This window comes from Paraburkholderia sp. Ac-20340, from assembly GCF_017104965.1.
GTDB lineage: Bacteria > Pseudomonadota > Gammaproteobacteria > Burkholderiales > Burkholderiaceae > Paraburkholderia.
Genome location: NZ_JAAGPR010000006.1, coordinates 1 through 115,343 on the forward strand (window position 1 = coordinate 1; position 115,343 = coordinate 115,343).

The 115,343-nt window shown below is 62.4% G+C and carries 100 protein-coding genes and 1 pseudogene (1 of these 101 running past the window's edge); 61 read left to right on the forward strand and 40 right to left on the reverse strand.

Annotated features, from left to right (window positions below):
* Together G3N59_RS09175 and G3N59_RS09180 are read right to left on the reverse strand one after the other, a co-directional pair.
* A partial coding sequence (locus G3N59_RS09175) for a glycine zipper domain-containing protein (protein ID WP_241023312.1) occupies window positions 1–228 on the reverse strand: 228 nt, incomplete at its 3' end.
* A gap of 199 nt (window positions 229–427) precedes the next feature.
* Complete coding sequence (locus G3N59_RS09180; RefSeq protein WP_205982277.1) at window positions 428–1,927, reverse strand: Fic family protein; 1,500 nt, start codon at window positions 1,925–1,927, stop codon at window positions 428–430.
* A 298-nt stretch (window positions 1,928–2,225) separates the two neighbouring features.
* Between G3N59_RS09180 and G3N59_RS09185 the strand changes: the two genes are divergently transcribed.
* The 6 genes from G3N59_RS09185 (at window position 2,226) to G3N59_RS09210 (ending at window position 5,452) form a co-directional block, all read left to right on the forward strand.
* Window positions 2,226–2,552: a hypothetical protein gene (locus G3N59_RS09185; RefSeq protein WP_205982278.1), complete on the forward strand. Its 327-nt coding sequence runs from the start codon at window positions 2,226–2,228 to the stop codon at window positions 2,550–2,552.
* Window positions 2,553–2,813: 261 nt separating this feature from the next.
* Window positions 2,814–3,566, forward strand: coding sequence for an alpha/beta hydrolase family protein (locus tag G3N59_RS09190; RefSeq protein WP_241023313.1), 753 nt, complete (start codon window positions 2,814–2,816; stop codon window positions 3,564–3,566).
* A 230-nt stretch (window positions 3,567–3,796) separates the two neighbouring features.
* On the forward strand, window positions 3,797–4,162 hold the full coding sequence (locus G3N59_RS09195; protein ID WP_205982280.1) for a hypothetical protein: 366 nt from the start codon (window positions 3,797–3,799) through the stop codon (window positions 4,160–4,162).
* A 134-nt stretch (window positions 4,163–4,296) separates the two neighbouring features.
* Entirely contained in the window at window positions 4,297–4,587 is a 291-nt protein-coding gene (locus tag G3N59_RS09200; protein WP_241023314.1) for a DUF1488 domain-containing protein, read from the forward strand.
* A 33-nt stretch (window positions 4,588–4,620) separates the two neighbouring features.
* The gene (locus G3N59_RS09205) at window positions 4,621–5,199 is read left to right on the forward strand and encodes a hypothetical protein (protein WP_205982282.1); all 579 of its coding nucleotides are present in this window, start codon (window positions 4,621–4,623) and stop codon (window positions 5,197–5,199) included.
* An 88-nt stretch (window positions 5,200–5,287) separates the two neighbouring features.
* Window positions 5,288–5,452 carry a DUF1328 family protein gene (locus G3N59_RS09210; protein WP_205982283.1) on the forward strand — a complete coding sequence of 55 codons (165 nt, stop codon included), beginning with the start codon at window positions 5,288–5,290 and terminating at the stop codon, window positions 5,450–5,452.
* Between the two features lie 129 nt (window positions 5,453–5,581).
* Here G3N59_RS09210 and G3N59_RS09215 read toward each other — a convergent pair whose 3' ends face one another.
* On the reverse strand, window positions 5,582–6,376 hold the full coding sequence (locus tag G3N59_RS09215; protein WP_205982284.1) for an SDR family oxidoreductase: 795 nt from the start codon (window positions 6,374–6,376) through the stop codon (window positions 5,582–5,584).
* A gap of 136 nt (window positions 6,377–6,512) precedes the next feature.
* On the opposite strand from G3N59_RS09215, the gene G3N59_RS09220 reads away from it, so the two are divergent.
* Together G3N59_RS09220 and G3N59_RS09225 are read left to right on the forward strand one after the other, a co-directional pair.
* A complete protein-coding gene (locus tag G3N59_RS09220) occupies window positions 6,513–7,736 on the forward strand; it encodes a YbfB/YjiJ family MFS transporter (RefSeq protein WP_205982285.1) in 1,224 nt (407 codons plus the stop codon).
* 297 nt (window positions 7,737–8,033) lie between these two features.
* Window positions 8,034–9,239 (forward strand): NAD(P)/FAD-dependent oxidoreductase, encoded by a 1,206-nt coding sequence (locus G3N59_RS09225; RefSeq protein WP_205982286.1) that lies wholly within the window; start codon window positions 8,034–8,036, stop codon window positions 9,237–9,239.
* A 65-nt stretch (window positions 9,240–9,304) separates the two neighbouring features.
* Here G3N59_RS09225 and G3N59_RS09230 read toward each other — a convergent pair whose 3' ends face one another.
* From G3N59_RS09230 to G3N59_RS09245, 4 genes are all read right to left on the reverse strand, one after another.
* Window positions 9,305–9,826, reverse strand: a complete 522-nt coding sequence (locus tag G3N59_RS09230) for an Rrf2 family transcriptional regulator (protein ID WP_205982287.1) — start codon at window positions 9,824–9,826, stop codon at window positions 9,305–9,307.
* Between the two features lie 89 nt (window positions 9,827–9,915).
* Entirely contained in the window at window positions 9,916–10,521 is a 606-nt protein-coding gene (locus G3N59_RS09235) for a TetR/AcrR family transcriptional regulator (protein WP_205982288.1), read from the reverse strand.
* 92 nt (window positions 10,522–10,613) lie between these two features.
* Window positions 10,614–12,758, reverse strand: coding sequence for a phospholipase C, phosphocholine-specific (locus G3N59_RS09240; protein ID WP_205982289.1), 2,145 nt, complete (start codon window positions 12,756–12,758; stop codon window positions 10,614–10,616).
* A 90-nt stretch (window positions 12,759–12,848) separates the two neighbouring features.
* The gene (locus tag G3N59_RS09245) at window positions 12,849–13,781 is read right to left on the reverse strand and encodes a LysR substrate-binding domain-containing protein (RefSeq protein WP_205982290.1); all 933 of its coding nucleotides are present in this window, start codon (window positions 13,779–13,781) and stop codon (window positions 12,849–12,851) included.
* Between the two features lie 157 nt (window positions 13,782–13,938).
* Here G3N59_RS09245 and G3N59_RS09250 point away from each other — a divergent pair, with 157 nt between their 5' ends.
* Window positions 13,939–14,208, forward strand: coding sequence for a hypothetical protein (locus G3N59_RS09250; protein WP_205982291.1), 270 nt, complete (start codon window positions 13,939–13,941; stop codon window positions 14,206–14,208).
* A 64-nt stretch (window positions 14,209–14,272) separates the two neighbouring features.
* Here G3N59_RS09250 and G3N59_RS09255 read toward each other — a convergent pair whose 3' ends face one another.
* From G3N59_RS09255 to G3N59_RS09265, 3 genes are all read right to left on the reverse strand, one after another.
* Window positions 14,273–14,479, reverse strand: a complete 207-nt coding sequence (locus G3N59_RS09255) for a hypothetical protein (RefSeq protein ID WP_205982292.1) — start codon at window positions 14,477–14,479, stop codon at window positions 14,273–14,275.
* An 83-nt stretch (window positions 14,480–14,562) separates the two neighbouring features.
* The gene (locus G3N59_RS09260; RefSeq protein WP_205982293.1) at window positions 14,563–14,913 is read right to left on the reverse strand and encodes a response regulator; all 351 of its coding nucleotides are present in this window, start codon (window positions 14,911–14,913) and stop codon (window positions 14,563–14,565) included.
* 221 nt (window positions 14,914–15,134) lie between these two features.
* A complete protein-coding gene (locus G3N59_RS09265; RefSeq protein ID WP_205982294.1) occupies window positions 15,135–15,407 on the reverse strand; it encodes a DUF2795 domain-containing protein in 273 nt (90 codons plus the stop codon).
* Between the two features lie 313 nt (window positions 15,408–15,720).
* On the opposite strand from G3N59_RS09265, the gene G3N59_RS09270 reads away from it, so the two are divergent.
* Window positions 15,721–16,920 (forward strand): GGDEF domain-containing protein, encoded by a 1,200-nt coding sequence (locus G3N59_RS09270; protein WP_205982295.1) that lies wholly within the window; start codon window positions 15,721–15,723, stop codon window positions 16,918–16,920.
* Window positions 16,921–17,936: 1,016 nt separating this feature from the next.
* Window positions 17,937–19,235, forward strand: a complete 1,299-nt coding sequence (gene cqsA, locus G3N59_RS09275; RefSeq protein ID WP_205982296.1) for an alpha-hydroxyketone-type quorum-sensing autoinducer synthase — start codon at window positions 17,937–17,939, stop codon at window positions 19,233–19,235.
* A 40-nt stretch (window positions 19,236–19,275) separates the two neighbouring features.
* Here cqsA and G3N59_RS09280 read toward each other — a convergent pair whose 3' ends face one another.
* The 4 genes from G3N59_RS09280 to G3N59_RS09295 all read right to left on the reverse strand — a co-directional run bounded on the left by G3N59_RS09280 (window position 19,276) and on the right by G3N59_RS09295 (window position 24,520).
* Window positions 19,276–20,313: a response regulator gene (locus G3N59_RS09280; protein ID WP_205982297.1), complete on the reverse strand. Its 1,038-nt coding sequence runs from the start codon at window positions 20,311–20,313 to the stop codon at window positions 19,276–19,278.
* Complete coding sequence (locus G3N59_RS09285; protein ID WP_241023315.1) at window positions 20,310–21,671, reverse strand: HAMP domain-containing sensor histidine kinase; 1,362 nt, start codon at window positions 21,669–21,671, stop codon at window positions 20,310–20,312. The genes G3N59_RS09280 and G3N59_RS09285 overlap by 4 nt, the downstream gene beginning before the upstream one ends.
* Window positions 21,672–22,034: 363 nt before the next feature.
* On the reverse strand, window positions 22,035–22,859 hold the full coding sequence (locus tag G3N59_RS09290; RefSeq protein WP_205982298.1) for an alpha/beta fold hydrolase: 825 nt from the start codon (window positions 22,857–22,859) through the stop codon (window positions 22,035–22,037).
* Window positions 22,856–24,520, reverse strand: coding sequence for a benzoate-CoA ligase family protein (locus tag G3N59_RS09295; protein WP_205982643.1), 1,665 nt, complete (start codon window positions 24,518–24,520; stop codon window positions 22,856–22,858). Before G3N59_RS09295 ends, G3N59_RS09290 begins: the two co-directional genes overlap by 4 nt.
* 338 nt (window positions 24,521–24,858) lie before the next feature.
* On the opposite strand from G3N59_RS09295, the gene G3N59_RS09300 reads away from it, so the two are divergent.
* The 6 genes from G3N59_RS09300 to G3N59_RS09325 all read left to right on the forward strand — a co-directional run bounded on the left by G3N59_RS09300 (window position 24,859) and on the right by G3N59_RS09325 (window position 32,370).
* Window positions 24,859–25,833 carry a helix-turn-helix transcriptional regulator gene (locus tag G3N59_RS09300; RefSeq protein WP_205982299.1) on the forward strand — a complete coding sequence of 325 codons (975 nt, stop codon included), beginning with the start codon at window positions 24,859–24,861 and terminating at the stop codon, window positions 25,831–25,833.
* 153 nt (window positions 25,834–25,986) lie between these two features.
* Window positions 25,987–27,726: a 2,3-epoxybenzoyl-CoA dihydrolase gene (boxC, locus tag G3N59_RS09305; protein ID WP_205982300.1), complete on the forward strand. Its 1,740-nt coding sequence runs from the start codon at window positions 25,987–25,989 to the stop codon at window positions 27,724–27,726.
* Window positions 27,727–27,747: 21 nt separating this feature from the next.
* Complete coding sequence (gene boxB, locus G3N59_RS09310) at window positions 27,748–29,187, forward strand: benzoyl-CoA 2,3-epoxidase subunit BoxB (protein WP_205982301.1); 1,440 nt, start codon at window positions 27,748–27,750, stop codon at window positions 29,185–29,187.
* 12 nt (window positions 29,188–29,199) lie between these two features.
* Window positions 29,200–30,423 (forward strand): benzoyl-CoA 2,3-epoxidase subunit BoxA, encoded by a 1,224-nt coding sequence (boxA, locus tag G3N59_RS09315; protein WP_205982303.1) that lies wholly within the window; start codon window positions 29,200–29,202, stop codon window positions 30,421–30,423.
* Between the two features lie 148 nt (window positions 30,424–30,571).
* Window positions 30,572–31,030, forward strand: a complete 459-nt coding sequence (locus tag G3N59_RS09320; RefSeq protein ID WP_205982304.1) for a PaaI family thioesterase — start codon at window positions 30,572–30,574, stop codon at window positions 31,028–31,030.
* A 155-nt stretch (window positions 31,031–31,185) separates the two neighbouring features.
* A complete protein-coding gene (locus G3N59_RS09325) occupies window positions 31,186–32,370 on the forward strand; it encodes an L-dopachrome tautomerase-related protein (RefSeq protein WP_205982305.1) in 1,185 nt (394 codons plus the stop codon).
* A gap of 51 nt (window positions 32,371–32,421) precedes the next feature.
* Here the strand turns inward: G3N59_RS09325 and G3N59_RS09330 are convergent, their stop codons facing one another.
* The 3 genes from G3N59_RS09330 to G3N59_RS09340 all read right to left on the reverse strand — a co-directional run bounded on the left by G3N59_RS09330 (window position 32,422) and on the right by G3N59_RS09340 (window position 34,835).
* Window positions 32,422–33,333 (reverse strand): 2-dehydropantoate 2-reductase, encoded by a 912-nt coding sequence (locus tag G3N59_RS09330; protein WP_205982306.1) that lies wholly within the window; start codon window positions 33,331–33,333, stop codon window positions 32,422–32,424.
* A gap of 71 nt (window positions 33,334–33,404) precedes the next feature.
* A complete protein-coding gene (locus G3N59_RS09335; RefSeq protein WP_205982307.1) occupies window positions 33,405–34,253 on the reverse strand; it encodes an NADPH-dependent oxidoreductase in 849 nt (282 codons plus the stop codon).
* Window positions 34,254–34,379: 126 nt separating this feature from the next.
* Window positions 34,380–34,835 carry a phage tail protein gene (locus G3N59_RS09340; RefSeq protein WP_205982308.1) on the reverse strand — a complete coding sequence of 152 codons (456 nt, stop codon included), beginning with the start codon at window positions 34,833–34,835 and terminating at the stop codon, window positions 34,380–34,382.
* A 74-nt stretch (window positions 34,836–34,909) separates the two neighbouring features.
* On the opposite strand from G3N59_RS09340, the gene G3N59_RS37275 reads away from it, so the two are divergent.
* The 6 genes from G3N59_RS37275 to G3N59_RS09365 all read left to right on the forward strand — a co-directional run bounded on the left by G3N59_RS37275 (window position 34,910) and on the right by G3N59_RS09365 (window position 44,355).
* On the forward strand, window positions 34,910–35,032 hold the full coding sequence (locus G3N59_RS37275) for a hypothetical protein (RefSeq protein WP_277397904.1): 123 nt from the start codon (window positions 34,910–34,912) through the stop codon (window positions 35,030–35,032).
* A gap of 488 nt (window positions 35,033–35,520) precedes the next feature.
* The gene (locus tag G3N59_RS09345) at window positions 35,521–39,285 is read left to right on the forward strand and encodes an autotransporter domain-containing protein (RefSeq protein ID WP_205982309.1); all 3,765 of its coding nucleotides are present in this window, start codon (window positions 35,521–35,523) and stop codon (window positions 39,283–39,285) included.
* 557 nt (window positions 39,286–39,842) lie between these two features.
* On the forward strand, window positions 39,843–41,927 hold the full coding sequence (locus tag G3N59_RS09350) for a tetratricopeptide repeat-containing sulfotransferase family protein (protein WP_205982310.1): 2,085 nt from the start codon (window positions 39,843–39,845) through the stop codon (window positions 41,925–41,927).
* Window positions 41,924–43,111 carry a glycosyl transferase family 8 gene (locus G3N59_RS09355; RefSeq protein ID WP_205982311.1) on the forward strand — a complete coding sequence of 396 codons (1,188 nt, stop codon included), beginning with the start codon at window positions 41,924–41,926 and terminating at the stop codon, window positions 43,109–43,111. The genes G3N59_RS09350 and G3N59_RS09355 overlap by 4 nt, the downstream gene beginning before the upstream one ends.
* Window positions 43,112–43,119: 8 nt before the next feature.
* Window positions 43,120–43,989 (forward strand): alpha/beta hydrolase, encoded by an 870-nt coding sequence (locus tag G3N59_RS09360; protein ID WP_205982644.1) that lies wholly within the window; start codon window positions 43,120–43,122, stop codon window positions 43,987–43,989.
* Window positions 43,990–44,001: 12 nt separating this feature from the next.
* The gene (locus G3N59_RS09365; RefSeq protein ID WP_205982312.1) at window positions 44,002–44,355 is read left to right on the forward strand and encodes a hypothetical protein; all 354 of its coding nucleotides are present in this window, start codon (window positions 44,002–44,004) and stop codon (window positions 44,353–44,355) included.
* Between the two features lie 35 nt (window positions 44,356–44,390).
* On the opposite strand, the gene G3N59_RS09370 is transcribed toward G3N59_RS09365, so the two are convergent.
* Both G3N59_RS09370 and G3N59_RS09375 read right to left on the reverse strand, forming a co-directional pair.
* Window positions 44,391–45,047 (reverse strand): hypothetical protein, encoded by a 657-nt coding sequence (locus tag G3N59_RS09370; RefSeq protein ID WP_205982313.1) that lies wholly within the window; start codon window positions 45,045–45,047, stop codon window positions 44,391–44,393.
* Between the two features lie 11 nt (window positions 45,048–45,058).
* Window positions 45,059–46,453, reverse strand: coding sequence for a selenium-binding family protein (locus G3N59_RS09375; protein WP_205982314.1), 1,395 nt, complete (start codon window positions 46,451–46,453; stop codon window positions 45,059–45,061).
* A 289-nt stretch (window positions 46,454–46,742) separates the two neighbouring features.
* Here G3N59_RS09375 and G3N59_RS09380 point away from each other — a divergent pair, with 289 nt between their 5' ends.
* Window positions 46,743–47,045 carry a DUF4148 domain-containing protein gene (locus G3N59_RS09380; RefSeq protein ID WP_205982315.1) on the forward strand — a complete coding sequence of 101 codons (303 nt, stop codon included), beginning with the start codon at window positions 46,743–46,745 and terminating at the stop codon, window positions 47,043–47,045.
* Window positions 47,046–47,125: 80 nt separating this feature from the next.
* Here the strand turns inward: G3N59_RS09380 and G3N59_RS09385 are convergent, their stop codons facing one another.
* Window positions 47,126–47,695 (reverse strand): TetR/AcrR family transcriptional regulator, encoded by a 570-nt coding sequence (locus G3N59_RS09385; RefSeq protein ID WP_205982316.1) that lies wholly within the window; start codon window positions 47,693–47,695, stop codon window positions 47,126–47,128.
* A gap of 112 nt (window positions 47,696–47,807) precedes the next feature.
* On the opposite strand from G3N59_RS09385, the gene G3N59_RS09390 reads away from it, so the two are divergent.
* From G3N59_RS09390 to G3N59_RS09400, 3 genes are all read left to right on the forward strand, one after another.
* The gene (locus tag G3N59_RS09390) at window positions 47,808–48,587 is read left to right on the forward strand and encodes an SDR family oxidoreductase (RefSeq protein WP_205982317.1); all 780 of its coding nucleotides are present in this window, start codon (window positions 47,808–47,810) and stop codon (window positions 48,585–48,587) included.
* A gap of 208 nt (window positions 48,588–48,795) precedes the next feature.
* Complete coding sequence (locus G3N59_RS09395) at window positions 48,796–49,047, forward strand: AbrB/MazE/SpoVT family DNA-binding domain-containing protein (protein WP_205982318.1); 252 nt, start codon at window positions 48,796–48,798, stop codon at window positions 49,045–49,047.
* Entirely contained in the window at window positions 49,041–49,391 is a 351-nt protein-coding gene (locus G3N59_RS09400; RefSeq protein WP_205982319.1) for a type II toxin-antitoxin system ChpB family toxin, read from the forward strand. Before G3N59_RS09395 ends, G3N59_RS09400 begins: the two co-directional genes overlap by 7 nt.
* A 61-nt stretch (window positions 49,392–49,452) precedes the next feature.
* Here G3N59_RS09400 and G3N59_RS09405 read toward each other — a convergent pair whose 3' ends face one another.
* From G3N59_RS09405 to G3N59_RS09430, 6 genes are all read right to left on the reverse strand, one after another.
* Window positions 49,453–50,934 (reverse strand): efflux transporter outer membrane subunit, encoded by a 1,482-nt coding sequence (locus G3N59_RS09405; RefSeq protein WP_205982320.1) that lies wholly within the window; start codon window positions 50,932–50,934, stop codon window positions 49,453–49,455.
* Window positions 50,931–51,932: an HlyD family secretion protein gene (locus tag G3N59_RS09410; protein WP_205982646.1), complete on the reverse strand. Its 1,002-nt coding sequence runs from the start codon at window positions 51,930–51,932 to the stop codon at window positions 50,931–50,933. Before G3N59_RS09410 ends, G3N59_RS09405 begins: the two co-directional genes overlap by 4 nt.
* Before the next feature lie 7 nt (window positions 51,933–51,939).
* Window positions 51,940–52,149, reverse strand: coding sequence for a DUF1656 domain-containing protein (locus tag G3N59_RS09415; RefSeq protein ID WP_205982321.1), 210 nt, complete (start codon window positions 52,147–52,149; stop codon window positions 51,940–51,942).
* Between the two features lie 37 nt (window positions 52,150–52,186).
* A complete protein-coding gene (locus G3N59_RS09420) occupies window positions 52,187–54,313 on the reverse strand; it encodes an FUSC family protein (RefSeq protein ID WP_205982322.1) in 2,127 nt (708 codons plus the stop codon).
* A gap of 17 nt (window positions 54,314–54,330) precedes the next feature.
* Window positions 54,331–54,786 (reverse strand): MarR family transcriptional regulator, encoded by a 456-nt coding sequence (locus tag G3N59_RS09425; RefSeq protein ID WP_205982323.1) that lies wholly within the window; start codon window positions 54,784–54,786, stop codon window positions 54,331–54,333.
* A 191-nt stretch (window positions 54,787–54,977) separates the two neighbouring features.
* Complete coding sequence (locus G3N59_RS09430) at window positions 54,978–55,673, reverse strand: HAD family phosphatase (RefSeq protein ID WP_205982324.1); 696 nt, start codon at window positions 55,671–55,673, stop codon at window positions 54,978–54,980.
* A 125-nt stretch (window positions 55,674–55,798) separates the two neighbouring features.
* Between G3N59_RS09430 and G3N59_RS09435 the strand changes: the two genes are divergently transcribed.
* Complete coding sequence (locus tag G3N59_RS09435; protein ID WP_205982325.1) at window positions 55,799–56,557, forward strand: class I SAM-dependent methyltransferase; 759 nt, start codon at window positions 55,799–55,801, stop codon at window positions 56,555–56,557.
* A gap of 37 nt (window positions 56,558–56,594) precedes the next feature.
* Here G3N59_RS09435 and G3N59_RS09440 read toward each other — a convergent pair whose 3' ends face one another.
* On the reverse strand, window positions 56,595–57,731 hold the full coding sequence (locus G3N59_RS09440; protein WP_241023347.1) for an alanine--glyoxylate aminotransferase family protein: 1,137 nt from the start codon (window positions 57,729–57,731) through the stop codon (window positions 56,595–56,597).
* Between the two features lie 308 nt (window positions 57,732–58,039).
* Between G3N59_RS09440 and G3N59_RS09445 the strand changes: the two genes are divergently transcribed.
* Window positions 58,040–58,435: a PaaI family thioesterase gene (locus G3N59_RS09445; protein WP_205982327.1), complete on the forward strand. Its 396-nt coding sequence runs from the start codon at window positions 58,040–58,042 to the stop codon at window positions 58,433–58,435.
* Window positions 58,436–58,526: 91 nt separating this feature from the next.
* Here G3N59_RS09445 and G3N59_RS09450 read toward each other — a convergent pair whose 3' ends face one another.
* The 3 genes from G3N59_RS09450 to G3N59_RS09460 all read right to left on the reverse strand — a co-directional run bounded on the left by G3N59_RS09450 (window position 58,527) and on the right by G3N59_RS09460 (window position 61,392).
* Complete coding sequence (locus G3N59_RS09450; RefSeq protein WP_205982328.1) at window positions 58,527–59,321, reverse strand: ABC transporter ATP-binding protein; 795 nt, start codon at window positions 59,319–59,321, stop codon at window positions 58,527–58,529.
* Between the two features lie 3 nt (window positions 59,322–59,324).
* Window positions 59,325–60,221 (reverse strand): ABC transporter permease, encoded by an 897-nt coding sequence (locus tag G3N59_RS09455; protein WP_205982329.1) that lies wholly within the window; start codon window positions 60,219–60,221, stop codon window positions 59,325–59,327.
* Window positions 60,222–60,402: 181 nt separating this feature from the next.
* Window positions 60,403–61,392, reverse strand: a complete 990-nt coding sequence (locus G3N59_RS09460) for an ABC transporter substrate-binding protein (RefSeq protein ID WP_205982330.1) — start codon at window positions 61,390–61,392, stop codon at window positions 60,403–60,405.
* A gap of 1,047 nt (window positions 61,393–62,439) precedes the next feature.
* Between G3N59_RS09460 and G3N59_RS09465 the strand changes: the two genes are divergently transcribed.
* From G3N59_RS09465 to G3N59_RS09490, 6 genes are all read left to right on the forward strand, one after another.
* On the forward strand, window positions 62,440–63,567 hold the full coding sequence (locus G3N59_RS09465) for a branched-chain amino acid ABC transporter substrate-binding protein (RefSeq protein ID WP_205982331.1): 1,128 nt from the start codon (window positions 62,440–62,442) through the stop codon (window positions 63,565–63,567).
* A 151-nt stretch (window positions 63,568–63,718) separates the two neighbouring features.
* Window positions 63,719–64,645 carry a high-affinity branched-chain amino acid ABC transporter permease LivH gene (gene livH / locus G3N59_RS09470; protein WP_205982332.1) on the forward strand — a complete coding sequence of 309 codons (927 nt, stop codon included), beginning with the start codon at window positions 63,719–63,721 and terminating at the stop codon, window positions 64,643–64,645.
* Window positions 64,646–64,652: 7 nt separating this feature from the next.
* Window positions 64,653–65,927: a high-affinity branched-chain amino acid ABC transporter permease LivM gene (locus tag G3N59_RS09475; RefSeq protein ID WP_205982333.1), complete on the forward strand. Its 1,275-nt coding sequence runs from the start codon at window positions 64,653–64,655 to the stop codon at window positions 65,925–65,927.
* The gene (gene livG, locus G3N59_RS09480) at window positions 65,924–66,694 is read left to right on the forward strand and encodes a high-affinity branched-chain amino acid ABC transporter ATP-binding protein LivG (RefSeq protein WP_205982334.1); all 771 of its coding nucleotides are present in this window, start codon (window positions 65,924–65,926) and stop codon (window positions 66,692–66,694) included. The genes G3N59_RS09475 and livG overlap by 4 nt, the downstream gene beginning before the upstream one ends.
* A complete protein-coding gene (locus G3N59_RS09485; protein ID WP_205982335.1) occupies window positions 66,694–67,395 on the forward strand; it encodes an ABC transporter ATP-binding protein in 702 nt (233 codons plus the stop codon). Before livG ends, G3N59_RS09485 begins: the two co-directional genes overlap by 1 nt.
* A 451-nt stretch (window positions 67,396–67,846) precedes the next feature.
* A complete protein-coding gene (locus tag G3N59_RS09490) occupies window positions 67,847–68,464 on the forward strand; it encodes a DUF4337 domain-containing protein (RefSeq protein WP_205982336.1) in 618 nt (205 codons plus the stop codon).
* A gap of 30 nt (window positions 68,465–68,494) precedes the next feature.
* Here the strand turns inward: G3N59_RS09490 and G3N59_RS09495 are convergent, their stop codons facing one another.
* Entirely contained in the window at window positions 68,495–68,998 is a 504-nt protein-coding gene (locus G3N59_RS09495; protein WP_241023317.1) for a hypothetical protein, read from the reverse strand.
* A gap of 85 nt (window positions 68,999–69,083) precedes the next feature.
* A pseudogene (locus tag G3N59_RS09500) lies at window positions 69,084–69,554 on the reverse strand (DUF2501 domain-containing protein).
* A gap of 802 nt (window positions 69,555–70,356) precedes the next feature.
* Here G3N59_RS09500 and G3N59_RS09505 point away from each other — a divergent pair.
* A complete protein-coding gene (locus tag G3N59_RS09505; protein ID WP_205982337.1) occupies window positions 70,357–71,535 on the forward strand; it encodes a transposase in 1,179 nt (392 codons plus the stop codon).
* A gap of 236 nt (window positions 71,536–71,771) precedes the next feature.
* On the opposite strand, the gene G3N59_RS09510 is transcribed toward G3N59_RS09505, so the two are convergent.
* A complete protein-coding gene (locus tag G3N59_RS09510; protein ID WP_205982338.1) occupies window positions 71,772–73,301 on the reverse strand; it encodes a mannose-1-phosphate guanylyltransferase/mannose-6-phosphate isomerase in 1,530 nt (509 codons plus the stop codon).
* Between the two features lie 491 nt (window positions 73,302–73,792).
* Here G3N59_RS09510 and G3N59_RS09515 point away from each other — a divergent pair, with 491 nt between their 5' ends.
* The 10 genes from G3N59_RS09515 (at window position 73,793) to G3N59_RS09560 (ending at window position 86,723) form a co-directional block, all read left to right on the forward strand.
* Window positions 73,793–75,172, forward strand: coding sequence for an undecaprenyl-phosphate glucose phosphotransferase (locus tag G3N59_RS09515; protein WP_205982339.1), 1,380 nt, complete (start codon window positions 73,793–73,795; stop codon window positions 75,170–75,172).
* Between the two features lie 87 nt (window positions 75,173–75,259).
* Window positions 75,260–76,690, forward strand: coding sequence for a UDP-glucose/GDP-mannose dehydrogenase family protein (locus tag G3N59_RS09520; protein ID WP_205982340.1), 1,431 nt, complete (start codon window positions 75,260–75,262; stop codon window positions 76,688–76,690).
* Between the two features lie 40 nt (window positions 76,691–76,730).
* The gene (locus tag G3N59_RS09525) at window positions 76,731–77,180 is read left to right on the forward strand and encodes a low molecular weight protein-tyrosine-phosphatase (RefSeq protein ID WP_205982341.1); all 450 of its coding nucleotides are present in this window, start codon (window positions 76,731–76,733) and stop codon (window positions 77,178–77,180) included.
* The gene (locus tag G3N59_RS09530) at window positions 77,177–78,349 is read left to right on the forward strand and encodes a polysaccharide biosynthesis/export family protein (protein ID WP_205982342.1); all 1,173 of its coding nucleotides are present in this window, start codon (window positions 77,177–77,179) and stop codon (window positions 78,347–78,349) included. The genes G3N59_RS09525 and G3N59_RS09530 overlap by 4 nt, the downstream gene beginning before the upstream one ends.
* A gap of 51 nt (window positions 78,350–78,400) precedes the next feature.
* Window positions 78,401–80,629, forward strand: a complete 2,229-nt coding sequence (locus G3N59_RS09535) for a polysaccharide biosynthesis tyrosine autokinase (protein ID WP_205982343.1) — start codon at window positions 78,401–78,403, stop codon at window positions 80,627–80,629.
* A gap of 17 nt (window positions 80,630–80,646) precedes the next feature.
* Complete coding sequence (locus G3N59_RS09540) at window positions 80,647–81,573, forward strand: glycosyltransferase family 2 protein (protein WP_205982344.1); 927 nt, start codon at window positions 80,647–80,649, stop codon at window positions 81,571–81,573.
* Between the two features lie 36 nt (window positions 81,574–81,609).
* On the forward strand, window positions 81,610–82,761 hold the full coding sequence (locus G3N59_RS09545) for a glycosyltransferase family 4 protein (protein ID WP_205982345.1): 1,152 nt from the start codon (window positions 81,610–81,612) through the stop codon (window positions 82,759–82,761).
* A 92-nt stretch (window positions 82,762–82,853) separates the two neighbouring features.
* Entirely contained in the window at window positions 82,854–84,284 is a 1,431-nt protein-coding gene (locus G3N59_RS09550; protein WP_241023349.1) for a glucose-6-phosphate isomerase, read from the forward strand.
* A complete protein-coding gene (locus G3N59_RS09555) occupies window positions 84,281–85,513 on the forward strand; it encodes a glycosyltransferase family 4 protein (protein WP_205982346.1) in 1,233 nt (410 codons plus the stop codon). The genes G3N59_RS09550 and G3N59_RS09555 overlap by 4 nt, the downstream gene beginning before the upstream one ends.
* 52 nt (window positions 85,514–85,565) lie before the next feature.
* The gene (locus G3N59_RS09560; RefSeq protein WP_205982347.1) at window positions 85,566–86,723 is read left to right on the forward strand and encodes a glycosyltransferase family 4 protein; all 1,158 of its coding nucleotides are present in this window, start codon (window positions 85,566–85,568) and stop codon (window positions 86,721–86,723) included.
* A gap of 75 nt (window positions 86,724–86,798) precedes the next feature.
* On the opposite strand, the gene G3N59_RS09565 is transcribed toward G3N59_RS09560, so the two are convergent.
* From G3N59_RS09565 to G3N59_RS09575, 3 genes are read right to left on the reverse strand one after another with little or no spacing between them, the layout of a single operon-like run.
* Window positions 86,799–87,761 carry an SDR family NAD(P)-dependent oxidoreductase gene (locus G3N59_RS09565; RefSeq protein WP_205982348.1) on the reverse strand — a complete coding sequence of 321 codons (963 nt, stop codon included), beginning with the start codon at window positions 87,759–87,761 and terminating at the stop codon, window positions 86,799–86,801.
* A complete protein-coding gene (gene gmd / locus G3N59_RS09570) occupies window positions 87,748–88,791 on the reverse strand; it encodes a GDP-mannose 4,6-dehydratase (RefSeq protein WP_205982349.1) in 1,044 nt (347 codons plus the stop codon). Before gmd ends, G3N59_RS09565 begins: the two co-directional genes overlap by 14 nt.
* A 43-nt stretch (window positions 88,792–88,834) precedes the next feature.
* Window positions 88,835–89,920, reverse strand: coding sequence for an acyltransferase (locus G3N59_RS09575; RefSeq protein WP_205982350.1), 1,086 nt, complete (start codon window positions 89,918–89,920; stop codon window positions 88,835–88,837).
* A gap of 568 nt (window positions 89,921–90,488) precedes the next feature.
* Between G3N59_RS09575 and G3N59_RS09580 the strand changes: the two genes are divergently transcribed.
* From G3N59_RS09580 to G3N59_RS09600, 5 genes are all read left to right on the forward strand, one after another.
* Window positions 90,489–90,989: a hypothetical protein gene (locus tag G3N59_RS09580; protein WP_205982351.1), complete on the forward strand. Its 501-nt coding sequence runs from the start codon at window positions 90,489–90,491 to the stop codon at window positions 90,987–90,989.
* A gap of 150 nt (window positions 90,990–91,139) precedes the next feature.
* Window positions 91,140–93,680 (forward strand): hypothetical protein, encoded by a 2,541-nt coding sequence (locus G3N59_RS09585; RefSeq protein ID WP_205982352.1) that lies wholly within the window; start codon window positions 91,140–91,142, stop codon window positions 93,678–93,680.
* A 390-nt stretch (window positions 93,681–94,070) separates the two neighbouring features.
* On the forward strand, window positions 94,071–96,254 hold the full coding sequence (locus G3N59_RS09590) for a hypothetical protein (protein WP_205982651.1): 2,184 nt from the start codon (window positions 94,071–94,073) through the stop codon (window positions 96,252–96,254).
* Between the two features lie 57 nt (window positions 96,255–96,311).
* Complete coding sequence (locus G3N59_RS09595; protein WP_205982353.1) at window positions 96,312–97,778, forward strand: flippase; 1,467 nt, start codon at window positions 96,312–96,314, stop codon at window positions 97,776–97,778.
* Window positions 97,775–100,282, forward strand: a complete 2,508-nt coding sequence (locus tag G3N59_RS09600; protein ID WP_205982354.1) for a glycosyltransferase family 4 protein — start codon at window positions 97,775–97,777, stop codon at window positions 100,280–100,282. Before G3N59_RS09595 ends, G3N59_RS09600 begins: the two co-directional genes overlap by 4 nt.
* Window positions 100,283–100,416: 134 nt before the next feature.
* Here the strand turns inward: G3N59_RS09600 and G3N59_RS09605 are convergent, their stop codons facing one another.
* The gene (locus G3N59_RS09605; RefSeq protein WP_241023350.1) at window positions 100,417–101,529 is read right to left on the reverse strand and encodes an acyltransferase; all 1,113 of its coding nucleotides are present in this window, start codon (window positions 101,527–101,529) and stop codon (window positions 100,417–100,419) included.
* A 293-nt stretch (window positions 101,530–101,822) separates the two neighbouring features.
* On the opposite strand from G3N59_RS09605, the gene G3N59_RS09610 reads away from it, so the two are divergent.
* Complete coding sequence (locus G3N59_RS09610; protein ID WP_167067073.1) at window positions 101,823–101,966, forward strand: hypothetical protein; 144 nt, start codon at window positions 101,823–101,825, stop codon at window positions 101,964–101,966.
* Between the two features lie 288 nt (window positions 101,967–102,254).
* Window positions 102,255–103,145 (forward strand): UTP--glucose-1-phosphate uridylyltransferase GalU, encoded by an 891-nt coding sequence (gene galU / locus G3N59_RS09615; RefSeq protein WP_205982356.1) that lies wholly within the window; start codon window positions 102,255–102,257, stop codon window positions 103,143–103,145.
* A gap of 81 nt (window positions 103,146–103,226) precedes the next feature.
* Here the strand turns inward: galU and G3N59_RS09620 are convergent, their stop codons facing one another.
* Window positions 103,227–103,742 (reverse strand): nucleoside deaminase, encoded by a 516-nt coding sequence (locus tag G3N59_RS09620; protein ID WP_205982357.1) that lies wholly within the window; start codon window positions 103,740–103,742, stop codon window positions 103,227–103,229.
* 41 nt (window positions 103,743–103,783) lie between these two features.
* Window positions 103,784–104,839 (reverse strand): BMP family ABC transporter substrate-binding protein, encoded by a 1,056-nt coding sequence (locus G3N59_RS09625; RefSeq protein ID WP_241023351.1) that lies wholly within the window; start codon window positions 104,837–104,839, stop codon window positions 103,784–103,786.
* A gap of 428 nt (window positions 104,840–105,267) precedes the next feature.
* Between G3N59_RS09625 and G3N59_RS09630 the strand changes: the two genes are divergently transcribed.
* Window positions 105,268–106,875, forward strand: a complete 1,608-nt coding sequence (locus tag G3N59_RS09630) for a S53 family peptidase (protein WP_205982359.1) — start codon at window positions 105,268–105,270, stop codon at window positions 106,873–106,875.
* Between the two features lie 198 nt (window positions 106,876–107,073).
* Window positions 107,074–108,741, forward strand: a complete 1,668-nt coding sequence (locus G3N59_RS09635) for a peptidase S1 (protein WP_205982360.1) — start codon at window positions 107,074–107,076, stop codon at window positions 108,739–108,741.
* 14 nt (window positions 108,742–108,755) lie between these two features.
* Here the strand turns inward: G3N59_RS09635 and G3N59_RS09640 are convergent, their stop codons facing one another.
* On the reverse strand, window positions 108,756–109,283 hold the full coding sequence (locus tag G3N59_RS09640; protein ID WP_241023318.1) for a nucleoside 2-deoxyribosyltransferase: 528 nt from the start codon (window positions 109,281–109,283) through the stop codon (window positions 108,756–108,758).
* A gap of 279 nt (window positions 109,284–109,562) precedes the next feature.
* Here G3N59_RS09640 and G3N59_RS09645 point away from each other — a divergent pair, with 279 nt between their 5' ends.
* The 6 genes from G3N59_RS09645 to G3N59_RS09670 form a co-directional block, all read left to right on the forward strand.
* Window positions 109,563–110,888, forward strand: coding sequence for an MFS transporter (locus tag G3N59_RS09645; protein WP_205982361.1), 1,326 nt, complete (start codon window positions 109,563–109,565; stop codon window positions 110,886–110,888).
* A gap of 199 nt (window positions 110,889–111,087) precedes the next feature.
* On the forward strand, window positions 111,088–111,963 hold the full coding sequence (locus tag G3N59_RS09650; RefSeq protein ID WP_241023319.1) for a transporter substrate-binding domain-containing protein: 876 nt from the start codon (window positions 111,088–111,090) through the stop codon (window positions 111,961–111,963).
* A gap of 130 nt (window positions 111,964–112,093) precedes the next feature.
* On the forward strand, window positions 112,094–113,338 hold the full coding sequence (locus tag G3N59_RS09655; RefSeq protein WP_205982363.1) for an FAD-dependent oxidoreductase: 1,245 nt from the start codon (window positions 112,094–112,096) through the stop codon (window positions 113,336–113,338).
* 118 nt (window positions 113,339–113,456) lie between these two features.
* On the forward strand, window positions 113,457–114,338 hold the full coding sequence (gene ugpA, locus G3N59_RS09660) for a sn-glycerol-3-phosphate ABC transporter permease UgpA (protein ID WP_205982364.1): 882 nt from the start codon (window positions 113,457–113,459) through the stop codon (window positions 114,336–114,338).
* On the forward strand, window positions 114,338–115,183 hold the full coding sequence (gene ugpE, locus G3N59_RS09665; RefSeq protein ID WP_205982365.1) for a sn-glycerol-3-phosphate ABC transporter permease UgpE: 846 nt from the start codon (window positions 114,338–114,340) through the stop codon (window positions 115,181–115,183). The genes ugpA and ugpE overlap by 1 nt, the downstream gene beginning before the upstream one ends.
* A 33-nt stretch (window positions 115,184–115,216) precedes the next feature.
* Window positions 115,217–115,343: the beginning of a sn-glycerol-3-phosphate import ATP-binding protein UgpC gene (locus tag G3N59_RS09670; RefSeq protein WP_205982366.1), read on the forward strand. The gene runs 971 nt beyond the window's last position; 127 of the gene's 1,098 nt are visible here — the first part of the coding sequence; its start codon is at window positions 115,217–115,219; its stop codon lies off the right edge, out of view.

Genomic DNA, 115,343 nt, shown 5'->3' on the forward strand with positions numbered 1-115,343 from the left:
TCCCGTGCGCTCGCGTCGGTTCGACGTGACTGCGCCACCGGCGCCGCCGCCCACTGCACCCCCGATCACGGCACCCGTGCTGCCGCCGACCGCACCGCCCAGCGCTGCGCCGGCCACACCGCCGAGCGCGCCGCCCAGCGCGTTGTTCATGTCGCCGGCCATGGCAGGCAACGAAACCGCAGCGGCGAGCGCCGCAATCGCAACCATCGGGATGAATTTCTTCGACATGGACTTGCCCATTCGTTTTTTAAGATGGAGCGGAGTATAACGGGCAATCTGAAAGGCTTCTGTAACACCAGAAGCCGCGTGGGGTAAGACCTGTAACAAAATGATCCCAAACCTTCGGCGATTTGAGAGAGGGTTTTGCGAGGAGTGAAATAAAGGAACAGAGGGACGGAACGCTTTTTGTACTGGAGAGTTGGCTTGATCAGTGCGATGACGGTTCCGGAAATGTGAGCCTGAAGTTCTTCAGGTCCTCCTCAAATGCATTGCAGTTTTTCAGTGTCTGTTTGAGGTGTTCCCGAGATTGGGCGTAATCGAAACTTGCGGTCCAGTTCAATGCCCGAATCATCGAACGAATATACGGCTCAGCTTCTTTGGTATGCGAGAGTCGCTTTAAGGGCAACAGATAATCCTCGCGATACACCGTTGGGATGATGATCCGGCAAACGCCAGCGGCGCTCAGCACGCAGTTCATCGCAAGGCGCGCGGTTCTGCCGTTGCCGTCGCGAAACGGGTGCACTTCAGTGACGACGAACATCGTCATGAGTGCACGAGCGACGGGATCGTGTAGCGCGGCAATCCGGGTGAATCCTTCGCGCAAGGTTCCGGCCACCAGTTCTGGCAAAACGAAGAGAGAGTTTCCCGCCTGGTTGGCCTTCTCTTTCCACTGTCCCGGATTCTTGTCGGGTCGGGCTTGCATCACCAGCGCATTAACGGTCTTAAGCCAATTCAGGAATTGCCCGGCGTCCTCAGGTGGACGAACGCGCCATTGAGCCGAAGTCGCCGCCTGAAAAGTACCGAGAATGTCATGTGAATCTTCTGATCGATTCGGAATGACGAGACCTTCAAAGATAATTTGCTCTGCCTCGTCGATTTCGAAGGTCGTACCTTCAATGAAGTTCGAGAAATAGGCCTCAAAAAAAGCGAAATTCTCCAGTGCCATGCCCGATGACGCCGGATCGTCGAGTGGGTTGAATATATGTTCGACGAGCGTTGCATGGAGCACATCGAATAGTTCGATACGATCAGGGTCGTAGGGGCGTCCCGCTGCTCTTGCAAGCGCCTGTTTGCTTCGGAGTTTCTTTTCTTCGTGTGTGCCGAGCAAGGCGCCGACAATGCCGTCCAGGCGCGCAAATTCTCTTTGCATTGAGAGTTTTTCAGCGACAACGCGAGCACGATCGCGAAGGTCGTTGAGTTTGAAATCGCCCCGTATGGTCAAAATTTTGTCGAGGCGCGCTTCGATTTCCTGCTGGGATAACGTACGGGCTTCGTCGCCTCGCGTCCGGCTGAGGTTCTCGAGTAGTCCTCGCTCCTCGCTCGGAAAATGAACGCCGCGACTGGCGATATCTGGAGCCGGTCCGTCCGTTATGGCCGGGCGCTCAGGAAGGACTTTCAGTGTGAGACCAGGAAGTTCGATCGATCGACGTCGTTGGCCGCGACTGATATAGAGAACGCCGCCCACGGGTCGATGTTCGAGAGCAGACCTGAGCGCGAGTACGCCATCTGGTAGCAGATATCCAACTATTGCTGTCCAGTTTCGCAGGACAACGGCTTCCAGCGGACTATGAAGATTGGCGGTATAGACCCCTTGATAGATGCGACGGAATTCCCCGGCGTCGAGCCGGCGGTTCAGCGCACGCGCCTGTGTTGGGCTGAGTTGCCCAACAAAAAGGATCTCCGATGCTTCTGTGTCGACTTTTTGCATCTTCGGAGGCTATAAGGCGGGAAATGTGTCTGGAAATGTCACTTTATTTTATTGTTATGTCTGAAAACTGCAGCTTAATAGGTGTCTGAAAAGTGTCTTCAACCGGTTCTTAGCGAACGTGCGTGTCTGAATAGTGCATTTAATTTCGATGTTTGTGTCTGAAAAAATCACTTTTATTGCGCTTGATCATCTCGCCGGCCCCATTTCCTACACCTTCCAGGACAATTCCCACGTGTGCTAACCTGTATATATATACAGTACTCGGCGCGCCGAATGGACCGGAAAGCAGGACGCAATCATGGGACGGAACCATCGTCATTTCCCGCCGCTCACCGCGGCGGAGCTGGCCGATATTTACGACCGGCATCCCTTGCCGGTCGTATTGCGGCTGCTGTGGGAGATACACCGCCTGCGCTCGACGATCCGGCGCGCGAATCAGGTGCGCCTGATGGTCGGCACGCGGGTGGGATCGGCGAATACGCCGGCGGGCATCTGGGAGCGTTTCGAGCAGGATCTGGATGCCGAGCCCTGTCTGACCGATCCGCTGACGCCGCGGCAAAAAGGTCTGCTGCATGAGGGCGAGCCGCAGGGGCGTTTGCGCCGGCGCAGGCGCAATGGCGATTAGGGACTAAGCACAAACTGAAAAAGAAATATGAAGGAAGCCGTAGGGTTCGTAGAAATTTGGTTGTAAGTAGGCCTTGTTAGAGTCGTCGCAGGCGTCGTGCCTCAGGTGGCAGTGAAAACAAGAGACCAACTCATGCTGACAGCCCTAACGTTTCGACCCTTCAAGCTTCTAGCGTTACTTTTAGCGCCTCTTTTCGCACTGCTGCTGGGTGCGCCTGCTTTCGCCTTCCAGACGCGCACCGTGCCGATCCCGAGCGCGGCCATGCACCGCGCGTTCGACGCCACCGTGGTGCTGCCCGACGACTATGCGCGCGGCAGCGGCGCGGCGCGCTTTCCGGTGATCTATGTGCTGCACGGCTCGGGCGGCAACTATGCGGACTGGACTTCGAACACGCAGATCGGCAAGCTCGCGGACCGCTATCACGTGATGCTCGTGATGCCCGACGGCGGCCACGAAAGCTGGTACATCGACAGTCCTTTCGACACGGCGAGCCGTTACGAAACTTATGTGGGCACGGAGGTCGTGTCGTATATCGACGCGCATTTCCGCACGCTCGCCACGCGTCAGACGCGTGCGATCACGGGCCTGAGCATGGGCGGTTTTGGCGCGCTGCGCATCGCGCTCGATCATCCCGAGGCGTTCGGCGCGGCGGGCAGCATCAGCGGCGCGGTCGATCCGCGTAATTGCGAGGACGAACCCGGCATCGACAAGATCTTCGGCAATCCCGCGCGTCATGCCGATTTCTGGACTCGTAACGCCATTATCGAAGGCGCGGATACATTCGAGCATGCGCATATCGCGCTGACGATCGATTGCGGCGTGAACGACTTTTTCGTGCAGTCGAATCGCACGCTGCACGAAAAACTCATTGCGCTGGGCGTGCCGCACGATTATGCGGAGCGTCCGGGCGGGCACACGTGGTCGTACTGGTCGAACTCCATCCGTTATCAGGTGCTGTTTTTCGCTACCACGTTCCAGCGTAATGGATGGCATGCGCCTACCCATCAGGCGTGATTTCAGATCATGCTTCGTATGACTGACTAATTTCTGATTTAGCCTTGTGGTTTCACCCTGATTCAGGCCCGCGCAATGCGGGCCGTTTTACTTCTGAATTTCCCCTTCGATAAATCTTTTGTGCTGAACGCGTGGCACATCGATTGCGCTTTAAAAGGCGTAAGCGCGGCGCGCGCCATTGCGTGTGCGACCGCATTTTGACAAACGAATCAATTCGAAGGAGAGCGACGATGAAACCGACGATCAAGGCAGTGACATTGACTCTCGCCATGGCGATTTCCGGCGCGGCTTTCGCAGCGGGCGGCACCGCGGGCAGTTCTGGCGGCATGGGCGGCAGCAACGGCGTAGGCGCGGGCGGAGGCAATACTGCGGGTGCAGCGGGTGTCCTGCCGGATAACAACGTGAACAGCAACGGCAACGCGGCCAATGGCTACAACAACAGCGGTTATGGCTCGCCGGGCACGACCGGCGTGGGCGGCGGCCAGGGTGCTGGAACGGGCGCGACGCCGAACCGCGCACCCAGCACGATGCCGCGTTCGCACGGCAACACCATGCAGCAGATGCCGCAGACGACATCGCCCAATACGACTCAGTAGCGGCTCAGTAGCGACCCAGTAAGCACGTGGCCGCAACGTCAGGCACCGCGTTTGCTCACTGTAAAGGGACATGGTGAATGCGGGTGCCTGAACGAACACCGGAAACCCGCGTGAGCAACGAAAGGACGCAAAGGATGAATATCCACTACCGCAACGATCCGCCGCAATTCGACGGCGCGAATCTGCAGATGCATTTTGTCGCCGAAGTGGATGGCGAGCCGCTCGATTGCTCGATCACCGCGGAGGCGCTGGAAGATCACTTCGGTGCGCCGTCGGCGCTCGAAGCGCCGTTGCGCGAGGCCTTCGAGCGCGGCCAGGCGCGTATTCACGCGGTCTGTTCGCGGGTTATCGAGCAGACGGGCGGCGCGGTGGTGCTGCATAGCGGCCGCTTCCGCGCGCCCGATAGCGTCGATATCAAGCATTGACGCAGCGGGCCGGGCAAAACAGGAGGTCATGCCATGTCTTTGATCGTAGCGAGCCGCTTCACGACGTTCAACGACGCCGAAGTGGCCATCGACAGGCTGCACACCAACGGATTCGTCGATGAAGACGTGTCGCTGTTTTACGTCAACCCGGGCGGCCAGCATGCGCGCTTTCCGGTTGGCGGCGACCGCTTCGCCGATCCGCAATCGCGTTGGGCTTCGCTTGGCGCAGGAGCGGGAGCGGCTGCAGGCGCGCTTGTGGGCGTGATCCTGGCCATCGTGCTTTCGCTCCTCTTTTTACGTTCGCTGCTCGTGCTGGCGGTCGCCGCCGGTGTGGGCGCCTACGTGGGGACGCTGGCGGGCGCGCTGTGGCAGACACGCGGCGGTGGACGCGGCCAGCGGCCCGATATCGGCCACGATCCCGACGGCACGCCGGCAGCGCGCGAATCGGGCGTGCTGGTGGCCGTGCATGTGAGTTCGCAAACGCAGCAGGAAGCCGCCGATGTATTGGGCGCAGCAGGCGGCATTGAAATCGAACGCGCCAACGGGCGCTGGCAGGACGGTCATTGGAGCGATTTCGATCCGAGCGAAACTGTCGAGCCGCTCAAGCACTAAGCCTTAACCGATAAACCGACAATTTTTTCCGCCGCCAATGCGCGGCGCCTGACCTTAACCCGGAGCGAACCGGAGACTGGAGGACGTCATGCTTCAATACGCAGTCATTTTCTTCATCATCGCGATTATCGCCGCTGTATTTGGCTTCGGCGGTATTGCAGCGGGTGCGGCTTCGATTGCCAAGATCCTGTTCTTTATTTTCCTTGTTATTTTCCTTGTCACGCTGCTGATGGGCGTGGTGCGGCGCGGATAATACAGCGCACGCATCGCTGATCAACGGTTACGGGGCCAGTCACCGGTCTATGGCCAGAAAAATCGGCCCGCATGTAAAAATGCGGGCCGATTTTTTATCTATCGATTCGATCAGGATACCGAATGATGGTTATGCGATCGTATCCACTACGCCGCCATCCACGCGCAATGCCGCGCCCGTGGTTGCCGAAGCCTGCACGGAACATGCATACACCACCATATTCGCCACTTCCTCCACGCTCGCCGCGCGCTGGATGATGGAAGTCGAACGATGTTCGCGCACGAAGGCGGCCGCGACTTCCTCGGCGCTTTTGCCGGTTTTCGCCACTTCGTCCTTGAGCATGGCTTCTACGCCATCGGAAAGCGTCGGGCCCGGCAGCACCGAATTCACCGTCACGCCCGTACCCGCAAGCTCTTTGGCCAGCCCGCGCGCCACCGAAAGCTGCGCCGTTTTGGTCATGCCGTAGTGAATCATATCGGCGGGAATATTCAGCCCGGATTCCGACGAGATAAACACGATACGGCCCCAACCCTGTTTGGCCATCGCCGGCGCGTAGGCACGCGAGAGCCGCACGCCCGACATCACATTGGTTTCGAAGAAACGCAGCCATTCATTATCGGGAATCTCGAAGAAGTCCTGCAGCTTGAATACGCCGAGATTGTTCACGAGGATATCCACTTTCGGATACGCCTTCACGAGCGCTTCGCAGCCCGCCGCATTCGAAAGATCGCCGACGAAACCCTGCACCTGCGCACCGGGCACCGCAGCGCGCACGGCGGCTTCGGCATCGCCCACATTGGATTCGTGACGGCTGCTCACGATCACGCTGGCGCCCGTGCCGGCGAGCCCCTTGGCGATGGCGAGACCAATGCCCGCGGCCGATCCGGTCACAAGCGCAAGTTTTCCTGACAAGTCGATTTTCATGCTGGCTCCCGTCTCATGAAGAACGGGCAGTGTACTGCGCACGCTATTTCGCTGCGCGCAAGGCTTGCGTTTTATTTCGATCGATATAGAATTCGCCTGTTGTGTATCGATTGATATAGAAACGAGGAAAGCAAACATGTCGACCACTTCTTCCACGCTGGGCGCGCGCGCACCGGACCGGCTCGACGCGCAGGCGTTGTTCGCCACGCTCGCCGGGCTGTGCGGCAGCTTCGTCGCCATTGGTCTTGCGCGTTTTGCGTACACACCGCTGATTCCGCCGTTGATCCAGGCGCACTGGTTCACGGCTTCGCAAGCCGTCACGCTTGGTGCGGCGAATTTCGCGGGCTATCTGCTGGGTGCTCTGGCGGGGCGTCCGATTGCGCATCGGCTGGGTAATCGGCATGCGCTGCGCTGGCTGATGTTGACGGCCACGCTGGCATTTTTTGCCTGTGCGTTTCCACTTTCGGTGGCGTGGTTTTTTGCGTGGCGGCTGGCTTCCGGGGTGGCTGGCGGCGCGATCATGGTGCTCGTGGCGACCTCGATCCTGCCGCACGTGCCGCCTGCGCGGCGCGGCTTCGTGAGCGGGATGATCTTCCTTGGCCTCGGTCTGGGCATTGCCGCTTCAGGCACGGTGATTCCGTGGTTTCTGCACTATGGATTGCGCGTGACGTGGATGGGGCTGGGCGCGATTGCGCTGCTGCTCACGGCGATGAGCTGGTTCGGCTGGCCGCGTACCGATGCGCCGATTGCAACCTCTGCGCCGCAGCAGGCCGGCACACCGCACGGCCATGTGCAGCAGGCAGGCGCGTTGCGCGTGCTCTACGGCCAGTACGCGGCCAATGCGCTCGGGCTGGTGCCGGTGATGGTGCTGCTGGTCGACTATGTGGCGCGCGGGCTTGGGCAGGGCGCAGCGAACGGCGCCCATATCTGGGTGCTCTATGGCATTGCCGCGATTGCAGGGCCGATTATCTGCGGACAGGTAGCCGACCGCATTGGCTTTCGCCTGACGTGGCGTTTTGCACTGCTCACGCAAGCTGCCGCCGTCGCTTTGCTCGCATTATCGAACCAGACGTTCGCGATCATTACGGCGACGTTGATACTCGGCGCCTGTACGCCTGGCATCGTGCCGCTCGCGCTCGGCCGTATTCACGAACTCATTGCTCACGATCATGTCGAGCAACGTGCAGCATGGAGCCGCGCGACCACGGCTTTTGCCTTGTTTCAGGCCCTGGGCGGCTACGGCTATTCCTGGTTGTTTTCGCACACGCACGAAAATTACGCGCTGATTTTTGCTTGCGGCGCAGTTGCGTTATCGCTGGCGTTTATCGTGGATCTATTGATGAGCAAGCGCAAAACGTAATCGGCGGTGAGTCTGTATCGTCAAAGAATGTCGTAAAGCGCCCGCGTGCATGGTGCACGCGGGCGTTTTTCATTTCATCAGACGAACACGCATCTCATCGATTAATCCGATGAATTCCACGCCGAGCCGCTCTCGATCATGGCGATTCCGGTCAACAGTGTGTTTCATTAAGTCGCATTGTCTCGCATAACTACGACTCATAGAATCGTAGTTATGCGTTGCGACGGCGCAGCGCGTTTTCCAGATGCAGCAGTTCGAGGCCTACTGGTCTCACGCAACGATCTACAGGAGTGGAATATGTCGAAGCGAATTCTGATTGTCGGAGCCGGTTTTGCCGGTATGTGGAGCGCGCTGAGCGCAGCGCGCCTGATCGACGAAGCTGGCCGTACCGATGTCGAAATCGCGCTGATCGCGCCGGACCCGCATCTGCATGTGCGTCCGCGTCTGTATGAAGAAGGCCCGGCGAATATGAAGGCGCCGCTCACGGAAATCTTCGACGCAGTGGGTGTGAAATTCATTCAGGGCACGGTCGGGCAGATTCATACGGACCGTAGCGAAGTGGACGGACACGATATGCAAGGCCGTGCGTTCACGATGCACTACGATCGCCTCATTCTCGCGACGGGCAGCAAGCTGTTCCGCCCCGAGATTGCCGGGCTGGCCGACCACGCATTCAGCGTCGACCAGATCGACGAAGCCGCCGAGCTCGAGACGCATATCCGCAATCTGGCGCAACGCCCCGATACGCCCGCGCGCAATACTGTCGTGGTGGCGGGCGGCGGCTTCACGGGCATTGAAACGGCGGCGGAAATGCCGGCGCGTCTGCGCGCCGCGTTGGGCGAAAACACGCCCGTGCGCGTGGTCGTGGTGGAGCGCAATGACGCGATCGGTCCCGATCTCGGTCCGGGCCCGCGTCCCGTGATCGAAACGGCATTGAGCGATCTGGGCGTGACCTGGCATCTCGGCCACGGCGTCACGGCGATCGACGCGCAAGGCGTGACAACCGCCGATGGCACGCGTATCGAATCGAATACCGTGATCTGGACCGCAGGCGTGCGTGCGAGCGCGCTGACCGCGCAGATTCCGGCGCAGCGCGATGCGGCAGGCCGCCTCTTCGTGAACGCCAATCTGGCCGTTGAAGGCGTGCCCGGCGTGTACGCAACCGGCGATGTCGCCAGCGCGGCCACCGACGACGAAGGCAACCGCACGCTGATGTCGTGCCAGCATGCGATGAATCTGGGCCGCTCGGCGGGGCACAACGCCGCCGCCGATCTGCTGGGTCTCGAAACGATCGCGTACAGCCAGCCCAAATATGTGACCTGCCTCGATCTGGGCCCGTGGGGCGCGGTCTATACGGAAGGCTGGGAGCGTGAAGTGAAGATGAGCGGCATGGAAGCCAAGCAACTCAAGACGCGCATCAACACCGAATGGATCTACCCGCCGCGTGCGGATCGCGCCGAGGTGTTTGCTTCGGCGGACCCGCGCCGGATCGTGGTGGCGTAATCCCGCTCAAGTCGGAATGCAAAAGGAGGCTCTGAAAAGAGCCTCCTTTTTTGCGTCTGCGGTTTTTAAGCGCGATCGCTACGCCGGCTTGCAGCGCGTTCGCCAAACCATTGAACGACGTGTTTGCCGTGGCTGGCCGGCGCTTTGGCATTGGCGCGTGTAGCGAGATCGGCGAGTGTGTGCTTTTTCAGTTCTTCGCGCATGCTGCGCTCGGCGCCTTGCATGACCGCGTGAATCGAGCAGGTGCCGCGCGTGGCCCATGCCGGCGCAGTATCGTCGAACAGCGCGCACTGCGAGCGGATTTCGCGGCAATCGAACAAGGCTTTTTCGCCGTCGATGGCTTCGACGACGTCGTGCACCGTGATCGCATGCGGCGCACGCGCGAGCGTGAAGCCGCCACGAATGCCTTCGGTGGCGGAAACGAGTCCGGCCTTGGCAAGACGCGTGAATAGCTTGGCGGCGTAATCGACGGAAACGCCCTGCATTTCGGCCAGATCGCGCACGCTTGCTTCGCGCACGCCTTCGGGATCGGCAAGATAGAGCAGACAGTGCAAACCGTACTCGACGCCGGTGCTGATGTAAGACATGGCTATACCACGACTGATTGAATCGGAGTTATAAGGGTAACACGGCTGGGCGTTGCTTGCTGCTGCACGAACACGCTATAAAAAAGGACTCAATGCGCGGTATTGCCCGGCAGGAGACCGAGCAGGGTGAGCGCGGGCGCAACCGCGCCGGTGAGCCATTCGCGTTCGGGGTGAATGCGCGCGAGCACGCGCAGGCCCATCAGCACGGCCAGCAGATGTTGAGCCGCTTCCGGCGCGCTGACCGTTCTGGCGATTTCGCCGCTGCGTTGGCCGGCTTCCACGCAACGTAAAAAGAAGTCGCGAATCTGCGTGATTTCGGCGGCAATGGCGTCGCGCAGTTCGTCGTCGTCGGGCGCGGCTTCCAGACCCGAATTCACCATCAGGCAGCCGCGTTTGCCCGGATCGTCGAGCGAGCGCTGCACCGTTTCCGCAAAAAATCCGGCGATGGCGGTGCCCGGCGTGGCGGCTGCTTCGTGACGCACGAGCCGGTCGCGCAGCGAGTTCTCCAGATAGTGATCGAGCACGCGCAGGAACAAGGCGCGTTTATCGCCGAATGCGTTGTAGAGGCTAGGCTGCGTGAGCCCGGTGGCTTTCACGAGATCGCGTGTGGAGGTGCCTTCGTAGCCGCGCGCCCAGAAGGCGCCGCAAGCGGCGTCGAGTACGCTGGTTTCGTCGAATTCGCGGGGGCGGCCCATTTCGGCTCCATCGTTTGGTGGCTATCTGGCGGATGGCGCTATTTTAGATCAATCGATATGAAATGTCTTACTGGCGGACGTTCAAGGCCGCTTTAAACGCTCCCCATTTCCGGGTCGCTGATGCTGTCCTTTCCAGTTTCCAGTCGTCCCGCGAAACGGCGCGCCAGGCCATCGTGGGCGCTGAGCGTGAAGTCGTACCAGCCGCCAGAAGCGGCAAGCCGCCAGCTTTGTTCGACGCGCTCATGTGCGGGGACGGTGGCCGTGTATGTCGCGATGCTGGTATAGGCGTTGGGTTTGACGCTGCACGTGGCGGGCTCGCTTCCGCTGTTTTCTATCGTCAGTGTGAGGGTATTGTTCGCTGCGTCGTAGCGCAAACGCGCTTCGGCGTTCGCTCCGCGTGATGGGTTATTCACGTTGCCGATAAAGCCGCGATGAAATCCGTTCGGGCCAAGCACCCAGAGATCGAAGCGGCCATCGTCGGCGGATTCCGGTGTCCATTCGTCGGCCAGTTGCTTGCCGGCTTCAACGGTGTAGCGGCGCGGCATGCGCTCGAGATGCAGCTGGTCGTAGACGTGAAAGACTGCGCCCGCGCTGCCTTCGTTGACGAAGACCAGGCGAACTTCGCGGCGGCGGCCGTCGACGCCCGCGTGCACATGCAATTGATAGGGCAGCGCACGGGACGGTCGCGCGAGTCTCGCCTGACGCGGCATGGATTGATCCGCAACCGCAGGCGGCGGCACGGGCCTGAGCTTGCTCTGCTGAGCATTGAGTGCATCGGCAGCCGCTTTGTTCAAGGCCGGAAACGACGCATTGCGCTTTTCATTCGGTGTGCTGAAGTTAAACGCGGAAGTCAGATCGCCGAATACTGCGCGCCGCCACGCGCTGATATTCGGTTCCGTCACGCCAAAGCGTCGTTCCAGAAAGCGCAATACGGAAGTGTGATCGAATGCCTGCGAGTTGACGAAGCCGCCCGTGCTCCACGGCGAAATCACGAGCATCGGCACACGCGGGCCTGGGCCATAAGGCAGACCATCGGGCGTGAGCGGTTTTTCGTCGCCGGGCGGGTTGGGCACCGTGAAATATTCGTGTTTCGTGCTGACCGTGGATTTGCCGGCATAAGCGCCGTCGGCGATAGGCGAGGGCGCAACGGGCGGCGGCACGTGATCGAAAAAGCAGTCGTTTTCGTCGTGGTTCACGAACAGTACAGTCTTGCTCCAGACCTCCGGCTGGGCTGTGAGCGCGTCCAGAACCTGCTGGATGTACCACGCGCCCTGATCCGGCGTGGAAACGTTCGGGTGTTCGCAATAGGCTTGTGGCGCAATGATCCAGCTAATCTGTGGCAGACGGTCTGCTGCGATATCGTCCTTCAACGCTTGAAGCAATCCGCCGTCGGGCATGGTATTGCCGATGCCTTTATAAAGCGGTGAAGCCGTTTCGATCTCGGGCGTCCACGGTACATTGGGCGAGCCGTTAATCGACTCATTCACCTTGCGAAAACTCGCGAAGCCACAAAGCGGATTGTCATTGTAATTATCGGGCTGGTTTTCATAGACTTTCCAGCTCACGCCGGTTTTCTGCAGACGTTCGGGATACGTGGTCCATTTCAATCCTTTCGCCGACGATCCCAGCCAGTCCCAGCCATTGTTGTTCACCACCGCGTGGGGTTCGAACCCACCATGCCCCGGCCCATTCGTACCAGTCCAGAGAAAGATACGGTTGGAATTGGTGCCGCCGTGCAGCGAGCAGTGATACGCATCGCAGATCGTGAATGCATTGGCCAGTGCGAAATGAAACGGCAGATCGGCGGCTTCCAGGTAACCCATCGATACATCGCCTTTCGATTTCGGCCATTGCGTCATGCGCCCATGATCCCAGGCGCTGTGTGCGTCGAGCCATTCGTGCGCGCCGCCCGCGAGCAGCGCGTTGCCCTTGCTTTTGTCGAGATGAAAGGACAGCATGCTGCGCGAACCATCGCTTTGTTGCCAGATGCTCGCGCCTTGCGGCTGGGGAATCGTGATGCGATCGCCGAACCCGCGTACGCCCGGCAAGGTGCCGAAATACTGATCGAAGGAGCGATTCTCCTGCATAAGAATCACGACATGCTGGACATCCTGAATCGTGCCGGTGGCGTTGTTCGCGGGAATGGCGAGCGCGCGCCGGATGGCCGGTGGAAACAGGCCGAGCGCGGCGCCCGTGGCGGCTGCGCGCAGGAATTGACGGCGATCCTTCGAAGTCATGATGCCTGGTGGTTCCGGGTCGTGGTGAATCTATCGTACCCGGAACGCGCGCAGGCGGTTTTGCGCTAGTGCGCTGCGTTGACTTCGCTATTAGATCGATTCGATTACATCGTTATGCGAAGTATTCGAATGATCGATGGCGAGATCGGCAGGTTCCGCGTCGAGCATGCCCATGAACGCCGCAATCAGGCGCGCGTTCGCGCGGCTTTTGAGGTGATAGAGATATTCGTGCATGACGGGACCGTCCGGCTCGATCGGCACGCTGACGAGCGCCACGCCGCGCGGCACTTCGCCCGAGGACATCAGCGTGCAGCCCAGCCCGTGGCGAATCGCCTCGCAGATGGCTTCGCGGCTGCCGATTTCGATGATCGCCGCCGGTTCGACACCGCGCCGTTTGAGCGCGGCTTCGGTGGCGTCGCGCGTGCGCGAGCCGGGCTCGCGCAGCAGCAGCGTTTCGTGTGCGAGCACGCCTAGGTCCGTACTGCGTCGCTGTGCGAGCGCGTGCGCGGGATTGACCACCAGCACGAGCGAATCGCTGGCGATACGGTGGCGCGCGAGCGCCGGGTCATCGACACGATTGGACGACACCGCGACATCGACGCGATACTCCACCAGCGCATCGAGCACTTCCTTCGAATTGCCGACCTCGATGCCGATCTGCACGTTGGGATAACGGCGGCGAAACGCCGCGACGGCCGGGAGAATGTAGTAGGGGCCGGTCGTGCCCAGCCGGAAACTGCCCGTATCGAGTGCGCGGCCGTCGCGTAGCGCGCAGTCGATCGCCAGTTCGCTTTCCATCAGCTTGTCGATTAGCGGCATGAGCGCGGCGCCCGTCTGCGTGAGTTCTACGCGGCTGCCGCGCCGATGGAACAGCTCGACGCCATAGTGCTTTTCGAGTTGCTGGATGCGCGCGGTAACCGTGGGCTGGCTGATCGAGAGATGGCGCGCGGCGGCGGTGATGCTGCCATGCCGGACAGTTTCGTAGAAAGCGGCGACAAGCGGCGCGAGGAGCGGGGCGAGCATAGGTTCCGAACGGCAAATGGAATCGACTCTACCGTGCATGCGCGACAGTTTCGTTAAGGCGCGGATTAACGCAGAAACAGCGGGCACCGGGTTTGCGCGATGAGTAGACGCTTTCTCGCACGCCGCACGATTTGAAGCACTCGAAAGGAGGCTCGCCATGAACGATCAGCGCAAGCGCACGGAACCCCCGCCGGCGCAAAACCATGAACTGGACGAAGATGCGAAGGTGAAGCATCCGCGCCATGAAGGCGGCGAGCCAGTGGCGACGAAACATCCGCACGAGCCGCGCTCGGTTGGCGTCCAGGGCCACGAGGATCTGGAACGCGGTCTGGAAGACACCGACCGCTGGGGCGGCGATGCGTATCAGGAGCGCACGCAGAACGATGCTCAGGCGAATAAAAATACCCGTAACGCGAAGCGTCATTGAAACGATGCATGCATAAACCATTGCGCGCGCTTGAACGAAGCGCGCGCAGCACTGCTAGAGCGGATCAATCGCTCTTTCCGCCGCCATCCAGCCCGGCGCCGCGCCGCCAGACGTCCTTGCCGCGCTCGGAAAGTTCGCCACTGCTGTGCGTGCTGTCGGGTTCGGTGCCGTGAACGGCCATATCGCCGCCCGGCGGCTCCTGGGCGCGCTGCTTCTCATGCTTGCGTTGTGCAACGCGGTCGTCCTGTGAGCGTCCTGCGTAGTCGGTCATGGCTTTCTCCTGGATCTAACGGATCGACAAGATCACACCGCATAATGCGCATCGCGCGTACCCTGGGCGGCTTGGACGCACCATCACGGCCCGGCAATGCGATGCAGCAGATCGAGCAGTTGCGCAACCGCAAAAGGCTTGCGCAAAAAGCCGTCGACATCGGCATCCGGCGGCGGCGTCACGATGGCGGACACGAGCACGAGCGGCACATCGGCAAGGCGGCTGCTGCGGCGCATTTCGCGCATCAGCGAGAGGCCGTCCATGCGCGGCATCATGCAATCGGAAATGACGACATCGGGCGGATCGGCCAGCGCGCTCTTTAGCGCCACCGAGCCGTCTTCGGCGGTTCTGACCCGATAGCCTTCCTGTCCGACCAGTTCCTTGAGTGCGTTGAGCGCATTGATATCGTCGTCGACGAGTAAAACAGTAGCCATACGTCGTTTGCCTGAGCGGCGCGCACCGGCCGCCTGGTGGTGGGCGACTTCGTGCATGCCTTTGTTCTTCGCGATCGGCTCCTGCCGTTGATTTTTCCCGCGCGGACGAGGGCTGGCCGGATCGGACTTGTGCCCGACCGACGTGCGCTTCACAGCAGCAACTTCCGTTCCCGTGGTTTTTATCTGCGTCATGAGGCCTCCCTGAATCTCGCTGGACGGCGTCAGCCCGGCACGTCGCGGCGCGGCTGGGCGCGCGCGTCGAGTCCCGCGACGATCGAAGCCGACACTTCCGGGAAACTGCCGAACGCTTCGTCAGGCAGACGGCGCAGCGCATCCATCACGTCGATATCCGCGTGCTGCTGGCCGGCTGCTTCGATCAGCGTGGGCGGGTGCGCGGGATAAGACACGCCGTCGACGGCGCGCTGCACGCGTTCGACCAGCGCCTCGCGCGGATTGTCCGGCGGGGAGTCGGAGGCAGTGGTTGCGGTAGACATGAGCGTCTCCTGCGATTGATCTGCCCATTACTCAGCAGTTGCTGTTCCCGTCGATCGATATGGCCGCTCATGCGTTGGTGCGCAATGCATAAAATCCGAATGCCGAAATAATTCATCGAGAATTAAATGTGCATGCAATCGAATTCATAAAACATCATGAAATTCAGACCGGAATAATTTACTGAATAAGCGCTCTGACAATCCTTAACGAAAGGAAAGGCATAAATTCATATGCCGACACCATATTTCTAAAGTTTCTGCCCTAAACTGATGCGAGCCCTATTTCGCCTGCACGCGATGGCGCGCGCCATTCATGCTAGATCCCGTCAATATCCTCCTCGTTACGGTGCTTTCGAGCATCATGAGTCTTGCCATTCTCGGTTCGCTGCGGCCTGCGGCGATTCCGGGCGTGAGCCGCTGGATCGGCGCTTATGTGTGGGCGAGCGTGGCGCTCGTGCTGACGGGCATGCAACGCCTGGGTGTGCCGTTCATCACGATCCTCGTTTCCAATACCTTGCTCGCGATGGCCGTGACGCGCGTGCTGGAAGGCTGCCGCGAATTCTTCGGACTGCGTCCGCGTGCGCCGCTCGCCTGGGCCGGTTGCGCGCTGGTCGCGGCGGGCAGTGCCTGGTGGTGCTGGGCGCAGCCGAGCCTGGGCGCGCGCATCGCACTGGTCTCGGCATTTCATGCGTCGATTTACGCGGTGGTCGGCTGGATGGCGCTGCGTTACCGGCCGCCGGGCCGCCCGGTCTACAGCTATCGTTTCGTCACCACATCGGCATGGCTGGGCGGCTGCGCGCACGGCTTGCGCGGCGTGGTGTATGGCGCGGGCCTCGTCGAGCAGACCACGCTGCTGGCGGCCACGCCGCTGAACGTCGTCTGGCTCGCGCTGGGGATTCTGGTGCTGCCTTCGCTGTCGATCGGCATGGTGCTGCTCGCGCACGATCGCATGGCCGAGCGTCTGGAGCGCCTTGCCAATCGCGACGAACTGACGGGCGCGCTCACGCGCCGCGCCTTCCTTGCGCAGGCGCTGGCGCTGCTCGATACCGCGCGTGCGAAGGGCACGCCGGTGGTGCTCGCCATCGTCGATATCGATCATTTCAAGGGCATCAACGATCACTACGGCCACGCGGCGGGCGACCGCGCGCTGGCGCATTTCGGCCGCGTGGTGGCAACCGGCGTGCGCGAATCCGATCTGTTCGGACGCCTTGGCGGCGAGGAGTTTGCACTGCTGCTGCCCGCGATCTCGCGCGAAGATGCGGTCGTGCGGCTCGACGCACTGCGCGTGGCCGCACTGGCCGTGCGGCGCGGCGGCGATACGCCCTTGCAAGGGCAGGAATCGTTGCCTGCGCACCTATCGCAGGAGGAAACGGCGCCGCATGCGGGCCTCACGTTCAGCGCGGGCGTGGACATCCTGCAGATCGGCGACACCTTGGCCAACCTGATGGCGCGCGCCGATGCCGCGCTCTACGAGGCCAAAACGCGCGGCCGCGACCGCGTGGTGACGGCATAGTCACCGCATAGCAGCCGCGCAACCGGTGTCCTGACCCCGGTAATCGAATAGAGCCGTCAGCCTTTGCCGGTGTCACAAAAAATTCAAATGAAAACCGGCAATATTGTCCGCATCGGACCTGCTCTCTAGCGCGCCAGCACAACAGGACTGCAAACCGGATCGCGCGAGCGTGACCCGCTGCGAGTCTGTCGAATCTATTTCGAAGTCCTGACTCAACGCTGGCAGTCATGCGAAATGGATGCCAAAAAACGCGCTAAGCCCGATGGCTTATGCGATACAACAGGGCGCAATCGTTTCGCTATGCAAACAGCATCTCGTTGCGGACGAAATCAGTCACGTCGCTGTTTTTAAAGGATAATTATCAAAAGGTGTGGGTGACGTTCCATGCAACGTTCATTCCAGCCGGCCGCGCGGCCCTGCATTCGCGCAGCTTTGGCAGACACCGCATTCTTCGGGCAGGCGTCTCTTCCTTGGTACCCAGTGGCGATCACGCAAAGCGGGATTCGTACGGATGTCGAGGCGCCCGCCCACGGCGTCGAGCGAGTCCGTTCGCCTGCGAAACCGCTGCCTTGCGTGCGCGTTCGCGCGAATACCCGTGCGCATGAGCTTGCCCTCGTGCGCGTGAGCGCCGGACGCATCAAAGGGAGACGGCGCGCCTCGGGCCGCAAGGTCCGGCCGGTTGCGCCGGGTGGTTCCGCGCGCTGTAGCGCGCCGCGCACGTGTTGGTGCGCCCGTGCCTGTGTTCATGCGACACACGCACGCGGGCGCACCCGTGTCTGCTGGCGCAGCCGGCGCGGGGCCTGTCTCCATGCGCGCGTCCGTCGCGTGTCGTGCGCCCTGCGCGCGCTCATCCGTCTTCGTTATTTCTGCATTCAAACGCCCATTGCCGGTGTGGCCGCGCTACGTCCGTGCGCGTGTGCCAGGCCGGCGTGGGCTTATTACCGGCCTGCCATCCCAAAGGTTCTTTGACGGGACGTCGCCTGCGGGGAGGCGGCCATCAACCACTGGAGCCTGAGATGCAAACGACTAATAACAATTGGCGGGATGCGCACAACAACGACGCTGCACTGCCGGCTTTCCTCGCCGCGCGTGTGGACCGCTACTACGGGGAGCGCGTGCAGCAGAGCTGGGCGGGCGGTCACATCATGCGCGGCCGCGTGCCTGACGCCAACGCGCTGCATCTGTCGAGCAACGATTATCTGTCGATCGCGCGCCATCCTGAGATTGTCGATGCGATGGCCAGCAGTATCCGCAACGAAGGCAACGGCCTGCTGATGTCAGGCGTGTTCCTGCATGGCGACGATTGTCCGCAACTGCAGCTCGAAGACGCATTTGCGCGCTATATGGGCGCTGAAACCAGCGTTTTGTGCCAGTCGGGTTTCGCGGCCAACACCGGGCTGATCCAGTCGATCGCGAACGCGCAGACGCCGGTTTACGTCGACATGATGGCGCATATGTCGCTCTGGGAAGGCGTCCGCAGCGCGGGCGCCAAGGCGATCAGTTTCTTCCACAACGATGTCGAGCATCTCGAACAGCGCATTCTGCGATATGGGCCGGGCATCGTGATCGTCGATTCGGTATACAGCACCAATGGCAGCGTCTGCCCGCTGCAGGCCTTCGCGGATGTCTGCGCCGCGCACGATTGCGTGTTCGTGGTCGACGAATCGCATTCGCTCGGCACACACGGACCGCACGGCGCGGGAATGGTCGCCGAACTGGGCCTTACCGACCGCGTGCATTTTCGCACCGCGAGCCTCGCGAAAGCTTTCGCGGGGCGCGCCGGCATCGTCACGTGTTCGCGCCGTTTCCAGGAATACTTCAAATGCGAGGCCTTGCCGGCGATCTTCAGCTCGACGTTGCTGCCACACGAAACGGCGGGGTTGGCGGCCACGCTGGCCGTGATCCAGCGCGACGACTGGCGTCGCGCGCGCGTAGCGGCGAACGCGCGTTATCTGCGCTCGAGGCTCACCGATCTGGGCTACAACCTGAATGGAAGTGAGACGCAAATCATCGCGCTCGAAGCCGGGCCGGAGCCGCAAACCATTGTGTTGCGCGATGCGCTGGAAGCGCGCGGCATCTTCGGTTCGGTGTTCTGCGCGCCGGCCACGGCGCAGAACCGCTCGCTGGTGCGGCTCTCGATCAATGCAGCGCTGGCGGAGTCGGAACTGGAGCGGCTCGTGGATGTCTGCGAAGCGATTCGCGACGAAGTGCAGATGTGGAACTGGCCGTCCACACGCCGTCTGATGGAGCGCGGCGCAGGCCGCGTGCGCGTGCTTCAGGCACCGACACTGGTGAATCTGCCGGTGGCAGCGTGAAGTAGCGCGTTTCCGCCTTGAAGGGGCGGGTGTGGAAGTCTCAGTGAGAGTTCCACGCCGCCTGAATCTCGCGGTCGAGCCGGTTCAGGTAGGCGTCGTAGGGCAGCACGTTGTCCAGCGCGAGACCCGCAGGCTTCTTGACGATTGCATAGGTATAACGGCGATCGCTTTCGAATACCGATGCCGGATGCATGTACGGCTGCCATTCCACGCATTGCGACGGATAGTAGCCTTCGGTGCGCCAGAAGTAGGGCACGCTGCGATGGTTGTCGATCTCGTCGAGAAACGCGGCTTGCGCGCCCTGTTCGACGGCGATTTCCCGCACGCCACGCAGCGATTCGTCGGTGTGCAGGATCAGCAGATACGCCGTGCCCTGGGCATCGAACATCAGCAGTCCGTGAGGTTGATAAGACAGATAGTGCTCGACGATACCCAGCGTTTCGAAGATGCCCTGCACATGCTTCGCGAGCCCGACGTCCTTGAGAAACGCATATTCCGATACCGCAAGCGCATCGAGCACCGTGCCGCAGGTCTTGTCGAAGAACGCGCTTTGCATATCGCGGATCGTCTGATTGAGGGTTTCCACTGCATCGACTTCATGCTTGCGGATAAAGCGGTCGATCACACCCTCGTTGAAACTCTTCACGGCCACATGTTCGTCGGCCTTGCCGGTCAGCACGATTTTCTTGATCGCCGGATTGGCAAGACGACGGCAGAATTCGATGCCGTTCAGCTCCGGCATGTCGTAATCGACCACGACGACCGAAACCGATTCGAAGCGCGCAGGCCGGTGCACCAGCGAGCGGATTGCATCCACGCGCATGGCAATCACCTGATGCGCATCGTTTTCTTCGGTGCGGTCCAGATAGGGGCTGAAAATGGGCGATGCAGGCTGATCCAGCGCAGCGCGTCCATTCAGAAAGCGCAGCGCATCCGCAGGCGAACTGAAGAGGCGAAACGCCAGCTCCGGATCGAGTTGCAGGCTCAGATTCGACAGGAACGCCGCGCTGTCGTCGACGAACGCGGCAGTGGTCGGCCAGGAGAGGGGCTGAATGGATTTCGGAGTGGCTTTCGTCATGGCGCAGGGAATGTCAAAACGAACTCGGTGTACTTGCCTTTCACCGAAGAGCAGGCAATTGCTCCCCCCATCGCTTGCATGACATCGCGGCAGAATGCCAGCCCGATTCCTGCTCCGAGCGACACGTCATCGGTGGCGGTGGATGAAGTATAAAAGCGGGTAAAGATGTGCGGCAAGACTTCGGACGAAATACCCGCACCTGTATCGCTAAAAATCAGCCGATTGAACCGTTTGGCACTTTCGAGCCTGATCGAAATATGCGCGCCTTCGATACTGCCCATATGTCGAAATGCATTTTTCATCAAATTGAACAGCACGTGGACAGTGAGCATTTCCGAACCGTTGAATTCGAAATCAGGCCGTAGATTGCAATGCACGCGTGCGCGATCGCCTTCGCGAAACGGATAACGCGCGAGTGCGGTTTCGACGCAATGCGCAATCGAGCACGACGTTGCGTTTTGCATGGCGCCGCCTGTGAAGCGCGCGGTCGCGAGCAGCATGTCGATGATTGCATTCGAATGCAACGCTTCCTGTTCGATACGGCTCACAACGCCTTGCATCGAATGCAGATGCGCCACGCGTATTTTCGGCACGGCCAGACGGCTGCGCTGGGCTAATGCATAGGTATCGAGCAGCGCAGGCAGGTAGCGCATGAGACCTGCCGCGCCCACGCGAATCGCCACCAGCGGCGTGCGTAGTTCGTGCGCCACGCTGCCTGCGGTGGCCAGCATGGCGCGCTCCTGTTCGATCTGGATACGGTCCTGATCGTAATTGGCCACCGCGCCGATCGCCACCGCGAACGAGAAAATCGCCAGATGCGTGAGATAGTTCGCATTCAGCACGATTGGATCGGTCGTGAGCACATAGGCGAGCAGAGCGAGGCCGATGCCCACGAGAAACTGCAGCACCAGCATCAGCCAGTCGAGCAGCAGCACCATCACGAAGGCCGCGATCAGCGCGCTTTCGACCCACACGTCATTGCCGTTGTTCTTCAGCAGCATGAAGGTGAAGAAGAACGGCAGCGCGTAAAGCGTGGCCAGATACCAGTACCACGGCAAAATCTTTTTGACGGACGCCGGCCAGCGCTCGAAAGCGAGAACCGGCACGAACAGCAATGCGCCGATCAAACGCAGCCAGAGGTTTTCATACGGCTGCGGAAAGAGGTCCTTCCAGACATAGTAATAAAGCGGGAAGCCGATACTGGCGACCACCGCGAGCGGTCGCATGCGCCTTTTTACGTACTGGAGGTTGCGTAGCGCGGGTGCGAAAGCGTACGCCACGCGCGGTCTCAACGACGCCCAGCCGCGCCGCGCGCGCGACGTGAATCTCGATACGTTCATCAGGGTGGAATCGCTCATGTTTCGATGCCGGAATTCGATGCCGCGTAAATCGTCGCCTGGGTTGCAATGCACGGGCTGACGTTCGCTGATGCACGTTCCATTCCGGCCTGCGGTTCTGCTGCCTTGCTGGTGCCTGACTGCGGCTTTGCTGCGTGCGGCCGGGTGGTCTCCCGTGGATGTCTCGCTGGCGCGCCGCTTGCGCCGTGGCCGCGCACGGGTCACGACAGTGGTCATGACGGCCAGTGCAGACGATACCTCATTGTGACCTGCCGATGTGGCATGGCCAGGGCCGCAGTGACACATTTTGGCAAGCTGCGCGTGATAACGCGCCAGTTCGATGCGGTGCGCATCGAATGGTCTGCGGATAGAAACGGCGGGGGATCAGCGTTGCGGGCGTGCGTCGTGCTCGTGCATCAATGCGGCGATGGCATCGTCCAGCACCTGGCGCGCGTCGCGATGCGGCGAGTGTCCGCCCGCTTCGAGCGTCAGTACGCGCGCATGCGGCACCTGCGTGCCGATGGCCTCGATCTGCGCGAGCGTGCCGTATTGGTCGTCGCGCGCCTGCACGGCGAGCAGCGGGGCGCGAATCGACGCAATCTCGCCGACGATGTTCCACGCGCGAAAAGCCGGATCGAGCCAGATGTCATTCCAGCCGTAGAACGCGGATTCCACGTCGTCGTGATAACGCGCGAGCCTGGCGCGCAGCCCGTCGGTCTCGAAGGCGGTTTTTGCTGCGCGGATGCTCGCGACGGAAATGTCCTCGACAAAGACGTGTGGCGCGATCACGACGGCACCGGCCAGCGCGTCGGCGAAGCGCGCCGCATACAGCAGGGCGATCGATGCGCCGTCGCTATGGCCGATCAACCACATCTGCGATCGCTCGTGCGCGCCGATGCCGATGGCATCGAGCAAGGCGGGCAGAACGTCGTGCGCCTGCCGCGCCATGAAATCGAGCGGCCAGCGTTGCGCATGCGCGCGCGGCGTGGAGCGCCCATAGCCCGGCCGCGAATAGACGAGCCCGCGCAGCCCGAGCCGCTCGCACAGCGCATGCGGCCAGTCCTTCCACATCGCCACGGACCCCAGTCCTTCGTGCAGAAACACGGCAAGCGGCGCGTGCGCCTGCGTCACGCCAACCCAGCGATATTCGATCGTGCAGGCCACGCGCGCGCCCTGGGCCGCGAGTTCGACGAAGCGGCTGTCGCTCATGCCGATCCGCCCGGCGTCTGGAACTGTTCGCGCAGGCGAAAGCGCTGGATCTTGCCCGTGGCGGTCTTGGGCAGATCGTCGACGAACAGGATGTCGCGCGGATATTTATGTGGCGCGAGCCGCGTCTTCACGAAGGCTTTGAGCGTCAGCGCGAGATCGGCAGGGGCGGTCTGGGCGGCGCGCGCCTCGGGCTTGAGCACGACGAACGCGCAGGTTTTCACGAGCCCGTCCTGCTCGACGCCGATCACGGCCGCTTCGAGCACCGCTTCGTGCTGCACGAGCGCCATTTCGACTTCGATCGGCGAGACGTACTGGCCGCTGACCTTGAGCATGTCGTCGCTGCGGCCCGCGTAGACGTAGCAGCCGCCCGGCTGACGCCGGTATTTGTCGCCGCTCCTGACCCAGTCGCCCTGGAAGGTCGCGCGCGATTTTTCGCGATTGTTCCAGTACATCAGCGCGGCGCTCGGGCCGCGAATATAAAGATCGCCGATTTCGCCATCGGGCACGGGCCGGCCCGCTTCGTCGCGCAGTTCGATCTCGTAGCCCGGCACCGGGCGGCCCGTGGTGCCGTATTCGACTTCGCCGGGACGGTTCGAGAGGAAGATATGCAGCATCTCCGTGGAGCCGATGCCATCGAGAATATCGCTGCCGAAATGACGGCTGAAACGCTCGCCGATCTCGCGCGGCAAGGCTTCGCCGGCCGAGGTGCAGATGCGCAGCGCGACGTCGGTGCGCGCGGGCAGCGCGGGCGAGGCCATCATGCTCGCGTAGAGCGTGGGCACGCCGTAGAAGATCGTCGGGCGATGCCGGACGAGGCGCACGAAGACGGCGTCGGCGGTCGGGCGTTCCGCCATCAGCACGGTGGTCGCGCCCACGGAGAGCGGGAAGGTCAGGCCGTTGCCCAGCCCGTAGGCGAAGAACAGCTTCGCGGCGGAAAACACCACGTCGCTTTCGCGGATGCCGAGTATCGGTTTCGCATAGTTCTCCACGGTCCAGTAGAGATTCGCGTGCGTATGCACGGTGCCCTTGGGTTTGCCCGTCGAGCCCGACGAATAGAGCCAGAAGGCGATGTCGTCGCAGCCGGTGGGTGCGGCGCGGGTGGCGGGCGGGGCGGACTCGATCAGTTCGTGCAGGAGATGGTATTCGCGCGCATCGGGTTTTAAAGCGTCGGGCATTAAAGCGTCGGACTCTAAAGCCTCGGGCGGCTGGGAAACGACCAGCAGGCAATCGCTGCCATGCGCCTCATCGAGCGCGGCGCTCACGACCGGCCATAGCGCGCCCGAAGCGATCACCAGGCGCGCGCGGCTGTGCGTGAGCATATACACATAGTCGGCGGGCGTGAGCAGCGTGTTGACCAGCACCGGCACGACGCCCGCGTGCAGCGCGCCAAGAAAGGCCACGGGCAACTCGACGGTATCGAGCATGATCAGCAGGATGCGTTCTTCGGCACGCACGCCGAGTGCGCGCAGCGCAGCGGCAAAGCGCAGGGCACGCGCTTCGAGTTCGCCGTACGCGAGCGTGCCGTGATCGTCGATATAGGCGGTCTGGGTGCTGCGCGCCGCGTTGAGCGCGAACAGGTGTGCCGCGAAGTTGAACTGCGCGGGAGGCGGCGCGGCCGCCGCTACGCATTCGCGCGCCGCAAGCGGCGGCGCTGCCTGAATATCCACGTTGCTGTCTCCGCTGTCTTTCGTCGGCTCGCGTCGCGGGCGGACGGTTGTCGTTGTGAGCGCTACGGTATCGGGGGATGGCTGGGAGATTCGAATTGATACGGATTGCCTGGTAAATAGGTATTGGCGAGTATTTGCCCGCCTACCGGCCACCTGCCGATGCCGTGCAGGCGGCGTCGCAGAGAGCCGTGATCCGGCCGGGGAATCCTTGCGAGGGCTGGGGTCTCCTTGGCGGGTTTGTCGTTTGGACGACTTTTATCGGAAAATCAGGGACCAACAAGGTGCGTGTCAAGCACTATAGTACATAAAACCAGGTTGAGAGGCCTCTGAAGATGAAGCAAACGTATATCGCCGAATCGCCGGCGAGCGACGTGACGGACAACGCCCAGGCCCGCGAGGGGGCCGAGGCGGCAAGCGGCGCGCGCAGCGAGCGTGATCCTTTCCTGACCGCGATGGGCGAGCGCGTGCGCATGCTGCGCGCGCGCCGCGGCATGACGCGCAAGGCGCTGGCGGCGGAGACGGGGCTCTCCGAGCGCCATCTGGCGAATCTGGAGTCGGGCGTGGGCAATGCCTCGGTGCTGGTCCTGCGGCAGATCGCGGCCACGCTGAACTGCGCGCTGGCCGAAGTGATCGGCGATGTCACGACTTCATCGGCGGAATGGTTGTTGATCCGCGAATTGCTGCAGGGGCGTGATCCGGCTGCCTTGCAGCGCGCGCGCGTGGCGCTGGCGGACATGTTCGCGCAAACGCCCGCCGACCCGCACCGCAACGAACGCATCGCGCTGATCGGTCTGCGCGGCGCGGGCAAATCCACCTTCGGGCGGATGCTGGCGCAGGAACTCAAGGTGCCGTTCGTCGAACTCACGCGCGTGATCGAGCAACTGGCCGGCTGCCCGCCGGCGGAAATCCATTCGCTATATGGCGCGAGCGCGTATCGCCGCTACGAGCAGCGCGCGCTGGACGCCGTGATCGCCGAACATGCGCGCGCCGTGATCGCCTTGCCGGGCGGGCTGGTGTCGGAGCCGGCGACCTTCAATACCTTGCTCGCGCACTGCTTCACGGTCTGGTTGCAGGCCGCGCCGGAAGACCATATGCGCCGCGTGATCGCGCAAGGCGATCTGCGCCCGATGTCGGGCAATAACGAGGCGATGGACGATCTCAAGCGCATTCTCGCGGGCCGCAGCGAGCTTTATGGCCGCGCGGATATGCGTTTCGATACCAGCGAAAAAACGCTTGCCGATGCCTATCTGCAACTGCGCGACCGGCTGGCGGCGCGGCTGGGCGCGGAGCCCGTGCGTATCGATTGAAGCCGGGCGGGTGCGCAGATGCATTTTGCTTCATGGTTTACCCGTCGCGCGGCGTAATATGCACTAAAGTGTTTTACATGGGTTGGGTGCTGCACTATCGTTCAATGAAACGAGAGGCACATTCCCGCAATGTTCTCGATACCGGAGACGCCCATGGCCGCCGCAGACACGCCTGTCGCCCCGCCGCCTGTCCAGTCCGCTTCATCCGTTCCTCACTCCAGCGAAGCGGCCCGCACCCAGCGGGTCGATTACCGCACCGATCCCTCGCAGTATCGCCACTGGACCTTGAGCGTCGATGGCGTCGTCGCGACGCTCGGCATGGATGTCGCCGAAGACGGCGGAATTCGCGAGGGTTACCGGCTCAAGCTGAATTCGTACGATCTGGGCGTCGATATCGAGCTCTACGACGCGTTGCAGCGCATCCGCTTCGAACATCCGCAAGTGCGCAGCGTCGTCGTCACGAGTCTCAAGGAGCGCGTGTTCTGCTCGGGCGCGAACATTTTCATGCTGGGCCTTTCCACGCACGCGTGGAAGGTCAACTTCTGCAAGTTCACCAACGAAACGCGCAACGGCATCGAGGATTCGTCGCGGCATTCGGGGCTCAAATTCATTGCTGCCGTGAACGGCGCCTGTGCGGGCGGCGGTTATGAACTGGCGCTCGCGTGCGATGAAATCCTGCTGGTGGACGATCGCTCGTCGACGGTCGCGTTGCCGGAAGTACCGTTGCTCGGCGTGCTGCCCGGCACGGGCGGTCTCACGCGCCTGACCGACAAACGCAAGGTGCGTCACGACCGCGCCGATATTTTCTGCACCGTGGCCGAAGGCATCCGCGGCGAGCGCGCGAAAGCGTGGCGTCTCGTCGACGATGTGATCAAGCCGAACCGTTTCGCCGACACCGTGCGCGCGCGCGCACTTGCGCTGGCCGCGCAGAGCGATCGTCCCGCCGACGCGCAAGGCGTCGCGCTCACGCGTATCGAGCGAGTCGAACATGAAGGTGGATTGAGCTACGCGACTGTCGACGTATCGATCGATCGCGCGAAGCGCACGGCGACGTTCACCGTGAAGGCGCCGGATCTTTCGGCGTCGCCATTGCCGGAAAGTGTCGATGCGATCGTTGCCGCTGGCGCCGCATGGTGGCCGCTGCGCGTCGCGCGCGAACTCGACGATGCGATTCTCTCGATGCGCAGCAACGAACTGGAAATCGGCAGCTGGATTCTGAAAACAGTGGGCGATGCGCGCGCCGTGCTGGCGGCCGATGCGGTCTTGCTTGCGCATCGCGATCACTGGTTCGTGCGCGAGACGATCGGCATGTTGCGCCGCACGCTCGCGCGTATCGATGTGTCTTCGCGCTCGCTGTTCGCGCTGATCGAACCGGGCTCGTGCTTTGCCGGCACGCTGGCCGAACTCGCGTTTGCGGCGGATCGCAGCTATATGGCGGCGCTGCCGTCGAATCAAGACGAAGAGCCGGTTATTACGCTATCCGAAGCAAATTTCAGTCTGTATCCGATGGTCACGCAGCAGTCGCGACTGGCGCGGCGTTTCTACGCGGAAACTGAGCCGCTCGATGCTGCGCGTGCGCAGATCGGCCGCGCGCTCAAGCCGCTGGAAGCCGAGGCGCTCGGGCTGATCACCGCCGCGCCCGACGATATCGATTGGGCCGACGAAATCCGCATCGCGCTGGAAGAGCGCGCCGCGATGTCGCCGGATGCGCTCACCGGCCTGGAAGCCAACCTGCGCTTCAATGGCGTGGAAACGATGGAGACGCGTATCTTCGGGCGTCTTTCGGCGTGGCAGAACTGGATTTTCAATCGCCCCAACGCTGTTGGCGAGAAAGGCGCGCTCAAGGTGTACGGCAAGGGCAGCAAGGCGCAATTCGATCCCACGCGCGTTTGATTGCGCACGCAAGGAACCGACATGTCCACGATCCCGTCGACGATCAACTACAGCGACAAGATTCCGAACAACGTCAATCTCGCCGATGACCGCGCGCTGCAGCGCGCGCTCGAACAATGGCAGCCGAACTTTCTCTCGTGGTGGGGCGACATGGGACCGGAAGGCTCGCACGGTTTCGACGTTTATCTACGCACCGCAGTGAGCGTGGATGCTGGAGGCTGGGCGCATTTCGATCACGTGAAAATGCCCGATTATCGCTGGGGTATTTTTCTCGCGCCGGGCGACGCGGACCGCAAGATTCACTTTGGCGCGCACAAGGGCGAGGCCGCGTGGCAGGACGTGCCGGGCGAGCATCGCGCGAACCTGCGCCGCATTATCGTCACGCAAGGCGATACGGAACCGGCTTCCGTCGAGCAGCAGCGGCATTTGGGACTGACCGCGCCGTCCATGTACGATCTGCGCAATCTCTTTCAGGTGAATGTGGAAGAGGGGCGGCATTTGTGGGCGATGGTGTATCTGCTGCATCGACACTTTGGCCGAGATGGTCGTGAGGAAGCCGAAGCATTGCTGGAGCGTCGTTCTGGCGACGACGACAACCCACGCATACTCGGTGCATTCAACGAAAAAACGCCGGACTGGCTGGCGTTTTTCATGTTCACCTATTTCACCGATCGCGACGGCAAGTTCCAGCTTTCCGCGCTCGCCGAATCGGGCTTCGATCCGCTTGCCCGCACCACGAAATTCATGCTGACCGAAGAAGCGCACCATATGTTCGTGGGCGAATCGGGCGTTTCGCGCGTGGTGCAGCGCACGGCGCAGGTCATGAACGAACTCGGCACCGACGATGCGAAGCGCCTGCGCGAAGCGGGCGTGATCGATCTGGAAACGATTCAGCGCTACCTGAATTTCCACTACTCGGTAACGATCGACCTGTTCGGCGCCGATCATTCGTCGAATGCGGCCACGTTTTACAGCGCGGGCCTCAAGGGACGCTATGAAGAAACAAAGCGCGACGACGATCATCAACTCGAAGGCCAGACGTATCGCCTGCTCGACGTGCAGGACGGCAAACTCGTCGAGCGTGAGGTGCCGATGCTCAACGCCATGAACGAAGTCCTGCGCGACGATTACATCAAGGATTCGGTGGCGGGTGTGAACCGCTGGAACAAGGTGCTGGAGAAGGCGGGTATTGCGTTGCGGCTGAGTGTGCCGCACAAGGCGTTCAACCGGCGTATCGGCACGTTTGCGGGCGTGCGCGTCGCGCCGGATGGCCGCGTGATCGACGAAGCGCAATGGGCCGCGAACGAGGCGAACTGGCTGCCCAGCGCCGATGACCGCGCCTATGTGGCCTCGCTCATGGGGCGCGTGGTCGAGCCCGGCAAGTTCGCCAACTGGATCGCGCCGCCTGCGATGGGCATCAATCGCCAGCCCGTCGATTTCGACTATGTGCGCTTCGATTGAATCGACGTTCTTATGGACACTCCCGTTGATACGCTCAGGCAGCATCTGATCGATCCTGAGATCTGCATTCGCTGCAATACCTGCGAAGAGACCTGCCCGATCGATGCGATTACGCACGACGGCGTCAATTACGTCGTCAAGGCCGAGGTCTGCAACGGCTGCATGGCATGCGTGCCGCCGTGCCCGACCGGGGCGATCGACAACTGGCGCACGGTGCTTAAGAGCGCGGCTTATAGCCTCGACGCTCAATACGGCTGGGACGAATTGCCCGCGCAGAATGCAGCGGTGCCGCAACTGGCGCAGGAAACCGCCCCCGCGGATGCGCGCGAAGATGCGCCGGTTGCCGCGTCGGATACCGTGCGCGGATCGACGGTGCCGCCGTGGTCGGCGGCGCGGCCCTATGTGCAGCTTTACACGCACAAGACGCCGGCCACGGCGATCGTGGTCGGCAATTACCGCCTCACCGACGCCGCCGCGCCCAGCGACATCCACCATATCGTGCTGGACTTCGGCGCGCTGTCTTTTCCGGTTCTGGAAGGGCAGTCGATCGGCATTCTGCCGCCGGGTACGAGCGCCGATGGCCGCCCGCATCACGCGCGCCAGTATTCGATTGCGAGCCCGCGCGATGGCGAGCGTCCCGGTTACAACAACGTCTCGCTCACCGTCAAGCGCGTGACGCGCGAGCACAGCGATGCCACGGACGGCGTGTGCTCGAACTATCTCTGCGATCTGAAAAAGGGCGATGTGGTGACGGTGATCGGCCCGTTCGGCAACACGTTCCTGATGCCGAACCACCCGGGTTCGCATCTGCTCATGATCTGCACAGGCACCGGCTCCGCGCCGATGCGCGCGATGACGGAGTATCGGCGTCGCCGCAGGCCAGGCGAAGCGACCGGAAAACTCATGCTGTTCTTCGGCGCACGCACGAGCGAGGAATTGCCTTATTTCGGACCGCTGATGAATCTGCCGAAGGATTTTATCGATACCAATCTGGCTTTTTCGCGCGCGCCCGGGCAGCCAAAACGCTATGTACAGGACGCCATGCGCGAGCGCGCCGGTGACGTCGCACAATTGCTGAAAGACGGCAACACGCACATCTACGTGTGCGGACTCAAGGGCATGGAAGACGGCGTGCTGCAAACCCTGGCCGATATCGCCGCCGCCCACGGCATGGCGTGGGCCGCGCTCTGGGAACAACTCAAGCGGGAAGGGCGGCTGCACCTGGAAACGTACTGACGCGGCCGATCGAAACCTCCTGGCAAAACCGCACTCCAAACCAGGCAAAAAGCATTTAAGCACGATCGTTCGCAACAAGGTAGGATGTCGGAATCGCGTGGTGCCCGGCGCGGGCGCCGCACGCTCAACTGATGGAGACCTTTTGCCCATGAACCTCGTTTCCGAACTGCCCGCTGGCCTGACCGGCCTCGAACAATTGCAGCAGATGATCAAGAACGGCCGCGTTGCGCCCATCGGCGAAACGTTGGGTTTCAAGCTGGTGGAAGTGGAGGAAGGACGCGTCGTATTCGAAGGCATGCCCGGCCTGCACGCCTATAACCCGATCGGTACGGTGCACGGCGGCTATGCGGCCACGCTGCTCGATTCGGCTTGCGGTTGCGCGGCGCACTCGCGTCTCGCGGCGAATCAGGGCTACACCACGCTCGAACTGAAGGTTGCCTATCATCGCGCGATGACGGCCAGCACTGGGCCGGTGTACGCCGAAGGCCGCGTGTTGACCATCGGCCGCCGCGCCGCGTTCGCGGAAGCGACGATCAAGGATGCGGCCGGCAAGCTCTACGCTTCGGCTACGTCCACGCTGCTGGTGTTCGAGCGCGAGGCCGGCTGACGCCAGAAGAGACACAAAGACGGCATCCAGAAGGCACACGGGATTCGGGCGGGTTATCGTTAGATGTTTCGAGAACCCGACCCGTTTCGCCGCTGCCAGAGCACCATGGCCTGCGCTCGCCGCGGCGGCGAATCTCCTGAGCGAAGGGGGCAAGCATGGATGCTGCGCGCAGGCGCGTCGTCGCGACGCTGGGAGTGAGCGCACTGGCGGCGCTGGGGCGCTTACGTGCGGTGCGGGCCGCGCCGCCGGCTGCGTCTGCATCGGCATCTGCATCGGCACCTGCGCTCGAAACAGTCGCCACTTTCCGCGATCAATTCAGGCTCGCGGGTATCGGCGTGACGCGCACGGGCCGTGTGTTTGCCGCTGCGCCTTCTGCCCTCAAGCGCTCGCGTTTCAGCGTGGTCGAAGTCGATCTGCGCAGCGGCGCGTTGCTGCCGTTTCCTGATGCCTACTGGAATGCCTACAAGCCGCACAAGCCAGGAGACCGCCAATGGGTCTGCGTGCAGGCGCTCTGGGTGGACGAGCGCGATCGACTCTGGGTACTCGATTCGTCGTTGCCTGGTGCGGACAGGCGTCTGCAGCCGCCCAAACTCATTCAATTCGATATCGATAAAGCCGCGCCCGTGCGGCCTTATACGTTTGGAAACGCCATTACGCCGGCCGATGCGCCCAACGATGTGCGTATCGATCTTCAGCACGGTTATGCGTACATCAGCATCGCGGGCAATCGTGGCGGCGTGCTGGTCGTGCGCCTGAGCGACGGACTCGCGCGGCTCGCGCTGGCGGGCGACCGTTCGGCGATGGCCGATCCGTCGCAGCATCTGGTGCTGGACGGGCGCGTGGCGCGCGGCCCGGACGGCAAGACCTTCACGATGCAGACCAACGGCATTGCGCTCTCGCCGCAGCGCGACTGGCTCTACTATCGCGCGCTCACCGACCATCACTACTGGCGCGTGCCGACCGACGCGCTGATCGACGCTACGCTCCCGGCCACCGTGCTTTCGCAACAGGTGCAATCGCTCGGCGATTACGCGCTTGCAGCAGGCCTGTTGATGGGCGCGGACGGCACGCTATACGGTGGCGATCTCGAACATCGTTCGGTGATCGCACTCACGCCGGCGGACCGGAACGGCCAACCGGGTTTCACGCAGCGCACGCTCGTAGACGGCGCTGGTCACATCACCTGGGCCGATAGTTTCGCATTGCAGAATAATGATCTCTATTTCGCCGATTCGAACTGGCATGAACTGAATGCGTTGAATGGCTATCCGCGCAAGGATCGCGTATCGATCTTTCGTATCAAGCTGCCGCCGCAACCTGTGGGACTCTTTGCGGGTTGATCGATGCAGACGCCCGCGCCATTGGGTGGCGCGGGCCGATCAAAAGCGGCATCAGAGGGCGCCGTGCGCCTTGTCTTCGACCAGCTTCACGAGCGTGTGCAGCATGCGGTTGGCGGGCGTGGCAACGCCCAGCGCCTCGCCGCGTTGCACGACGAAACCGTTGAGATGATCGATTTCGCTGCGCTTGCCGCGTGCGAGATCCTGCGCCGTGGACGAATACTGCTCCTGCATGGTCTCGGCGATACGGCTCACGGCCGCGTCTACATCGGCGGGCAGCGTGACGCCGTCGGCCTGCGCGACGGCCTTGCATTCGGCCACCACGTCGCGCATGGCGTCGCGCACGCCCACGCCTTGCACAAGGCGACCATACGGCAATTGCGAAAGCGCCGAAAGCGCGTTGTACGCGCAGTTCAGAATCAGCTTCGACCAGAGCGCGCCGCGCACATTCGCGGAGATTTCCGTGGGCACGCCCGCAGCGATCAACGTCTGTGCGACCGCTTCGCTGCTGCGCGACGGCTCGATCACCAGTTCGCCGCGCCCGTTGTGGCGCACGTGACCGGGACCGGCCATGCCGCTCGCCACGTAGACGACGGCAGCGGCCACATCCTGCGAAATCGTCTTGCGCAGACGATCGGCGTTATCCACGCCGTTTTGCAGCGTGAGCACCAGCGCATCGGCAGGCAGATGCGCCGCGATCGACGCGCCCGCGCTTTCGGTATCGGTCGATTTCACGCAGAACAGCACGAGCTGCGCACCGGCCACAGCGGAAGCTTCCGTGCTTGCGTGCAGATGCGGCGCGCCGATGCGTTCGTCGAAAGTCTGCGCTTCGAGCCGCAGCCCGTCGCGTTCGATCGCTTCGACGTGCTGCGGACGGCCGATCAACACGACATCGTGTCCCGCGCGCGCAAGCATGCCGCCGTAATAGCAGCCCACCGCGCCTGCGCCCATGATGGCAACTTTCATCTGCATGACTCCGTGCTCAATGTAGTTGTGCGTGCAACAAATGCCAATATGGATGTGCCGCCGCGCCGGATTTAACGCAGTTCGAAACCGAGTGCGTTGAGCGCGTCGCGCAGGCGGTCGCGGCCATGCAGCGATTCGCGGCTGCGCCAGCGCGCGAGCGAACGCGAGGTCCAGCCCGCTGCGCTTTGACCTTGCGAGGTCTGGAATGCGCCGATGGTTTCGTCGTATTGCGCGATGCCTGCCGGTTGCGAAGCGGCGTCGTATTGCTCGCGATGGAGCACGACCGGCTGCGGCAAACGCGGTTTGATCTGCGCGGCTTGCGATTCATCGGCATAACCCACGCACAGGCCGAACACCGGCAACACGCGCGGCGGCAGGCCGAGTTCGGCGGCGACCTGCTCGGGCTGATTGCGGATCGCACCGATATACACCGCGCTCATGCCGAGCGATTCGAGCGCCACCACGGCATTTTGCGCCGCGAGCGCCGCGTCGATCACGCCGACGAACAGCGTTTCCAGATAGTGCAGGCCTTCGGCGCTGGCGTTGGTGCGCTCGGCGGCGGCTTCGAGACGGTTGAGGTCGGCGAGCCAGACGAGGAACAGCGGCGCTTCGCGGATCTGCGACTGATTCGAAGCGAGCGCCGAAAGACGCGCCTTGCGCTCCGGGTCTTCGATGGCAACCACGCTCCAGGTCTGCAGATTCGACGACGTCGAAGCCGATTGCGCGGCGGCGATCAGCGTTTCGAGCGTGCCTTCGGGCAGCGGCTTGTCGGCGTAATTGCGGACCGAACGGTGTGCGAGCAGCGAATCGAGCGTCTCGTTCCAGGCCGGCAGCGGCGCGCTCCAGGGCGTGCCGTAGCGGGTTTCGAGAGCACGTTGAGCGGGGGCGATGGACGTTTCGGGCGAGGTGAGGGTGGACATCGGGTCTTCTACTCCGGCAAAGACGATTGAAAGCGGTGCGCCAGGGCGCGAGCGCCGTATGGTACATGGGCTGCGCGAATGGTGCTTGCGATGCCCTGCCGGCGGGTTGCCGCCCAGGATCGCCGCTCAACCGTTCTGGACGGTCACGCCTTCATGGGCGAGTTCCAGCGCGTCCACCGCCACCTCGTTGCCGTCGGCCTTCAGGTCGGTGCCGGTGACCTTGACCGGAAAGGCGTTCTTCAGCGTCCACATCATCGTGGTGTTGCCCTTTTCGTCGAGCAGCTTGATCACCACCGGCACGCGCTTGATCGTGTTCATCTTGATCTGCGAGAACCAGGCGCTGAATTTGTCGTCGTTGGGCACCATGCCCTTCTTCAAGATCACGTTGCCGAGCTTGCCGATGCCGGGCATCTTCACCGTGGAGAACGGCTTGCTGTCGGCGGCGCGATATTCGATGACCTGGCTTGCCGTCTCCAGGCCCGTCACTTCCTGGAACACCAGACCCTGCCAGTCGCCGATGTCGACGGAAAAATGAAACGTCGGCAACGGCCAGGTGCCCGGGTCCTGTACGTCGTTCGTCATGGTCGATTCTCCTTTGCGATGCGATGCCGTGGCGCGAAACGTACGAAGAATGAGACGCACGGTATAGACGCGCAATGAAATTCGAAGAAAATCCAGTTGTGGACCGCGTGAAAAAAGTAAGAAAAATCGGAAAAAATTACTCCGAAACAATAACGCTCATTGCTGTGCTGAATGAGTTAGGTGCTATCGGATATTGAACTCGCAAACGTTTTCGCAAGAGATATTGGCCTCAATAAACGAGGCTGTTGTGCAAATCAGGGCGCACTCCAGCGGCACGACGCCGGCGTGCCGGGCGTCACGCAATCATGCCTGAAAATAGGGTCCATGCGTGCCGGGTGGCTTAAAAACCGCCTGGATCGAACGCGTCACGCATCCGGTTTGCAGTCAACAGCGCTCTTGCTGTCACGCATTTGATGTTGGTTGTCCGCGCACCCAGGGTAATGCGATTTGGGAATACCGATGTCAAAACCCAACACCTTACAAATTCAATTTATTAAGGTATGTTCACTAACGCTCGAATCGTGTAATTTCGCGACTGATTCATCGGTTTATGGCCCGCATCATCAATCAAAATATTCGGGCCAAAAAGAAAAGAACTACAGATTGACCGGGGGCGACCACTGCCGGTCGCATTTGAAAAACTGCGTCGGTAGCTGAGTCGGCGCGGCAAGAATTCAGGATAACAATGAATCGCGTATATAGCGTCGTCTGGAATGCCGGACGCGGGGAATGGCAGGTGGCGGGGGAACTGGCGAAGCGGCATGGAGGCAAGTCCAGGGGGACTTTGTCGGCTCGCCGTATCACCCAGGCAATCTCGGGTCGCAGTCTGGTGCCTGGCGCACTGGCGATGGCCGTGGCGGGCGCTTTGGCTTTGATGTCGGCGCCGGACGCACACGCCGTTGGCGTAGGCGCTACATGGACGAGCGGCGACTATGCGGTTTCTGCGAGCCAGCTCGTTGGCGGAACCTCGGACGAAATGGGCATGCAGGCCGTGGGGTCGCTCGGCACGCTGTCCAATAGCGGAACCATTTCCGGTTACGACTATGGTTTCTATAGCGATGCCAGCACGATCGCCTCCATTGCCAACAGCGGCACCATTCGCAGCGACATATACGGCTTCTTCGTCGACAGCGGCACGATCGGCACGGTTACCAACACGGGAACCATTTCCGGTATCTATGGCGTCGTGAACGTCGGCACCATTGCCAAGTTCATCAACAGCGGCGTGATTTCCGGCGCCTATGGCATGCTCAACTACGGCTCGATCGGGACGCTGATCGACACGGGAATGATCGCCGAGAGCGGGGCGGATATCACGATCGGCAGCGGGAGTGTCAGCAGCCCAACGCTTTCCTTGTTGAGCGAAGGCGTCATCGGTACCTTGATCGGGACGGGTATTTACAACGAGGTGTCGATCACCGGAATTACCAACAACGGTACGATCGCGGCGGGCACGGGCTTGACCATCCAGGCCTCGCCAGGCACAGAGATTCTCTCCGGCATCTATAACGACGCCACGGGCACGATCGGTACGCTGACCAACAACAGCACCGGCCTGATCGGCGGCGCGTCGGCTGGAACGGGTATTTTCAATCTTGGCACGATAGGCGCGCTGACCAATAGCGGGACGATTTCCGGCAGCGCCGCAGGCATCGTGAACCAGGGCACGATCGGCACGTTGACCAACACCGGGAGCATCTCCGGCGGCAACGAAGGCATTCTGAACGAAGGCAGCATCGGCACGCTGATCGACGCGGGCTCGATCACCACGGCTGGCGCGGATATCACGATCGCCAGCGGCAGCACCATCACCGCTCCAGCGCTTTCGCTGTCCAATAGCGGCGTTATCGGTACGTTGATCGCAACCGGCCTCTACAACGCCGTGTCGATCACCGGCATTACCAATAGCGGCACGATCGCGGGCGGCACGGGTCTGAGCATCACGAGCGGCGTGTCGAACGCGCTGGTGGCCGGCATTTACAACGACGCGGCCGGCACGATCGGCACTGTGACCAACAACAGCGACGGCGTGATCGGCGATACCGCGTCGGAAGTGGGGATCGCCAATTACGGTTCGATCGGCGTGCTGGACAACAACGGCACGATCGCCGGCGGCCTGGCCAGCTTCAACGGCGGCACGCTTGGCACCTTGAGCAATGGCGGCACGATCGACGGCAGCCAGATCGGCTTGGCGAACACCGGCACGATCGATTCGCTGAGCAATAGCGGAACGATTTCGGGCAGCACCGCCGCCGTCTATAACTTCTCCGCGATCGGCACGCTGAGCAATACGGGCACCATTTCGGCCACTGACTACGGCATCTTCAACTACGGCGGCTCGATCGGCTCGCTGACGAACAGCGGTTCGGTGATCGGCGGCGACACGGGGCTCGATAGCAGTGGCGGCACCATCGGCACGCTGAGCAATAGCGGCACGATTCTCGGGACGATCAATAGCGGGATTCTGGCGAACAGCGCCATCGACACGCTCGATAACAGCGGCCTGATCTCTGGCGGCGTCAATGGCATCGTCAATTCCGGTAGCACCGGCACGCTGGATAACAGCGGCACGATCGCTGGCGGAACCTATGGCGTCTATAACGATGGCACGATCGGCGCGCTGAACAATAGCGGCACGATTTCGGGCGGCCAGTTTGCGATCTATAACCAGACGACCGGCACGCTCGGCTCGATCCATAACACCGGTGTGATCGCTGGCAATATCGCCAATCTGTCCAGCAGCGCGCTGACGATTTCCGGCGCAAGCGGCACGAGCTTCGGCACGCTCACCGGCTATAACAATACGATCGGCACGATTACCAGCGCCGCGGACGTCAACTTCAGCAGCGGCAATATCCTGCTGAACGACTACATCAACGTCGGTAGCGGGACGGTGAGCAATACGGCCGCGACGCTGGAAGTCGACAGCGCCGTCACGATCACCGGCAATTACACCCAGGGCCAGGCGGCCACGCTGCTTGTCGGTGTGTCGAGCGGCACGAGTTACGGCTCGCTGGTCGTCAGCGGCAACACGACGATTGCCTCGGGTTCGTCGGTCGAACTCAAGAGCAGCAATGGCTATGGCTTCGCGGCCGGGCAGCGCTACGTCGTGGTCCAGACGGCAGGCACGGCCGCGTATAACGCCGGCACCCTGAACTATTCGATCGCGGGTTACAGCGCAGGCGCGACCGGCAGCAGCGTGACGGAATCGAACGGCAACACCGATCTGGTGGTGACGCTCAACAGCACCGATTCGGGCTCCGGCACCGATTCGGGTTCCGGTTCGGGCGGCGGCACGTCGAGCAGCGGGTCCTACGCTTCGCGCGCCACGCAATCGAATGCAGTGAACGTGCTGACGGGGCTGCTCGGCTACACCGGGACCAGCAACGCGCAGTTGCTGAATCTCTACGATGCAACGCTGGCCGCGATCGAGAGCGGTGGCAGCGGCGTGGCCAATCGCCTGGGCAACCAGCTTTCGCCGCTGCAGACGACGCACGTGGGTTCCGTTTCGACGCTGGACGCCATGAACGTGGTCGGCACCCACCTGGATGCAATGCGGATTGCCCAGGGACAGGGCGCGACCGGCCTCGCCACGGGTGACAGCCCGCTGAACTGGACCGCGTGGGGTCAGGCTTTCGGCGGTCATGCCAGCCAGAGCGAACGCGACAACGTGGCAGGCTATAGCGCGAATTACGGCGGTCTCGTGCTGGGCGCCGACCGTGCTTTCGGCGACGCCTGGCGCGTCGGTGGCGCGTTCCATTACTCGCACACGGCGACCAACTATAGCGACGATCAATCCGGCGATAGCGCGGGCGTCAATGCGTTTGGCCTGATCGGCTATGCGAGCTACCAGGGCGCGCCGTGGTACGTCAACCTCTCGGGCGCACTCACGCAGCAGCACTACGACACGACGCGCGTGGTCAGCATGACCGGCTACGAAGGCGTGGCCAACGGCAGCTTCAACGGTCAGCAGTACGCGCTGCACGCGGAACTGGGATGGCCGCTCGCCGTGGCCAGCGCCACGCTGACGCCGCTGGCGAGCCTCACGTACAGCCGCCTGAACCAGTCCGGCTACACGGAAACCGGCGGTAACGGCGCCGCGCTCACGGTGGGCAGCACGGGCAGCAATTCGTTGCGCAGCGCGCTCGGTGCGAAGCTGGAGAAGGCGTACCAGACGTCATATGGCACGCTCGTACCGATGATCTGGGCGCAGTGGATTCACGAGTACGACCAGACTCGCCAGACTTCGGCTGCGTTCTTCTCCGGTGCCGCGAACGAGACCGGCTTCACCACGACGGGCGCCACGCCGGTGTCGAATCTGGCGGATATTTCGCTGGGTGTGACGCTGGTGCGCGCGAACAACCTGAGCCTGTCGATGCGTTATGACCTGCAGGTGGGGTCGGGCTTTGTGTCGAACACCGGCATCCTCAGGCTTCAGCAGAAGTTCTGAGCGCTCGGCGGCCGTCGTCTGTGAATAGCCGATGTGCCGGCCAGCATCCGGCATGCGGGTCCGACTCGATCACCCTGGTGGTCTTTCGTCGGACCCGCATCGCTGGCAACCGTGTGTCGCTGCTTCGATGCTGGCGGTGCGTGTAGCGGCAGACGTAGAAGGTCAACGTCTCGCACGCTCTGCTCGTGAGCATTCCAGTCATTCTCAAGGCGATCTTCAGCTTCGCCGAAACCCATTCAAATTACGATAAAAATAGGAATGGGAAAGAATCGGAAAGATAACCCGCTTGGCATTCAATTCCTGATGACAGCAGCCATGTCATTGCCGCGAGTTTCAATTCATTTAGCAAGCCGGATTATTGAGGCGCAATGCGTGCGGCCGGGACGCTGCCGTGCGGCTGCTTCGGCTGCTGCGGCTGCTGCGTTCAAAGTAATCCATCTCCGCCACGGCTGAACGGGAACGGCCTTGTATGATACGCATGCAAGCCGCGCGCAGACCTGTTACGGTACTCGGCGCAATATCGCCTCCATCGCTCTCAAACGATCGCTGTCACTTCCATGTCGAACCAGGCCAGCCAGCAAACCTTGAGTCTTTCAGAAGCGCTTCAGCGAGCGCACGCCCATTGGAACGCCGGCCAGGCCGATCAGGCCGAGCAGTATTGTCAGCGAGTGCTGGCTGCGTGGCCCGGCCAGGCCGACGCGTTGCATCTGCTCGGTTTGATGGCGCACAGCTACGGCAATCTCGATCTTGCGATTGCGCATCTGCGCCAGGCCTGTATGGCGCCGCGCGCGCCAGCGGTCTATTCGAGCAATCTGGCCGAGATGTTGCGCCAGAAAGGGCTGCTCGCCGAAGCCGAAGAGGCCGGGCGGCGCTCGGTGGCCATGGACCCGTCGCACGCGCCGGCATGGAACAACCTCGGTATCGTGCTGCAGGAAGCCGGCAAATTCGAAGAGAGCCGCGTTTGCCTCGAACGCGCCGTCGCGCTCAAGGCCGATTGGTCCGAGGCCTGGAACAATCTCGCCAACACCAGCCGCCGTCTGGGCCGTCTCGATCTGGCCGAGTCGCATTATCGGCAGGCTCTGGCGCTCAATCCCGAAGCCGCCGAGGTGCATAGCAATCTCGCCTTCCTGCTGTCCACGCAAGGCCGCGCCGACGAAGCCGAGGCGCTGGCGCGGCGTGCCATCGACCTGAATCCGCAACTGGCGGACGCTTACCTGAATCTGGCCGATGTGGAAATGTCGCGTCGCCGCTACCCGTCGGTGCTGCGCGTGCTCGACATGCTGCGCGCGTTCGCGCCGCAACATCCGGGCGGCCTGATCGCTTACGCAAAGGCGCTCGCGCATGTCGGGCGCAGCGAAGAGGCGCTCGTGTTTGCGCGCCAGGCGGTGGCGCTGACGCCGCAAAACGCCGACGCGCATCACACGCTGGCCATCGTGCTGCAAACCCACGGCCACACCGACGAGGCCCTCGCAGCTTACGGCCAGGCGGCGCAATTGCCGGGCACCGTGGCCGAGGAGGCGATGCACGGCCGCGCGCTATTGCTGCTGGAAGCCGGCCGTAAAGACGAGGCAATGGCCGCGTTCGATCAGGCGCTGCAGACCTTTCCCGACTCGGCGCTGCTGCTCGCCGGTCGCGCCAACGCCCGCACCTTCCGCGCGGGCGACGCGGATTTTGCCGTGCTCGAAGCATTCGTCGCCGAAGAGGGCCGCCGCGCGCAACCGGAACGTATCTCCGTGCACTTCGCGCTTGGCAAGGCCTACCTCGACGTGAACGATCCGGTCCGTGCATTCCATCACCTCGAGCGCGGCAACCGCATGAAGCGGTCTGGCTTCGCGTACGACGCGGCCGCCATGGGCGAGTGGATGGCGCGCGTCGCCGCCGCGTTTCCCGCCGACCTGCTCGCGCGCCTGAAGGGCGCGGGCGCGCAATCGGACATGCCGGTGTTCGTGATCGGCATGCCGCGCTCCGGCACCACGCTGATCGAGCAGATTCTGTCGTCGCATTCGCAGGTAACCGGCGCGGGCGAATTATCGGCGCTGCGTCATGTGGTGGAAGCGCGCGGCGCTTTCCCGGAGTTCGTCGGCAAACTGGACGCCGAAGCCGTTGCGGATCTGGGGCGCGACTATCTCAGACGCACGGCGCCGCTCGCCAACGGCCGGCGCTATCTCGTCGACAAGATGCCCTCGAACTTCGTCTATGCGGGCCTCATCGCGCTCGCGCTGCCGGGCGCGCGCATCGTCCACGCGCGACGCGACGCGGCGGATACCTGCCTGTCGTGCTACACGAAGCTGTTCAGTGGCGACCAGTTGTTCGCCTACGACCAGACCGAACTGGGCCAGTTCTACGGCGATTACGCGCGCTTGATGGCGCATTGGCGCGCGATACTGCCCGCCGATCGATTCATCGAAGTGGACTACGAAGCCGTGGTCGACGATCTGGAAGGCGAGGCGCGCCGCCTCGTCGACTTCCTCGGACTGCCCTGGGACGATGCGTGCCTGCGCTTCTACGAAAACCGGCGCGTCGTGCGTACCGCGAGCGTCAACCAGGTGCGCCAGCCGATTTATCGCAGCTCGAAAGGGCGCTGGCGCGAGCACGCCGACCATATCGGCGAGTTGCTGGCCGCGCTCGGGATCGCACCATGACGACGCTCGACACCGCACAGGTGCGCGAAGTCGAACAGCAGGCGCGGGCGCTGCTCAACGCGGGTCAACTGGAAGAGGCGGAGGCGCTGCTGCGTCCGTATCTCGCTTCGGGCACGGGCCCGCTGCTGCTGTGGCGGCTGCTTGTTGCGGCGATCCGTCCGCAGGGCCGCATCGCCGAGACGCGCGCGATCCAGGAAATGCTGGTCGCGAGCATTCCGGGCGATCTGGGGACACGCTTCGATCTGGCGGAAACGCTGCTGCTGATGGGCGAATTCGAGCGTGGCTGGCGCGAGTATCGCTATCGATACAGCCTCGCGCACACCACGTCGATCGAGCGCAAGGTGCAGATGCCGCGCTGGAACGGTCAGCCGATGCCCGGCAAGACCCTGCTGATTCACGACGAACAGGGTTTCGGCGATACGTTCCAGTTCATGCGCATGGTGGCGTGGGCGAAGGCGCAAAGCGGCGCACGTGTGGTGTTCGAGGTGAATCCGGCGACGCATTCGCTGGCGCAGCGCATGGAAGGCTTCGACGACCTCGTGGTGCGCGGCACGCTGCCGCCGCGCTTCGACATGCATTGCGAACTGATGAGCCTGCCGATGAGCATGGCGCTCAAGCCGGCGGATCTGCCGGGCAGGGTGCCGTATCTGAGCGCCGACGCCGCGCGTATCGACAAGTGGCGTGCGCGCCTGGCCGGTCTGCCGCGTCCGCTCGTGGCGCTCGTGTGGGCCGGCCGGCCGACGCACTTCAACGACGCCAACCGCTCGATGAACCTCGCGCAACTGGCGCCGCTCGCGCAGTCCGGCGCGACCTTCGTGTCGATCCAGAAGGGACCCGCTTCGGAGCAGACCCAGCAGCCGCCTGCGGGCATGCGCGTGGTGTCGCTCTCGGACGACATCGACGATTTCGAGGATACGGCAGCGATCCTGAGCATCGCCGATCTGCTGATTTCGGTGGACTCGTCACCCGTGCATCTGGCGGGCGCGCTGGGCCGGCCCGCCTGGGTGCTGCTGCCGTTCGTGCCGGACTGGCGCTGGCTGCTCGAACGCGACGACACGCCGTGGTATCCGTCGGTACGTTTGTGGCGGCAGCAAAAGCGTGGCGACTGGGGCAGCGCGATCGAGCGGGTCGCGCAGGCACTGACGGGCTGGGCGGCGGCAAGACAGGGTGAAGGGACGAACTGACGGTGACGATGCTACGAAATAGCCTGCGGCAGGTGGGCGGGCTGGCGGCGCTGGTCGCCTGTCTGTTCATGGGCGGCTGCGTTGGAATGGATCGCAACGAACGCGCCGATACGCTGGCCGCAAGCGCCGGGCTCAAGCGCGAGCAGATCGCCACCGACGCCTTCGTGCTGACCGCATTTGTGCGCGTGACGCGGCCCGATGCGCCAATCGACGTCTATATCGAAGGCGACGGTCTGGCGTGGATATCGCGCACCGAACCGTCGCTCGATCCGACGCCGCGCGAACCCACTGGCCTCGCGCTCGCTGCGGTCGATCCTGCGCCCAACGTCGCCTATATCGCGCGCCCGTGCCAGTACTCGCCGATGTCGGAGAATCCGCGTTGCGCCGTTGCGTACTGGACCGACAAGCGCTTTTCGTCCGAGGTGGTGAGCGCGATGAACGCGGCCGTGGACCAGATCGCCGCGCGCGCGCCGGGGCAGCTGGTGAACCTGACCGGCTACTCCGGCGGCGGCGCGATTGCCGTGTTGCTGGCGGCGCAGCGGCGCGACATCGGGCTGCTCCGGACGGTGGCGGGCAATCTCGACGACGAGTATGTGAACGCGATCCATCACGTTTCACCGATGCCCGGTTCGCTCAATCCGATCGATTTTGCGTCGCGTGTCGGCGCGCTCGCACAGGTGCATTTCAGCGGCGCTGACGATACGATCGTGCCACCCGAAGTGGCGCGTCGTTTCGTGGCCGCCGAGGGCGGCGCAAAGTGTGTGGATGTGCAGCTTGTTGCGCATATGACGCACGGGGGCGAATGGCAACAGCAATGGCCCCGGTTGTTGAGCGTTGCGCCGTCATGCATGACAAGCGCGGACACGCATGCGCATTGAAACCCTCGCGTCATGGCAGATGAGACGCGGGTGAGCGGTAAACTACAGCTTATTGTTGAAACCGAAAGCGAAAAAATCATGGACGCGACCCAGCAACTAGACCTCGCCAGCCTGCTTGAAACTCACTGGCCGCTTGTCGTCGAAGCCTACCCTGCGGGTTTGCCGATGGCGTCGATCGGCAACTCTGCGCCGAAGGTTGCCGTGCTGCAGAGTATCGGCGTTCTGGACATGCTGCTGAAGATCGACGACGACTTCAGGAAAACCGTATCTGCGGTGGCAGAAGGACGCGACGTCAACGCGCTGACCGAGGCCGATTTTCGAACGATCGCGTCCCGGTACGCGCAGTGGTATCGCGCGGGTAAGTAACGCATACGTGACGCTATCCGCAGGCCACACGCAATTCATCCCGCTGCAATCATCAGCGCGCCCGTGGCCACGAGCGCGCCTTGCCAAAGCCAATCGAAGTTAATCCAGCCACGCCGAAGAATGCCAAGCCCAACGTATTCATAGGCGATCAGCGCAATGACGGCGGTGGTCGCGAGCGTCACTAGCGTATGCAGCGCGGTAAACGCCGCAGAAACCGCAAACGGACCGCCAACGAAATGCCCCGAGCCACTGCCGCAGACCGGCAGCAGCGCGGGCATCAGCATCAGACCTGCACCGTGCAGCGTCGCCATCAACGCGGACCATCCCGCAAGGCCGATAAAGCCCACCGTCATGCCCACGCGCACGCGATGTCTGTGGCCATAAGCGTGCTGCCACGCGGCCCAGCCGATCAGCAACGCGCCGAGCATCCAATGCAGCCCATCGCTGGCAAGCGGCGTCACCCACGCGCCGAGCGCCGCGATCGAACTCGTGAACAGCAGAATGGACGCGGCGTGCCCGAGCGCGATGGGCGGCAGCGCCATCAGCAGCGCGCCGCGACTGCCGCGCTGCAAGCCGAGCGCCGTGGCGAACAGCCAGCCCATCGCGGGATTGGCGCCGTGAAAGACGCCGCTTGCGACCACGGCGCTCCACGCGGCCCAATGCGCGCTCACGGTGCCAGCGAAGCTTTCCATGCCGCTGGCGCTCAAGGGTAGCAATACGAATCGGACGAGCAATCGCCGCCTTCGAGCCGGATCTGATGAGGCCGATGCGACTTGGGCCACGCCACGAAAAAGCGCTCGTCGACACTCAGACCGCCTTCGGGACCGGCATCGAGTTTGACCATCCAGCCGTCGATTCCTTCAGGATAAAACTGTGCGTCGATCGCGCCATAGAGTGAGTTCGTGAAATACACGCGGCGGCCGTCGCGGCTCACTTCGACCATCTGCGGACCGCCGTTGAGCGCCCGGCCATGTGCACCGGGATGCGTGGCTTTCGACACGATGCCGCCAACGCGCACGCTGCCTGTCAGTTTGGGATGTTCGGGGTCCGAAACATCGTATTGGCGCAGGTCGCCCGTTCCCCAGCACGCCACGTAGAGAAAACGGTCGTCGAGCGACAGCGCGATGTCGGTCACGAGCGGCGGCACGGCCGAAAAGCCCTTGAGCATGGGCGGCAATGTGTCGGGATCGGCAGGCTCGGCGGGAATCTCGATGATCTTGCGCGCGGCCCACTGATCGCCATCCCGATACCACTGCCAGATCGATGCCGAAAGATCTTTCAGGCTGATCACCGAATTGACGAAGCCATAAGGTTTGGTCGGATCGTGCGCGGGACGCAATTCGAAAACGAGCTGGTTTTCCGCGCCGAAATCGAGCACCTGTTGGTGCTTGCGCGTATGCAGGTCCCAGAAATGAAGTCGATGTCCATACTGGCCGCCTAGCAGCACTTCGGGCACGAGACCGTTTTCGAACGTGGCGGGCAGACCCCATTCGCTCGTCACCAGCGTGTCGTAGCCCAGATGCCACCAGCCATCGTAGGCAAGCTGTTGCGGGCCGCGATCGATTTCCCATTGGCCGAGAATATCGAAGCTCTCGTGATCCATCAGAAAGATACCGCCGGGCGCTTCGCCTTCGGTATTGGCCAGCGCCGTGACATAGATGCCGTCGGGACCGCAATGCACCGTATGAGGGCGCGTATAACCGGCGCGCTGCGCGACGTCCTGCGGTTCATGCACACGCACGATGGTGGGCCGACGCGGATCGGGTTTCGTATCGACGATATGAATCCGGGAGGAGCGCAACCCCGGCACGATCAGATAACGGCGTTCCGTGTGCGCATGCGGCGCATTGGGACATAGACACGAGCTGCAGGCATTCCAGCCGAAATGATGGAGTTCGTCGCCGGTATTCGGCATTGGCAGACGATGGACGACGCGACCGTATTCGGGCGAGGCGGGATCGAGATCGACGACGTCGAGCGAATCGGGCACGCTGCCAGTCGGATCGAAACTCGCGACCCACGCAAGCGTTTCCGCTTTCGCTCCGGCCGCCAGACGCGCTGAGGGATAAAAGCTCGGATCAGGCTTCCACGTCGCCATCGCTGTCTCCTTGTCGATCAGGTCGTGCGGCTAAGGTGCCACCTAAGTTGCCACCTATGTTGCCCCAATACGCAGACCAACGTATCGCGCGTGTACGGTGTTTTTAAATGCTTATGCCTGGCAGTTTTAAGCTTATGCGCTAGCGTGATGAGGCGCGCGATTATACGTGCCGCGAAAACAGTGAATTCGTCGCGCCGGCATTTATCTGGCGCTCCAGTGTTTCTAGACTTCACATAACGGTTCGCAGCCTGCGCTGCACCGATCAAGTCAAGTTATCGGAGGTGAAGTCATGAAGTCGCTGATCAAGGCAGTCGCGCTGGCCGCAGTACTCGTAGCACCGGCCGTTTCATTCGCTCAATCGCAAGGCGATAACGGTCCCGTTACGCGCGAACAGGTGCGCAACGAACTGAAAGCGCTCGAATCGGTGGGCTGGCGCCCGAATATGGCTTCGCCTTATTATCCTGAGGATTACCGCGCCGCAAAGGCGCGTCTGGACGCGCGCAATGGCAGCGGTTATGGCCCCGCAATGGACGGCACGTCGCAAAGCGGTTCGGCGAGCAGCTATTCGCCGCCTGTGTATATGAATCGCTAATGAGCGGTTAGATCGGGCTCGAAATCATAGTGCGCCGCCCGGATGAAATGATCCGGGCGGCGTTGTTCATTGAAAGCGTTTCAATGCGAAGTATCGGCATCCTGATGTTCGATCCAGGCGCGCGTGGATGCCAGTAATTCGTCCGATAGCGCCGGGTCGTCGACAAGGCGCGCAAGTATCACCGCGCCCACCATCGCCGACCAACTGCCGATTGCGGCCTGCCGCGCCTGCGCCGCATCGTAGCCTTCGGCGTTCGCGCCACGCGCGCTCAGGCGCTCGATCTGCTTCTTGAGGCCCGCTGCCATGGCGGCGCGCGCTTCGGGCGTCTGCCGCGCCGTTTCCGCGCCGAGCGCCGCGGTGGGACAGCCGCCCGCAATATTGTCGCGATGCGCTGTCGAAAGATAACGCGCCGCATAACGGGCCAGATCGGTTTCTCCCACGTCGCCTTGCCCGATCACGTGTTCGAGCGTTTGCGCGATCAACGCGTCTTTCGATTGGAAATAGCCATAAAAGCCGCCGTGCGTGAGCCCGGCGCCGCTCATCACGTCGGCGACCGACACGGCGTCATAGCCGCGCTCGCGAAATAGCCGGCTGGCGACTTCCAGAATCTTCTGGCGATTGATCGCCACCTGTTCCCGACTGACCCGCATCGCGTCCTCCGCACCTCATTTTCGTGCTTGACATTATACATGACGACTATCATCATTTGTCACGATACATGATGATCATCATGTAAAACTCGATACCCTCAGGAGCTTCACCATGTCAGCACAATCTGCCGTTCTTATTACGGGCGCATCCACTGGCATCGGCGCGGTCTATGCCGATCGTTTCGCAAAGCGGGGTCACGATCTCGTGCTGGTCGCGCGCGATCGCGAGCGCATGGAAGCGCTTGCTGCGCGTCTGCGCGAGCGCGACGGCGTGAATGTCGAGATCCTGCGCGCCGATCTCACGCAGCGCGCGGATCTGTTGCAGGTGGAAGCGCGTCTGGCCGATGACGCTCGCATCGGCGTGCTGGTGAACAATGCCGGGGCTTCTGCGGCAGGCGGTTTTCTCGATCAGAGCGTGGACGATGTCAGTCGCGTGATCGATCTGAACACGACGGCGCTGGCGCGTCTGGCGTCGGCAGTCGCGCCGCGTTTTGCGCGCGAAGGGCGCGGCGCAATCGTGAATATCGCTTCAGTGGTGGGTCTCGCGCCGGAATTCGGCATGAGTGTGTATGGCGCGACCAAGGCGTTCGCGTTGTTCCTCTCGCAAGGACTGCATCTGGAACTGGGGCCGAAGGGCGTTTATGTCCAGGCGGTGTTGCCTGCGGCCACGCGCACGGAAATCTGGGCGAGCGTCGGCAAGGACGTCAACGAGATTGAAGGCGTGATGGAAGTCGACGATCTCGTCGATGCAGCGCTGGTGGGCTTCGATCGTCGCGAAACCGTGACGATTCCGCCGCTGCCGGACGTGCAGCAGTGGAACGATTTCGATAACGCCCGCCGCGCGATGATGCCGAATTTCGCGCAGTCGCAACCGGCGTCGCGGTATCGGTAAGGGATGCGAGCAGTTGTGCGGGCGCTGGCGGCGCGTTTGGGTGGTAACGCATCGTCACGCTGATTGGCGACAAAGTGGTGAGGCAGGGATTCGCGTACGCTCAGCGACTTGGTGCGCGATCGAAGTGTAGCAACATTGTAGATGCGCGCTAACTTGACGTTCAAAGGAGGTGGTATCTACAATGAATCTACACGTCGGAGGCGAATTCGTGGAACTCAAAATCCTGAAATGGGGCAATAGCGCGGCGATCCGCTTGCCGGCCGTGCTGCTCGAACAGATCAATGTGTCGATCGGGACGTCGCTATCGGTCGATGTTCGGCCTGAAGGTGTGATGCTAGCGCCCGCAAAGCCCAAATACTCGCTTGACGATCTGGTCGCTCAGTGCGACCCGAAAGCGCCCTTGCCGGAGGACCTCGCCGCCTGGGGGCAATCGAAGCCTGTAGGGCGTGAAGCATGGTGAGGCGTCCACGGTTTGAACGCGGCGATATTGTGCGAGTCAGTCTTAACCCAGCTTCGGGGCGAGAGCAGCAGGGCGATTTCCGTCCGGCGCTGGTGCTGTCGCCCGGGGCATTCAACGCGCTTGGTGTAGCGCTTGTCGCTCCCATCACCCAAGGTGGCGACTTCGCGCGATTTGCGGGATTTGCGGTGCCGCTGAGCGGTACGGGCACCGAGACTCAGGGTGTGGCGCTTGTGAATATGATTCGAACGCTCGATCTCGAGGCACGAGGTGCGCGCAAGATCGAGCGGGTGCCAGCAGAGGTCATGGACGATGCGCTGGCGCGTCTGCAGGCGATCATCGAATAAAACCGAGGGCGATCGCGACATCCACTGCATTTCAGTGGCACGCGCCGCGACAGGCAGGATGTTACTGCTTCGCCACCGGCGCCTGCCCAGCCGCACCCTTCACCGGCTTCTCCTGATCCGGCTCCCAGCCGCCGCCCAGCGCGAGGAACAGCTTCACCTGGTCTAGCGCCACCTGGCCTTCCGCCGCGGCCACCTGTGAATGCGCACTCGTGAGCGTGCGCGTTGCATCCAGATCGGAAATAAAGGACTCGCGCCCAGCCGAATAAAGCCGATGCGTTTCATCCGCCGACTGCTTCGCCGACGCATACGCAGTACGCAACGCCTCGGCGCGCTGGTCATCGGCGGCATAGGTTGCGAGACTCGATTGCGTCTCGCGCAGCGCATTGAGCACCACGCCGTCGAAGTGCGCGAGCGCGCCGCTCGTGGCGGCTTCCGCGCCGCGCACACGGGCGCGCTGACCATTGGCCGGGAAAGTCCAGTTGATCAGGGGTCCAAACGACCAGCTATTGGTGGTCGACGAGAACAGATCGCTGGCGATACCCACGGTCCCCACACTCGCGCCGATGCTGATCGACGGATACATATCCGCGATGGCCACGCCGATTTTCGCCGTGGACGATGCGAGCTGGCGCTCGGCCTCACGCACATCGGGACGGCGACGCAGCAGCGCCGCGCCATCGCCGACGGGAATCGGCTGCTTGAGCCTCGGCAGGCGGTTGCAGGCGAGCGCGGCCGGCGGCAGATCGGCGGGCGCGCGCGCGAGCAGCATGGCGAGCTGATACTGCGCGATGCGGCGGCGGCCCTCGAAACGCGGGATATCCGCGGCGAGCGTCTGCACCTGGGTCTGGCCGCGCGTCACATCGGGCTGGTTGCCGCGGCCCGCATCGCGCAGACGTTTGGTCAGCGCCACGCGTTGCTGCTGCAGCTTGAGCGATTCCTGCGCAATGGCCAGTTCTTCGGACGCCGAGCACGATGCGACATAGGCCTGCACCACATCGGCGACCACGGTGATGCGGGCGAGATCGGCGGCGGCCAGCACGGCTTCGTCTTCGGCTTCGGCGGCTTCCACGCCGCGCCGCAGCTTGCCGAACAGATCGATTTCATACGACACGTTGATGCTGCCGTCGCCGAGATTTTCGACCGGCAGCTTGCTGAACAGCAGGTACTGTTCAGCCGATTCCTGCGCGCGCTGGAAGCCCGCCGTCGCGCCGCCCGAGAAGCCGCCCTGAGAATTGGCGACGTCGTACGCGGCGCGCGAACGCGCGAGATTCGCTGCGGCCACGCGCAGACTCGTATTCGATTTCAGCGCTTCCTGCACGAGCTGGTCGAGCGCCGGATCGTCGTAGAGACGCCACCAGTCGCTCGGCACCGCGCCTTGCGAAACGGGCGCCTTGTCGGCGCCGGCGATCGGCCCTTGCGCGAGCGGCGCGTTGACCAGCGCTTCCTGCGGCAGCTTGTAATCCGGCCCGAGGTTGATACACGCGCCCACGGCGAGCGTGAGCGGCGCGAGCGCGAAGGTGCGCCAGAGACTGCGGCGATTCATTGCGAGGCTCCGCTCGCCATCACGGGCGCAACGGCCGCGTCCGAACCGGCCACGGCGGCGCTTGCACTGCTTGCGCCGCTCGCGCCGCTTGCCGCATCGGCGGCATTGCGCTTGTCCTGCTTCTTGTCGTTCGCGTCGTCGCGCACCGCGACGGTGGCCGTGCGGCCCGCGATCATGCGGAAGTCGTCGGGCACTTCGTCCAGTGCGACTCGCACCGGAATCCGTTGCGCAAGGCGCACCCAGCTAAACGCCGGGTTGACGTTCGGCAGCAGGTTGGGGCTGGACTGGCGGTCGCGATCCTCAATAGCGGCGACGATGCTTTGCACATGCCCGCGCAGCGGTCGCGTTTCGCCCATCACGATGATCTCCACCGGCTGGCCGATGTGAATGCCGTGCAGGCGCGTTTCCTCGAAGTAGCCATCGACGCGGAACGAATGCAGATCGACCACGGACAGCACCGCGCGGCCCGCCGACACATATTCGCCCACGCGCGGCGCGCGATCGTTCAGATAGCCGTCGACGGGGCTCACGATCGTCGTGCGCTGCAGATTGAGCTTTGCGGTGTCCACCTGCACCTGACCGTCCGCCACCGACGCCTCGCCCTGTTCGACGCGCGTGCGGCTTTCTTCCATCGACTCGCTCGCCACCAGGTTGCCGAGCGCGATGTTGCGCGCGTATTCGCGTTTGGCCTGCGCCAGCGTGGCTTTGCGCTGTTCGAGCGCGGCCTGCGCGAGGCGCAGCGAGAGCGAGTAGCGCGCCTGGTCGATCACGAACAGCACCTGGCCTTTCTTGACCGGCTGGTTATCGACGACATCGACGCTGGTGATCAGGCCGCCCACGTCGGGCGCGACCTGGATCACGTCGGCGCGCACGTGGCCGTCCCGTGTCCATGGCGAGAACATGTAGTAATTGACGATGCGCCACAGCACGAGGGCGGCGACCACGACGACGATGAGCGTCAGCAGGATCTGTCCTGCGGAGAACCAGGTTTTTTTCACGTTCACGTTAGTTCACGAAGCGATGCGACACGATGATGACGGCGGCCAGTACAAAGACATAGATACCGAGATCGAAAATGGAGCGATGCCAGACGAGCCGGTAAAACCCGACCCGCGTCAGCAACTTGCCGATCACGACGTTGATGAGGTACGCGATCAGCATCAGCACAAGAACGGCGGGCACGAAGACGCCAAAGATATCGATTTCGCCGATCATGGTGCGGTTTTCGAATGAGTTTGAACAGGACGGTCGCTCATGCGCCGGCCTCCGTTGCACCGCCGTGCGGGCGTTGTCCCGCCTGCGCAGGGTAGAGCGACAGGCGCAGGCCCACCAGCGCGTGCAGCGTGTCGCGCAGCCAGCGCTGCGAAAGACGCGCGCGCGGCGTGGCATCGGGCGCGCCGCTGGCGGCTTCCTGCGCCAGGCCGCGCGTGGCGACGCGGTGCATGGCATCGTCGATGGTGGCGAGCAGCGCGGGCGAGGCGCTCTGGCGCGCGCGCGAGTCCGCGCAGCGCGAGTAATGGTCGCTCACGCCTGCGAGTACGCGATCGATGGCGGCGGGCACGTCGCCGTCGAGCTTGCGGCGCGAGCGGCGCAGATCGAGCGCGTTGAGCGCGATGCGCAGATCGCGGAAGCTTTCGATCGACGGATGACGATGCTCGTCCGATGCCGCCAGACGCGGCAGCAACTGCATCAGGCGGTCGACCATGCGCGAGGCGAGATTGCGTTGATCGGTGAGCGGCGCGGTGGAAGCGGAAAGCGCCACGTCCGACCAGCTGGAGCGCAGCAGCCGTTTGGCCGCGTATTCCGCGCCGAACGGGCGCGTCACGCGCGTCCACACATAGGCGAACAGCAGGCCCGCGACGCCCGCGATATTGCTGTTCAGGAACACGAGGAAATCGGCCTCGTAGGCGCTCTGGATGCTGATGAAGGTGGCGGTGTTCACCGCAACGAGCATCGTCACCATATTGAACGCGGGGCGCGGAATCAGCGTGCCGATCAGGATGAACGGTCCCGCGAACAGCAGCACGAGCATCGGAAAGTCGTGCACCTTCGGCAGCACCACGAACAGATAGAGACCCGCGAACACCACGCTCGCCGCGGTCGCGGCGAAGAAGCGGAACACCATCGGCGCGGGTTCGTCGAGCGCGGCGAAGAAGCAGCAGGCCACGGCGGCGAGCGTCACGGCGCCCGCGCCGTCGTGCCAGCCCGAACTGACCCAGAGCCAGCACGCCACCAGGATCGCGCTCACGGGCACGGCGCAGGAAATCAGCATCAGGCCGCGGTCGTAGAAGCGTTCCGTGCCGCCCAGACGCCAATGCCGGTAGCGCGGCCGCCACGTGCCTTCCTCATGCGCGATCAAGGCACGCAGCGCGCGGCAATCCTGCCAGACGTCGATGACCTGACCCAGACGCCAGAGCGCGTTCGAAAGCAGCGCGCCTTCCCAACTCGTGAGCTGATCGTGTGGCGGCAGCAGGGCGGCTACGCGTGCGCGCAACGCATCGGCGACGCTATCGCCGGCATCGTCGCGGATATCGGCGGCGCGCTTGTGCAGCGGCGCGTCGAACCATTTGGCGGCGTCGGCGAGCAGCGAGTCGAGCCCTTCGGGCCAGACGTGCAGGTCGCGCCGCAAGGCGATGAGCGGATCGGCGAGTGCCGAAATCATCGGCAGAAAGAGTTGCATGCGTCCGCGCAGATCCTGGGCGCGCGCCAGAATCTCGGGATGCGTGTGGTCGTAACCGAGCTGGCTGAGCAGGAATTCGAGCTGGTTGACGGTCGCGGCGAGACGTTGGCGACAGGCCGACAGCGCCTTGCCGACGATATTGCCGGAGAGCGTTTCGCGGCCGTAGAAGGCGGCGTCGCGGAACCAGGCGTCGGCGCGCTCGACCAGCGTGGGCGCGAGGCGGCTCGGCAGGATATTGCTGCCGATCACGCTCGCGCAGATGATGCCGACGGTGATTTCCTCGGTCCGCGCGATGGCCACGTCGAACACCGTGGTCGGGTCGGTGACGGTGGGCAGCGCGATGAGCGGCATGGTGTAGCCAGCCAGCATGAACACATAGCTGCGCGCCGTGCGGTCCATGATCGCGAGGTAAAGCAGCGTGCCGGTCCAAAGCGCCACGACCACGCTGAACAGCAGCGGCGTTTCGACGAAAGGCGGCACCAGGGTGATCGCGGCGGCCGCGCCGAGGGCCGTGCCCAGCACGCGATAGAGCGCCTTCGAACGGGTTGCGCCGACGAACGGATTCGAGACGATATAGACGCTCGCCATGGCCCAGTACGGGCGCGGCAACTGGAACATCAGACCGATATAGAGCGCCATCATCGACGCTGCGAAGGTCTTGACCGAAAAGAGCCAGTCGCGGATGGAAGGGTAGGTCATGAGGCCGCTTTCAGCTTTCAGTCTTGGGGGGCGCCGTCGGCCGGATCGGGCGCGTTGAAGGCGTTGAGCACGCGCAGCGTCGCTTCCAGATCGGCGCGGCTCACGCCCTTGAGGACGCGCGCGCGCAATCCGCGCAGGTCTTCCTCCATTTTGGCCGTGACGGCCTGGCCTTCTTCGGTGAGCGAAATCGTTTTGGCGCGGCGGTCGTCCGGGTCTTCGTCGCGCCGCACGAGGCCGGCGGCGCAGAGCTGATCGAGCAGACGCACCAGCGACGGGCCTTCGATGCCGACATGTTCGGCAAGCGTGACCTGGCGCACCGCCTCGCCCAGACGCCCGGCGGTGAGCAGCGGCGTGGCGCAGGCTTCGGAAACGTTATAGGCCGTGAGCGCGCCGTGGCTCGTGCGCCGCCACTTGCGGGCGGCCGTCACGAGCGTACTGCTGACTGCCAGACGTAAGGTGTGAAGATTCGACATCGGCGGGATGATAGCGTAAAGCGATTTGGTAGCAAACTATCTTTTCCGGCGATCTGCCGTTTCTGGATGGTAATCGAGCCAGCGCTCGCGTGCTGGCTGGATGCTGCTTTTAGCGGCAAGGTGTGACGCGCGCGCCACGCGGGCGCGCGAATGTCATATGCGCTTAACGGCAGGGCGTTCTCGCGCCGTGTTCATGCGGGGTTCCAGCGTGTGAGCAGCGCGGGCAATTGCGCCATATCGGTGAAGACGTGGGCGACGCCTTCGGCCTTGAGCGCTTCGGCGCTGCTGTGGCCGGGCGCGGCCGGACTGTAGCCGAATACGGTGGCGCCCGCGGCCAGGCCGGCGCGCGCGCCGGTTACGGTGTCCTCGATCACGGCGCAGCGGCGCGGGTCCACGCCCAGACCGGCGGCGGCCGCCAGATAGACATCGGGATGCGGTTTGCTGCGCGGCGTTTCGTGGCCGCTATAGATGTGATCGCCGAAAGAGGCGAGCAGGCCCACTTTATTGAGCTGCAGTTCGACCTTGCGGCGGTCCGCGCCCGAGGCCACGGCGATACGGCCGTCGTAGGCGTCACGCACGGCGCGCACGGCGTCCGGCGCGCCCGGAATCTCGATCAAATCGCGCGCCAGCGCTTCGTTGCGGCGCGCGCGGAAGCCTTCGAGCCAGGCTTCGGTCAGGCGAAAGCCCGTCTGCGCTTCGATACGCGCGGCTTCGTCCTTGACCATCTTGCCGACGAAAATGCCCATCGCTTCATCGACGCTGAGCGTCCAGCCCAGTTCGCCGAGCATCTGGACCAATACCACGTGGGTAATGCGCTCGGAATCGACCAGCACGCCGTCACAGTCGAAAAGCACGGCGTCGAAGGGGAGTTGCGGGAATACGGACATCGTCAGTGGAAGGTTTGTAAGCCGAGGGGCGATGATAACCGGGATGGGCGTTGCGAGTCAGCGCGCACACAGAGCCGTCCAACCGGCTGGCACAATACGCGTTTCCTCCCGATTTCCGCTTTCCCATGTCGACCGACACGCACAACGACCCGTCCGCCACGCCCGAACTTCCCGGCCGCGCGGCCTACACGCAATTCGCCGACCGCTACGCGCAGATCGTGCCGGAAAAGCCGCACAACGCGCTTTACGAACGTCCGGCAACGGCGGCGTTGCTCGGCGATGTCAGCGGCCTTGACGTGCTCGACGCAGGCTGTGGCCCCGGCATCGTCAGCGCCGAACTCGCGCACCGAGGCGCCCGCGTGAAATCCTTCGACGTCACGCCCGCCATGGTCGAACTCGCGCGCGAGCGTTGCGCGAGCCTCAACGTGGAGATCGCGCAAGGCGACCTCGGCCAGCCGCTGGCATGGCTCGGCGATGCGCAGTTCGATCGCATTGTCTGCTCGCTCGCACTCGATTATGTCGAACGCCTCGCGCCCACTTTTGCCGAATTCCACCGCGTTGCGCGGCCTGGCGCGCAACTGGTGTTTTCGATGGCGCATCCGATGCGCGACTGGATCGATACGCGCACGCGCGGCAAGCGCACGTACTTCGAGACCACGCGTTTTGGCCTGCACTGGGGCGGCTTCGGCGAGCCGAAGCCTTATGTGGAGGCGTATCGCCGCCCGCTGGCCGATATCGTCAACGCGCTGCGCGAAACCGGCTGGCAGATCGACGCCATGGTCGAGCCGAAGCCGGTGCCGGAAATGAAGGCCGTGGCGCCCGCGCTTTACACGGAGCTTTCACTTGCGCCCGCATTCATCTGCATCCGGGCGCGTCGCGACTGATTCGGCCTTGATGTGCCTTAAAGTGCCTTGATGCGTATTAGCGCCGCGCGGCCGCCGAGAGCGATTCTTCGAGCGCGGCCACGCCGGCGGGCAGATCGACATCCGCGCCCAGGTCGCGCATCGTGCGGCCGAGCGCGTGGACGGTACGGAACAGATGGTGCTCACGGCATTGTTCGCCCATCTGGCCGATGCGAACGATCGGTAGTCCGAACGATCCGGCGATCTCCACCTGATACTGCTGCGAGATGTGGTTGCACACGTCGCGCGGCGTGAGACCGGCCGGCAGCCCGATGCCGACCACCGAATTCAGGCGACACTCTTCGGGCGTATACAGTTCGAGACCGAGCGCCGATACACCGGCCTGCAGCGCCTGCGAGCAACGCTGATGGCGCGCGAAGCGCTTTTCCAGCGTTTCCGTGCAGACGAGCCGCAGCGCTTCATGCAGCGCGAGCACGCCCGACACCGGCGCGGTGTAGTGATAGCCGGCCTTGTGCCAGAAGTTTTCCGCGAGCGTGGCGTCCAGACACCAGTGGGTATTCGGCGCGGTGCGTTCGCGCACGCGTTGCCACGCGGCATCCGAGAACGCGATCAGCGAAACGCCGGGAATCGACGACAGGCCTTTTTGCCCGCCGGTAATGACCGTGTCGATACCCCAGGCGTCCATTTCCAGCGGCATCGTGCTCAAGGTGCAGACCGCATCGACGACAACCAGCGCGCCCGCCGCCTTGGCGATGCGCACGATGTCCTTCAACTGGCGGTTCCAGACCGTATTCGAAGTTTCGCCGTGCACGATCGTGACGATGGCCGGGCGCGTGCGTTCGATGGCCTGCGCAACGGCTTCGAGCGAGGCGATCTCGCGATCGCCCACGTCGAGCGTTTCGACATCGGCGCCGATGCGGCGCGCCATTTCCGCCATGCGGCCGCTAAAGAAACCGTTGACGATCGACAGCACGCGCGTGCCCGGCCAGGCGAGATTCGAAATCGCCATTTCCATCGCCGCGGAGCCGGGGCCAGCCACGCCCAGCACCCAGTTCGAACGCGTCTGGAACACGTAGCGCGCCATGGTCTTCACCTGGTCGATGACGCGCGCCATGGTGTCGCCGAGGTGATTGATGACGACCGAATTGGCCTTGGCGACGGCATCGGGAATGGGCACGGGGCCGGCGCCCATCATGAGCAGCGGCTCGTCGGGCAGGATTTCCGTGAGCGGATCGACCGCCGGGCAGGCGACCGGCAACGCGGCGGCGGCCGCCGCTGCCCGTTGCGGGATCAGGGAGTCGGTGGGGCGCGTGTTGTCGGTCATGATGAATTCCTTTACGGTGCAGCGCTTCGCTGCGGGTGAGATGTGCACGCACGCTGGCGGCAGGGGAAAAGTAGAGTGTTCTCCGGCGCGGCTCACAAAGCCATGTACAGTTGAGCACATTTCCTCTGAACAGTCGGCCTCGCCGATTTCCTGCCTCACATTATCGAGGGGAGCGCATCATGCCGCAATTCGCTATCGACAATCCGTTTCTCGAAACGCTCGGCGTGAGCGTCGCGCAATGGCGCGAAGGTTACGCCGAACTACTGATGCCGATCGACGGATCGAAGCTCAATCGTCAGGGCGTGCTGCAAGGCGGCGCGATTGCCACGTTGCTCGACGCGGCCGCGGGTTACGCGGGGCTCTATGCCGAACCGGGCGCGCCCGCGCGGCACGGCTTCACGCTGTCGCTGACCACCAATTATCTCGACAAGGGGCTCGGCGAATTCGTGCGCGCCAAAGGTTTTCTGGAGCGGGGCGGCCGCTCGATCTTCTTCGCTCGCGCCGAAGCCTGGGTCGACGATCGTCTGTTGATCGCAAGCGGGCAGGGTACGTTCAAGTATTCGAAGTCCGCCTGATTGATTCGGTATCCATAACAATCGATTGTGCAATAAAAAGCCCGCAAACCTTGCGGCTTGCGGGCTTTCCGAATCCTGCGCCTGAATCTGCTTAACCCAGCAGCAACGCATCGTCATCGAGTTGCTCGTGGCGGGTCTGTTCGAACATGCGCAGCAGATCCGGCACATCCAGACCACGTCGCTCGTCGCCGGAGACATCCAGTACCACTTGCCCCTGATGCAGCATGACCGTGCGCTGACCATAATCCAGCGCCTGGCGCATGCTATGCGTGACCATCATGGTCGTGAGCTTCGCTTCCTCGACGATACGCGCCGTGAGTTCCAGCACGAACGCCGCCGTCTTCGGATCGAGCGCCGCCGTATGCTCATCGAGCAGCAGGATACGCGACGGTTGCAGCGAAGCCATCAGCAAACTCACTGCTTGACGCTGGCCACCCGAAAGCAAGCCAATACGATCGCTCAAACGGTTTTCCAGGCCCAGATTCAGCAGTCGCAGTTTCGAGCGGAACAACTCGCGGTCCTGCTTCTTCAGCGCCGGGCCGAAGCCGCGCCGCTTGCCGCGCGCCATCGCCAGCGCCATGTTTTCTTCGATCGTCAGCGCTTCGCAGGTGCCGGCCATCGGGTCCTGGAACACGCGCGCCACGAGGTGCGCGCGATCCCACGCCTGCTTCTTCGTAACGTCATTACCGTCGATCGTGATGCGGCCTTCGTCCACCATCTGATCGCCGCTGATCGCATTGAGGAAGGTGGATTTGCCCGCGCCATTCGAGCCGATCACGGCCACGAACTGGCCGGTCGGGATGTCCAGCGTGAGGCCGCGCAGCGCGCGCGTTTCGATCGGCGTGCCGGGGTTGAAAGTGAGTTTGAGGTCTTTTGCGCTGAGCATGGTTCAGGCCCTCCCGTTCTTGCGGCCAAACAGCTTCTTGCGCGTCGCCGGCAGCACGAGCGCGATCGTTACGAGCACGGCGGTAACGAGATTCAGATCCTGCGCCTTGAGGCCGATGAAATCGCTATTGAGTGCGAGCGCGATAAAGAAGCGATAGAGAATGGCGCCCAGCACGGCGGCGAGCGTCGTGAGTACGAGGCGCCGCGCCGGCAGAATGCTTTCGCCGATGATCACCGCCGCGAGCCCGATCACGATGGTGCCGATACCCATCGAAATATCCGAGCCGCCTTGCGTCTGCGCGAACAGCGAGCCTGCCAGCGCCACCAGCGCGTTGGACAGCGCCATGCCGGCCAGCGTCGCGCGGCCCGTGGCGATGCCTTGTGCGCGCGCCATGCGCGGGTTCGCGCCGGTCGCGCGCAAGGCGAGACCGTATTGCGACGAGAAGAACCAGTCCACGCCGAACTTCGCCGCGAGCACGACCACGAACAGCGCAAGCGGGCGCAGCATGTAGTCGGGCAGCCACGCGGGCTGGATCATCGTGAAGACGGTGGATTCGGTGATCAGCGGCACATTGGGTGCGCCCATCACACGCAGATTGATCGAGTAGAGCGCGATCATCATCAGGATACTGGCGAGCAGATCCATGATTTTCAGGCGCACGTTGAGCCAGCCGGTGACGAAGCCCGCAGCCGCGCCCGCGAGCATCGCGCAGACGGTGGCGAGAAACGGGTCCTGGCCGTGCGCGATCAGCGTGGCCGCCACGGCACCGCCGAGCGGAAAGCTACCGTCGACGGTGAGGTCGGGGAAATTGAGGATGCGAAACGAGATCAGCACCCCGAGGGCGACGAGGCTGAAGATCAGGCCGATCTCGAGCGCGCCCAGAAGCGAGTAGAGGGACATGGGAAATCCTGTTGCGGTGTCCGGCAGGCGGATGGCGCTGACGCAGCCGGTGTCGCCACGTGCGCCGCGCCACCCGGATGAGGCGGCGCGGCGCACGCAGGCGCGAGGCCCGATGAAGGCCGGTGCTTTGCTACGGTGTCCTGTTATGCGTGCACGCGCTCAGGCGTGCGCGCATACGGACTTACTTGACGACCGTGGTCGCGTCCTTGAGCAGATCCGCCGAGAGCGTCACGCCTTGCTTCTGCGCTGCAGCCGGGTTCACGAACAGTTGCAGGCGGCTGCTGGTTTCCGAGGCAATTGCGCCCGGCTTTTCGCCCTTCAGGATGCGCACGACCACCTTGCCGGTCTGATGGCCGAGGTCGCTATAGTCGATGCCGAGCGCCGCAATCGCGCCGCGCTTCACGCTGTCCGTATCGGAAGCCACGAGCGGAATCTTCGCGTCATTGGCAACCTTCACCAGTGCTTCGTACGCCGAAACGACGTTGTTGTCCGTGTTGGTGTAAATCACGTCGACCTTGCCGATCAGGCTCTTCGCCGCCGGGCCGATATCGACCGTGCGCGGCGCTGCCGCTTCCTTGAGCGTCATGCCTTGCTGCGCGAGCAGTTCCTTGAGCGCCTTCACGACCACCACCGAATTCGCTTCGCCGGGGTTGTAGACCATGCCGACGGTCTTCGCATTCGGCACCACACGCTTGATCAGGGCAACCTGCTTGTCGAGCGGCAGTTTGTCCGACACGCCGGTGACATTGGTGCCGCTGGGCGTCCAGGTCTTCACGAGTTGCGCGGCAACCGGATCGGTCACGCCCGAGTAGACCACCGGCACCGACCTGGTTGCGGCCACAACGGCTTGTGCCGAAGGCGTGGCGATTGCCACGATCGCGCTCGGGTTATCGCCGACGAATTTACGGGCGATCTGCGCGGCCGTGCCGGTATTGCCCTGGGCGCTCTGGTATTCCCACTTGAGGTTCTTGCCCGCGTCGTAGCCGGCGGCCTTCAGTTCGTCACGCACGCCGTCGCGGATCGCGTCGAGGGCGGGGTGTTCGACGATCGACAGCACTTCGACGGTGGCGGTTTCGGCGGCGCGTGCGGCGCCCGAGGTCAGCGCGAGCGCGGCGGCGCTGGCGATCAGGGAAAGGGTGGCGGCCCTGGCGGCGAGCTTGAAGGTCTTCATTCTGTTTGATCTCCCCCGAATGTTCGGTTCTGGACGGGTGTGGTCCGCTTGCGCGGCAACGCCGCCGAACATCGCCCATGACGATTGCGCACAGCGCGCACGTCGTGACCTTGCGTGCTCCTTACGCCATGCGCCGCGATGGTGCATCAGACCGGCGGCGAGGCAGCGAGCATACCACCGGCTTTTAGGTATCCGGAACGCGCACGGGCGTGGTGCGGCGAGGATGCGACGGTATGCCATATGGCAATGAAAAAAATCGCCGGAGGCGTTTTCGCGAAAATCCGTAGGGTAACGAAGGGTTTGCAGGCTTCAGGCTGGAGATAATCGATCTATCGAGATCGAAAGGATTATCGATTGGAGGCGCTTTGCGTCAAATTTCAAGATGAAAATGAAATGTAATTTTCCTATGTGAATCAATTATTTGGCGCAATTTGCATTTAGGGTTTGCACTATGCGAAGCGCCGACTTATCGTGGATTTTTCAGGCAATTTCAGACTATCTGCCGATGAAATAAATATATTCGATCGGTCTTCCGGATGATTTTAAGGCTTGCTCAAAATTAACGCATTCATTTCGGACCGGAAATCGATTTCCCTGAAGCGCCGCCGGGCGGGCGTTGCGGCGCCGCGCCGGGTTTTCCACCCCTTACGACCGATGATTTTTCAAATGTTTTCAAGCGCCTCCACCTGATTTTCATCAATTGACGGTGATCAATACTCCCGCAGGTATCGGAAAAAACCCTTGGTTGCGAGTGGGGAGTTTTGTTGATAGCATCCGCGGGTCGCTGATTCAGGCCGGACCACCTTTCCGGTTTGAATTGCAGTGAACGGGGCAGGCGGATCGCTTGCGCAACAGGGACGCGTATCAACGCGATCTCTCCGAACTCAACCGCAACAAAGCGGGTGATACATGCCGGGCCCCGTTGCGTCTTCAGTTTTCCATTGGCCCGTCGTGTTGTCGTCCCCCCTGGCTCGTCCTCGGGGTGCTGTTCGTTTGCGCAGGTCATCCGTCTGACCGGTTGACCCGAAAACAATCGAGGAGCTCCTGATGACGTCGCTGTTCCGCCGTAACCGCCTTACCTCTTTCTCCGTCGCCGCCGCGCTGCTCGCTTTTGGTGCGGCCGCTCACGCCGACACCGTCAAGATCGCCATCGCCGGCCCGTTCAGCGGCCCGGTCGCCCAGTACGGCGACATGGTCAAGGCAGGCGCCCTGACCGCAATCGAACAGATCAACGCCGCTGGCGGTGTGAACGGCAACAAGCTCGAAGCCGTCCTGATGGACGACGCCTGCGAGCCGAAGCAGGCCGTCGCGGTTGCCAACAAGATCGTCTCGCAGCACATCCAGTACGTGGTTGGCCACGTCTGCTCGGGCTCGACGATTCCCGCTTCGGACATCTACGAGAACGAAGGCGTCGTGATGGTCACGCCGTCGGCGACCGCACCGCAGCTCACCGAAGGCAAGAAGCGCCAGTTCATCTTCCGCACCATCGGCCGTGACGACCAGCAAGGCCCGGCAGCCGCTGCGTACATCATCAACAAGGTCAAGCCGAAGAAGGTCGCGATCCTGCACGACAAGCAGTCGTATGGCCAGGGCATCGCCACGTCGGTGAAGGCTGCGCTCGACAAGGCGCACATCCCCGTCGTCGTGTTCGAAGGCATCAATGCCGGCGATTCGGACTACTCGGCAATCGTCACCAAGCTCAAGTCGCAAGGCGTGGACTTCGTCTACTTCGGCGGCTACCACCCGGAAATGGGTCTGCTGATGCGCCAGTCGCGTGAACAGGGCGTCAAGGCCACGTTCATGGGACCGGAAGGCGTGGGCAACAAGGACGTGACGGCGATCGCCGGCCCGGCTTCGGAAGGCATGCTGGTCACGCTGCCCGCCGACTTCGCCGCCGACCCGGCCAACGCGAAGCTCGTGAAGGCCTTCGCGGACGCCAAGCGCGACGCGAACGGTCCGTTCCAGATGCCGGCCTACGCAGCGGTCGAAGTGATCGCCGACGGCATCAAGGGCGCAAAGAGCACCGATCCGACCAAGGTTGCGGCTTACCTGCACAAGAATGCGTTCAACACGCCGATCGGCAACGTGCAGTACGACGCACAGGGCGACCTCAAGTCGTTCCACTTCGTCGTCTACACGTGGCACAAGGACGCCACCAAGACCGCCGCGAACTGATCCCCGTGCGCATCGACGCACATGAAACGCCCCGCTCGCCGCCGCGGCGGGCGGGGCGTTTTACGCAGATGCGCAACGCAGGAACGATCGGTACGGTTTCAAGAGTTTCTCAAAGGTCTCTCATCGGCTTCATCGCCGCGGGGCTTAAAGCATGAATGATTTTCTTCCGCAGTTCACCCAGCAGCTCGTCAACGGGCTCACGCTGGGTGCGATCTACGCGCTGATCGCCATTGGCTACACAATGGTCTACGGCATCATCGGTATGATCAATTTCGCTCACGGCGAGATCTATATGATCGGCGCCTATGTGGGCCTCGTCACGCTTACGGCGATCGGCACATCGGCGGGTTATCCGCTGCCGCTCGTGCTCGGCGCGGCGCTCATTGTCTCGGTGCTGGTCACCGGGCTCTACGGTTTTGCGGTCGAACGCGTCGCGTATCGGCCGTTGCGCGGCGGGCCGCGTCTCGTGCCGCTGATCTCGGCGATCGGCATGTCCATCTTTCTGCAGAACTACGTGCAGATCGGGCAGGGCGCGCGTGACGTTTCCGTGCCGATGCTGATCTCCGGCGCGCTCGATTTCAACATGGGCGGCAACTTCGACGTGACGATTCCGTACGCGCGCATGCTGATCGTGGGCACCACGATCGTGCTGATGGTCGCGCTCACGCTGTTCATTTCGCGTTCGCGCATGGGCCGCGCTTGCCGCGCCTGCGCCGAAGACATGAAGATGGCCAACCTGCTCGGCATCGACACGAACCGCGTGATCTCGTTCACGTTCGTGCTCGGCGCGATGCTGGCGGCGGTGGGCGGCGTGCTGATCGGTCTGACGATCGGCAAGCTCAATCCGTATATCGGCTTTATCGCGGGTATCAAGGCGTTCACGGCAGCGGTGCTCGGCGGTATCGGCAGCATTCCGGGCGCGATGCTCGGCGGCGTGCTGCTCGGTCTGGCCGAAACCTTCGCGGCCGGTTATATGCCTTCGGAGTACAAGGACGTCGTGGCGTTCGGCCTGCTCGTGCTCGTGCTGTTGTTCCGTCCCACCGGCCTGCTCGGCAAGCCGGACGTCGAAAAGGTGTGAGGTCGAGATGAGCCAAACTGTTTCGGTTCGCGCGGCCAGCCATAGCGGCCAGTCTTCGTCGCAGACGTTGAAGGGCGCCTTCGCCGCCGCCATTGCGACCATCATTCTCACGGCGCCTATCCTCGGCCTGCAGCTCACGCTGGACGGCTATCAGGTGGTGCTGCAGCAGCACTGGCGCCCGGTGTGGATCGCCGCTGCCGTGGTGTTCGTGTTCCAGCTCCTCAAGCCGATGTTTGTGCGCGCAACGAGTGCGGTGAAGTTGCCGAAGGCGCCTGCACTCGGCGCACGCCAGCAGCGCATGGCGATCTGGGTGCTGCTCGCCTTCGGCGCGGTGTTCCCGTTCATGGGTTCGCGCGGCACGATCGACGTTGCCACGCTCGCGCTGATCTACGTGATTCTCGGCCTCGGCCTGAATATCGTGGTGGGCTTCGCGGGTCTGCTCGACCTCGGCTATGTGGGCTTTTACGCGGTGGGCGGCTATACGTATGCGCTGCTCAACCAGTATTTCGGCTTCACGTTCTGGGAATGTCTGCCGCTGGCTGCGCTCGCGGCCGCTACCTTCGGTTTCGTGCTGGGCTTCCCGGTGCTGCGTCTGCGCGGCGACTATCTGGCGATCGTCACGCTCGGTTTCGGTGAAATCATCCGCCTGCTGCTCAACAACCTGACGAGCATCACGGGCGGCCCGGACGGCATTTCGGGTATTCCGAAGCCCACCGTGTTCGGCTTCGAACTCGCGCGCCATGCGAGCGTGGAAGGCGCAAAAACCTTTAACGAGCTGATCGGTATCGAGTACAGCGGCGAACACATGATCATCTTCCTGTACCTGCTCGCGCTGGTGCTGGTTGCGTTCACGCTGTTCGTCACCAGCCGCCTGCTGCGCATGCCGATGGGCCGTGCGTGGGAAGCGCTGCGCGAAGACGAAATCGCCTGCCGTTCGCTGGGTCTGAACCCCACGCGCATCAAGCTCTCGGCGTTCACGCTGGGTGCTTCGTTCGCGGGTCTGGCCGGTGCGTTCTTCGCGGCGCGCCAGGGTCTGGTGACGCCGGAGTCGTTCACCTTCATCGAATCGGCGCTGATTCTCGCCGTGGTGGTGCTGGGCGGCATGGGTTCGCAACTGGGCGTCGTGCTCGCCGCGATCCTGCTGACGGCGCTGCCGGAAGTGGCGCGTGGCTTTGCCGAGTACCGCATGCTGATCTTCGGTCTGGTGATGGTGCTGATGATGATGTGGCGTCCGCAGGGCCTGCTGCCCGCAAGCCGTCCGCACGTGGAGTTGCCGCAATGAGTGCACAAGCGTTGTTGAAAGTAGCGGGCTTGCAGATGCGCTTCGGCGGTCTGCTGGCGGTGGACGGTATCGCGTTCGATGTGCGCCCGAACGAGGTCTTCGCGATCATCGGGCCGAACGGCGCGGGCAAGACCACGGTGTTCAACTGCGTGGGCGGTTTCTACAAGCCCACGGCAGGCGACATCGTGCTCAACGGTCATGCGATCACGGGCCAGCCGAGCCATGAAGTGGCGCGTCGCGGTCTGGTGCGCACGTTCCAGAATATCCGCCTGTTCAAGCAGTTGACGGTGCTGGAAAACCTCATGGTTGCGCAGCACCTGAAGGTCAACCGCAACATGCTGAGCGGCCTGTTCGCGACGCCTGGCTACCGCCGTGCCGAGCGCGCCGCGCTCGAACGCGCTGCGTACTGGCTCGAACGTCTGGGCCTGCGCGATGTGGCAAACCGTGAAGCGGGCACGCTTTCGTACGGCCATCAGCGCCGCCTCGAAATCGCGCGCTGCATGATCACGGACCCGCGTCTGCTGATGCTCGACGAACCGGCCGCCGGTCTGAATCCGCAGGAAAAGATCGAATTGCAGCATATGGTCGACGGCCTGCGTAACGAGTTTGGAATCTCCGTACTCCTGATCGAACACGATATGAGTCTCGTGATGGGCGTGTCGGATCGCATTCTCGTGATGGAACACGGCAAGCCGATCATGATCGGCAAACCCGACGAAGTGCGCAACGACCCGCGCGTGATCAAAGCCTATCTGGGAGAGGACTGATGCTGAAGCTGGACAAGGTCCATACCCATTACGGCGCGGTGGAAGCGCTGGCGGGCGTGTCGATCGAAGTGAACAAGGGCGAGATCGTCACGCTGATCGGCAGCAACGGCGCCGGCAAGACCACGCTGATGATGACGGTGTGCGGTACGCCGCGCGCGTCGTCGGGGCAGGTGACGTTCGAGGGCGAGGACATCACGCGCCTGCCCACGCACGAAATCATGCGCAAGGGCATGGCGATTTCGCCGGAAGGCCGTCGCGTGTTTCCGAGCCTCACGGTGCTCGAAAACCTGCAGATGGGCGGCTTTTTCTCCTCGCAGCAGGACATCGACGCGGGCATCGAACACGTGTTCAAGCTGTTCCCGCGCCTGAATCAGCGTGCGAAACAGCGCGCCGGCACGATGTCGGGCGGCGAGCAGCAGATGCTGGCGATCGGCCGCGCGCTGATGAGCAAGCCGCGTCTGCTGCTGCTGGACGAACCGACGCTCGGTCTCGCGCCGCTGGTGATCGCGCAGATCTTCGACATCATCCGCACGATTCGCGAAGAGGGCGTGACGGTGTTTCTGGTCGAGCAGAACGCGAACAAGGCGCTGCAAGTGGCCGATCGCGGCTATGTGCTCGAAACCGGCCGCGTGGTACTGGCCGATAGCGCCGATAACCTGCTCGCCAACGACGAGATCAAGCGCGCTTACCTGGGCGGTTGAATTCGCATCGGCGCCTGGTTTGGGCTTGAGCGTTCGATGTACGCGGCCCGCGCAGTCTTTCCCCTGAAAAGGAAGACGGCGCGGGCCGTTTGCATTTCTGGCTCAATTTCGCCGATCAGATTGCCGGGGAGATTCGCGCAAGCGACGTAGGGCGGTGGCGCGCAAGCAGGTGGCCGCGCAGCAAAAACGCGTCGGATGAGGCGCGTCAACCACGTTAGCAAACCGTCGCAATGCGCCGTGCGCCGCAGCATGCGCAACGCATCTTCATCGAAATAGACGATAAAACTTTCAATCTGATTTCGATTTGATGCGTTTCTCTTTCTTCTTGTCACAGGAGTGATGGGGACTGGACAAGCGGGCCGCGCTCACGATAATTGAGATTCCCGCAGGGGGCGCGGCGCAACAGTCGACGCCGCGCAGCGTATTGATAGTCACACCGGAGAGTCGTTGGATGTCTGAAGAGTATGAAGTGCACGGGCCGCACGATCACGCGGTCGAGCATGCCGCGTCCGGGCACGGTCACGGCGAACATGGCGGCGCGGGCGAGCGCGACCCCTTCCCGGGCCGCATGGCGGTGATGACGGCGATTCTCGCGTCGATTGGCGCGATCCTCGCGTACCAGAGCGGCAACAGCGAAAACCTCGCGCTCTATTACAAGAACGAAGCGGCGATTCACAAGACCGAAGCCGCGAATCAGTGGGCCTACTATTCGTCCAAGGGCGAAAAAGAGAATCTGGCCGAACTGGGTGCTTCGCTGGCGGCGCTCTCGCCGAATGCCGCCGAAGCGCAGCGGCATTTCGCCGCTGATGCCGACCGCTATCGCCAGCAGAAGGAGCCGATCCGCGCCAAAGCCGAGGCGCTGGAGAAGCAGGTGCAAGCCGACGACGAGCGCGCCGAAAAGCTGCTGCACGGCCATCATCGTTGGGCGCAGGCGACCACGCTGATCCAGATCTCGATCGCACTGACGGCGATTACGCTGCTCACGCGCCGCAAGTGGTTGCTGCGGACCTCGGTGGGCGTGGGCGCGCTGGGCGTGGTGATGGGCGCACTGGCGTTCTTCGGGCCCTGAGCGCGGCCAACTGGTTAATCGGCGAAGAATCTATCCGCCGCAGACGATGGCGGTCAGCAGGAGCGGCACCACGGATTTAACCGTGGCGTCGCTGTTCGCCTCGCTAACGCGCGAGCGGACCGATTCCGCGGGAGCGGAAACCACGACGCCATAAAGCGGCGCCTTGATCTCCTTGCCCGCGCCGCGGTGAAAGAGATCGTCGTCGCGTGCGTAGCCCAGCACGACATAAATGGGAAAGCCGAATGCGCTCAGGCGGCTGCCGTGCACGGGCCGGAACGCATTGACCGAATTCGCCTCGACCCGGCTCGGGCTCGGGTCGATCGACTTTTCTTCAATCAGCGTCGAAATAAATTCATGCGGATTCGAGGTGCAGTCGAACCGTTTGTCCAGGGCCTGCTGAGGCTGGGCGCCGATCGGCGCACAGAGGCCAAGGAGCGCAAGGAATGCGCCAAAGCTTGCCAGACGGGGCACCACGGGGACTCGACGCTGTTTCATGGCAGTGACGAAAACCGCTTGAATTCCGTTGGAATCCATTCGACACCGAAATCCCCATCGAACGCAAGATGGCGGCACACAAATTGCGCACAACGACGCCGCACCGCCATCTTTTCACGCTCCGTTAAAGCATCGACTTCGCCTGGCTCAGGATCTTGTCGCATACCTGTTTGGTGGCTGCCTGTTTCAGGCCGCTGCCGGAGAGGTCGAGTTGCTGGCCATTGCCGGACGTGAGAATGCCGCTGGTGCCTTTCTCGTAGCCGCTGTCGGTCGTCGAGGCGCCGCCGGGCAGTTTGCTCAGCAGCGAGTCTTTCACGTTGCTGGCCGTGTCGGCGTTCAGGTAATTGTTCTTGATGCAGTATTAAAGCAGACCGGTCACGTTGCCCATGCTATTGGAGGTGACCGACGAGCCGGACAGCGAACTGCCCAGGCCGCCCAGATTGCCGAGTGCGCCCGAGGTCGAACCGCTGCTGCCGCTCTGATTGAGCAGGTTGCCGAGTTGGGCCTGAGCGAGATGCCACGGCGCGAGCGCGGCGGCGGCAAGGGCCGCGGTGGCGATCAGGGCGCGGGCGCCGCGCAGTGAGGATGTTTGCATACACGATTCTCCTGGAAGGCCATGGCCTTCGTACTATAGACGGATTCGTCGCGTGGCTTTTGCTGGGTGGCTGCGTCATGAATGCGTGCAGCGTGAAAAGAAGCGGTGCAACCTGTCAGTCGGCTGGGATGTCACCCGTGAAGTGCAGGCAATTCATCGCCATGTCATTTGTTGCGTGCACAACTGAGTTTCGGGAGAGAAGGGACCGGGACGACGTTAATGCCGTTAATGCCATTCATGGGTATTTTTGTTGCATTTCGCTGAATGGCATTTGAATTGCATTCACGAAGATAAAGCAATTGGCATGGCAATCGGCGATGAGCCTGAAATGAGCGTGCGATGGGGTCGGTCACGCGATGCATCACGAGGTACGCATCAGCGAGTCATGACAACGCTACAGCGGCACGACAGCCGTCTTGCAGGATGCATACGATGCGGAAACGCCCTGCAGCAAGGGCTTTTCTGGCGAATCGAAGAGGAATGCCGCACGGTTTTGCAAGCGCGATCGGGCATATTCCGCGCCATGCAATGCGTGACTTTGTTTCTAACCGTAACACTTATTACGGCCCTCCTCATCGGCTGGTTTCAGGTGGTATGCTTCCTGCACAAATTCTCCCTTGCACGAGTGAGACCACGTTCTTTGCGTCAATACCGTGAACACACGCACTGCCAAAGTGCAGTCGGTGACGTAAATGAACAAGTCATATAAACATATGGTGCAACCGAGCACGCCCGCGCGGACAGCAAGATCCGCGAGCGAGCTCCGTCACTGCAGCCCCGGTCCGGCTGCGTGGAGAAAAGCATGAATTTCGAAGAACTGAGCGACGAGGAGTGGATGGTAGTGTCCTCGCTCGTATCCGATGAACCGCCTATACGTTTGAACCGCCGCGGCCGCCCGCGTGCGGAGCCGCGCGTCGTGGCGAATGCCGTGCTGTGGATCTTGACGACCGGTGAGTCCTGGTCGCGCCTGCCCGCACGTTATCCGTCCGGACCGACTTGCCGCCGCCGTTTCGAGGACTGGCACGTCAGCGGCACGCTGCTCGAGCTGGTGCAACTGCTCACGCAGCGCGGCCGCAGCTTTGTCTATGTGCCCGAGCCCGCTCAGGCGCAGGCCGTCGCGAGCGCGCAGCCCGCGGCGGCGGTAGCCGTTGTGGTCGAAGAAGTGACCGAAGACGACGGTCTGCCCGCCGTCTACTGGAAAAGCCCGGAAGCCTGGCAGGCGCCCGCATCGCTGGCCGATGCGCCGCTGGCGGGCAGCCCCGTGGCCAATCCCATCGAGAGCATGACGCGCCAGCTCGCGCGTCTGGACGAGGCCTTGTCGCAGGCCCAGCATCGCACGGCTGCGAAGCCGGGGCAGGGCTCGTCCTTGGTGCCGCCGCAGGCCGATTCCAGCGCCCACGCCGCGCGTGTGAGTGCGAAGCCCGTGGCTCGCACGGTCGTGCCCGAGGAAAAATTCGAGGCCGCCGATAGCGAACTCGATCTCGCGCAGATCGCCGAATGGCGTGGCTACGTGATCCATCTGAATCTGGAAGCGGCGCGCAATCGCTCGCAACGCGGCATGTATCGCGCAGCGGTGGAAATCCTCAAGGACGACAAACGCGTGGAGCGTTCGGGTCTGATCGGCCCGGCCTTCGACGATGCCGACGAGGCGCGCCATTTCGCGTTCGACTGGGCGCGTCAGTGGATCGAGCGCGAAGGTACGCAGGCGAGTAGTAGTAGTGGTGGTGCCGATACGGATGCCCCGGATAGCAACGATCCAGGCGTTTCGCTCGCGCGCGCCGGTCACGACGTGGTGACGCGCGCCATGCCCGTCGCGACGCCCGGTCTCGCCACCGCCAGTGTGGCGGCCAGCGTTCGCCATGCGCCCATGCAACGCTATACCAGCAGCACGCTGCGCACCGGCGAGGCGCGCGACAGCACGTCCAGCGCGGGCGCCGACCGTCATCCGCACGCTTCGCGTTACAGAACGCATCTGAACTGAGCGCCGGCCAGCAGTATCGGCCGCTGTTACGTCTGCCGCTGTTAAGTCTGCTTTCACGCTGTCCGTCAAACGCATTTCCCGCTTCATCTTTTTTGCCCAGGCACGCCGTCAACCGGAAAGCGATGCATTGCTTCGCAATTTTCCGTTGCGGCGCGAGCCGTGGTGTCTCCGTTCGTTCTCATCCGTCAAACCGCTCGAGCCCGCGTGGGCCCGAGCGTGGCAGTTCTTGCCTGCTGTTACTGCCGGCCGTACTGATCGTCCAGACGCACGATGTCGTCCTCGCCGAGGTACGAGCCCGATTGCACCTCGATGATCTCGAGCGGCATCTTGCCAGGATTTTCCAGTCGATGCGCCACGCCCAGCGGGATATACGCCGATTCGTTCTCCGAAACGATGAAGCGTTCCTCGCCGCGCGTCACCAGCGCCGTGCCGCGCACGACCACCCAATGCTCGGCGCGATGGTGGTGCATCTGCAGCGACAGGCGTGCGCCCGGTTCGACCACGATGCGCTTGACCTGGAAACGCTCGCCGCTATCGACGCTATCGTAATGACCCCACGGACGATGCACGAGGCGGTGCGCGACGGCTTCGCTGCGGCGCTCGGATTTCAGGCGCTGAACGATTTTCTTCACATCCTGGGCGCGTGAACGGTCGGCCACGAGAACCGCGTCCGCCGTTTCGACCACCACGAGATTTTCCGTACCCAGACAGGCTACCAGGCGGGAATCCGAGTGCACGAAGGTATCGGTTGCGCCCTCGAAGATGACTTCGCCGCGCGCCACGTTACCCGTTTCGTCTTTCGGCGCGACCTGCCAGACGGTGTCCCAGGAACCCAGATCGGTCCAGCCCGCAGTAAGCGGCACGACCACGCCGCTTGCCACCGTGGTATCGCCCGAAAGCGGTTCCATCACGGCGTAGTCGATCGAATTCGACGGCGAACGGGAAAATGCTTCGGGGTCCACACGGAAAAAATCTCCATCGGCCTTGCCGTGTTCGACGGCCGCCGCGCAGGCATCGTAAATCGCCGGCTGGAAGTGGCGAATCGCCTTGAGCCACGTGGAAGCGCGCACGATAAAGATGCCGCTGTTCCACCAGTAGCGCTGCGATGCCACGTATTGCTGGGCCAGTTCGATATAAGGCTTTTCGACGAACCCATTGAGACGTCGCGCGCCGTTCGGTTCTTCCGCGCCCAGCGGCTCGCCCACGTGAATGTAGCCGTAACCCGTTTCTGCATGCGTGGGCACGATGCCCATCGTGACGATCTGGCCGTTAGCCGCGTGACGCACGCCATCCGCCACAGCGGCCTGGAAGGCGTCGAGATCGGCGAGGGCGTGGTCGGCGGGCATCACCACGAGGATGCCGTCCTGCTGCGCTGCCGTCACGGACAGGGCTGCGATGGTCAGCGCCGGTGCCGTATCGCGTGCAAGCGGTTCGAGAATCAGACGGGCTTCCTTGCCCGCTGCGCGAACCTGATCGGCGGTGGTGAAGCGGTGCTCTTCGTTGCAGACGATCATCAGCTTGTCCGCGAGCGTCACGCGCTCGGCGAGGGCATCGAGCCTGCCCGCCGTATCCGCGAGCAGCGATCGCTCGCCTACGAGGTTGATCATCTGCTTCGGGTACTGCTCGCGCGACAGTGGCCATAGCCGCGAACCTGCGCCGCCGGCCAGCACAACCGGGCAGACCTGCAGCGCGTTGCGTGCATCGCCGCGCGTAGTGGCTTGTTGAGCCGCGCGTGCCTGGGCCGTTGCGGAACCCGTATCCGTCATCTCGCTCTCCTGAAAGGGGTTTCGGTTCTGCGATTTGTAGCATGCTTAAAATCGCAATAAAAAGCACAGTAAAGAAGAAAAGCGAAAATATTCGGATTAAATTAATCAATTCCGATTCATCCTGAATGGGGCGGGATAAAAATAAAAAGAAAAATAGTCGATGACACGAATGTGTTACGAAATAAATCAGAAGGCTTTGTGTCCGATCCGGCAATTTTTGCCGCATCGCATCAAGTCTGGAAAGCTTGTCTGGCGGCCATTCTGGCAATCGTTGCCGAAAAAATCAGAGAAAAAATAGGTCGTTAGCATCGAAACATTTGGAGATACTTTTTGACCTTGCGCTCGCAATTTTTATAGCGCTTTATTAGGGTTTATTCGGATCAGCTTTATCAGCGCCGGGGCAATTCCGGTGTCATTCCCAGATTCCTGTAGCGGCAGCCATGATGCAAAGCGCGTGGCTGCAATTCATTTTTTCAACCGAGGTGCCGGACATGCTGAGCGTTCTAGCCAGAATTATCGATGTTGCCGCCATCGCCGCCGGCGCGCTGCTTGCGGCCGCCCTGCACCACGGACGGTTCGCCACGCTTTCCGACGCGGAGAGCGTGGCGCTCGCTTTCAACTGTCTGCTGGCGATCTGGATGTTTCCCGCCTTCGGCATCTACCAGTCGTGGCGCGGCAAATCGCTCTACGTGCTGGCGGCGCGTGTGTGCGCTGCGTGGATCGCGGTCGAATGCACGGGCATTCTGCTGAGCTTCAGCGTGCACCGGGCCGATTCGCTTTCGCGTATCTGGCTCGCGTATTGGGTCGTGGCCTCGGTCGCACTCCTGATTATTTCGAAGTCGCTCGTGCATATGGTGCTGCGCAGCCTGCGCCGCGAGGGCTACAACGTGAAGGCGGTTGCCGTGGTGGGCGGCCCGCGCTATGCGCGCTTTCTGGTCGAGCAGATGAAGAGCCGCCCGGAAGCGGGCTTTCATCCGGCACTCGTGTACGACGAAGACAGCGACGCGGATGGCGATGCCCATCTGGAAGGCGTGCCAGTCGAGCGCAACCTGCAGGCGATGCTGGAATTCGTGCGTGAGCACGATGTCCGCGAACTGTGGCTGGCGTTGCCGATCACGAAAGAGCGCACGATTCATCGCATCGTCATGGCCATGCGCAACGATTTCGTGAACATCCGCTTTATCCCGGATGTGCGCAGCCTCTCGTTTTTCAGCCAGCCGGTGGTCGATCTGCTGGGCGTGCCGGCGATCAATCTCGCGGCTTCGCCGGTGACGGATCTGAGCGTGCTGCCCAAGCGGGTATTCGACATCCTGTTTGCAGGATCGGCCTTGCTCGCGCTGACGCCGCTTTTCGCGCTGATTGGCCTTGCAATCAAGATCACGTCGAGGGGCCCGGTGTTTTTCCGGCAGCGCCGCAAAGGCCTCGATGGCAATGAGTTCGAGATTTACAAGTTCCGCTCGATGAAGGTTCATGCGGAAGTTTCGGGGCAGGTCACGCAGGCGCGCCGCAACGATCCGCGCGTGACGCGTGTGGGCGCCTTCCTGCGCCGCACGAGCCTCGACGAACTGCCGCAGTTCATCAACGTGCTCAAGGGCGAGATGTCGGTCGTGGGGCCGCGTCCGCATGCACTGGCGCACGACGACATCTACAAGGATCTCGTGCGCGGCTATATGGCGCGCTATCGCATCAAGCCCGGCATCACTGGCTGGGCCCAGGTCAACGGCTTTCGCGGCGAAACGGACCGCGTGGAGAAGATGCGCGACCGTGTGCGTTTCGACCTGCATTACATGCAGCACTGGAGCTTCGCGCTCGATCTGCGCATCGTCGCGATGACGATGTGGAAAGGCTTCGCCGGGCAGAACGCGTACTGAACATGAATTGAGCTTACCAGGCGCGCGGCATGCGCAAGTGGCCGCGGCCCTGGTAGACACCAACAGGCAATCACATTTGAGGTAGGCATGAATCTGACGATCATTGGCAGCGGTTATGTGGGTCTCGTGACAGGCGCGTGTCTGGCCGACATCGGCAACGATGTGTTCTGTCTCGACGTGGACCAGCGCAAGATCGACCTGCTCAATCAGGGCGTCGTGCCGATTCACGAGCCGGGCCTGAAGGAAATCATCGAACGCAACGTGCGCGCGCGCCGTCTGACGTTCTCGACCGATGTGGAAGCGGCCGTCGCGCACGGCGACGTGCAGTTCATCGCCGTGGGCACGCCGCCCGACGAAGACGGCTCGGCCGATCTGCAATACGTGCTGACGGCCGCGCGCAATATCGGCCGTCTGATGAACGGCTTCAAGGTCATCGTCGACAAATCGACGGTGCCGGTGGGCACGGCAGCGCTGGTGCGCGATGCCATTGCATCTGAATTGCGCAAGCGCGGCGAGGATCACATGTTCTCGGTGGTCTCGAATCCCGAGTTCCTGAAAGAGGGCGCCGCCGTGGACGATTTCGCGCGTCCCGACCGCATCGTGCTGGGTTGCGACGAAGACGTGCCGGGCGAGCGCGCCCGCGAACTGATGAAGCGCCTCTATGCGCCGTTCAATCGCAATCACGAACGCACGCTGTATATGGACGTGCATTCGGCCGAATTCACCAAGTACGCGGCCAACGCGATGCTCGCTACGCGTATTTCGTTCATGAACGAACTGGCGAATCTGGCCGATCGCGTGGGCGCGGATATCGAGGCCGTGCGCCGCGGTATCGGTTCGGACCCGCGTATCGGCTACGACTTTCTTTATGCCGGCTGCGGTTATGGCGGTTCCTGTTTCCCGAAGGACGTCAAGGCACTGATGCGGACTGCTGAAGATTTCGGCGAGCCGCTGCAGATTCTGCGCGCTGTGGAAGCCGTGAACGAAATCCAGAAGCAGGTGCTGGCGCAGAAGATCGTCACGCGCTTCGGTTCGGATCTCACGGGCCGCACGTTCGGTCTGTGGGGCCTGGCTTTCAAGCCGAATACCGACGATATGCGCGAAGCGCCCAGCCGCGCGCTGATCGCCGAACTGCTGGCGCGCGGCGCACGCATCCAGGCCTACGATCCGGTTGCGATCAAGGAAGCGCAGCGCGTGCTGGAGATGGATCTGCACAAGACGCCCGAACAGCTCGAACGACTCGTGTATGTCGACGATGCGATGGACGCGGCCAGCGGCGCCGATGCGCTGGTGGTCGCCACCGAATGGAAGGTGTTCAAGGCGCCGGATTTCGAAACGCTCAAGGCCGAGTTGAAAACGCCTATCGTGTTCGATGGACGCAATCTCTACGAGCCGCTTTCGCTGCAGGAAATGGGCATCGAATATCACGCCGTGGGCCGCGCGAGCGCCACGCAGGCGAGCCGCGCGCGTGCCGAAGCCGCGACCCAATCGAAGTCGCCTTCGCAGGTCACGGCGTAACGCGCCTGAATCAGGCAGTAAAACGAGGAGTAGCCAGGCCATGTTCAACGACGTATTGATCGTTTGCCACGCAAACGTCTGCCGCTCGCCCGCGGCGGAACAATTGTTCCGCGCGCATCTTCGCGAGCGGGTAGCCGAGCATTCAGGCGAAGTTCATTCGGCCGGTCTGCGCGCGCTGGAAGGCGTGGACATGGACCCGGTCATGCAACGCCTGCTCGCCGAGCGCGGTGTCGAAGTGGGCGAGCATCGCTCGCGCCGCCTCACCAGCCGTCTCGTGCGTCAGGCCGACCTCGTGCTGGTCACGGAGCGCCACCAGGTCTCCGCGGTCGAGCGCATTGAACCGACCGCGCGCGGCAAGGTGTACGCGCTCGGCAATTGGGAGAACTCGGACGTCGCCGATCCGCATGGTCTCGACGAGGCCACGTATCGCGAGAGTCTGGAGTTGATGGATCGTCTGATTAAGGGATGGCTGAGCCGAATATGCCAATGACTAAACTCAAGCTGATGAGCGTGCTGGCGCTAGGCGCCTTTGTTTCCGCGTGCTCGACCGCGCCCGGTAATTACCTCGATACGTCCAGTCTCAAGGAACAGCCGAGTAACCAGCCGCAAAAGCAGTACGACGTGCATCTCATCGACTCGCAACTGGTGATGCGTCAGGCGCAGGAAGCGGCTGGCGTGCACGTCGATCTGCCGCCGGCGAAATACGCCAATGCGGCCGATTACGTCTATCACATTGCGCCGCAGGACATTCTCGGCGTGACCGTCTACGACCACCCGGAACTCTCGACGCCGCAAGGTTCGACGTTCTCGCAGGGCGGCAATACCACGCAGACCGTGGGGCAGGCGCTCACGCAGCCGTATACCAACGCGCTGTCCGGCCAGTCCGACCCGTATGGGCAGACCGTGGCGAAGGACGGCACGATCTATTTCCCGTTCGTGGGCCGCGTGATGGCCGCGGGCAAGACCGCGGGACAGTTGCGCGATCAACTTTCTTCGGGTCTCGGGCCGTACATCAAGAATCCGCAGGTGGACGTGCGTGTGCTCGCCTACCGCAGCCAGAAAATCCAGGTGACCGGCGACGTGAAGACGCCGGGCCCGCTCTCCATGAGCGACGTGCCGCTGTCGCTGGTCGACGCGATCACGCGCTCGGGCGGCTCGACCGACAACGCCGATATCAACCGCGTGCGCCTCACGCGCAACGGCAAGCTCTATGTTCTGGACGCGAACCGCATGCTCGATTCGGGCGACGCGACGCAGAACGTCATGCTGCAGGACGGCGACATCATCAATGTGCCAGATCGTTCGGATAGCAGAGTATTTGTGATGGGCGAAGTGAAGACGCCGATCCAGACCGGCATGATCCGCGGCAAGCTGACCATCGCCGATGCGTTGACCTCGGCCGGCGGCGTGCTGGATACCGATGCGAATCCGCGTCAGATCTTCGTGATGCGCGGCATGAAGGACAACCCGAGCGAGCCGGAGATCTATCGACTCGATATGACGAAGCCGGACGCGATCATGCTGTCGTCGCAATTCCAGTTGAAGCCGATGGATGTCGTGTATGTCGGTACGGCGGCCTCGACGACCTTCAACCGCTTGCTGCAGCAGATCCTGCCAACGGTTCAGACGGTCTTCTACCTGAAGCAGATCACGCGCTAAGGGCGTGAGGTCTTTCCTCCCACGCAACACGATTTAAAACGGGATCGAAACGTGAGCATTCAAGCCAACAGTCAGGCGGCCCCGGCGGCCCGCACAGAGGAAGAGGACGTTGTCCTCGGCCAGTTGCTGCGCGTCATCATCGACGACATCGGCTGGCTCATCGCGATCGCGGCGGTCGTAGTCGGCTGCGCCGTGTTCTACTGCTACGTCGCCAAGCCGGTCTATACGGCGGACACGCAGGTGCGCGTCGAACAGGCCGACTACACCTCGCAGGCGCTGACGCAGACGCAGTCGGGCGCCAACATCACGAGCGGTCAGCAGGGTTCCCTGCCGACCGACGCCGAAATCCAGATGATCCAGAGCCGCAGCGTGCTCGAACCGGTCGTCAAGCAGTTCAAGCTGAACTTCTCGGTCGCGCCGGTGACCTTGCCGGTGGTCGGCAGCCTGGCCGCGCGTCTGGCGACGCCGGGTACGCCGTCGCGTCCGTGGTTCGGCCTGGGTTCGTACGCATGGGGCGGCGAAGTCGCCAATGTGGATTCGATCGAAGTCTCGCCCGAACTGGAAGGCAAGAAGCTCACGCTCACGGCACTCGACGGTAATCGCTATGTGATCTCGGGCCCGGACGGCGGCCGTCTGGTCGAAGGCACGGTTGGCCAGCAGGCCCAGGGCGGTGGCGTGACGATGCTGGTGAGCGATCTGAAGGCACGCCCGGGCACGCGCTTCTCGGTGGTACGCATGAACGATCTGGACGCCGTGATGGGCTTCCAGAACGCCGTGAAGGTGCAGGAGCAGGGCAAGCAGACCGGTGTGATCGACATCTCGCTCGAAGACACCGATCCGGATCGCGCGGCGCAGGTGGCCAACGCCGTTGCGCAGTCGTATCTGCGCGAGCACGTCGCCACCAAGCAGGCCGATGCGAGCAAGATGCTCGACTTTCTGCGCAGCGAACAGCCGCGCCTGAAGTCGGACCTCGAAAACGCCGAAGCCGCGCTGACTGCGTATCAAAGCAAGTCGGGTTCGATCAACGCCAGCGACGAAGCGAAGATCTACCTGGACGGCAGCGTGCAATACGAGCAGCAGATTTCGGCGCTGCAATTGCAGATCGCTTCGCTGCAACAGCGCTTTGGCGACCAGCATCCGGTGCTGATCGCCGCGCGCCAGCAGCTTGCGCAACTGCAGGGCGAGCGCGCCAAGTACGACACCAAGTTCCGCGATCTGCCGGCGACCGAAGTAAAGGCCGTGCAGCTGCAGCGCGACGCGAAGGTGGCGGAAGACATCTACGTGCTGCTGCTCAACCGTATTCAGGAGCTTTCGGTGCAGCGCGTGGGCACGGGCGGCAATGTGCATATCGTCGACCCGGCGATGCGTCCGGGCAAGCCGTCGAAGCCCAAGAAGCTGCTGATCGTTTCGGCGGCCGCAATGCTGGGCCTGATTCTCGGCACGGGTTTTGTGCTGATGCGCCGGAACATGTTCAAGGGCATCGTCGACCCGGACGTCATCGAGCGCAATTTCCAGCTGCCGGTTTATGGTCTCGTGCCGCTCTCGACGGAACAGGCCGTGCTGGAAAAGCGCGCGCCGGTGCGTGGCGGCACGCGTCTGCGTGAAGTGCTGGCTAATGCGGCGCCGAAAGACCTCACGGTCGAAAGCCTGCGTTCGCTGCGCACGTCGCTGCAGTTCAGCGTGATGGATGCGCGCAATCATGTGGTGGCGATCACCGGTTCCGTGCCGGGCGTCGGCAAGAGTTTCCTGACCGCGAATCTCGCGGTGCTGCTGGCGCACTCGGGCAAGCGCGTGCTGATGATCGACGGCGACATGCGCCGTGGCGCGCTCGAGCGCTATCTGGGCGGCCCGCAGGACAGCGGCTTTTCCGAACTGCTCTCGGGGCAGATCTCTCTGGACGAGGCCATTCGTGCGACCGAAGTGGATAACCTGCACTTCATCTCGTGCGGCCGTCGTCCGCCCAATCCGTCCGAGCTGCTGATGTCGCCGCGTCTTGGCCAGTATCTGGAAGGTCTCGCGCTGCGCTACGACGTGCTGCTGATCGACACGCCGCCGGTGCTGGCCGTGACCGACGCCGCCATCATCGGCGGTCATGCGGGTTCGACCTTCCTAGTGCTGCGTTCGGGCATGCATACCGAAGGCGAGATCGCCGATACGCTCAAGCGCCTGCGCAATACAGGCGTGCGCGTGACGGGCGGCGTGTTCAACGGTGTGCCGGCACGAGCACGCGGCAGCTACGGCTATGGCTACAGCGCCGTGCAGGAATATCTGAGCGCCTGATGAAGAGGGAACACGCGATGAAAGTGACCGTGCTTGTGCCAACGTATCGGCGTCCTGACGATCTGGCGCGCTGCCTTTCCGCGCTGCTGTGCCAGCAGCGTGCGCCCGACCAGATCGTAGTGGTGGCGCGTCCCGACGACGAAGCCACACACGCGTGCCTCGCGGGACACGTGACGCCCCGCGTGCTGAACGTGGAAGTCGCAACCGTCGAAGAACCCGGCCAGGTGGCCGCGCTCAATCGCGGTATCGAAGCCGCGACGGGCGACGTGATCGCCATCACCGACGACGACGCCGCGCCGCATCCCGATTGGGTCGCGCGCATCGCCGCGCATTTCGAATCGGATGCGCTGCTGGGCGCGCTGGGCGGGCGCGACTGGGTGCATGAAGAAGGCCGCGTGCTCGATGGCGAGCGGGCGCTGGTGGGGCGCGTACAGCGTTCCGGGCGCATTGTCGGCAATCATCATCTGGGCGTGGGCAAGGCGCGCGAAGTCGATCTGCTCAAGGGCGCGAATATGAGCTATCTGCGTGCGGCGATCGGCGATCTGCGGTTTGACCGCCGTCTGCGCGGCACCGGTGCGCAGACGCATAACGACATGGCCTTCAGCATGGGCGTGAAGCGTGCCGGATGGAAGCTTGTCTATGACCCGCTTGTGGCCGTCGATCACTATCCTGCGCCGCGTCCTGGCGAAGATCCGCGCAATGCGCAGACGCTCGCTTCGATCCGCAATGCCGCCTACAACTTCCATCTGATACTGCGCGCTCATCTCGAGCCGATGCATCGCGAAACGGCGTGGTGGTGGTGGGCGCTGATCGGCACGCGTGTTTATCCGGGGCTGCTGCATACCGGCCTGAGCGCCGTGCGTTCGGGTTCCGCCGGGGCCGCATTCGCACGCTGGCGCGCGGTGCGCGGCGGCGCACGCGAAGCTCGCCGCGCCATCGCCTGACGAACGCCCCGCACACGACATTACGGAGGACCCCGAATGAGTAGTACGACAGTCCACGTGCACCTGTTTTACGGCGCCGATCCGCGCCACTATCGCAAGGGCGAGAACATCGGTTGCCTCTACGGCTACCATCACGCGGAATCTGCGGAATTCGCGCTCAATTACGCCAAGGACGTGCGCGAAGGCAAGCCGGTGCGCTTTGCGCGCCGCGCCTTGAAAGCCGCGCTCGGCTTCGATCTGGTACACGCCTGGCGCAACCGTCACGCGATGCTGCAATCGGACGTGATCTGGACGCATACTGAACAGGAGCATCTGGCGGTCGCGCTGGTGCTGCTGATGCAGGCGAAGAAGGGCGGGGCGCGCCCGCTGCTGCTCGCGCAGAGCGTGTGGCTGCTCGACCGCTGGCAAGGCTATGGCGCGCTGCGCCGGGCCTTCTACAAGCGTCTGCTGGCCCGTGCCGACCGCCTGACCACGCTCGCGAGCGAGAATGCCGCGCTCTGCAAGGACTATTTCGGCCGTGCCGCCACGCCCTTGCTCTACGGGCTGAATACTTTCGACTTTCCGCTTTGCCCGCCGTCGCACTGGAAGCCGCATACGCCCGTGCGCGTGGCGGCGATCGGCAACGATCGCGACCGCGACTGGACCACGCTCGTCGCCGCCTTGCGCGACGATCCGCGCTATGAGGTGCGGATTGCCACGCGTCGCCGCATGCCTGCTTCGGCGCGCGCCGCGAACGTGGAAATCGTGCGCGTTTCCGGCATCCAGCAGCAACACGCGCTGTACGACTGGGCCGATATCATCGTCGTGCCGCTGCGACCGAATACGCATGCTTCCGGTATTACCGTGATGCTGGAAGCGGCGGCGCTCGGCAAGCCGATGATCGTCACGAAGGTGGGCGCGCTCGACGATTACTTCGACGATAACGCCGCCTTCTACGTCGAGCCCTTCAACGCCGACCAGTTGCGCGAAGCCGTGAATGTGCTCGTGGACGATCCGGCACGCACGCTAGCACAGGCGCGCGAGGCCTGCGAGCAACTGCGCACGCGCGATCTCACCACCGAGAATTTCGCGCGCCAGCATGCGCAACTCACGCGCGAGATGATGCTCGAACGCGATCCGCGTACCCAAAGCGCCGCGCGCGCCAACGTGGCAGCCGGTGCAACCGGCCAGATGCCGCGCGGGATGTGATCATGCGTGTGCCGTCCACCATTCCGGCTTCGATGCCTTCCGCCGCGCCCGCGGGCGCGCCAGCCGCGCCGAAATCCGGCCTGCGCCGCGCGATGGGCCGCGATACGCTGCCGGTGATCGCGCTGTGGACTTTCACGGGCCTGCTGATCCTCGCGCACCAGGGCACGGTGCTGACGTTGGCGTTTCCGGTGCTGGCCATCGCCACGGGACTGTGGCTTTATTTCGTGAACCCGGTGCGCTATGTGGGCTTCATGTGGTGGCTCTGGTTTCTGAGCCCCGAAGTGCGCCGTCTCGCCGATTACGGCAAAGGCGGCTTCACACCCACCAGCCTGATTCAGGTCGCGCCGCTCGCGGTGACGATGATCAGCGGGCTTTCGCTGCTGCGCTATTACCCGGTACTCGCGCAGCGTCGCGGTTTGCCGCTGCTGCTGGCCTTGCTCGGCATCGGTTATGGCTTTGTCGTGGGCGTGGTGGGCAACGGTCCCGCCGCTGCCGTATTCGATCTGGCGAACTGGGTTTATCCGCTGCTGATCGGCTTTCACATCATGGTGCTCACGCGCCAGTACGAAGAATGCCGCGACACCATCGTCAACACCTTTATCTACGGCATGTTCGTGATGGGCGCCTATGGGCTGATCCAGTTCTTCATCATGCCGCCGTGGGACGCGATGTGGATGATCGGCTCGGACATGAATTCGCAGGGCGACCCCGTGCCGCTGGGCGTGCGCGTATTCAGCACGATGAATTCGTCGGGTCCGTTTGCCTTCGCGATGATGGGCGCGATGGTGCTGGTGATGGCCGCGAAACATCGCGTGCGCTGGATCGCGGCGGCGTTCGGCTTCTTCTCGTTCGCGCTGTCGCTGGTGCGCTCGACCTGGGGCGGCTGGGCCATCGCCATGGTGATCCAGCTGATGAAGTCGAGCAACAAGGTGCGCTTGCGCATTATCGTCAGCGCGTTTGTGCTTGCGGGTATCTGCGTGCCGCTGCTGACCTTTGGGCCGGTGGCCGACCGCATGCAGCAGCGCCTGAACACGCTCGTGAACCTGAGCGACGACCAGAGCTACGAGGCGCGTAACCAGTTCTACGCCGATTTCGCCAAGACCGCCTTCACCGACGTGACGGGCGAGGGCCTGGGCGCAACCGGCGCATCGACCAAGCTTTCCAGCAGCAACGGCCAGCTCGGCCAGTACGGCAGCTTCGACAGCGGCGTGATGAACATTCCGTTCGTGCTCGGCTGGCCCGGCACGCTGATGTATATGGCGGGCGTGCTGTGGTTGATCGCGCGCGCCGTGCGCCAGTCGCTGCGCATGCAGGAAGACCGCTACGTGTGCGCATGTCTGAGCCTGATGGTGTCGATCTTCGCGATGCTGGTGTTCACCAATTCGCTGGTGGGCACCGGCGGTCTGCTGCTGTTTTCCAGCGTTTTTTCCATTCTCAGCGCGGGGCACTGGCGCAAGATGACGCGGCGCCAGGCCAGCGTCCGTGCTCCAGACATTACCCCGACTACGGAGGTCTCCGATTGAGAGTCGCAATCGTCACGCATGTGGTGCGCCATAACGACGGCCAGGGGCGCGTCAACCACGAAATCGCGCGCGCGGCGCTCGACGAAGGGTTCGAGGTCACGCTGGTGGCTTCGCACGTCGCGCCGGAACTGCTGGCGCATCCCAAGGTGAAATGGGTGCGCGTGCAACCTTCGAAACTTTGGCCGACCAACCTGTTGCGTCAGCAGGTGTTCGCGCTCAAGAGTGCGCTCTGGCTCAAAAGCCATCGCAGCGAATACGACGTGCTGCACGTGAATGGCTTCATTACGTGGGCGCAAGCCGATGTCAATACCGCGCACTTCGTACACGGCGGCTGGGGGCGCAGCAAGTATTACCCGTTCGGGCTGACCCGCGGCGTCTGGTCGGCGTATCAGTTCGTCTATACGCGCGTGAACGCGGTGCTGGAGCGCTGGGCGTACCGGCGCTCGCGTGTGATCGCAGCGGTATCGCGCAAGGTCGCCGATGAAATCCTCGCTTCGGGCGGCGATCCGCTCGAACGGCTCGACGTGATCTATAACGGCGTGGATACGCGCGGTTTCTCCGGTGCGGATTCGGATCGCGAGAAATTCAATCTTCCCGCCGATAAATTCCTGCTGCTGTTCGTGGGCGATCTGCGCACGCCGCGCAAAAACCTGGGCACGGTGCTGCATGCGCTCAAGCAATTGCCCGAGCATGTGCATCTGGCAGTGGCCGGTTATCTGCCGGGCAGTCCGTACCCGGAGATGTCGCGCGAGCTCGGCATTGCTTCGCGCGTGCATTTTCTCGGCCTCGTGCGCGAAATGCCGGTGCTGATGCGCAGTGTCGATAGCTACGTCTTTCCTTCGCGCTACGAAGCAATGAGTCTTTCGCTGCTGGAAGCGATGGCGGCGGGCTTGCCGGTCGTGACCGCGCGTACGGCAGGCGGCGCCGAAATCATCACGCCCGATTGCGGCATCGTGCTCGAAGACCCGGACGACGCGAAAGCGCTCGCCGGCGCGATCCAGCAACTCGCCGACGATACGCCACGCCGCGTCGCGATGGGCGCAGCGGCGGCAGAACTCGCCTGCCGCTTCGGCTGGGCGCGGATGGCTGCGCAATACATCGCGCTCTATCGCGAACTGGCGGGCGACGCGGGCGCGACGGTGCGCAGCGATGCCTACGCCGAACCCGCGACGCCCGCACTCGCGCCGCTTTCGGGCGGCCAGTCGCTGCCGCGCGCAGAGACGACTTAATCCGTTATTCGCCTCGATGGCTGCATAACAAGTTGCACAACAAGGAATCGCGATGACGAAACAATCCATCCATTCGCTACAGATCGGCATGCACTGGTTCCCCGAGCGTGCTGGTGGCCTCGATCGCATGTATTACTCGCTGGTGGGCGCGTTGCCCGGTGCCGGCGTACACGTACGCGGCGTCGTGGCGGGCTCGCCGAAGGTGGCCGAAGACAGCGGCGGCGCGATCCAGGGCTTCGGCTCGGCGGCACGCGCGTTGCCGTTCCGCCTGATGGACGCGCGCCGTGCGTTGCGCAGCGAAATCCGTCGCCATCGTCCGGACGTCATTTCCTCGCACTTCGCGCTGTACACCTTTCCGGGTCTCGACGTTACGCGCGGCATTCCGCAGGTCTCGCATTTTCAGGGACCCTGGGCCGACGAGAGCTTTGTCGAAGGCGCCGCCACGCTGAGCCAGCGCATCAAGCATTCGCTCGAACAATCGGTGTACGAACGATCGTCGCGGCTCATCGTGCTGTCGAAAGCATTCGGCGACATTCTCACGAAGCGCTATGCGATCTCGCCCGATCGCGTGCGTATCGTGCCCGGTTGCGTGGATACGGCCCATTTCGATCCGGCCTGCTCGCAGGGCGAGGCGCGTCTGCGTCTGCAATTGCCGCAGAATCGCCCGATCATTCTGGCTGTGCGCCGCCTCGTGCGCCGCATGGGACTGGAAGATCTGATCGACGCGGTCAAGCAGGTCAAGCAGCGCCACCCGGACATTCTGCTGCTGATCGCGGGGCGCGGGCGTCTGCAAGGGGAACTGCAACAGCGTATCGACGAAGCGGGTCTCACGGATAACGTCAAGTTGCTGGGCTTCGTGCCCGACGCGCATCTGCCTTCGCTGTATCGCGCCGCCACGTTGAGCGTGGTGCCCACGGTCGCGCTCGAAGGCTTCGGGCTGATCACGGTGGAATCGCTTTCCGCCGGCACGCCGGTGCTGGTGACGCCGGTGGGCGGTTTGCCGGAAGCGGTGGCGGGTCTGTCGCCGGATCTGGTGTTGCCGGAAACGGGCGCGGCCGCGATTGCCGAAGGTATCGACGCCGCGCTTTCCGGGCGCATCAAACTACCGGATGAAGCAGCGTGCAAAGCCTACGCGCGCGAGCATTTCGACAATGCCGTGATTGCAAAACGCGTGGCCGATGTTTATGCCGAAGCGATTGCCGCGCATTGAGTTTATCGTGCGCTAAAACGAAATCGCCGCTCGAAAGAGCGGCGATTGATTTTGCAGATTCTCAAAACGGATTCTTCAGGCTTTACCAAGCCGTTTGCGTGCGTCCTCGTACATCCAGCGCAGCGTTTCCTCGATAGACCGGCGTTCGCTTTCGCCAATGAGCGTGCGCAGTTTCGCATTCGAACCGACCAGATGGCGCACTTCATTCGCACGCACAAAACGCGGGTCGATCTTCACCTCGATCGAATAGCCCGCAATCCGCGCGAGCGAAGCGAGAATTTCGCCGAGCGTCCAGCCCGTACCCGAGCAGACATTCACGGTCTTGCCACGCGGCGCCACGGCGATGAGTCTTGCGTAAGCATCGACGACATCGCGCACATCGGAAAAATCGCGGCTCACATCGATATTGCCGAGTGAGATCGTACGGTCGCCGCGCGCGTAATGCTCGACGATCTTCGGCAGCAGAAAGTCCGTGCTCTGGCCCACGCCCGTGTAGTTGAACGGACGCGCGATCACCAGCGGCAATTGCGCGTTCCAGCGCTTCGCCACGTATTCCATCGCGAGCTTGCTGACCGCGTAATCGTTGGCCGGTTGCGGGGCAACGGTTTCGTCGATCATGCCGGGCGTGACGTTGCCGTAGACGTTTGCGCTGCTGGCGATCAGCACGGCGCGCGGCACATGCTGCTGCTGCGCGACGGTCTCCAGCAGATTGCGCGTGCCCACCACGTTGACGACGTAAGTGCGCGCAACATCGCCATCGGCGACATTGGCGATGGCCGCGAGATGGACCACGACGTCGGGCCGTGCTGTTTCGACCGCGTGCGCCAGCGCCTCGCGATCGAGCAGATCGGCGGCGAGAGGCGTGACGACGCCCTGCAACTCATTCGCGGCGATGCTCTCGCCCGCGCGCACGGTGCCCCATACGCGATAGCCGTCGGCCGCAAGGTGCGCCGCCATATAGCGCCCCGTGAAGCCGTTGACGCCGGTAATCAGGGCGCGCGGCGCTGGCGCCGCGCTGGAAGGATCAGAACGTGTCATGTCGTTCGTTGCGTGCCAGATCGGCTGTCACCATCATCTGGCAAAGCTGTTCTAGCGAGGTTTGCGGTTCCCAGCCGAGCTTGCTGCGCGCCTTGTCGGCGTTACCGATCAGCAGATCGACTTCGGCGGGGCGGTAAAAACGCGGGCTGACGCGCACCAGCGTACGGCCCGTGGAAATATCGACGCCGGTTTCGCGCTCGCCACGGCCCGACCATTCGAGCTGGAAGCCAGCGGCTGCGAAAGCCATCGTCACGAAATCGCGCACCGTTTCAGTGCGGCCGGTTGCCAGCACATAAGTATCCGGGTCGCTGGCCTGCAGCATACGCCACATGCCTTCGACGTACTCGGAAGCATAGCCCCAGTCGCGTTTGGCGTCGAGATTGCCGAGTTCCAGCACGTTGGCCTTGCCGAGTTTGATCTTGGCGACCGTGTCGGTAATCTTGCGCGTGACGAATTCGCGGCCGCGCAGCGGCGATTCGTGATTGAACAGAATGCCGCTGGTCGCAAAGATATCGTAAGACTCGCGATAATTGACGGTCGACCAGTGCGCGAAAAGTTTGGCAATACCGTACGGGCTGCGCGGATAAAACGGCGTGTCTTCGCGCTGCGGAACCGCTTGCACCTTGCCGAACATTTCGGACGTGGACGCCTGATAAAAGCGCATACGCGGATTCACCACGCGAATCGCTTCGAGCAGATTGAGCGCGCCGATGCCGGTGACTTCGGCGGTGGTGACGGGTTGATCGAACGACACGCCCACGAAGCTTTGTGCGGCGAGGTTATAGATTTCGCCGGCTTGCGCGCGTTCGAGCAGACGCAGCGTCGAACCCGCATCGGTGAGATCGTGCTCGACGAGTTCGAGCGAAGGATGATCGGTGACGCCGAGTTCGTTCATGCGCCAGAAGTTAACCGAACTGGTGCGTCGATAAGTGCCGACCACCTGATAGCCCTTGTCGAGCAGCAGCTTGGTCAGATATGCGCCGTCCTGGCCGGATACGCCGGTAATGATCGCTTTGCGTCGTTCGTTCATGTGTAGGCCTTTGAAGTAGCGAACGTGATAGGGAATCGGTCTTTCAGGACTGCGAGCTGGTTGCGCTCACGCTGTTGCGCACGGTGGCGCCGGCAGCGATGCGATGGCTCGGGCCGCGCGTGAGACGTTTTTCGAAAAGAAACCAGCTTGCGCTTGCATAGACGAGCGTGAGGGTGAGTGCGATGGCCGCGCTTACGGGACGGCTGTAATGAAGCGGCCATACCGCGTAAAGAATCGTGAGGTGAATCAGATAGATCGTGTAGCTGATGGTGCCGATATAGACGAGCACCGGATTGCAGAGCAGGCGCTTGACCCAACCCTTCGATTGCAGCGCAACCACGACCGCCGACGTGCAAAGCACGAGCGAGACGCTATAAAGCAGCGCATTTGAGAGCGGCGTGTTCATGCCGCGAAAACGCGGGTAATGCAGATGCAGCCAGGCGAGCACGGCAAGCGCGGCGAAAAACAGGATCGCCGCAGGAATCTTGAACGGCTCCAGCGCGTTGCGGTCGCGGCGCACGAGCACGGCGAGCAGCGCGCCTGCCGCGAGCAGGTCCATGCGGAACGGGGTGAGGTAATAGATCGGCCAATAGGTGGCGAACCACGGCGTAGCAATCGCGCGCAGCACCGGCACGATAACGATCAGCGAGGCGGCCACCACGGCAAGCCAGCGTTGCGGCAGTAACAGCACCACGAAGGGCCAGAAAATATAGAACTGCTCTTCGACCGCTAGCGACCAGAGAATATTGAGGCTGTCGTGGCCGCTCTGACCGAGCGCATCGCCGATATTCGTGGCGAAGAATGCATACCACGGCCAGTAATGGGCCCAACCGAAGCCGAATAGCAGCGATGAAACGATCATCAGCAAAATGTACGGCGGCAGGATGCGGCGCACACGGCGCGCATAAAAGTAGCTGAAATACGATTGCCCGCGCGCTTTACGCTCCAGCAGGATGCCGGTGATCAGAAAACCGCTTAGCACGAAAAATAAATCGACACCCATCCAGAGCGGCGCGCGCAAGGCGTGTTGCGCGAACACGGCAAGCACGGCGAATGCACGCATGCCGTCGAGCTGGACGATACGGTGCGAATGTTGGGGGGGCGCGCTGGTCAGGCTGTTGACGGTCATCGGCTATCCGGTGGATTTCATGCATGCATAGTCCAGACGATTCTAGAAAGAATTTATTGGGCAAAAAGTCCGAAATATATCGACTTGTAAATTCTGAAAATGAATCGCGTGCCGATGTCCCGGGAATCGGTAAGTTTGGAATAGGGGCGGAAAGAATTGCCTGTTGGGATGGAAGGGCGGCGCGAGGAGCGCGCTGGCGACCGCGTGGGCCGCCCGTTTGGCCGGCGTTTCGACTGGCAGATTCGGTTAAATCGAATTTGCATTTCGAGTCCTGGTTTTTCCTACTTGTCAATGAGGATGGATGTCAGATTTGCGCTTTATCTACGATTTATCTTTGACGGTTATCAAATATAAGTGCGGTTTACGATTGTTCTGATTAAATCGGTCTATAAATGAAGCGTGGTTCTTGACGTTTGAAATTCATCACTGAAATCGTTAAAGCCATTTTCCAATCGCCGATAAATAGATTCGCTGATGCGAAGGGATCTTCCATTGGCTTTTTTCGGGCTTTATCTAGCATGAAGCAATCGATCAACCTGGGCTGTGAATACTGTCTGGAGCTTTGGCCATGTACATCATCTACGACGCAAAGATCGATGATCGTTCGAACAAATGGTATGGAACGATCGTTATCTCGAACATGCGATTCGGTGACGGACATCCGATTACGCTGAAATCGTATCTGTCGATCAATTTTTCTTCTCCGGCGGTAGTGAGTCCAATGGGAATCTCGCCGGCATTCGCGCAATCGGTGATCGGCGATATCACCACGGCGAACAAGGCAACAGGCGACGGCACGTACGACGTCAATGCGATCGTGCCGGTGAACTGGCCATATACGTTGCAGGCGAGCGATGAAATCAGGCTGGGCCTGTATGGAAACCTGACCGGGAGCGCGAACCGGTGGGTGGAATTCATCATTCTGGGCGCCGATGTTTCGCCATTTTCCGCCATTGATCTGCCTGTCTCGCAGCGGCAGCGTGAGCGAATAGGGGAGCCGCTACAGGGAAGGCAGCACTTCGCCAATGAGTCGCCCTTTCAATGGCGCGGAAAGCCCGAAGAGGATTGAGCGGATTCAGCGGAACAGCCAACGCATTCGAAATGCTATGGCGAGGAGGTTTATCGAGGAAATCACACATTTACAGCGTTTTTCAGCGAAACCTGTTTCTTCTACCAGAGATGGCTGAGCCCACAGGCGAGGCCATTCGCGAGGGATATCATGAGCATCATCTACGACGCAGTAGTGGCGAGCGGTGCAAGCCAATGGTATGGCGAGATCATCGTTTCGAATATCCGAAACGACGATGAAACGTCCGTCAACATCAACACTTACCTGGCGATGAATTTCCATGTGCCGGGGACGGTGAGCGCGGGTGACATTACGCCGCAATTTTCGACGTGGGTAACCGGCCCAGTCACGGCGAGCTCCACCGCATTGGGCGACAATACGTACACGGTCGACGCCAACATTCCGTTCACAGAGCCCTATACATTGCGCCCGAGCGATCAGATCACGATTGGCGTGAACGGTGACCTCACCCAGGATACGGCCGAATGGCTCGATTCGTTTGTGTTTGGCGCCGATGCACCTCCGGCCGTCAATGGCACGGTGGTCGTGACTTGTGCGGCATGCCCCGATCCGGCGCTGGAAGGCATAACGGTGCAATTGACGTTTTCGCAGGGTAGCAGTTCCAGTACCTATTCTATTGCCTATAATAATTCGGTTTCCTTATCAATGGCGCAGGGAACCTATCAGATCACGGCGAGCGATCTCAGCACGGATGACCAGACGGTCATCGCGCCAGTGGTGGTTGCTCCTCCGGAAGTGGATGTCGCCATCGGCCAGACTTCCGATGTCTCGGTGGTTTTCGATACCGTTCAGTATTACTCTGCGCTAGACGTATCGATCGGCGATCTGCAGGGACTCGCCAACGAAACGCTGGCCGTGACCGTCACCGATCAGGGCTCCGGTACTATGCTGGCTTCTTTTAGCGCCAGTCCTGGCAGCGTAACGTCGTTGCGTAAGCTCCCTGCATCGGGTACGGCAGCGATCACCGTACAGCCCATGACGGTGAACAACGTAAGCTACACGTTCGACGTGCCGCCGGTTACGCTGGCCAACAGCCTTCAGACCGCCACGATCAGCGATGCGAATGTCACGACCGCGCCTGTCGACACGACCGGATTCGTCAACGTGCCGATCGACATGCAGGTTTCCAGCGCAGTCTCCGATAGCCTGGTGATTCGTATCGTGAGCAGTAGCATGAGCTATTCGCAGTCATTCCGGACTGTGACCCAAAGCACGGCGTTCAGCGTTCCGGTCAAGCCCGACAGTTATACGGTGGATGCCGCGGACTTTATCGATGCGGGCATCGTCTACGACGTTGAAGTGCCCGCGCAATTCATTGTGTCCGCCGATGGCAGCGCGACGCTGAATGTGTCGATTTCCGCGTCCGCGAATCTGAACGTCAAGGGCTTTCCGTCGTTTCTTTCGTTCGGTGGGTGCACGGATCTTGTCAAGAGCAACGCGACCGATTTCACCACTGCGCGGGCCAGTTCGATCTTCGTCTATGCGGGTGTCGACGGCGCGGGCGATCCCGGCACGTATGAAACGGCCGATGTGCAGACACAATCGCTCATGGACCTGGCGCGGCAGGTCGAACAGGATTTGCTCGCAGCCGGTACGCCGCAGAACGTGCTGCCTGTGCCCATCTGCTACACCTGCAATCTGTCTGGTGGCAACCCGGAAGTTGTGCTCGCTGATTCCGAAGCGCACGCACATAGTTTTGCCAACTACATTCTCACGCTGAATACCGCAGGCGCCTATCTGGATGAGGAACATCCCGTGCCGGCGGGAGTCATCGTCAATCCGGATTTTCTGGGCACCTGCCAGCAGGCCAATCTCGGCCCGGACTACGCCATGCCAGTGCATGCGCCGCTTCAAGAGGCGCTGACTCACTGGAATATGACCGTAACCATTCCGCCGGAGATCGAGGACAACATTGCAGGCTATGTTATGGCAGTAAACTGGCTTACCCACGTCGTAGCGCCGTGGGCGACGTTTGGCTGGCAAATCAATCTGTGGGATACGGGTGACTCGGAGTGGATCTACGACAGCAGTGTCGACCCAGCCGACAAAGCGAAGTCGACGGCCGACTATATCGTCAGCGTCGGTGCCTATAACCCGCCTTACGCGCCGAATTTTCTCGCCATCGACCGCTATGAAGCCGATGACTACGAACAGCGCGGCTATATGAATCACTACTGCTACGGCCCGCTTGAATGGTCGCGTTATTTCGACTTCTGCGCCGCGATGAGTCGTGCGCTCAAGCTTCCTGTCATGCCCTGGCAGATTCCGTCGAGTCGCACGCCGAATACAACCGATGTCATACCGGTCGATTTCGAAGGCCAGCATTGGGGCACGGGCGGCAGTTATATTCTCGGCGATTCCGCGATTGGGTCCGATTATCACAACGTCAACGCCAATATCCTCGCGCTGCAGTTTCCTGCTGAAGCGCAGGCGTATATGGGCGAAACGGCACAGGATATGTATATCCGCTCCGAGCCGTTCGATATGACAAACCCCGCCTATGGCGATTTTCCATTGCGCGGAATTTTCGCGGTGCTGCTCGGCGGCGGATCGACTACGGGGATTGTCTCGACAATCGGCAATCCCGAGCCCTGGGTGCGTAACAAACTCAATGCCTATATGGCGAATCCGATTCCGTTCGATTCGTCCGCGCCAGCGAAGAAGGGCTGATTTCTTCGATTAGGGCCACTTCGGGAAGCGGCAAATAGTGCCTCTTTAATTCAAGGAGCACGTCGCGCATAAGGCAATTAATTCCTGCTTTCGCGCAATCGTCCTCGTGCGGTCGTCGATGCACCAATGGCGACCGCTGCTGCATTTCTCGCCATGCGTATCGCGTCATTTGCGCCACCGTTGCCATCGGCGATTCACATTTCGCACATCATTTAACGCGTTGCGCTTATTGGCGCACCACACACCGTAAGCGCCAATAAACATTGAATTTTTTTGAATTATTTTCGGATTTTGTGGGGTCATTTTTCTTCGGGAATGTACGGCATGATCCAGCCAGATTGCCGTCAACCCGGAGGGATTGCCTTGTCGTTTCCGATTCCCGACCGCCGTATGCGCAGGACGCTGGCGTTCGCCGCGCTGAGTGCGTTCGTCTGTACCTCGTCGGTGCAGACCATCGCCGCGCCGCAACTCAATGTCACGACCTCGTGGATCGGTAACACCTATGGCTACGGTCAGGGCACGTGGATGCAGATCAACGTTACCGCGATTGCCGTTACGCCGGAAGGCAAGGTTTACACGAACGCGCCGTGGGACGAGAGCGGTGGCGAGATCAGTGCGTATCAGGACGGCAAGGCGCTCGGCTTCGCCGGCGGCACGCATGGCTGGGGCGGGCAGGGCGGCAACGCCGTAGCCGTCAACCATCGTTATCTGTATGCGGCGGTGGGTGTGGGCAACGAGAAGGGGCATCTGGTGGGCGGCGGTATCTGGCCGGATAAGGGCCGCCAGTGGTTCGGCATCACGCGCAGGCCGCTGGATGAGCCCAAGCGCGCTGCGGCCTTCCAGGCGTCGCCTCAGCCGCTTAATCCGCATGCGCAGCTGGCCGGTGCTTTCCTCAAGATCGCCGATGTGCCGACTGGCACGCAAAATGGCATCGGTGGCCTCGCCGCAACCGATGCGCTGCTCTATGTGAGCAACACGGCGATGAACCGCATCGAGGTCTACGACGCCAACTCGATGCAACGCAAATCGCAATTCGACGTGCACGAGCCGGGCCGCATTGCGATCGCCGGCGACGGTACGCTCTGGGTGCTCACGGGCACCGCGACCGATCGCGCGCCGCGCGTCGCGCATTATTCCGCCGATGGCAAGCCGCTTGGCGAGACGTTCGATCTGCCCGCCGATTCGATGGCCGTCGATCTCGCGGTCGATCCTGCGCAGCGCATTCTCGTCGCCGACAACGGCCCGCGCCAGCAGATCCTGATCTACGCGCGCAATGGCAAGGGCTATACGCCAGGCGGCACCCTGGGCGAGCGCGGCGGCATTTTCTCGGGCGTGCCGGGCCGTCCGGGCCCTGGCCGCTTTAATGGCCTGACCGGCGTAGGCACGGATGCCAAGGGCAATATCTACGTCTCCACCAATGGTATTGGGCCGAAGCACGACACCATCGGTGCGGGGCTGGGCGCGACGCTCGAAAGCTATACGCCGGCCGGCAAGCGCCTCTGGAACCTGGAAGGCCTGTTGTTTGTGGACGGCGCCTGGGTGGACCCGGCGCGGCCCAATAGCGTTTATACCGGCAACAAGCGTTTCGAACTCGATCTTTCGAAGCCGCCGGGACAGGACTGGAAATATGCAGGATTCCTGTCGAACCGGTTCAAGTATCCCGATGATCCGGTTTTTCACACGGATCAATGGCCGGGCCTGCCGACTGCGCGATCCCTGAATGGCCACACGTTTCTGTTCCTCACCGACATGTATGCGGACCATCTGAAGATCTATCGCTTCGATGCGCAGCGTGACGGCGAGGTGGCGATTCCCGCGGGTTTCCTCGCGGGCCGCGAGCGCCCGGTGCTGCACGTGCCGAATGCGCCGCCGGGCGGCGACTGGATCTGGCGCGATACGAACGGTAACGGCGCTTTCGATAGCGACGAGTTCACGCACAATCCCGGCCGCGAAAAGCTGGGCGGCGGCTGGGGCTGGTGGATCGATACGCGCGGCGATATCTGGCGTGCACGCGACGAAAAAGGTATCTGGCGCTGGCGTTTTGGCGGGCTCGATGCGAAGGGCAATCCGATCTACAGCTACGACAAGCTCGACAAGTACGACATTCCCGCGCCGTTCACCGAAGTGCATCGCGCGATCTACGAACCAGAAACCGATTCGCTTTATGTGACCGGCTATACGGCCGATGCGCCGCATGATCCCGGCTTCTGGAAAGAGGCCGGCCGCGTGCTGGTGCGTTACGACAAATGGACGAGCGGCCATCCCGAGCAGCGCTATGTGCTGCGCTTGCCGTGGGATCCGAAAGCGAAGCCGCCGGTGACGCCTGCAGGCCTCACGGTGGAAGGCCGCTACATCTTCGTGGTGGAGCCTGCGGGTGGCGTCCACGTGTTCGACAAGGAGTCCGCGAAGGAGGTCGGTACGTTCGGCCCCGGCGCGGAGGTGGGCAATACGTCGGGGTGGGTGGACGTGCCGTTCGGTATCACGGCGCATCGCCAGCCCAACGGCGAGTACCTGATCTTCGTAGAGGAAGACGCGCGCGGCAAGGTGCTCATGTACCGCTGGAAGCCGGCTTGATCGGCTTGATCGGTTCGATCCACTCAGGCCCACATTCCGCACGCTACAGGAAACCGCATGGATAAAGGCATATTACGCAACGTCGCGATCAATCTGTTCGGGCTGATCCTGCCGACTTTTGTATCGCTGGTCACGGTGCCGTCGTACATCAAGATGCTTGGCGTCGAACGCTATGGCGTGATCGCGCTCGTCTGGACGCTGATCGGCTATTTCAGCGTGCTCGATCTGGGCATGAGCATGGCCGCGCAGAATCATATTTCGAAGGCCTACGCCTCGAAAGACACCGAGGCCTGCGAGCGTGTGTTCTGGAGCGCGTTCTGGCTCAACTTCACGACCGGCGTGATTGGCGGGCTGTTGATTTATTCGGGCGGCGCTTTGTATACGGCGTATTTCACGCATGTGACGCCCGAATTGCGCCACGAGGTTTATCTCGCGCTGCCCTGGCTCGCGGTGGCGATTCCTGTCGCCAATGTTTCGTGGGTGTTTGCCGGTGCGATCAATGGCGCCGAGCGCTTTGGCATCTACAACACCAACCAGACGCTGGGCACATTCCTGTTCCAGTTGCTGCCGCTGGGCGCGGCATGGGCCATCGCGCCGAATCTGCAGACCGTATTGGCCGCTGCCGTGCTCGCGCGTCTTTTCGCCGGCATCTTGCTGGGGCGCTCCGCGCTACGCGTGCTCGGCATTCGTCAAATGCGCGGGCCGCGCTTCGATACGTCGAAAGCGCTATTCAATTTCGGCGGCTGGATGCTGATTGCCAGCATCACGACGATGATCGCCGATTCGCTCGACCGCATGATGCTGGGCGCCGGTCTGGGCGCGCGTTTCGTGACTTATTACACGGTGCCGCAGAACCTGGTGACGCGCCTGAACATGGTGCCGAACGCGCTGGTGCGTACGCTGTTTCCGCGCCTTTCCGCGCTGCGCCGCGAACACGCCGATGAAATCGCCGCACAGTCGCTGCAATTCCTCAACGCCGTCTTCACGCCGGTGGCGATTGGCGCAATCGTGGTGCTGGAGCCCTTCCTGCGTTTGTGGGTTGGCCCGGTGATCGCGGAGCACGGCGCGCCGGTGGGGCGCTTTCTGATCGTCGCCGTGTGGCTGATCGGACAGGCCGGCGTCACACGCATTCTGATCCAGTCGCAGAACAATCCCGCTGCTGCAGCGCGCGTGGGCCTGATCGAACTGCCGCTGTTCGCGGGGCTGTTGTGGCTCGGTATCGACCATTTCGGTCTGCCGGGCGCCGCGGCTGCGGTGTTGTTCCGCTCGCTGTTCGACTACGTGGTCCTGCTGTGGCTCGCGCGCATTCATAGCCGCGCAATCGTCGTCGATATGTTTGCACACCTGAGTTTTCTTGCCGCTGCGCTGGCTATTGCGTGGTGGTTGCCGGACGCGGTCTATGCAATCGGTGCGGGCGTCGTGCTGGCCCTTGCCAACTGTGTCTGGTCGGTGGCAACCACGCCGCTGTTGCGTGGTTATGCCCGTTCCCTCCTGTTTCGACTAAATTCACGGAAAAGCGCATGAGTCACGAACTGATCGACGAAGCGGCGCCGTCCGAACGCGCCGCGATGCCCCAGCAACGGCGCGAAAGCCCGTCCACGGTACGCGGTGAACTGCGCGCGGTGAGCACGGCATCGAGTGCTTATACGAATGAGGCGGCACGCGAAACACGGCGCCAGCCACGCGTGGCGATCGTGCACGACTGGCTCGTGACCTATGCGGGCGCGGAACGCGTGCTCGAGCAGATCATCGATTGCTTCCCGGAAGCGGATCTGTTCTCCGTGGTCGATTTCGTCGACGACAAGGATCGCGGCTTTCTGCGCGGCAAACGCGCGAAGACGTCGTTTATCCAGCGTCTGCCGAAGGCGCGCACGCGTTATCGCGCGTATCTGCCGTTCATGCCGCTGGCGATCGAGCAACTCGACGTTTCGGGCTACGACGTGGTGATTTCCAGTTCGCACGCCGTCGCCAAAGGCGTGCTGACCGGGCCGGATCAATATCACATCAGCTATGTGCATTCGCCGATCCGCTATGCGTGGGATCTCCAGCATCAGTATCTGCAGGAGTCGCGTCTCACGCGCGGACCTAAATCGATGCTGGCGCGCCTGATTCTTCACTACATCCGCAATTGGGATGTGCGCACGGCCAATTCCGTCGATCAATTCGTGGCGAATTCCGAATTTATCGCGCGGCGTATTCACAAGGTTTATCAGCGCGATGCGGAAGTCGTTTATCCGCCTGTCGACGTCGATTCATTCGAACTGGAAACGCGCAAGGAAGACTTTTATCTGACCGCTTCGCGTCTCGTGCCGTACAAGAAGATCGATCTGATCGTCGAGGCGTTTTCGCGCATGCCGGACAAGCGCCTCGTCGTGATCGGCGATGGCCCGGATATGCAGAAGGTGCGCGCCAAAGCGGGGCCGAATGTCGAAGTCATGGGTTATCAGCCGTTTTCCGTGCTGCACGATCGCATGCGCCGCGCGAAGGCATTCGTTTTCGCGGCGGAAGAGGACTTCGGCATTTCGGTGGTGGAAGCGCAGGCGTGTGGTACGCCGGTGATTGCGTATGGCAAGGGCGGGGCGCTCGAAACCGTGCGCGATACGGGCTCGCAGCCGACCGGTCTGTTCTTCGAAGAGCAGCGCGCCGAAGCGATCATCGCAGCCGTGGAAACGTTCGAGCGCGATCCCGGGCGTTTCCGTGCCGAAGATTGCCGCCATAACGCCGAGCGTTTTTCGTCGAAGCATTTCCGCGACCGCTTCTTTAATCAGGTGGCGTGCGCCGTTCCGGCGATTGCGGCAGTGGGTCCTGCACATCTGAATCCGCAGCGCGCACTGGATGCGGCGGCGGCCGCAGCACTGGAAAGCGCGCCGCGTGTGCTGGCGATCGACCAGAGCGGCGTTTTGGGCGGCGCTGAATTATCGCTGCTGGAAGTGGTGAAAGGACTGAAGGCGCACATCGAAGTGCTGCTGTTCAACGACGGTCCGTTCCGCGAAGCGCTCGACGCCGCTGGCGCGCGTGTGGATGTGGTGGATTCGGGTGCGCTGCGCAACGTGCGCCGCGATGGCGGAGCGGTGCCGAAACTCGGCGTGATTGCGGGCATTGCAGGGCTCGTGCGCGAAACGCGCCGTCGTGCGCGTGGTGCGGACGTGCTCTACGCGAACACGCAACGCGCGATGGTGATTGGCGTGCTGGCCGGCAAACTCGCGCGCAAGCCGGTGGTCTGGCATCTGCGCGATATCGTCAGTGCCGAGCATTTCGGCCGCGTGCAGCGCGCGATCATCAAGGGCTGCGCGAAGCTCGGTCTCGCGCATGTGATTGCGAATTCACACGCGTCGGCGCAGGTGTTTGCCGAACTCACGCGATTCGATTCGGACCGTATCGACGTCGTGCACAACGGCGTGGACGAATCGCCATTCCGTGCGCTCGCGCGGGTGCCGCAGGCGCAATTGCGCGCGCAGATCGGTCTGCCGCAGGATGCGTTTCTGGTTGGTGCATTCAGCCGCCTGGCGCGCTGGAAAGGCCAGCATGTGTTGCTGGAAGCGCTGCTGCAGGAACCGCGTGCGCATGCTGTATTCGTGGGCGCGCCGCTGTTTGGCGAAGACGCTTACGCGCAGGAATTGCATGAATACGTCGCCGCGCACGGTTTGGGCGATCGGGTTCATTTTCTGGGCTTCCGGCACGATATCGCAGCCTGTATGCGGGCGATGGATGTGATCGTCCATACGTCGATCACGCCGGAGCCGTTTGGCCGTGTGATCGTCGAAGGCATGCTGGCGCAGCGTCCGGTGGTGGCATCGCGCGATGGCGGTGTGAAGGAGATCGTCGAACACGGCAAGAGCGGGCTGCTGTGCACGCCTGGCGACGCGCAGGCGCTGGCTTCGACGCTCGCGGCGCTGCACGACGATCAGGCGCTGCGCGAGCGGCTCGCACGCAACGGCCTGCTGGTCGCGCGCGAACGCTTCGGCAAGGAACAGTACGTGGAAGCTGTGGGGCGCGTGCTGGATGGTGTAGTGACGCGAGCGCGCTAGGTCGTATCCAGTTGCGCTGGGTGCTCGCAAGGCAGGAACTCAGGGAGAAGCGGGAATAAGCCGTTAAAAAGGCAGCAGTAAAAAGCGGGGCCGCCAGTCAGGCGGCCCCGCTTTATTTGTATCGAAGACTTTGTTCAGGCAGCGCGCTTGCGAAGCCGTGCGGCGACATTCAGGGCAGGACGCTCGAACAGGCGATAGAAGACCCACGCGACCGGCAACACGGCAAGCGTGAAGCCGAACGAAGCCCAGATCGAGGTTTGCAGTTCCGAGCGGAACAGCAGCGAGCCAAGCAGCACGAACAGCGGCAAATGAATCAGATAGAGCGAATAGCTGAATTCGCCGAGCTTCGAGAACAGCGGCATGAGCACGCCGAGGGTGGGGATGGGCCGCGACAGCGCTTTCACCAGATAGCACGCGAACGCACACGCCCAGAGCTGGAAAGCGCCGTACTGGCCGAAGTGAAACGCGGCACAGCCCGCCACGGCGAACACGGCTGCGGCCGCATAAGCAAAGGGAAAGCCTTCTGAACCGCGCAGACGCGCTTCGGCAATCCACGCGCCGAGCATCCACGAGAACCAGTACGAAGTGAAGAACGTGACGTCGTGCGGCGCCAGCGTGAGGGCGGAAATCACATTGATGACGGCAACGCCGGCCAGGACTGCGTTCAAACCAAAACGCCGGCGTACCGCGAAAAGCAGCGGATAAAGCAGATAGAACTGCACTTCGAGCGACAAGGTCCAGAGCGCGCCATTGGACCCGTAAGTCTTACCGGCTACGCCTTGCAGCGAAAACAGATTGACCAGAAAAGCCTGCGGGCCGATATCGAGAATCTTGTGGCTCACCGGCGTCATGGTGAGACTGATCGAATCCGCGAGGAACGTGAGCGCGAGCGCGGCCAACAGCACCGGGTAGATCCGCACGAAACGGCGCAGCCAGAATTGCCCGGCATCGAGACGATAGTCAGGATTGGCGAGTAATTTTGACGCGCCGCTGCGGTGAATGCAGTAGCCGCTGATGACAAAGAAAATCGGCACGCCCGCTGATCCCCAGGCAATCGGGAAGGTGAGCCACGCGGCAATCGTGCCGGGGCTCGCGAGGCTTGCGTGCATCTGGTGGAAGGCGCCCATGCCGATCCAGGTGACCTGGCGGCAATGAAAATACGCTACCAGCAGGGCGGCAAAGCCGCGCAACGCGTCGATCAGGTGATCGCCGGCGATGGCAGTGGGCCGCGCGGCGGCGGTGGGCATGACGGATGCGGGCGGCAGGACGGTTTCGAGTGCGGGGTCGCTCATCGTGATGGGTGGCCGTGATGGCGCTCGTGGCTATGAGGGGAGGTTACTTTGCGATCATAGGTGCCCGGTCCCGCGAAATTATGCAAAAGTTTTTCAAAAAGTATTCGCGGTGATTAACGGAAAGTGTGGCGAAAATGTCGTAATTGACTCGAAATCAGGAAATAAAACCTTGTAACGTTAAAGCGATTTATTTGCGCGATTTGACCTGATAGTTTGAAGGGGATCGCCTATGATCGCTGGAGAATTCGATGAACCTGCATTTGCTGGCCGGCATTGCCGTGCTATTGATACTCGTCGCGGTATCGGCGTACCGCGAGGCCTTGCGCAACGAGCCTATCCGGCGCTCGCGCACGCAGGCGGGCCGCTTGCCGCCGGCCGACGAAGTCGAGTAAACTGCGCGGGCATGACGTGTCTGTCATTGCGCCACGATCGCACGCCGATCGAATCCGGATCAGGAAAATCATGCCGATTATCCGGGGTGCATGGCAATAATTTCCGCTAGTCTGCCTGATCTTCGTTATCGGCATCGCATTGGATTTTTGTTTCCATTTCTTTATTTCCAGAAGCGGAACAAAGTCGACGCATTCAATATAAAAATTGACCCAAACAGAAACATCGGGGACGCCGGCTTGCCTTGCTGCGAGACCGTTACTCAAACGATCGAACTGGGAATGAACATCATGCTAAAAGTAACCAAAGCGGTATTTCCTGTTGCAGGCCTCGGCACGCGTTTTCTGCCGGCCACCAAGGCCAGCCCCAAGGAAATGCTGCCGATCGTCGACAAGCCGCTGATTCAGTACGCGGTGGAAGAAGCCATCGCCGCCGGCATCACCGAAATGATTTTCGTGACCGGCCGCAGCAAACGCGCCATCGAGGATCATTTCGACAAATCGTACGAGATCGAAGCCGAACTCGAAGCGCGCAACAAACAAAAGCTGCTGGACGTCGTGCGCAGTATTAAACCCAGCAATGTGGACTGTTTCTATGTGCGTCAGGCCGAGGCACTCGGTCTGGGTCATGCCGTGCTGTGCGCGGAAAAGCTGGTGCAGGGCAGCCCGTTTGCTGTGATTCTCGCGGACGACCTGCTTTACAGCCCCAAGCCCGTCATGAAACAGCTCGTGGATACGTTCAACCACTATCACAGCTCGATTGTGGGCGTGGAGTCGATCGCGCGCGAAAATAGCGCGTCTTACGGCATTGTCGATGGCCGCGAGTGGGAAGAGGATGTTTTCAAACTCTCGGGCATCGTGGAAAAGCCCGCGCCTGAAGTGGCGCCGTCGAATCTGGGCGTGGTGGGCCGTTATGTGCTGATGCCGACGATTTTCGATCATCTGCGCGCACTGAAGCCGGGTGCGGGCGGCGAACTGCAACTCACCGACGCGCTGCAATCGCTGCTGACCGACGAGCAGGTGCTCGCTTATCGCTACATGGGCACGCGCTTCGATTGCGGCAGCAAGATCGGCTATCTGAAGGCCACGGTGGAATTCGCGCTGCGTCACCCCGAGGTGAAGGACGAATTCGAAGCCTATCTGCAGAACCATTTGCCGCAGGCGCTGGCTGCTGCGGCTTGAATCGCGACATAACTCTCGGTTGAAACAAGCCTGACAATGCGGCGCGTCTGAATAGAACCCGACGCGCCGCACTACCTGATATCAAGCGTGCGCTTGCCAGAACGCGCGCTGTACACGCATCACGTCGTCCTCCACATCGGCTACGGGGCCGATCAGATCGACGGGCTTCTGGCAGTGATCGAATACATAACGCGACGACACACTCATGGTGGGGTTTTCCGCGTGATTGCCGGTCGCTTCCAGCAGCCGTTCCTCCGTCATGCCATACACCACGCGGCCGATATTGGCCCAGTAGGCCGTGCCCGCACACATGCAGCACGGCTCGACCGACGTATAAAGCGTGCAGTCCCAAAGATAATCGGCGCTGAAATTCATGGCCGCAATACGCGCGAGCACGGCTTCCGCGTGATTGACGGTATCCACGTTGCCTTGTTCGATCAGCACGGTTTCGTGATCGGGGCCGACGAGGATCGCGCCGAACGGATGGTGGCCAAACGACGCGGCGCGCTCGCCCACGGCCGCCGCGCGGCGCAGATGGCGCACGATCTGCTCGTGCGTAGGTGCGCTGCGCGGTGCGGCGGTGATGTCAGTGCTCATCCTGTCTCCTGCATGTGATGTTTTATAGCTTGTTTTAAGGCTTATTTCGGTACCGTGCCGTCCACGCCTTCGACGAACCAGTTCAGGCGCAGCAGATCGGCATCGCCCAACGACTTGCCTGCTGCCACGCGAATCGTGCCTGCCTGATCTTTGATCGGGCCCGCGAACGGATCGAACGTGCCGGCAACGATGGCGTCGCGCTTTGCAGCCAGCGCTTTTTGCGCGGTGGGCGAGACGGCCTGCGTATTGATATCGGCGAGGTCGATGGCCTTTTCCTTGAGACCCCACCAGACCGGCGCATTGGTCCACGTGCCAGCCATGACCTGCTGGACCAGATGCGAGTAGTACACGCCCCAGTTGCTCACACACGCACCAAGTTGCGCGTTGGGGCCGAACTTCTTCATGTCCGAGTCCCAGCCAAAGGCGTGCACTTTCTTTTGCTCGGCGGTTTGCATCGTCGCGGTGGAGTCGGTGTTCTGAATCAGCACGTCCGCGCCCTGGCCGATCAGCGTTTCGGCGGCCTGCTTTTCGCGGCCCGGGTCGAACCAGCTATTGATCCACAACACCTTGACCTTGGCTTTGGGATTCACCGATCGCGCGCCCATCGTAAAGGCGTCGATATTGCGCACGACTTCGGGAACCGGCACGGAACCCACGAAGCCCAGCGTATTCGTTTTCGTCGTATAGCCCGCTACGAGGCCCGCCAGATACGCGCTTTGATAGGTGCGCACATCATAGGTCGCGAAGTTCGGCGCTTTCTTGTAGCCGGTTGCGTGCATGAAAACCGCATCGGGGTAATCCTTGGCAACTTTTAGTTCGAAGTCCTGAAAGCCAAAGCTCGACCCCACGATGATCTTATTGCCCTTCGCCGCGAGGTCGCGGAATACGCGCTCGGAATCGGCCGATTCCGGGACGTCTTCGACGCGCGTGACCTTGATCTTGTCGCCGTATTGCGCTTCGACGGCCTTGACGCCCTGTTCGTGAGCGTAAGTCCAGCCCGCATCGCCGGGATTGCCGAGATAGACGAAGGCGACGCCGATGGGCGGCGTGGCCGCATGGCCGATACCGCTCGTGAGTGCGGCGAACAGCGCGGTCATAACCGTGGCGCAGGCGCGGCGAACGCGCGTCTTGGGTGATTTCATGAAGGCTCCAGAAAAAGGGCAAAAGTCGTCCGATGCACCATCTTCACGAGCCAAATATTGGGGAAATATTTGTTGTCGTTATCGTCGGTATAACAAATATCGTATGAAAGCGGCGGTTCGGTAGATCGCTTACGCCATAAGCCTGAGCGGGCGGGCATGCGCGATGCGCACTGAAGCAGGTTTTGTGCGCATCGCACGGCCTGCGGGCCAGCCTGGGGCGATGCGTGACGGGTTTCCACGCACTGCACGGGGCGCGCTTCTGGCGCCTGGCCGCCGCGAAGCTGGCGAAAAGCGCACGCAGACGTCGCCCGGCGTGTGGAATCTGCACAATCAGTCACGTGCCTGTCTTCGGGCGGGCGCGTGCCCAACAAGGAGAAACGGCCATGTCCAGGCATCCCGTGGCAGGCAGTGACCATCCCGTACCGGCTGGCGCGCAATGCGTCGGCGCATGTGATCCGGCGGACCATTTCGACGTCGTGCTGATCTTGCGACGCCAGGACGAAGCGGGTTTCCGCGCGCTGGTGGACGGCATCACCGCTGGTGCGCCCGGCGCCCAGCCGGTTTCGCGCGCGGACTACGAGCAGCGCTTTGGCGCGTCGGCGGCCGACGTGAAGCGCGCCGAGGCCTTCGCCAGCGCGCATGGCCTCGCGGTCGTGAAGGCCGATGCGGGCGCGCGCCGCGTCGTGCTTTCGGGCACGGTGCAGCAATACAACGACGCATTCGGCGTCGATCTCCAGCGTTTCGAGCATCAGGTCGGCACGCTCAAACAGCATTTTCGCCAGCCGGTTGGCCCCGTGCATCTGCCCGACGACATGCACGAAATCGTCACGGCCGTCGTGGGTCTCGACAGCCGCGCGAAGGTGCAACCGCATTTCCGCATCGAATCGACTGCGCCCGCTTCGGTGGGCGACGGTCCCGTGCATGCGCCGATCCGTGCCGCGCGCGCCGTGAGCCGCTCGTTCACGCCGCTGCAACTGGCCGATCTCTACGACTTCCCGGCGGGCGACGGCAAGGGCCAATGCATCGCGCTGATCGAAATGGGCGGCGGCTACGCGCAAGCGGATCTGCAGGCCTACTTCAGCGCGCTGGGCGTGGCGCAGCCGCAGGTCGAGGCCGTGTCGGTCGACCAGACGAAAAACGCGCCCACGGGCGACCCGAACGGCCCGGACGGCGAAGTCACGCTCGACGTGGAAATTGCCGGTTCGCTCGCGCCCGCCGCGTTGATCGCCGTGTATTTCGCACCCAATAGCGAGGCCGGCTTCGTCAATGCCGTGAGCGCCGCACTGCACGACAGCCAGCGCAAGCCGTCGGTCATCTCGATCAGTTGGGGCGCGCCGGAATCCGTGTGGTCGCAGCAGTCGCTGGGGGCGCTCAACGATGCCTTGCAGACGGCCGTGGCGCTGGGCGTGACGGTTTGTGCGGCGTCCGGCGACAGCGGCTCGGAGGACGGCGTGGGCGATGGCGCCGATCACGTCGATTTCCCCGCTTCGAGCCCGTATGTGCTCGGTTGCGGCGGCACGCACGTGACGGCGGCGAACGGGCGCATTTCGCGCGAGACGGTCTGGAGCAACGGTAGCGATGGTGCGACGGGCGGCGGTGTCAGCATGACGTTTGCACTGCCCGCGTGGCAAAAGGGCCTGCGGCTCGTGCGCGCGAACGGCGGCGCGGGGTCGCTGGTGCGGCGCGGCGTGCCTGATGTTGCGGGCGATGCCGATCCGGCCACGGGCTACGCGGTGCATATCGGCGGCACGGATACGGTGGTGGGCGGCACGAGCGCCGTCGCGCCGCTGTGGGCCGCGCTGATCGCGCGTATCAACGCGAGCGGCGGCAAGGCGGCGGGCTTCGTCAACGCGAAGCTTTACGCGCAACCCGGCGCGTTCAACGACGTCACCAGCGGCAGTAATGGCGACTACACCGCGGGGCCCGGCTGGGACGCCTGCACGGGGCTCGGCACGCCGGTGGGCAGCAAGGTGGCTGCCGCGCTCGCTTAAACGGTGGTCCCAGGCGCGTTCGGTATAGCATCGATGACGGCCACGGCGCGTTCAGCGTCGTGCTCCGCAGCTTGAGTTTCCGGTTTTTGCTTCCTGTTTCCGATGGTATCCGAGGGGCTTCGGAAGTTTCCGAAGCGAAACAGGCGCTCCGTTCGCGTAGCTATCGCACGGAAGGCGCGCCACGAGCAAGGAGACGACATGAACGACGAGGCGCATTCCAGCAACGGCAACGGGCACGCATCGGGCCCGGCGGGCGGCAACGGCAAGCATCGCAGCCCGGCCGACCAGCCGTGTTTCGATCCGACTGCCTACGGCAACGGCCCCGACGACTTCGTCACCGACATGACCGAGAACGCCGCGATCACGCATCACGCGCTCCAGGTCGGCAGCGAGGTGATTGCCTATACGGCGACGGCGGGCCACCTGGTTACCGTCGACCCGAGCAGTTCGCAGCCCAACGCGAAGATTTTTTACGTAGCGTTCACGAAGGACGGCGTGCAGGCGCAGGATCGTGCCGTGACGTTCTTCTATAACGGCGGGCCGGGCTCGTCTTCGGTATTCGTGTTGCTGGGCTCGTTCGCGCCTAAACGCATCAAGACGTCGATGCCGGGCTTTACGCCGCCCGCGCCTTATACGCTCGAAGACAATCCAGACAGCCTGCTCGATCGCAGCGATCTCATCTTTATCAATCCGGTGGGCACCGGTTATTCGGCGGCTGTGGCGCCGCATCACAATCGCGATTTCTGGGGCGTGGATCAAGACGCCGATTCGCTCAAGCAATTTATCAAACGCTATCTGAGCGCGAACGATCGCTGGAATTCGCCGAAGTTTTTATACGGCGAATCGTATGGCACGGCGCGTAGTTGCGTGCTCGCTTATCGCTTGCATGAGGACGGCGTGGATCTGAACGGCATCACGCTGCAATCGTCGATTCTCGATTACACGCAAAGCGGCAATCCAGTGGGCGCGTTACCCACAGCGGCCGCCGATGCCTGGTTCCATAAGCGCCTGGGCGTGAAGCCCGCGCCTAAAGATCTGAATGCGTTCGCGGCGCAAGTGGCGCAATTCGCCCGCACCGATTACATGACGGCGCTCGAAAAATTCCCCAATCCGCACAATGCTGCGCTTCCTGCCACGCTCAAGAAGCTTTCGCAATACACGGGCATCGACACGCAAACGCTCGAATCGTGGAATCTGGATATTGCCGCTTACGACAGCCGCGGTAATTCGCTTTTTCTCACGACGCTGCTTAAAGACAAGGGCATGGCGCTCGGTTCCTACGATGGACGCGTGACCGCTATCGACACGGGCATCGCCGGCAATATCGATCCGAATTCAGGCGGTAACGATCCGACCATGACGGCCGTGACGGGCGTTTATACGGCAATGTGGAGCAGCTATTTGAACGAGACGCTGAAATTCCGCACCAATTCCTCGTTCACGGATCTCAACGATCAGGCTTTCAAGAACTGGGACTTCGGCCATATCGATCCAACCGGCGCGCAGAAGGGGCGCGATGCGCAGGGCAATATCGTGCTGTATACGGCAGGCGATCTGGCCGCGGTGATGGCCTTGAATCCCGATCTGCGTGTGTTATCGGCGAATGGGTATTACGACTTCGTCACGCCGTTTTATCAGACCGTGATCGATCTGCAGAAGATGCCGCTGCTCGACCAGAAAGTGCGCAATAACCTAAGCGCGCGTTTTTATCCGTCCGGGCATATGGTCTATCTGGACGGCGCGTCGCGCACCGCGCTCAAGGCCGATCTGGCCAAACTCTATCAGAGCGCGGTGACGGACCGCCCGGCCATCGCCCGCATTCGCGCGCTGCAGCGCATGAGTACGATGAGCGCGATGCATCATTGATGTGTGCGGGACGTCTAGTCCAGACGTCCGCGTGCCATTGCCTCCAGACACGCGCGGGCATCGCCCTGCACGATGCGCGCCGCGCAGGCGATCATCAGATTCTTTGGCAGACCGAAGTCTTCTACCTGGTAACCGCGTTCGCACACGTGTCCTTGCGCGTCGGCCTTTGATGGCACGCGCTCGATCAGCGTGCCTTGATCGGTCGTGTAAGCCCAGATTTCCTTGCCGAGCGCGGCGGCGAAACCGATTTCGAATGCCGTGCCCGAATCCGGTTCGCCGGGACCGCGAAAGTCGTCCACGTTGGCCATGACGATGTCGGCGCTGCGAATGGCGTCGATATTGGCGCGATAGATCCACGCGGCCTGGCGCGGGCCGTCCAGATCGGCGGGCGCCTGGGCGTCGAGCGGATAAAGCCCTTCGAAACCGTATTCCGCGCAGGCGGCGACGAGGCGCGCGCCGTGTTCGACGGCGTCGAGGCGGAACACGTCGAAGCCCGCGAGATACACGCGCGGGCGGCGGGGCGAAGTGGCGAGCGTCATCATGTGTGTGCCTCCATGCGAAGTTGCCGAATGGTTCCGATACGAAACTCGAACGCCGATTCTAGCCCGCCGCCGTGCGCATGCGCAGATTCGGCTTGTCTTACGAATTGTTGACAGCCGGAAAGCCGCGCCGCTACGATCATGGGGTTTGTCATGCCGTTTGCATGCGGCGGACGCTACCGGTAACATGCCGGCCATCTGCTGCGTTTTGCAGCAACCGCCTAAAACACGAAAAAGACGCGGCGCATCCGCTCCGATCTTTGCGCACACCATGTGGAGACCATGAATACACTCGCCAGCGGCCTGACGGGCGCCGCACGACAGCAACTCGAATCCCGCGCCTACGGGAAGGCCACGCTGCGCCTTTTGCCGTTCCTGTTTCTCTGCTATGTCGCGGCCTATCTGGACCGCGTGAACGTGGGCTTTGCGAAGTTGCAGATGCTCAGCGACCTGCAATTCAGCGAAACCGTTTATGGCCTTGGGGCCGGCATTTTCTTTATCGGCTACTTTTTCTTCGAAGTGCCGAGCAACCTGCTGATGCACAAGGTTGGAGCACGCGTCTGGATCGCGCGCATCATGCTCACGTGGGCCGTGATTTCAGCGGCTTCGCTATTCGTGAAGACGCCCACGCAGTTCTATTTCGTGCGTTTTCTGCTGGGCGTGGCCGAAGCGGGTTTCTTCCCCGGCATCGTGCTGTATCTGACCTACTGGTTTCCCGCTGCGCGGCGCAGCCGCATGAACGCGCTGTTCATGATCGGCATTCCGGTGGCGGGCGTGTTGGGCGGCCCGCTTTCGGGCTGGATTCTCGCGGCTTTCAACGGCCGTGACGGCATGACGAGCTGGCAATGGCTGTTTTTGATCGAGGCGCTGCCTTCGTTCGTGCTGGGCGTGATTACGCTTTTCTATCTGCCCAATAGCATTCGTGCGGCGAAGTGGCTGACGAATGAAGAACGCGATCTGCTCGAAAAGAACATTCAAGCCGATCAGGCGGGCAAGGGCCACGCATCGGTGGCTTCGGTGTTCGGCAATGGTCGCGTGTGGCTCATGGCCGGCATTTACTTTTGCTGCATGATGGGTCTTTACGGCATCAGTTTCTATCTGCCGACGCTGATTAAAGCGAGTGGCGTGAAAGACGCGCTCGATGTGGGCCTGCTGACTGCCATTCCTTATGCTTGCGCCGTGTTCAGCATGCTGTTCGTGGCGAAGAGCGCGGACCGCAATGGCGAGCGTCGCTGGCATTTCGCCATTGCCGCATTCGCATCGGCGCTCGGGCTGTATTTCAGCACGGTATTCGCCAACAATGTGCCGCTCGCGATGCTCGCGCTTTCGGTGGGCGCAGCGGGCATGCTCGCCACCATGCCGGTGTTCTGGGCGTGGCCGAGTGCGATTCTGGCGGGTGGTTCGGCAGCGGCGGCGATCGGCATGATCAATTCGATCGGCAATCTCGCGGGTTTCGTGAGCCCGTCGATTATCGGCTGGATGAAGGATGTCACGCATAGCACCAATGCGGGCATGTATTGCGTGGCGGCGGCGATGGCCGTGGGCGCGGTGCTGGCGCTGCTGCAGCCGAAGGAAATCGTCAATAGCCGGGGTGCAGGCGGCGCGTGATTTCGCGGACCGAATAGAGAAAAAAGCAGCAGATGCGTCCGCTGCTTTTTTTTCGCCCGGAGTTTTCGTGGGCTGGTTTGCCGCGCTAACATCATGTCTGCAATCACTCGACGAGGCGGCGGGCATGAGGGAGCAGAGGGGGCGAAGGGCGCGACGCGCAATCGGTATCCGGGCTGTAATCCGCGCCGTAATTGCAGGCTTGGGCATCGGCGCGCTGCTGGCATTGCCTGATGCTGCGCAGGCGCAGTTCGCGCAACCCACGCTCGAAAAAATCGAGTCGGCCAATCGCATCGCCATCGGTTATCGCGAAGCGTCCTTGCCGTTTTCATACCGCGATGCGAATGGCAAGGTTATCGGTTTTTCGCAGGACATTTGCGATCGTATTATCGCGGCTGTGAAGGCCAGGGCGCAGCGTCCGAATCTGGAAGTGCGCTTCATTCCCGTCACGTCGCAAAACCGCATTCCGCTCGTGCAAAACGGCACCGTCGATCTGGAATGTGGCGTGACCACGCATCTGCGTTCGCGCCAGAGTCAGGTGACGTTTTCGAATACCTTCTTTATTGCCAGCACACGGCTGCTCACGCGCAAGGAATCGGGTATTCACGATTTCAAGGATCTCGCGGGCAAAAGCGTGCTGACGAATCAGACTACGACGTCCGAACGTATTCTTCGACTCATGAATCTGCAGAAGCAGATGGATATGCGTGTGATCAGCGCGAAGGATTACACACAGGGGCGCACGGAACTCGAAGCGGGGCGCGCCGTGGCCTACATGATGGATGATGTGTTGCTCGCGGGCGTGCGATCGTTGAGCGCGCATCCATCGGATTGGGTGATCGTGGGCACGCCGCAATCGTGGGAAGCCTATGCTTTCATGATGCGCAATGGCGACCCTGCATTCCGGCAACTCGTCAACGATACGATGAGCGCGATGATGAAGAGCGGCGAAATGGCCCGGCTCTATCGCAAGTGGTTCGAAGAACCGATTCCGCCGCGCGGCGTGACCATCGATTTCCCGATGAACGGACAGTTGCGCGCGCTATATGCCGCGCCGGACGATCGCGCGCTCGACTGAGACTAAAACTGGGACCGGGACCTGCGTGCGGGCTTTTTTGCGGGCCGCGCCGCAGACGTGAGATGATCTCGGTCCTGAACGACGCGCGCCCGTCTGAGGCCGCGCAGCAACTGAACGAACGGGAGCGGACATGCAGGAACAAGGCAGCACGGTAGTGATCGTCGGGGCGGGGCACGCGGGCGGCAACGCCGCGGCACTGCTGCGCCAGTATGGTTTCGAAGGGCGCATCGTGCTCGTGGGCGAAGAGCCGGTGCCGCCGTACCATCGGCCGCCGCTGAGCAAGGCCTATTTCAAGGGCGAATCGGACGTCGAGCGCCTCTGGCTCAAGCCGCGCCAGTTCTACGAGGACCAGCGCATCGAGCTCAAGCTCGGCGTGAATGCGCAGTCGCTCGACCGCGCGAGCCGCGCGCTCACGCTGGCGGACGGCACGACGCTGAACTACGACAAGCTGATTCTCGCGACCGGTTCCGCGCCGCGCGCGCTGAGCGTGCCGGGCCACGATCTGGCCGGCGTAATCGCGCTGCGCTCGCTCGCCGACGCCGATGTGCTGCGCGAACGCGTGCAGCCGGGCGAAAAGCTCGTGGTGATCGGCGCGGGTTATATCGGCCTCGAAGCAGCGGCCGCTGCGCGCCAGCTCGGCCACGATGTCACGGTGCTGGAAGCCGCGCCGCGCGTGCTGGGCCGCGTGACCGGCGAAACCGTTTCGACTTTCTTCGAGAACGAACATCGCACGCAAGGCGTCGATCTGCGCCTGAACGCGAAGATCGAAGCGCTGGTAGGCGAGAACGGCAAGCTCACGGGCGTGCGTCTCGCCGACGGCGAAATCGTGCCCGCCACGCTCGCGCTGATCGGCATCGGCGTGACGCCGAATGTCGCGCTGGCCGAAAACGCAGGCATCGTCTGCGCGAACGGCATCCAGGTGGACGACGACGCACGCACGTCCGACGCGGATGTCTTCGCGATCGGCGATTGCGCGAGCCGTCCGCTTTCGCATTACGGCCGCACGGGGCGTCTGGAAAGCGTGCACAACGCGGTCGAGCAGGCGAAGCTGGCGGCGTCGGCGATTGTCGGCAAGGCGCGTCCGGCCTGCGATGCGCCCTGGTTCTGGTCGGATCAGTTCGATCTGAAGCTGCAGACCGTGGGCCTGCACGAAGGTCATGACGAAACCGTGGTGCGCGGCGATCCGGCAGCGCGCCGCTTCGCCGTCTATTACCTCAAGAACGGCACGCTGCTGGCGGTCGATGCGGTGGCGTCGATGCCCGATTTCCTGTGCGGCAAGAAGCTCGTCGGTTGCGGCAAGACGCTCGACGTGGCGGCTTTGCGCGATCCGGCCACGGACATCGGCAAGTTCGCGGCGGCCACGCTGGCGGGCTGATTCGCGCCCGGCATGGCCTTCGCGCCGCGTCATTGAGACCTCATTGACGCGGCGCGCGCCGACTCTCGGCTAGAATGCTTGCGCGGCGAAGGCGCCGACATTCGAGGAGATCGACGCGATGGAATCACGCTCCCGTTTCGGCGCGAGCCTGTTGCCTTATCTGCTGATCGGACCGCAGCTTGCGGTCACCGCCATTTTCTTTCTATGGCCTGCGGGTGTGGCACTGCTGCAATCCACTCAGGCCGAGGATGCCTTCGGCACGTCGTCGGAGTTCGTGGGTTTTGCGAACTTCGCGCGGCTCTTTCAGGACCCGCTCTATCTGGGTTCGGTCAAAACGACGCTGATCTTTACCGTGCTGGTGACGGTGTGCGGCCTTGCGCTTTCGCTCGTGCTGGCCGGCATGGCGCATCACATCACGCGCGGCAAGCGCTTTTATCAGACCTTCCTGATCTGGCCATATGCGGTCGCGCCGGTGATTGCCGCGGTGCTCTGGGGTTTTCTGTTCAACCCGAGTATTGGCCTCGTAACCTATGCGCTGGCGCGCGTGAATGTGATCTGGAATCACGCGCTCAATCCCGGTCAGGCGATGACGCTGATTGTGATTGCCTCGGTATGGCAGCAGATCAGCTATAACTTTCTATTCTTTTACGCGGGTTTGCAGGCCATTCCGCAATCGTTATTCGAAGCGGCGGCCATCGATGGCGCCGGGCCTGTGAGGCGTTTTTTCGGCATCGCATTTCCCTTGTTGTCGCCCACGAGTTTCTTTCTGCTCGTCGTGAACGTGGTGTATGCGTTGTTCGACACTTTTCCCGTGATCGACGCGGCAACCGGCGGCGGGCCGGGGCAGGCTACGCGCACGCTTGTCTACAAGATTTTCGACGAAGGATTTCGCGGCCTGGATATCGGCAGTTCCGGCGCGCAATCGGTGGTGCTGATGCTGCTCGTGATCGGCCTCACGATTTTTCAGTTCCGCTTTATCGAACGGCGGGTGCAATACTGATGGTCGAAAATCGCCGCTATTTCAATCTCTTTTGCCACGCGATGCTGCTGCTCGGCGTCGCCGTCGTGGCGTTTCCGGTCTACGTTGCGTTTTGCGCGGCGACCCAGAGCGAACAGCAGGTGTTTAGCGTGCCGCTTTCGCTCGTGCCTGGCACGCATCTGTTCGAGAATGCCGCTACTGTGTGGAATATCGGCACCGGCAGCGCGGCGAGTCCGTTCGGCAAGATGCTGCTCAATAGCGTGATTACCGCGCTCGTGATTGCCGTGGGCAAGATCGTCATTTCGATTCTCTCCGCTTATGCGATTGTGTTTTTTCGCTTTCCGCTGCGGCGTCTTTCCTTCTGGCTGATTTTCGTCACGCTGATGTTGCCGGTGGAAGTGCGTATTTTTCCCACGGTGCAGGTCGCGGCCACGCTGCATCTCACCAACACCTACGCGGGCCTCACGCTGCCTTTGATTGCTTCCGCTACGGCCACGTTTCTGTTTCGCCAGTTCTTTCTCACTTTGCCGAATGAATTGATCGAAGCGGCGCGTATCGACGGCGCAGGGCCGATGCGTTTCTTCTGGGATGTGGTGCTGCCGCTTTCGAAGACGAATATTGCTTCGCTATTCGTCATCACCTTTATTTACGGCTGGAATCAGTATTTATGGCCGATTCTGATGTCGAGTACCGCATCGATGACAACCTCGGTGGTCGGCATCAAAAGCATGATCGCGAGCGGCGATGCCGCGACGCAATGGCAACTGGTGATGTGCGCGACGATGATCGCCATGCTGCCGCCGCTCGTGGTGGTGCTGGCGATGCAGCGCTGGTTCGTGCGCGGGCTGGTCGATGTCGAAAAATGAGCGGCACACGCTCGCGATAAAACGGGAGACGGCATGGCGGCATTGAGTGTGCGGGGCGTGACGAAAAGCTATGACGGCGCGCAGCAGGTGCTGCACGGCATCGATGTAGAAGTCGCGGATGGCGAATTCATGGTGCTGGTCGGACCCTCCGGCTGCGGGA

Bases quoted from the DNA above. Each gene is read 5' to 3' on its own strand.
- G3N59_RS09605 (WP_241023350.1), bottom strand. From the start codon at position 101,529: ATGCCCACCGCCGCCGCGCGGCCCACTGCCATCGCCGGCGATCACCTG.
- G3N59_RS09610 (WP_167067073.1), top strand. From the start codon at position 101,823: ATGAACCTGCATTTGCTGGCCGGCATTGCCGTGCTATTGATACTCGTC.
- G3N59_RS09530 (WP_205982342.1), top strand. From the start codon at position 77,177: ATGACTAAACTCAAGCTGATGAGCGTGCTGGCGCTAGGCGCCTTTGTT.
- G3N59_RS09335 (WP_205982307.1), bottom strand. From the start codon at position 34,253: ATGTCCACCCTCACCTCGCCCGAAACGTCCATCGCCCCCGCTCAACGT.
- G3N59_RS09460 (WP_205982330.1), bottom strand. From the start codon at position 61,392: ATGAAGACCTTCAAGCTCGCCGCCAGGGCCGCCACCCTTTCCCTGATC.
- G3N59_RS09435 (WP_205982325.1), top strand. From the start codon at position 55,799: ATGTCGACCGACACGCACAACGACCCGTCCGCCACGCCCGAACTTCCC.
- G3N59_RS09195 (WP_205982280.1), top strand. From the start codon at position 3,797: ATGAAACCGACGATCAAGGCAGTGACATTGACTCTCGCCATGGCGATT.
- G3N59_RS09350 (WP_205982310.1), top strand. From the start codon at position 39,843: ATGTCGAACCAGGCCAGCCAGCAAACCTTGAGTCTTTCAGAAGCGCTT.
- G3N59_RS09245 (WP_205982290.1), bottom strand. From the start codon at position 13,781: ATGCTCGCCCCGCTCCTCGCGCCGCTTGTCGCCGCTTTCTACGAAACT.
- G3N59_RS09385 (WP_205982316.1), bottom strand. From the start codon at position 47,695: ATGCGGGTCAGTCGGGAACAGGTGGCGATCAATCGCCAGAAGATTCTG.
- G3N59_RS09300 (WP_205982299.1), top strand. From the start codon at position 24,859: ATGAAGCAAACGTATATCGCCGAATCGCCGGCGAGCGACGTGACGGAC.
- G3N59_RS09340 (WP_205982308.1), bottom strand. From the start codon at position 34,835: ATGACGAACGACGTACAGGACCCGGGCACCTGGCCGTTGCCGACGTTT.
- cqsA (WP_205982296.1), top strand. From the start codon at position 17,937: ATGCAAACGACTAATAACAATTGGCGGGATGCGCACAACAACGACGCT.
- G3N59_RS09260 (WP_205982293.1), bottom strand. From the start codon at position 14,913: ATGGCTACTGTTTTACTCGTCGACGACGATATCAATGCGCTCAACGCA.
- G3N59_RS09405 (WP_205982320.1), bottom strand. From the start codon at position 50,934: ATGAATCGCCGCAGTCTCTGGCGCACCTTCGCGCTCGCGCCGCTCACG.
- G3N59_RS09545 (WP_205982345.1), top strand. From the start codon at position 81,610: ATGAGTAGTACGACAGTCCACGTGCACCTGTTTTACGGCGCCGATCCG.
- G3N59_RS09505 (WP_205982337.1), top strand. From the start codon at position 70,357: ATGAATTTCGAAGAACTGAGCGACGAGGAGTGGATGGTAGTGTCCTCG.
- G3N59_RS09200 (WP_241023314.1), top strand. From the start codon at position 4,297: ATGAATATCCACTACCGCAACGATCCGCCGCAATTCGACGGCGCGAAT.
- G3N59_RS09255 (WP_205982292.1), bottom strand. From the start codon at position 14,479: ATGACCGACTACGCAGGACGCTCACAGGACGACCGCGTTGCACAACGC.
- G3N59_RS09475 (WP_205982333.1), top strand. From the start codon at position 64,653: ATGAGCCAAACTGTTTCGGTTCGCGCGGCCAGCCATAGCGGCCAGTCT.
- G3N59_RS09370 (WP_205982313.1), bottom strand. From the start codon at position 45,047: ATGGAAAGCTTCGCTGGCACCGTGAGCGCGCATTGGGCCGCGTGGAGC.
- G3N59_RS09580 (WP_205982351.1), top strand. From the start codon at position 90,489: ATGTACATCATCTACGACGCAAAGATCGATGATCGTTCGAACAAATGG.
- G3N59_RS09655 (WP_205982363.1), top strand. From the start codon at position 112,094: ATGCAGGAACAAGGCAGCACGGTAGTGATCGTCGGGGCGGGGCACGCG.
- G3N59_RS09595 (WP_205982353.1), top strand. From the start codon at position 96,312: ATGGATAAAGGCATATTACGCAACGTCGCGATCAATCTGTTCGGGCTG.
- G3N59_RS09270 (WP_205982295.1), top strand. From the start codon at position 15,721: ATGCTAGATCCCGTCAATATCCTCCTCGTTACGGTGCTTTCGAGCATC.
- G3N59_RS09240 (WP_205982289.1), bottom strand. From the start codon at position 12,758: ATGACTTCGAAGGATCGCCGTCAATTCCTGCGCGCAGCCGCCACGGGC.
- G3N59_RS09390 (WP_205982317.1), top strand. From the start codon at position 47,808: ATGTCAGCACAATCTGCCGTTCTTATTACGGGCGCATCCACTGGCATC.
- G3N59_RS09565 (WP_205982348.1), bottom strand. From the start codon at position 87,761: ATGACACGTTCTGATCCTTCCAGCGCGGCGCCAGCGCCGCGCGCCCTG.
- G3N59_RS09490 (WP_205982336.1), top strand. From the start codon at position 67,847: ATGTCTGAAGAGTATGAAGTGCACGGGCCGCACGATCACGCGGTCGAG.
- G3N59_RS09220 (WP_205982285.1), top strand. From the start codon at position 6,513: ATGTCGACCACTTCTTCCACGCTGGGCGCGCGCGCACCGGACCGGCTC.
- G3N59_RS09250 (WP_205982291.1), top strand. From the start codon at position 13,939: ATGAACGATCAGCGCAAGCGCACGGAACCCCCGCCGGCGCAAAACCAT.
- G3N59_RS09290 (WP_205982298.1), bottom strand. From the start codon at position 22,859: ATGAGCGACAGCCGCTTCGTCGAACTCGCGGCCCAGGGCGCGCGCGTG.
- G3N59_RS09235 (WP_205982288.1), bottom strand. From the start codon at position 10,521: ATGGGCCGCCCCCGCGAATTCGACGAAACCAGCGTACTCGACGCCGCT.
- G3N59_RS09525 (WP_205982341.1), top strand. From the start codon at position 76,731: ATGTTCAACGACGTATTGATCGTTTGCCACGCAAACGTCTGCCGCTCG.
- G3N59_RS09185 (WP_205982278.1), top strand. From the start codon at position 2,226: ATGGGACGGAACCATCGTCATTTCCCGCCGCTCACCGCGGCGGAGCTG.
- G3N59_RS09585 (WP_205982352.1), top strand. From the start codon at position 91,140: ATGAGCATCATCTACGACGCAGTAGTGGCGAGCGGTGCAAGCCAATGG.
- G3N59_RS09360 (WP_205982644.1), top strand. From the start codon at position 43,120: ATGCTACGAAATAGCCTGCGGCAGGTGGGCGGGCTGGCGGCGCTGGTC.
- G3N59_RS09225 (WP_205982286.1), top strand. From the start codon at position 8,034: ATGTCGAAGCGAATTCTGATTGTCGGAGCCGGTTTTGCCGGTATGTGG.
- G3N59_RS09485 (WP_205982335.1), top strand. From the start codon at position 66,694: ATGCTGAAGCTGGACAAGGTCCATACCCATTACGGCGCGGTGGAAGCG.
- G3N59_RS09285 (WP_241023315.1), bottom strand. From the start codon at position 21,671: ATGAGCGATTCCACCCTGATGAACGTATCGAGATTCACGTCGCGCGCG.
- G3N59_RS09420 (WP_205982322.1), bottom strand. From the start codon at position 54,313: ATGACCTACCCTTCCATCCGCGACTGGCTCTTTTCGGTCAAGACCTTC.
- G3N59_RS09620 (WP_205982357.1), bottom strand. From the start codon at position 103,742: ATGAGCACTGACATCACCGCCGCACCGCGCAGCGCACCTACGCACGAG.
- G3N59_RS37275 (WP_277397904.1), top strand. From the start codon at position 34,910: ATGAAATTCGAAGAAAATCCAGTTGTGGACCGCGTGAAAAAAGTAAGA.
- G3N59_RS09215 (WP_205982284.1), bottom strand. From the start codon at position 6,376: ATGAAAATCGACTTGTCAGGAAAACTTGCGCTTGTGACCGGATCGGCC.
- G3N59_RS09590 (WP_205982651.1), top strand. From the start codon at position 94,071: ATGCGCAGGACGCTGGCGTTCGCCGCGCTGAGTGCGTTCGTCTGTACC.
- G3N59_RS09520 (WP_205982340.1), top strand. From the start codon at position 75,260: ATGAATCTGACGATCATTGGCAGCGGTTATGTGGGTCTCGTGACAGGC.
- G3N59_RS09455 (WP_205982329.1), bottom strand. From the start codon at position 60,221: ATGTCCCTCTACTCGCTTCTGGGCGCGCTCGAGATCGGCCTGATCTTC.
- G3N59_RS09380 (WP_205982315.1), top strand. From the start codon at position 46,743: ATGAAGTCGCTGATCAAGGCAGTCGCGCTGGCCGCAGTACTCGTAGCA.
- G3N59_RS09465 (WP_205982331.1), top strand. From the start codon at position 62,440: ATGACGTCGCTGTTCCGCCGTAACCGCCTTACCTCTTTCTCCGTCGCC.
- livG (WP_205982334.1), top strand. From the start codon at position 65,924: ATGAGTGCACAAGCGTTGTTGAAAGTAGCGGGCTTGCAGATGCGCTTC.
- G3N59_RS09230 (WP_205982287.1), bottom strand. From the start codon at position 9,826: ATGTCTTACATCAGCACCGGCGTCGAGTACGGTTTGCACTGTCTGCTC.
- G3N59_RS09430 (WP_205982324.1), bottom strand. From the start codon at position 55,673: ATGTCCGTATTCCCGCAACTCCCCTTCGACGCCGTGCTTTTCGACTGT.
- G3N59_RS09495 (WP_241023317.1), bottom strand. From the start codon at position 68,998: ATGGATTCCAACGGAATTCAAGCGGTTTTCGTCACTGCCATGAAACAG.
- G3N59_RS09365 (WP_205982312.1), top strand. From the start codon at position 44,002: ATGGCAGATGAGACGCGGGTGAGCGGTAAACTACAGCTTATTGTTGAA.
- G3N59_RS09210 (WP_205982283.1), top strand. From the start codon at position 5,288: ATGCTTCAATACGCAGTCATTTTCTTCATCATCGCGATTATCGCCGCT.
- G3N59_RS09630 (WP_205982359.1), top strand. From the start codon at position 105,268: ATGTCCAGGCATCCCGTGGCAGGCAGTGACCATCCCGTACCGGCTGGC.
- G3N59_RS09540 (WP_205982344.1), top strand. From the start codon at position 80,647: ATGAAAGTGACCGTGCTTGTGCCAACGTATCGGCGTCCTGACGATCTG.
- G3N59_RS09640 (WP_241023318.1), bottom strand. From the start codon at position 109,283: ATGATGACGCTCGCCACTTCGCCCCGCCGCCCGCGCGTGTATCTCGCG.
- boxC (WP_205982300.1), top strand. From the start codon at position 25,987: ATGGCCGCCGCAGACACGCCTGTCGCCCCGCCGCCTGTCCAGTCCGCT.
- G3N59_RS09180 (WP_205982277.1), bottom strand. From the start codon at position 1,927: ATGCAAAAAGTCGACACAGAAGCATCGGAGATCCTTTTTGTTGGGCAA.
- G3N59_RS09635 (WP_205982360.1), top strand. From the start codon at position 107,074: ATGAACGACGAGGCGCATTCCAGCAACGGCAACGGGCACGCATCGGGC.
- G3N59_RS09440 (WP_241023347.1), bottom strand. From the start codon at position 57,731: ATGATGGGCGCCGGCCCCGTGCCCATTCCCGATGCCGTCGCCAAGGCC.
- G3N59_RS09560 (WP_205982347.1), top strand. From the start codon at position 85,566: ATGACGAAACAATCCATCCATTCGCTACAGATCGGCATGCACTGGTTC.
- G3N59_RS09280 (WP_205982297.1), bottom strand. From the start codon at position 20,313: ATGACGAAAGCCACTCCGAAATCCATTCAGCCCCTCTCCTGGCCGACC.
- galU (WP_205982356.1), top strand. From the start codon at position 102,255: ATGCTAAAAGTAACCAAAGCGGTATTTCCTGTTGCAGGCCTCGGCACG.
- G3N59_RS09445 (WP_205982327.1), top strand. From the start codon at position 58,040: ATGCCGCAATTCGCTATCGACAATCCGTTTCTCGAAACGCTCGGCGTG.
- G3N59_RS09645 (WP_205982361.1), top strand. From the start codon at position 109,563: ATGAATACACTCGCCAGCGGCCTGACGGGCGCCGCACGACAGCAACTC.
- G3N59_RS09320 (WP_205982304.1), top strand. From the start codon at position 30,572: ATGAACCTCGTTTCCGAACTGCCCGCTGGCCTGACCGGCCTCGAACAA.
- G3N59_RS09345 (WP_205982309.1), top strand. From the start codon at position 35,521: ATGAATCGCGTATATAGCGTCGTCTGGAATGCCGGACGCGGGGAATGG.
- G3N59_RS09575 (WP_205982350.1), bottom strand. From the start codon at position 89,920: ATGACCGTCAACAGCCTGACCAGCGCGCCCCCCCAACATTCGCACCGT.
- G3N59_RS09190 (WP_241023313.1), top strand. From the start codon at position 2,814: ATGCACCGCGCGTTCGACGCCACCGTGGTGCTGCCCGACGACTATGCG.
- G3N59_RS09625 (WP_241023351.1), bottom strand. From the start codon at position 104,839: ATGACCGCGCTGTTCGCCGCACTCACGAGCGGTATCGGCCATGCGGCC.
- ugpE (WP_205982365.1), top strand. From the start codon at position 114,338: ATGGTCGAAAATCGCCGCTATTTCAATCTCTTTTGCCACGCGATGCTG.
- G3N59_RS09355 (WP_205982311.1), top strand. From the start codon at position 41,924: ATGACGACGCTCGACACCGCACAGGTGCGCGAAGTCGAACAGCAGGCG.
- G3N59_RS09400 (WP_205982319.1), top strand. From the start codon at position 49,041: ATGGTGAGGCGTCCACGGTTTGAACGCGGCGATATTGTGCGAGTCAGT.
- G3N59_RS09375 (WP_205982314.1), bottom strand. From the start codon at position 46,453: ATGGCGACGTGGAAGCCTGATCCGAGCTTTTATCCCTCAGCGCGTCTG.
- G3N59_RS09265 (WP_205982294.1), bottom strand. From the start codon at position 15,407: ATGTCTACCGCAACCACTGCCTCCGACTCCCCGCCGGACAATCCGCGC.
- G3N59_RS09330 (WP_205982306.1), bottom strand. From the start codon at position 33,333: ATGAAAGTTGCCATCATGGGCGCAGGCGCGGTGGGCTGCTATTACGGC.
- G3N59_RS09515 (WP_205982339.1), top strand. From the start codon at position 73,793: ATGCTGAGCGTTCTAGCCAGAATTATCGATGTTGCCGCCATCGCCGCC.
- ugpA (WP_205982364.1), top strand. From the start codon at position 113,457: ATGGAATCACGCTCCCGTTTCGGCGCGAGCCTGTTGCCTTATCTGCTG.
- gmd (WP_205982349.1), bottom strand. From the start codon at position 88,791: ATGAACGAACGACGCAAAGCGATCATTACCGGCGTATCCGGCCAGGAC.
- G3N59_RS09510 (WP_205982338.1), bottom strand. From the start codon at position 73,301: ATGACGGATACGGGTTCCGCAACGGCCCAGGCACGCGCGGCTCAACAA.
- boxB (WP_205982301.1), top strand. From the start codon at position 27,748: ATGTCCACGATCCCGTCGACGATCAACTACAGCGACAAGATTCCGAAC.
- G3N59_RS09205 (WP_205982282.1), top strand. From the start codon at position 4,621: ATGTCTTTGATCGTAGCGAGCCGCTTCACGACGTTCAACGACGCCGAA.
- livH (WP_205982332.1), top strand. From the start codon at position 63,719: ATGAATGATTTTCTTCCGCAGTTCACCCAGCAGCTCGTCAACGGGCTC.
- G3N59_RS09425 (WP_205982323.1), bottom strand. From the start codon at position 54,786: ATGTCGAATCTTCACACCTTACGTCTGGCAGTCAGCAGTACGCTCGTG.
- G3N59_RS09325 (WP_205982305.1), top strand. From the start codon at position 31,186: ATGGATGCTGCGCGCAGGCGCGTCGTCGCGACGCTGGGAGTGAGCGCA.
- boxA (WP_205982303.1), top strand. From the start codon at position 29,200: ATGGACACTCCCGTTGATACGCTCAGGCAGCATCTGATCGATCCTGAG.
- G3N59_RS09600 (WP_205982354.1), top strand. From the start codon at position 97,775: ATGAGTCACGAACTGATCGACGAAGCGGCGCCGTCCGAACGCGCCGCG.
- G3N59_RS09415 (WP_205982321.1), bottom strand. From the start codon at position 52,149: ATGATCGGCGAAATCGATATCTTTGGCGTCTTCGTGCCCGCCGTTCTT.
- G3N59_RS09550 (WP_241023349.1), top strand. From the start codon at position 82,854: ATGGGCCGCGATACGCTGCCGGTGATCGCGCTGTGGACTTTCACGGGC.
- G3N59_RS09450 (WP_205982328.1), bottom strand. From the start codon at position 59,321: ATGCTCAGCGCAAAAGACCTCAAACTCACTTTCAACCCCGGCACGCCG.